This is a genomic window from Candidatus Villigracilis saccharophilus (genome assembly GCF_016711665.1).
The window spans coordinates 1-115343 of record NZ_JADJSO010000002.1 but is presented as its reverse complement, the minus strand read 5'-3'; the positions used below and the strand labels follow the sequence as shown (position 1 = coordinate 115343).

General features: G+C 50.0%; 107 protein-coding genes (1 of these 107 running past the window's edge). 71 read left to right on the top strand and 36 right to left on the bottom strand.

The window, feature by feature from the left end; genetic code table 11:
* The 20 genes from IPL17_RS00825 to IPL17_RS00730 all read left to right on the top strand — a co-directional run.
* Positions 1-426, top strand: the 3' portion of a protein-coding gene (locus IPL17_RS00825) for a hypothetical protein (protein WP_345305174.1). 285 nt of this gene lie to the left of the window's left edge; the window shows 426 of its 711 coding nt (coding positions 286-711); the start codon falls outside the window, past its left edge; the stop codon is at positions 424-426.
* Positions 427-467: 41 nt separating this feature from the next.
* Complete coding sequence (locus tag IPL17_RS00820; RefSeq protein WP_345305173.1) at positions 468-4382, top strand: hypothetical protein; 3915 nt, start codon at positions 468-470, stop codon at positions 4380-4382.
* A gap of 130 nt (positions 4383-4512) precedes the next feature.
* Positions 4513-6414, top strand: a complete 1902-nt coding sequence (locus IPL17_RS00815; RefSeq protein ID WP_345305172.1) for an NERD domain-containing protein kinase family protein — start codon at positions 4513-4515, stop codon at positions 6412-6414.
* The gene (locus IPL17_RS00810; protein WP_345305171.1) at positions 6380-6745 is read left to right on the top strand and encodes a hypothetical protein; all 366 of its coding nucleotides are present in this window, start codon (positions 6380-6382) and stop codon (positions 6743-6745) included. The genes IPL17_RS00815 and IPL17_RS00810 overlap by 35 nt, the downstream gene beginning before the upstream one ends.
* Before the next feature lie 2 nt (positions 6746-6747).
* Complete coding sequence (locus IPL17_RS00805) at positions 6748-9588, top strand: hypothetical protein (protein ID WP_345305170.1); 2841 nt, start codon at positions 6748-6750, stop codon at positions 9586-9588.
* Positions 9589-9620: 32 nt separating this feature from the next.
* Positions 9621-10448: a hypothetical protein gene (locus IPL17_RS00800; RefSeq protein WP_345305169.1), complete on the top strand. Its 828-nt coding sequence runs from the start codon at positions 9621-9623 to the stop codon at positions 10446-10448.
* Positions 10417-11352 carry a hypothetical protein gene (locus IPL17_RS00795; RefSeq protein WP_345305168.1) on the top strand — a complete coding sequence of 312 codons (936 nt, stop codon included), beginning with the start codon at positions 10417-10419 and terminating at the stop codon, positions 11350-11352. The genes IPL17_RS00800 and IPL17_RS00795 overlap by 32 nt, the downstream gene beginning before the upstream one ends.
* A complete protein-coding gene (locus IPL17_RS00790) occupies positions 11352-12347 on the top strand; it encodes a metallophosphoesterase family protein (RefSeq protein ID WP_345305167.1) in 996 nt (331 codons plus the stop codon). The genes IPL17_RS00795 and IPL17_RS00790 overlap by 1 nt, the downstream gene beginning before the upstream one ends.
* Positions 12344-12814 carry a hypothetical protein gene (locus tag IPL17_RS00785; protein WP_345305166.1) on the top strand — a complete coding sequence of 157 codons (471 nt, stop codon included), beginning with the start codon at positions 12344-12346 and terminating at the stop codon, positions 12812-12814. The genes IPL17_RS00790 and IPL17_RS00785 overlap by 4 nt, the downstream gene beginning before the upstream one ends.
* A 23-nt stretch (positions 12815-12837) precedes the next feature.
* A complete protein-coding gene (locus tag IPL17_RS00780; RefSeq protein ID WP_345305165.1) occupies positions 12838-12969 on the top strand; it encodes a hypothetical protein in 132 nt (43 codons plus the stop codon).
* A 21-nt stretch (positions 12970-12990) separates the two neighbouring features.
* Positions 12991-13605, top strand: coding sequence for a hypothetical protein (locus IPL17_RS00775; RefSeq protein ID WP_345305164.1), 615 nt, complete (start codon positions 12991-12993; stop codon positions 13603-13605).
* 195 nt (positions 13606-13800) lie between these two features.
* Positions 13801-14337 (top strand): hypothetical protein, encoded by a 537-nt coding sequence (locus IPL17_RS00770; RefSeq protein WP_345305163.1) that lies wholly within the window; start codon positions 13801-13803, stop codon positions 14335-14337.
* The gene (locus tag IPL17_RS00765; RefSeq protein ID WP_345305162.1) at positions 14322-14663 is read left to right on the top strand and encodes a hypothetical protein; all 342 of its coding nucleotides are present in this window, start codon (positions 14322-14324) and stop codon (positions 14661-14663) included. Before IPL17_RS00770 ends, IPL17_RS00765 begins: the two co-directional genes overlap by 16 nt.
* 348 nt (positions 14664-15011) lie before the next feature.
* Positions 15012-16832, top strand: a complete 1821-nt coding sequence (locus IPL17_RS00760) for a hypothetical protein (RefSeq protein ID WP_345305161.1) — start codon at positions 15012-15014, stop codon at positions 16830-16832.
* A 38-nt stretch (positions 16833-16870) separates the two neighbouring features.
* Positions 16871-17686, top strand: a complete 816-nt coding sequence (locus IPL17_RS00755; protein WP_345305160.1) for a hypothetical protein — start codon at positions 16871-16873, stop codon at positions 17684-17686.
* Positions 17687-17709: 23 nt separating this feature from the next.
* A complete protein-coding gene (locus IPL17_RS00750; RefSeq protein WP_345305159.1) occupies positions 17710-18537 on the top strand; it encodes a hypothetical protein in 828 nt (275 codons plus the stop codon).
* 328 nt (positions 18538-18865) lie between these two features.
* The gene (locus IPL17_RS00745; RefSeq protein ID WP_345305158.1) at positions 18866-20038 is read left to right on the top strand and encodes a hypothetical protein; all 1173 of its coding nucleotides are present in this window, start codon (positions 18866-18868) and stop codon (positions 20036-20038) included.
* A 26-nt stretch (positions 20039-20064) separates the two neighbouring features.
* On the top strand, positions 20065-20412 hold the full coding sequence (locus IPL17_RS00740; protein ID WP_345305157.1) for a hypothetical protein: 348 nt from the start codon (positions 20065-20067) through the stop codon (positions 20410-20412).
* Positions 20413-20450: 38 nt separating this feature from the next.
* The gene (locus IPL17_RS00735; protein ID WP_345305156.1) at positions 20451-20807 is read left to right on the top strand and encodes a hypothetical protein; all 357 of its coding nucleotides are present in this window, start codon (positions 20451-20453) and stop codon (positions 20805-20807) included.
* 104 nt (positions 20808-20911) lie between these two features.
* Positions 20912-21577, top strand: a complete 666-nt coding sequence (locus IPL17_RS00730; protein ID WP_345305155.1) for a hypothetical protein — start codon at positions 20912-20914, stop codon at positions 21575-21577.
* A 295-nt stretch (positions 21578-21872) separates the two neighbouring features.
* Here the strand turns inward: IPL17_RS00730 and IPL17_RS00725 are convergent, their stop codons facing one another.
* On the bottom strand, positions 21873-22814 hold the full coding sequence (locus IPL17_RS00725; protein ID WP_345305154.1) for a class I SAM-dependent methyltransferase: 942 nt from the start codon (positions 22812-22814) through the stop codon (positions 21873-21875).
* Between the two features lie 150 nt (positions 22815-22964).
* On the opposite strand from IPL17_RS00725, the gene mraZ reads away from it, so the two are divergent.
* The 24 genes from mraZ (at position 22965) to IPL17_RS00605 (ending at position 45320) form a co-directional block, all read left to right on the top strand.
* Entirely contained in the window at positions 22965-23408 is a 444-nt protein-coding gene (mraZ, locus tag IPL17_RS00720) for a division/cell wall cluster transcriptional repressor MraZ (RefSeq protein ID WP_345305153.1), read from the top strand.
* A gap of 22 nt (positions 23409-23430) precedes the next feature.
* Positions 23431-24351: a 16S rRNA (cytosine(1402)-N(4))-methyltransferase RsmH gene (rsmH, locus tag IPL17_RS00715; RefSeq protein ID WP_345305152.1), complete on the top strand. Its 921-nt coding sequence runs from the start codon at positions 23431-23433 to the stop codon at positions 24349-24351.
* Positions 24348-24818 carry a hypothetical protein gene (locus tag IPL17_RS00710; protein ID WP_345305151.1) on the top strand — a complete coding sequence of 157 codons (471 nt, stop codon included), beginning with the start codon at positions 24348-24350 and terminating at the stop codon, positions 24816-24818. Before rsmH ends, IPL17_RS00710 begins: the two co-directional genes overlap by 4 nt.
* On the top strand, positions 24815-26551 hold the full coding sequence (locus IPL17_RS00705; protein ID WP_345305150.1) for a penicillin-binding protein 2: 1737 nt from the start codon (positions 24815-24817) through the stop codon (positions 26549-26551). Before IPL17_RS00710 ends, IPL17_RS00705 begins: the two co-directional genes overlap by 4 nt.
* Position 26552: 1 nt before the next feature.
* Positions 26553-27974 (top strand): UDP-N-acetylmuramoyl-tripeptide--D-alanyl-D-alanine ligase, encoded by a 1422-nt coding sequence (gene murF / locus IPL17_RS00700; protein ID WP_345305149.1) that lies wholly within the window; start codon positions 26553-26555, stop codon positions 27972-27974.
* Positions 27971-28975 carry a phospho-N-acetylmuramoyl-pentapeptide-transferase gene (mraY, locus tag IPL17_RS00695; RefSeq protein WP_345305148.1) on the top strand — a complete coding sequence of 335 codons (1005 nt, stop codon included), beginning with the start codon at positions 27971-27973 and terminating at the stop codon, positions 28973-28975. The genes murF and mraY overlap by 4 nt, the downstream gene beginning before the upstream one ends.
* Before the next feature lie 5 nt (positions 28976-28980).
* Positions 28981-30375 carry a UDP-N-acetylmuramoyl-L-alanine--D-glutamate ligase gene (gene murD / locus IPL17_RS00690; RefSeq protein WP_345305147.1) on the top strand — a complete coding sequence of 465 codons (1395 nt, stop codon included), beginning with the start codon at positions 28981-28983 and terminating at the stop codon, positions 30373-30375.
* Positions 30354-31601: a putative peptidoglycan glycosyltransferase FtsW gene (locus IPL17_RS00685; protein ID WP_345305146.1), complete on the top strand. Its 1248-nt coding sequence runs from the start codon at positions 30354-30356 to the stop codon at positions 31599-31601. The genes murD and IPL17_RS00685 overlap by 22 nt, the downstream gene beginning before the upstream one ends.
* Complete coding sequence (gene murG, locus IPL17_RS00680; protein WP_345305145.1) at positions 31507-32613, top strand: undecaprenyldiphospho-muramoylpentapeptide beta-N-acetylglucosaminyltransferase; 1107 nt, start codon at positions 31507-31509, stop codon at positions 32611-32613. The genes IPL17_RS00685 and murG overlap by 95 nt, the downstream gene beginning before the upstream one ends.
* Complete coding sequence (locus IPL17_RS00675; RefSeq protein ID WP_345305144.1) at positions 32610-33137, top strand: CvpA family protein; 528 nt, start codon at positions 32610-32612, stop codon at positions 33135-33137. Before murG ends, IPL17_RS00675 begins: the two co-directional genes overlap by 4 nt.
* A 48-nt stretch (positions 33138-33185) precedes the next feature.
* Complete coding sequence (gene murC / locus IPL17_RS00670) at positions 33186-34571, top strand: UDP-N-acetylmuramate--L-alanine ligase (protein ID WP_345305143.1); 1386 nt, start codon at positions 33186-33188, stop codon at positions 34569-34571.
* An 8-nt stretch (positions 34572-34579) separates the two neighbouring features.
* Entirely contained in the window at positions 34580-34795 is a 216-nt protein-coding gene (locus tag IPL17_RS00665) for a hypothetical protein (RefSeq protein WP_345305142.1), read from the top strand.
* 2 nt (positions 34796-34797) lie between these two features.
* Complete coding sequence (gene murB, locus IPL17_RS00660; protein WP_345305141.1) at positions 34798-35718, top strand: UDP-N-acetylmuramate dehydrogenase; 921 nt, start codon at positions 34798-34800, stop codon at positions 35716-35718.
* 27 nt (positions 35719-35745) lie between these two features.
* Entirely contained in the window at positions 35746-36858 is a 1113-nt protein-coding gene (locus tag IPL17_RS00655) for a D-alanine--D-alanine ligase family protein (RefSeq protein ID WP_345305140.1), read from the top strand.
* A complete protein-coding gene (locus IPL17_RS00650) occupies positions 36855-37859 on the top strand; it encodes an FtsQ-type POTRA domain-containing protein (RefSeq protein WP_345305139.1) in 1005 nt (334 codons plus the stop codon). Before IPL17_RS00655 ends, IPL17_RS00650 begins: the two co-directional genes overlap by 4 nt.
* On the top strand, positions 37819-39105 hold the full coding sequence (gene ftsA, locus IPL17_RS00645) for a cell division protein FtsA (RefSeq protein WP_345305138.1): 1287 nt from the start codon (positions 37819-37821) through the stop codon (positions 39103-39105). Before IPL17_RS00650 ends, ftsA begins: the two co-directional genes overlap by 41 nt.
* Before the next feature lie 160 nt (positions 39106-39265).
* The gene (gene ftsZ / locus IPL17_RS00640) at positions 39266-40429 is read left to right on the top strand and encodes a cell division protein FtsZ (protein ID WP_345305137.1); all 1164 of its coding nucleotides are present in this window, start codon (positions 39266-39268) and stop codon (positions 40427-40429) included.
* Positions 40430-40496: 67 nt separating this feature from the next.
* Entirely contained in the window at positions 40497-40925 is a 429-nt protein-coding gene (locus tag IPL17_RS00635; RefSeq protein WP_345305136.1) for a hypothetical protein, read from the top strand.
* On the top strand, positions 40922-41113 hold the full coding sequence (locus tag IPL17_RS00630) for a hypothetical protein (RefSeq protein ID WP_345305135.1): 192 nt from the start codon (positions 40922-40924) through the stop codon (positions 41111-41113). Before IPL17_RS00635 ends, IPL17_RS00630 begins: the two co-directional genes overlap by 4 nt.
* 113 nt (positions 41114-41226) lie before the next feature.
* Positions 41227-42489 carry a crosslink repair DNA glycosylase YcaQ family protein gene (locus IPL17_RS00625; protein WP_345305134.1) on the top strand — a complete coding sequence of 421 codons (1263 nt, stop codon included), beginning with the start codon at positions 41227-41229 and terminating at the stop codon, positions 42487-42489.
* Positions 42486-42884, top strand: coding sequence for a hypothetical protein (locus IPL17_RS00620; RefSeq protein ID WP_345305133.1), 399 nt, complete (start codon positions 42486-42488; stop codon positions 42882-42884). The genes IPL17_RS00625 and IPL17_RS00620 overlap by 4 nt, the downstream gene beginning before the upstream one ends.
* The gene (locus IPL17_RS00615) at positions 42885-43346 is read left to right on the top strand and encodes a GNAT family N-acetyltransferase (protein WP_345305132.1); all 462 of its coding nucleotides are present in this window, start codon (positions 42885-42887) and stop codon (positions 43344-43346) included. It abuts the gene before it with no gap.
* A gap of 33 nt (positions 43347-43379) precedes the next feature.
* A complete protein-coding gene (locus IPL17_RS00610) occupies positions 43380-44375 on the top strand; it encodes a P1 family peptidase (RefSeq protein ID WP_345305131.1) in 996 nt (331 codons plus the stop codon).
* A 30-nt stretch (positions 44376-44405) separates the two neighbouring features.
* Entirely contained in the window at positions 44406-45320 is a 915-nt protein-coding gene (locus IPL17_RS00605) for a hypothetical protein (protein ID WP_345305130.1), read from the top strand.
* A 209-nt stretch (positions 45321-45529) separates the two neighbouring features.
* Here IPL17_RS00605 and IPL17_RS00600 read toward each other — a convergent pair whose 3' ends face one another.
* Genes IPL17_RS00600 through IPL17_RS00590 form a run of 3 tightly spaced genes read right to left on the bottom strand, consistent with a single transcriptional unit; the run spans position 45530 to position 47636 of the window.
* The gene (locus IPL17_RS00600; protein ID WP_345305129.1) at positions 45530-45943 is read right to left on the bottom strand and encodes a VOC family protein; all 414 of its coding nucleotides are present in this window, start codon (positions 45941-45943) and stop codon (positions 45530-45532) included.
* A gap of 42 nt (positions 45944-45985) precedes the next feature.
* A complete protein-coding gene (locus IPL17_RS00595) occupies positions 45986-47191 on the bottom strand; it encodes a class I SAM-dependent rRNA methyltransferase (RefSeq protein ID WP_345305128.1) in 1206 nt (401 codons plus the stop codon).
* Between the two features lies 1 nt (position 47192).
* Complete coding sequence (locus IPL17_RS00590; RefSeq protein WP_345305127.1) at positions 47193-47636, bottom strand: GNAT family N-acetyltransferase; 444 nt, start codon at positions 47634-47636, stop codon at positions 47193-47195.
* A 92-nt stretch (positions 47637-47728) separates the two neighbouring features.
* Between IPL17_RS00590 and IPL17_RS00585 the strand changes: the two genes are divergently transcribed.
* The 7 genes from IPL17_RS00585 (at position 47729) to IPL17_RS00555 (ending at position 54375) form a co-directional block, all read left to right on the top strand.
* Positions 47729-48376, top strand: a complete 648-nt coding sequence (locus IPL17_RS00585) for a hypothetical protein (protein ID WP_345305126.1) — start codon at positions 47729-47731, stop codon at positions 48374-48376.
* An 81-nt stretch (positions 48377-48457) separates the two neighbouring features.
* Positions 48458-50791, top strand: a complete 2334-nt coding sequence (locus IPL17_RS00580; protein ID WP_345305125.1) for a S8 family serine peptidase — start codon at positions 48458-48460, stop codon at positions 50789-50791.
* An 87-nt stretch (positions 50792-50878) separates the two neighbouring features.
* Complete coding sequence (locus IPL17_RS00575) at positions 50879-51787, top strand: alpha/beta hydrolase (RefSeq protein ID WP_345305124.1); 909 nt, start codon at positions 50879-50881, stop codon at positions 51785-51787.
* Position 51788: 1 nt separating this feature from the next.
* A complete protein-coding gene (locus tag IPL17_RS00570) occupies positions 51789-52277 on the top strand; it encodes a pyridoxamine 5'-phosphate oxidase family protein (protein ID WP_345305123.1) in 489 nt (162 codons plus the stop codon).
* Between the two features lie 3 nt (positions 52278-52280).
* The gene (locus IPL17_RS00565) at positions 52281-52892 is read left to right on the top strand and encodes a LysE family transporter (RefSeq protein WP_345305122.1); all 612 of its coding nucleotides are present in this window, start codon (positions 52281-52283) and stop codon (positions 52890-52892) included.
* A gap of 16 nt (positions 52893-52908) precedes the next feature.
* Positions 52909-53214: an antibiotic biosynthesis monooxygenase gene (locus IPL17_RS00560; RefSeq protein ID WP_345305121.1), complete on the top strand. Its 306-nt coding sequence runs from the start codon at positions 52909-52911 to the stop codon at positions 53212-53214.
* A 3-nt stretch (positions 53215-53217) separates the two neighbouring features.
* On the top strand, positions 53218-54375 hold the full coding sequence (locus IPL17_RS00555; protein ID WP_345305120.1) for an iron-containing alcohol dehydrogenase: 1158 nt from the start codon (positions 53218-53220) through the stop codon (positions 54373-54375).
* Between the two features lie 65 nt (positions 54376-54440).
* On the opposite strand, the gene IPL17_RS00550 is transcribed toward IPL17_RS00555, so the two are convergent.
* The 3 genes from IPL17_RS00550 to IPL17_RS00540 all read right to left on the bottom strand — a co-directional run bounded on the left by IPL17_RS00550 (position 54441) and on the right by IPL17_RS00540 (position 59121).
* Positions 54441-57149, bottom strand: coding sequence for a cation-translocating P-type ATPase (locus IPL17_RS00550; protein ID WP_345305119.1), 2709 nt, complete (start codon positions 57147-57149; stop codon positions 54441-54443).
* Between the two features lie 3 nt (positions 57150-57152).
* Positions 57153-57821 carry a DedA family protein gene (locus IPL17_RS00545; RefSeq protein ID WP_345305118.1) on the bottom strand — a complete coding sequence of 223 codons (669 nt, stop codon included), beginning with the start codon at positions 57819-57821 and terminating at the stop codon, positions 57153-57155.
* Between the two features lie 208 nt (positions 57822-58029).
* Positions 58030-59121, bottom strand: a complete 1092-nt coding sequence (locus tag IPL17_RS00540) for a site-2 protease family protein (protein ID WP_345305117.1) — start codon at positions 59119-59121, stop codon at positions 58030-58032.
* 132 nt (positions 59122-59253) lie between these two features.
* Here IPL17_RS00540 and IPL17_RS00535 point away from each other — a divergent pair, with 132 nt between their 5' ends.
* Both IPL17_RS00535 and IPL17_RS00530 read left to right on the top strand, forming a co-directional pair.
* Positions 59254-59715 (top strand): hypothetical protein, encoded by a 462-nt coding sequence (locus IPL17_RS00535; protein WP_345305116.1) that lies wholly within the window; start codon positions 59254-59256, stop codon positions 59713-59715.
* Between the two features lie 143 nt (positions 59716-59858).
* Positions 59859-61136: a glycosyltransferase gene (locus IPL17_RS00530; RefSeq protein WP_345305115.1), complete on the top strand. Its 1278-nt coding sequence runs from the start codon at positions 59859-59861 to the stop codon at positions 61134-61136.
* A gap of 94 nt (positions 61137-61230) precedes the next feature.
* Here IPL17_RS00530 and IPL17_RS00525 read toward each other — a convergent pair whose 3' ends face one another.
* A complete protein-coding gene (locus tag IPL17_RS00525) occupies positions 61231-62442 on the bottom strand; it encodes an aminotransferase class I/II-fold pyridoxal phosphate-dependent enzyme (RefSeq protein ID WP_345305114.1) in 1212 nt (403 codons plus the stop codon).
* Positions 62443-62532: 90 nt separating this feature from the next.
* The gene (gene ligA / locus IPL17_RS00520) at positions 62533-64557 is read right to left on the bottom strand and encodes an NAD-dependent DNA ligase LigA (protein ID WP_345305113.1); all 2025 of its coding nucleotides are present in this window, start codon (positions 64555-64557) and stop codon (positions 62533-62535) included.
* A gap of 280 nt (positions 64558-64837) precedes the next feature.
* Between ligA and IPL17_RS00515 the strand changes: the two genes are divergently transcribed.
* The 4 genes from IPL17_RS00515 (at position 64838) to IPL17_RS00500 (ending at position 73333) form a co-directional block, all read left to right on the top strand.
* Complete coding sequence (locus tag IPL17_RS00515) at positions 64838-66178, top strand: response regulator transcription factor (protein ID WP_345305112.1); 1341 nt, start codon at positions 64838-64840, stop codon at positions 66176-66178.
* Between the two features lie 409 nt (positions 66179-66587).
* Complete coding sequence (locus tag IPL17_RS00510) at positions 66588-70547, top strand: MBG domain-containing protein (protein WP_345305111.1); 3960 nt, start codon at positions 66588-66590, stop codon at positions 70545-70547.
* Positions 70548-70664: 117 nt separating this feature from the next.
* A complete protein-coding gene (locus IPL17_RS00505; RefSeq protein ID WP_345305110.1) occupies positions 70665-71480 on the top strand; it encodes a hypothetical protein in 816 nt (271 codons plus the stop codon).
* A gap of 26 nt (positions 71481-71506) precedes the next feature.
* The gene (locus tag IPL17_RS00500; RefSeq protein WP_345305109.1) at positions 71507-73333 is read left to right on the top strand and encodes an MBG domain-containing protein; all 1827 of its coding nucleotides are present in this window, start codon (positions 71507-71509) and stop codon (positions 73331-73333) included.
* Positions 73334-73459: 126 nt separating this feature from the next.
* On the opposite strand, the gene IPL17_RS00495 is transcribed toward IPL17_RS00500, so the two are convergent.
* Entirely contained in the window at positions 73460-74626 is a 1167-nt protein-coding gene (locus IPL17_RS00495) for an FAD-binding oxidoreductase (protein WP_345305108.1), read from the bottom strand.
* 226 nt (positions 74627-74852) lie between these two features.
* Here IPL17_RS00495 and nadD point away from each other — a divergent pair, with 226 nt between their 5' ends.
* Both nadD and IPL17_RS00485 read left to right on the top strand, forming a co-directional pair.
* The gene (nadD, locus tag IPL17_RS00490) at positions 74853-75464 is read left to right on the top strand and encodes a nicotinate-nucleotide adenylyltransferase (protein ID WP_345305107.1); all 612 of its coding nucleotides are present in this window, start codon (positions 74853-74855) and stop codon (positions 75462-75464) included.
* Positions 75464-76606, top strand: coding sequence for an MFS transporter (locus IPL17_RS00485; protein WP_345305106.1), 1143 nt, complete (start codon positions 75464-75466; stop codon positions 76604-76606). Before nadD ends, IPL17_RS00485 begins: the two co-directional genes overlap by 1 nt.
* 7 nt (positions 76607-76613) lie before the next feature.
* Here the strand turns inward: IPL17_RS00485 and IPL17_RS00480 are convergent, their stop codons facing one another.
* The 6 genes from IPL17_RS00480 to IPL17_RS00455 all read right to left on the bottom strand — a co-directional run bounded on the left by IPL17_RS00480 (position 76614) and on the right by IPL17_RS00455 (position 88396).
* Positions 76614-77633: a hypothetical protein gene (locus IPL17_RS00480; RefSeq protein ID WP_345305105.1), complete on the bottom strand. Its 1020-nt coding sequence runs from the start codon at positions 77631-77633 to the stop codon at positions 76614-76616.
* Positions 77634-77640: 7 nt separating this feature from the next.
* A complete protein-coding gene (locus IPL17_RS00475; protein WP_345305104.1) occupies positions 77641-79044 on the bottom strand; it encodes an MBOAT family O-acyltransferase in 1404 nt (467 codons plus the stop codon).
* A 1-nt stretch (position 79045) separates the two neighbouring features.
* Positions 79046-79786, bottom strand: a complete 741-nt coding sequence (locus IPL17_RS00470) for a PIG-L deacetylase family protein (RefSeq protein WP_345305103.1) — start codon at positions 79784-79786, stop codon at positions 79046-79048.
* Between the two features lie 623 nt (positions 79787-80409).
* Positions 80410-84078, bottom strand: a complete 3669-nt coding sequence (locus tag IPL17_RS00465) for a PAS domain S-box protein (RefSeq protein WP_345305102.1) — start codon at positions 84076-84078, stop codon at positions 80410-80412.
* 220 nt (positions 84079-84298) lie between these two features.
* Positions 84299-88198, bottom strand: a complete 3900-nt coding sequence (locus IPL17_RS00460; protein WP_345305101.1) for a PAS domain S-box protein — start codon at positions 88196-88198, stop codon at positions 84299-84301.
* 42 nt (positions 88199-88240) lie between these two features.
* Positions 88241-88396, bottom strand: a complete 156-nt coding sequence (locus tag IPL17_RS00455) for a hypothetical protein (RefSeq protein WP_345305100.1) — start codon at positions 88394-88396, stop codon at positions 88241-88243.
* Positions 88397-88521: 125 nt separating this feature from the next.
* On the opposite strand from IPL17_RS00455, the gene IPL17_RS00450 reads away from it, so the two are divergent.
* Positions 88522-90045, top strand: coding sequence for an aromatic amino acid ammonia-lyase (locus IPL17_RS00450; RefSeq protein ID WP_345305099.1), 1524 nt, complete (start codon positions 88522-88524; stop codon positions 90043-90045).
* Positions 90046-90116: 71 nt separating this feature from the next.
* Here IPL17_RS00450 and IPL17_RS00445 read toward each other — a convergent pair whose 3' ends face one another.
* Positions 90117-93470 carry a GAF domain-containing protein gene (locus IPL17_RS00445; RefSeq protein ID WP_345305098.1) on the bottom strand — a complete coding sequence of 1118 codons (3354 nt, stop codon included), beginning with the start codon at positions 93468-93470 and terminating at the stop codon, positions 90117-90119.
* On the bottom strand, positions 93397-93822 hold the full coding sequence (locus IPL17_RS00440) for a PAS domain S-box protein (protein ID WP_345305097.1): 426 nt from the start codon (positions 93820-93822) through the stop codon (positions 93397-93399). Before IPL17_RS00440 ends, IPL17_RS00445 begins: the two co-directional genes overlap by 74 nt.
* 290 nt (positions 93823-94112) lie before the next feature.
* Between IPL17_RS00440 and IPL17_RS00435 the strand changes: the two genes are divergently transcribed.
* Entirely contained in the window at positions 94113-94235 is a 123-nt protein-coding gene (locus tag IPL17_RS00435) for a hypothetical protein (RefSeq protein ID WP_345305096.1), read from the top strand.
* 60 nt (positions 94236-94295) lie between these two features.
* Here the strand turns inward: IPL17_RS00435 and IPL17_RS00430 are convergent, their stop codons facing one another.
* From IPL17_RS00430 to IPL17_RS00410, 5 genes are all read right to left on the bottom strand, one after another.
* Complete coding sequence (locus IPL17_RS00430) at positions 94296-95555, bottom strand: TIGR03862 family flavoprotein (protein WP_345305095.1); 1260 nt, start codon at positions 95553-95555, stop codon at positions 94296-94298.
* 203 nt (positions 95556-95758) lie between these two features.
* Positions 95759-96058 carry a hypothetical protein gene (locus tag IPL17_RS00425; protein WP_345305094.1) on the bottom strand — a complete coding sequence of 100 codons (300 nt, stop codon included), beginning with the start codon at positions 96056-96058 and terminating at the stop codon, positions 95759-95761.
* 39 nt (positions 96059-96097) lie between these two features.
* On the bottom strand, positions 96098-96814 hold the full coding sequence (locus tag IPL17_RS00420; protein ID WP_345305093.1) for a zinc ribbon domain-containing protein: 717 nt from the start codon (positions 96812-96814) through the stop codon (positions 96098-96100).
* Positions 96815-96876: 62 nt separating this feature from the next.
* Positions 96877-97884, bottom strand: a complete 1008-nt coding sequence (locus tag IPL17_RS00415) for a histone deacetylase (protein ID WP_345305092.1) — start codon at positions 97882-97884, stop codon at positions 96877-96879.
* Between the two features lie 207 nt (positions 97885-98091).
* Positions 98092-98553 carry an NYN domain-containing protein gene (locus IPL17_RS00410; RefSeq protein ID WP_345305091.1) on the bottom strand — a complete coding sequence of 154 codons (462 nt, stop codon included), beginning with the start codon at positions 98551-98553 and terminating at the stop codon, positions 98092-98094.
* A gap of 160 nt (positions 98554-98713) precedes the next feature.
* On the opposite strand from IPL17_RS00410, the gene IPL17_RS00405 reads away from it, so the two are divergent.
* The 4 genes from IPL17_RS00405 (at position 98714) to IPL17_RS00390 (ending at position 100665) form a co-directional block, all read left to right on the top strand.
* Positions 98714-99079 (top strand): DUF1232 domain-containing protein, encoded by a 366-nt coding sequence (locus IPL17_RS00405; protein ID WP_345305090.1) that lies wholly within the window; start codon positions 98714-98716, stop codon positions 99077-99079.
* A gap of 2 nt (positions 99080-99081) precedes the next feature.
* Positions 99082-99453 (top strand): hypothetical protein, encoded by a 372-nt coding sequence (locus IPL17_RS00400; protein WP_345305089.1) that lies wholly within the window; start codon positions 99082-99084, stop codon positions 99451-99453.
* Positions 99410-100186, top strand: a complete 777-nt coding sequence (locus IPL17_RS00395) for a PQQ-dependent sugar dehydrogenase (RefSeq protein WP_345305088.1) — start codon at positions 99410-99412, stop codon at positions 100184-100186. Before IPL17_RS00400 ends, IPL17_RS00395 begins: the two co-directional genes overlap by 44 nt.
* Positions 100187-100446: 260 nt before the next feature.
* The gene (locus IPL17_RS00390) at positions 100447-100665 is read left to right on the top strand and encodes a hypothetical protein (RefSeq protein WP_345305087.1); all 219 of its coding nucleotides are present in this window, start codon (positions 100447-100449) and stop codon (positions 100663-100665) included.
* A gap of 148 nt (positions 100666-100813) precedes the next feature.
* Here IPL17_RS00390 and IPL17_RS00385 read toward each other — a convergent pair whose 3' ends face one another.
* The 13 genes from IPL17_RS00385 to IPL17_RS00325 form a co-directional block, all read right to left on the bottom strand.
* The gene (locus IPL17_RS00385) at positions 100814-101362 is read right to left on the bottom strand and encodes a hypothetical protein (protein WP_345305086.1); all 549 of its coding nucleotides are present in this window, start codon (positions 101360-101362) and stop codon (positions 100814-100816) included.
* Positions 101363-101377: 15 nt separating this feature from the next.
* The gene (locus tag IPL17_RS00380; RefSeq protein WP_345305085.1) at positions 101378-101875 is read right to left on the bottom strand and encodes a hypothetical protein; all 498 of its coding nucleotides are present in this window, start codon (positions 101873-101875) and stop codon (positions 101378-101380) included.
* Positions 101876-102604 carry an energy-coupling factor transporter transmembrane component T gene (locus IPL17_RS00375; protein WP_345305084.1) on the bottom strand — a complete coding sequence of 243 codons (729 nt, stop codon included), beginning with the start codon at positions 102602-102604 and terminating at the stop codon, positions 101876-101878.
* Positions 102601-104022 carry an ATP-binding cassette domain-containing protein gene (locus IPL17_RS00370; protein WP_345305083.1) on the bottom strand — a complete coding sequence of 474 codons (1422 nt, stop codon included), beginning with the start codon at positions 104020-104022 and terminating at the stop codon, positions 102601-102603. The genes IPL17_RS00375 and IPL17_RS00370 overlap by 4 nt, the downstream gene beginning before the upstream one ends.
* Positions 104023-104069: 47 nt before the next feature.
* Positions 104070-104780, bottom strand: a complete 711-nt coding sequence (locus tag IPL17_RS00365; protein WP_345305082.1) for an ATP-binding cassette domain-containing protein — start codon at positions 104778-104780, stop codon at positions 104070-104072.
* Positions 104777-105421, bottom strand: coding sequence for an ABC transporter permease (locus tag IPL17_RS00360; RefSeq protein WP_345305081.1), 645 nt, complete (start codon positions 105419-105421; stop codon positions 104777-104779). Before IPL17_RS00360 ends, IPL17_RS00365 begins: the two co-directional genes overlap by 4 nt.
* An 89-nt stretch (positions 105422-105510) precedes the next feature.
* A complete protein-coding gene (locus tag IPL17_RS00355) occupies positions 105511-106818 on the bottom strand; it encodes a substrate-binding domain-containing protein (RefSeq protein WP_345305080.1) in 1308 nt (435 codons plus the stop codon).
* 73 nt (positions 106819-106891) lie between these two features.
* A complete protein-coding gene (locus IPL17_RS00350) occupies positions 106892-107677 on the bottom strand; it encodes an ABC transporter permease (RefSeq protein WP_345305079.1) in 786 nt (261 codons plus the stop codon).
* A 2-nt stretch (positions 107678-107679) separates the two neighbouring features.
* Positions 107680-108705: a tungstate ABC transporter substrate-binding protein WtpA gene (gene wtpA / locus IPL17_RS00345; RefSeq protein ID WP_345305330.1), complete on the bottom strand. Its 1026-nt coding sequence runs from the start codon at positions 108703-108705 to the stop codon at positions 107680-107682.
* Positions 108706-108860: 155 nt separating this feature from the next.
* Positions 108861-109202 (bottom strand): molybdopterin-dependent oxidoreductase, encoded by a 342-nt coding sequence (locus IPL17_RS00340; protein WP_345305078.1) that lies wholly within the window; start codon positions 109200-109202, stop codon positions 108861-108863.
* A gap of 103 nt (positions 109203-109305) precedes the next feature.
* The gene (locus IPL17_RS00335; RefSeq protein ID WP_345305077.1) at positions 109306-110328 is read right to left on the bottom strand and encodes a hypothetical protein; all 1023 of its coding nucleotides are present in this window, start codon (positions 110326-110328) and stop codon (positions 109306-109308) included.
* Between the two features lie 97 nt (positions 110329-110425).
* Positions 110426-111148, bottom strand: a complete 723-nt coding sequence (locus IPL17_RS00330; RefSeq protein ID WP_345305076.1) for an ABC transporter substrate-binding protein — start codon at positions 111146-111148, stop codon at positions 110426-110428.
* Positions 111149-111251: 103 nt separating this feature from the next.
* Positions 111252-112229, bottom strand: a complete 978-nt coding sequence (locus IPL17_RS00325; RefSeq protein ID WP_345305075.1) for a substrate-binding domain-containing protein — start codon at positions 112227-112229, stop codon at positions 111252-111254.
* A 112-nt stretch (positions 112230-112341) separates the two neighbouring features.
* Between IPL17_RS00325 and IPL17_RS00320 the strand changes: the two genes are divergently transcribed.
* From IPL17_RS00320 to IPL17_RS00295, 6 genes are read left to right on the top strand one after another with little or no spacing between them, the layout of a single operon-like run.
* Positions 112342-112989, top strand: coding sequence for an extracellular solute-binding protein (locus tag IPL17_RS00320; RefSeq protein WP_345305074.1), 648 nt, complete (start codon positions 112342-112344; stop codon positions 112987-112989).
* Positions 112986-113612 carry an extracellular solute-binding protein gene (locus tag IPL17_RS00315; protein ID WP_345305073.1) on the top strand — a complete coding sequence of 209 codons (627 nt, stop codon included), beginning with the start codon at positions 112986-112988 and terminating at the stop codon, positions 113610-113612. Before IPL17_RS00320 ends, IPL17_RS00315 begins: the two co-directional genes overlap by 4 nt.
* A 1-nt stretch (position 113613) precedes the next feature.
* Entirely contained in the window at positions 113614-113928 is a 315-nt protein-coding gene (locus IPL17_RS00310) for a hypothetical protein (RefSeq protein WP_345305072.1), read from the top strand.
* 9 nt (positions 113929-113937) lie between these two features.
* Positions 113938-114291, top strand: coding sequence for a hypothetical protein (locus IPL17_RS00305; protein WP_345305071.1), 354 nt, complete (start codon positions 113938-113940; stop codon positions 114289-114291).
* Entirely contained in the window at positions 114291-114428 is a 138-nt protein-coding gene (locus IPL17_RS00300; RefSeq protein WP_345305070.1) for a hypothetical protein, read from the top strand. Before IPL17_RS00305 ends, IPL17_RS00300 begins: the two co-directional genes overlap by 1 nt.
* Complete coding sequence (locus IPL17_RS00295) at positions 114418-114600, top strand: hypothetical protein (protein WP_345305069.1); 183 nt, start codon at positions 114418-114420, stop codon at positions 114598-114600. The genes IPL17_RS00300 and IPL17_RS00295 overlap by 11 nt, the downstream gene beginning before the upstream one ends.
* The last annotated feature ends 743 nt before the right edge of the window (positions 114601-115343 follow it).

Sequence of the window (115343 nt, the reverse complement as noted above, 5' to 3'; positions counted from 1 at the left end):
CCTGTTTATTATGGTTTAAGCGAATATCATTCCGAGCCTGATATGCCCGGTGTGCCCTACATTGTAATGGAGTTCATTTCAGGCCGGGAAGTACCGTTTTTATTAAAGCAGGGACTTTTTTCAGAAATACAATCTTTGACGATTGCATGGCATCTCTACCGGATCCTGGATATTCTGCACACTCGTTTGAAAAAATCCTTTATTGACCTGAAATTTGAAAATCTTTGGTGGGTTGAAAATGATGGAAAATGGGGCGGTCAGCTTAAACTTACCGATTTTGGCACGCTTGAAGAGATTAAAGGCGAACAAAAACGCGGAGTTTCACGAGATGTACTTTTAGGCGGGGTCTATTTGCTTTCAATGATTAGCGGGCATGCACTGGAGTATTCGATCGGTGAATTGAAGGAAAAGCCGAGCCGATCTTAAAGCATCATGGCGGAAAAATGACCTGGGGCTTGCAGCGCCTCTTGAGTAAACTATTACACCGAAACATAGACGCCCGCCCAAAGACGGCGGCTGAGGTGCAGGCGGAAGTGCGCCAACTAGTAAACTTTTGGTCTCAAACGGATGACCGTCTGTCTGCAATGGCTCAAAATTATTTGAAAACAGCTGAAGATGAGGCAGAAAAAACAAAATCAGTAGATCAACCCCTTAGCAAGGCCGGATATGATGCCGCAATTCGTGCGTACTCATCGCTGGATATATTGCGTACCAAAGCGCCTGGCTTATTTAATGAACGCGACCTAGATCGTGCAAAGGCCGTTTTATCCATCGGCGATTATTTCGAGCGCGGCTATGCCCTCTTGCAGGGTCGTTCTTTCACACTGGCCCGGCAGACTTTTGAAGAAGGTATATTATGGGCGGATGAACCAGCCCTCTTGCGACGATGGTCATATACAGCGCGTATTGGCGAAGAAGTGGCTCCCAGTGATTTCGAATCGCGCTTTGTTGAGCTTAAATCTATCTTAGACTTCATTAATGATAATGCCCCAAACTCTGGTAAATGGCAATCAGCCCGTCGTGATTTTTCTGATCTGGCGGCTCCTTCTCAAGATAAACCTTCCCTGAGATCAAAAGGCCTGGATTACCTTATTGCCGAATGCGAACTCTACGAGTTATATGAAATGGCGCGCGGTTTTTACATCGACGAAGAGTTTGAAAATGCCGCTGAACAGTATGGAATGATAAAGATCATTCTCGATGACCGTCTCCCGTTAGATGCGTCCAAATTTATAGAAGAAGAAATTGGCAGTGTTCCAGCCAGCCGCCGAAATGCAGAGAAGCGCTCATCTAAAGAGAAAGCCTTCCACTTATATGAAGACGCCAGGAATGCCTTGAGACGCGGTGAACTTAACATCGTATTAGAGGCTGCATCACAAGCTTTTTCTGCTTATCAAACTATTACGCATAATACGTTCCATCTAGAAAACCTATCTGATCTGGCTTTGCTTGCCATTGAGACTGGCGCTCAGCATCCCGAAAAAATTGAGTATTATTTACGCGCTTCCCGTCAGATCGCCGAGATTGGTTTATACAACTATGCCGAGGACGCTGCCTACGATAAAATCTACGAGGCCAGTGTCAAGCTAGACTCCGCAACGGAAAAGATATCCATCTTTGACACTGCCAGCTATTGTGCTTTACTCGAAGATTCTCATGCTGTGCTTGGCGGGGACGGAGCATTGATAGAACCTGTTGCGAACTATGCGGTCAGGCGCGCGATTTCGGGCAAGGCAGTTCCATTTTTAAGGGGTGTTGCGGATCTTGTTGAAAAAATTATTCCAACTTCGCCTTATCCGACAGAATGGCGCCTCAAGGCCGATGAAATTTTTTCTGAACAAGCGGCCCAGCGTCATACTGATGTGGACGACCTTTTGCAAGCGGCACACCACGCCTTGCTGCCTATGCTTCCAGATCCTAATAATCCTCATGGGTTGCAAGAGATTTTACAGGAAACCGCCAGACTGGCTGTTATTTCGAACGGCTTTGAACTACTCTCTCTGCAAAACCGGGTAACCCGGCTTGAAAAGGCCAGAACCGCACTGGAAAAAGCGGCAAAAATTATAGGTGAAGAAGATACTTACCGACGCGAAGAGATCGCCCCGCTTTGGATCGCGGTTGAAAAAGGTCTTGAGTTGGCCTTGGGGACTGTTTCCGTGCAGGAACAGTCGCAACGAGAAGAGCGCATTGCACGTTTGGAGGCACTTTCACGAGAACGGGCTGAGATTGAGCAAAGAATCCAGATAATACGACTAATTCCTCAATCGATCGTTGACGAGAGTGTTCATGGCAGTATCGATCCATCATCCCTGCGTCAAAAACTAATTGATTTTCTGTATCGTTGTTATTACTTTGAGTCAGGTGATCGTGAATCCTTCCAGGATACCATTCAGCGCTTGAAAATGGATACTCCTGTATCAATTATCGAACAGGTTTCGGTGCAGGTGTTGATTGATTGGGCGATCCATTCGCTTGATATGCTTGGAGCGGAATCTTGGAAGAAAATTGCGGCCGTGGCGGCCGGGCATCAGCAAAAGATAGAAGCAGAGTTCTTGCGCGCCGCTAAGGCATTTGCCGAAGGTGAATTTGGTATTCTCGCGGCAGAGCTAGACCGCACGCAAGCTGTTTTGGGTGTTACGCCCGAGTGGCAATCGCTTAAATCTTCCCTGGCACAAGCCAGTGCGTGGAAAGCTTGGTGCGAAACCAAGGCGGATATTTTCCAGTCTGGGGCCGCCGACAAACTTTTTTTGCGTGATTTGCGTGCATTTTCCAGCTTGAGATTACCCCCCATTTATTGGAATCAAAGCCCGGCTCCAGCTTTTTTAGATAAGGCTGGGGATGGCTTGCGGGAGGAAATTCATCGGGCAAAAAATATCAATACCAGGGAATTTTTTGAATCCATGTCTAGGTTGCTGGATGTCAACTGGACAAAACACGTGGCATCGACTTCTGTCCGGCGTGCATGGATTAAACAGGATTGGCTCACGAGCGCTTATGCTGTTGCTGGCAAACCTGACTTGCACGGATTAACGACCCAGATCAGTCAGACCCTTCCTCCTGAAAATATCGAAGAAGCGCTTAATTCGTTCGAGTATGGCGATTGGACGCGGCTCAACCAACAAGGAAAAAAGAATAAAGGCCGCGGCTCTACTCTTCAGAGCGTGTTGCTGCTGGGCGCCGGCGTGCTGGTCATGCCTTGCCATGCTCGTAATCGGGTTTTTTGTTTATCCGGGTTTTATCCCGGGCATTCTTCAGAAAAATACAAATACCCCAACTCCCAGCTTAACTCCGACGCCCACTTTTACTCCAACCCCAACTGTGATTCCCAGCCTGACCCGACTGTGACACCTTCACTTACACCTGTGCCGCCTTCCATTTACCTGCCTGGAGATATTAATTCCCTGTATCCGGGGCTCCCCGTAACCGGTGATGCTTATTGGGTGATCAACAACACTTATGCCATCCTGGAACCCTCCTTGGATGCCCAACAAAGCCCCTGGAAAAAAGCTGTTTCTCAAGACTCCCGGGCAAACGAGGAAGGATATTTTTATACTGCGGTTGGAAAATCCACTGTTGTTTGGGCAATGGATGTGCCTTTTGATACAACTGGGTATTATGATGTCTATGTTGTGGATACCTTCCAACAATCAAAAGGACCGCAGCAATTCCAGGTATTGCTGGATGGACAGCCCGTTCAACCCTATCGCGGCACAAGCCAAGTTATTTTGCGCGGCAGCGGTGAAGTGAACAGGTCAGATACCTGGCTCTTTTTAGGCGACTACCAGGTGAATGCCGGGCAGAAATTGAGTGTTAGCGTCACTCTGGGAGAATTAACCGACCAGACACCATTTGCAGTGGATCGGGTATTGATTGTCCGCCTAAACGAGTCTAATTGGCAAATGCTTGACGCCCTCCCGGCGGGGCGGACGCTGGCAAGCCTGATGGATGATTCTACTGCAACCTTCTTTGAAGTGGTTGATAGTAAACCGGTAGCTGTTAAGGATCGCGGAAACTTTTTCACAGATGTCAAGGCCTGGAATGGCAGCTTTACCAGTCGATCCTTGACCGAGGCCACCGTTCCTATTTGGGTGGATTGGACGCCTGTCAATCGGCTTTCTCCCGGAACATATGAAGTTTTAGTTTGGATCCCTGAAAATCATGCCACGGTTGTTGCCGATTATGTTTTATTGGCAGATAGCAAGATTGTGGAACGTCCAAATCCAGCGCAGGTCAATCAAAGCGACCATAAAGGAGTTTGGTGGACATTGGGTACTTGGACTCTGGAAAAGGAATCTGTGGTCAGCCTTCGAATGATCATTGCAGATGGGGCGCTTGGTGATATAGGCGTAGATGCCGCTGCGATTGTAAGTGTTGGGCAGTAGAATACCTTCAAATAGGTGGTGATGATATGTCTAAAAGATTGTTGCGGTTTGGAGATTCATATGCAAATGAAGAAAAAGTTATTAAACACCTTGATGATGTCCTGCCGCCGGACTATAAAATTCTTGCGGTTTGAGAATTGCTGATGCAACTCTTGGCGAGGTCGAATACGATGTGGTGGTGTTGGGTCAATATGCCGTATATGTATTGGAGATCAAGAATTTTGGCGGTGTGATCAAAGGGGATGCAATCACATGGGAGTTGGAATCTACTTCAAATAAATCTTCGACGGTCCGTAGTCCTTTTTCCCAACTTGGCAGGCAATGCAGCATTCTGGTGAGCCGATTAAAAGAGGCAGACCAGAAGGTTCTGGTTCAAGGCATGGTGTGTTTATCGAATGATAAACCACCGGTAGTTCAAATCGAAGATAGTGAAAAGCATAAAAAAGAGATCCTTTGGTATAAGGACGCCCTTCATCCTCTGACGGATCCGTTACAAATTACATTACCAGCTGATTGGGGCCGCAGGGATATACTGGTTAAGCATGAAGCGTTGCTCGCCCTCATTAAGAGCGGATTTTCCAAGCGCGAAGCGGAAGCCATTCAAGGATACGCCATCGAGAGCGAGGCATGGACCGGACGCCGATATAAAGCTTATTTTGCAACCCGCAAAAATGATTATCCATCCAAGGTGTTATTGAAGGTTTATCAGGTCCCCAGTTCGATTTCCAATTCCACGGAAATCGAGAGATTCGTTGACGCATTAAACAGCAGGGATTTATCAGCTCTCAGGAAAATTGAAAAGACAGGTGACCATCAAACAGGCGGGTCAAACTATGTTTTAGCCGGAGAAAAGGCATTTTTGCATCCAACACAGCCTGGGAAATATGTTGTGGTCACCGAATGGGTCAATGGTAAGCCTTTGTCCAGCTTAATCCAGGCTGGACAAATTTCCTCGTTGAACATACGCTATCTCATCGCGTCTCAAATTTGTCGTGGTCTGGCTTTTACTCATAGCGCCGGTGTGGTCCATCGCAATCTTTCCGCGGATAATGTGATCTGGAGCACGGAAGAGAACAAAGTAAAGATCATCAACTTTGACTTCGCCAAATTTGCGGATGACAGCCTGCCGACGGTAGATGACAGAAATGTCCTGGTTGAAATGCAGGCTGAATTGTCAGCGCGCGAGAAATATCAGGCCCCTGAATTTAGACAGCCGGTTCAGAAGGATGATGTTCCTTATAACTTTATCTATCATAATGCCCGGTTTCAAACAGATTATTATGCGCTTGGTATCATCATGCTGGAGTTGTTTACGGATCGTCTTTTACCAGACGCCCAGTCGGTCAGGAATAAACTCAAAAAATTTTCACATCCTGACAAGGAAGTGCAGAAAATCATCCTTGCTTATTGCGGCCTCAACCCGGAAGAGCGGACCGCGATCCCGTTGATCGAGGCGGCCCTTGTTTTTGAACAGCAGGCGGGTGTTTCGAGAGAATCTTATGATGTCACTCGTTTGCCGTCAGGTTATCAGTTGGGTATTTACTCCCTTGTTCGGAATATACAAGAATCCAGAATGAGTGTGGTCTATCTCGCAAAAAATACCTGGACAAACCAACAGGTGATCATTAAAATTCCCCGCGCGCCCTCTCGCGAAAATGCCAAAAAAGAATTAATGCGCGCGATGAAAATTTTGGATGAAGTAAGTTCAGACTATACCGCAAAACTGTTTCACACTGATATTGCCTTCTTAACCGACCAGAATATCCAAAAAGAGTGGTCGGCTGGCAGCCATGAAATCTATTATCAGGTCTGGGAATACATTGACGGGCATAATCTAAAAGATTATCTCGCCACCCATGCTGCTGACAGTCTCCAGCTTCGCTTGCAAATGGCTTTGGACGCGTTGAAGACGATCGCAGTCCTCCAGAAAAGGGATGGATACCATTTTGGACATCAAACCCTCCAACTTTGTGGTAACACGGGCAGGCCAGGTGAAAGTGATCGACTTTGGTCTTACCAAACATATCAGTGACCATCAGGCAGGCGTGGATACTGCGGGTACACCTGGCTGTTATTTGCCCCCGGAGATCCTCAGCCCGAATGGAAAATGGACTCAGGCCGGAGATGTTTGGTCATTGGGATGTCTTTTTCTTGTGATGTTATATGGCCTGCAGGTCTGCACCAGCTCAGGCCCGCAAGTGGACTGGATGCGTCTGGAAAAAGAGTTGAATCAGGATTTTGTGAAAGCCTTGAAAAAGCTACGGACAGGAAGCCCGCTAACCGTTATTTATCGGCTCAGGAATTATTGCCAGAATTACAGAAAGCCCATCAACGCTGGCTGGATCATAAAAAAGGAAGCCTGAATATGTCTAACGATGAAATACTTGCCAAGCTTAAAGAAAAACTTGCAGAAGCAATTGGGACGGATCGTGAAAAGGTAATTGGATCTGATATTCGCGCTTTTGAAAACTGGATAAAAGATGGGCAGAAAGACGATTGTCCGGTTAATTTGGGGATCCACGGTATTTATCCGCAAGGCATCACTGACATGCCTGTTGAACCTGCGACTCCTATTAAGAATGTGATTGAGAAGCGACCTGATGAGTTGCCTAAGCCGCTGGTTGCGGAGCCTGTCAAGACCGAGATCGTGATCCCCATTGCGGAAGAATTTGCTGTTTCAAGCAAAGGCGAAAGACCTGCAGATAATATTAATATGGATGATGTTGCCAGTGAAGAAGCCAACCGTAACCAGGAGATTCTACGGTTGGAGTTGGAGAAGGTGCGAAAGTACATTGAGAAGCAGGAATGGCGCGAAGCTGTGGCGTTAGCCGGGATTGTGGAAACACGCGCCAGTAGGACGGTAAAAGATCATGCCCATGAACTATTTTCCCAGGCTCAAACTGGTCTAAACAAAGCGCTTGAAGAAGCCCTTGCGCAAGGGAATTCTGCCCGTGCCGCCAATGACACATCAACAGCACGTAAATCATACCAGGCTGTCCTCAATCTGGAACCGTCAAATAGCGACGCGCGTTTGGCTTTGAAGGAACTGGATGGATTGGTACAAGAGCAGGTTTCTGGCAAGCAGATCGGTAATATGCGTGCCGGACTGCGCGAACGCCGTGATATCCGCCGTCTTGGTGAAGCGGTATATGATGCAGAGGCACTTGATCAGGAAAGCAAACTCCCTGATGAACTGCAGGGTATTTTGAAAGATGCTCGAATATTTTACGACCAGACGCGCTCGCAAATGGGTGAAGAAACCACTCAGATGCGATTTGGGGATGTAACAGCCACTGCTCAAGCCGTTGATACATTTCAGGCTCGTGTTGCTAAGGGCGAAAAGTATATCTTCGACGCCACTACTAATACAGAAAAGCCTTCTTTTGAATTATTACGAGAGGCGCAAACCCTGTTGCAGCAAGCCTCGGAGGATACAGCACAATATGAAATCAATATTGCTGATAAAGATAAATTCCTTCGCCCAAGATATGTGTACCAACGATTGAGAAAAGCACTTGAGCAGCCATTTTATGAACAGGAGAAGCGTAAACTAGAAGAAAAACTAGCCGAGATTGATCGTTTTGTTCAGGCACAGGAACAAGCGGAGAATTTGCACGAAAAAGCCTTGCAGGAAAGTGACCAGGTTCGCAAGTTAGCTCTGCTTTTACAGGCTAGGAATATTTTCGGTGCGCTAACAGGGTTGGATGAGCAGGTTGTGCAGATGCGTCCGGTAGCGATCTCGGTGATGCAGACCGGAATGAATGATTTTCTTCGTAAAGCAGAAACTTCCTTGCGTAGTCAGGAATATGCTGATGCTCGCAGTGCCAGTGTCGAGGCTGAGAGACAGGCCAGTGCCTGGCCTGAAGCGCAGAAACCCGAAGAAATCGTCAAATTGGTAGCTGAAACGCAAGCAATGCGCCAACTGATTGATGATACCGAAAATGCCTGGAAAGAATATCTCCAGTTAGCCAAAGATGTTCGCCAGAAGGTGGTTGATCAAAACCAGCGTGCAACCGGGCTGGATCTCTTCAAACAGGTCAGCGAAGATGAACGCTTTAAGGGATTTCCTGATCTGCGCACACTGAGATCGGAGATCGATCAATATAAGGGCGTGGGCGAACAGTTGAATGATGCCCTATCCGCCCGATCCATCGGAGAGTGGAGTCGCGTCTTTGAGATAGCAGATAAAGTGCTAAAAGCGGGAACCGCCGGTCAGTTGGCGCCGCGTTTCCAGGAACTGTACGCCGACTCTGTAACCGAGTTGAATATCAGTCGCGCGCAGGGCTTGTTGCAAGATGATGAGATACCGGAAGCCAATAACATTCTGAGCGCCACACTGAACAAGGAGAAGGAACGCGGCGGTGAGCGCGAAGCCAACCTGCGTACGCGCCTGTCTGATGAACTTGAACGCATACAGCAGGCGATCCAGTCTACCCGTTCGTTCATGCAACCACTCTATGATGAGGCATGCAAAGTTCTGGGGCTGTTCGATAATGTTGGCTTCAAGGCCTATACCAGTCCATCGTTTGCATTACGGCAATCGCGGGTGGGGGCAGACGGGCAGGTAAGCAGCCCCGGGTTGCGCGCTTTGATCAACCGTCTCAAAGGATCCTCCGATGACGATGATCCGACGCCCCAGGAACTGATGGAGCGGGCAGGCGAAATTCTCATGGTAGAGCTCAGCCGTAAAGGATTTGCCGAGCGGCTAAATGCCCTAAAACTATTTCGTTATGTAGGCTACCAAAACCAGGCGGGAGAGAAGGATTGGCCGCCACATACTCTCTCCCTGCGTACTGCGGAAGCCCGTCGTGCCGCGCGCTTGGTGGCAGATTCCCTGCGTCAGACAGAGTTGGAACCACTTAAGCAAAAACGCAATGCTTATCAAGGTAATGAACGCGAACTGGATGATGAGGCCTTACGCCAAATGGCCGGGCAGGCCGCCGGATTGCGCGAAGCCTCGTTGCTTGAGACCGAGGATGAACGTGCCTTGGGGCGCTGGGTGGAAGTGCAATGGGAGACACGATTGGCGATTAGTGAAGAGAAACGTGCAAACTGGAGCGGCGCGGTGGATATCTGGCGCAGGTTGGATACCCATCATCCCGCGTGCTTGATGTTAAGCGTGGTTTGCGAAATGCCCGCATCAAATACACAGGTGATCGGGCTCATTATCTTATTCATAACGATCATAAAAGCGAAGATGCCCTGAAACTATTGCGCGAGCTGCAGACTGAACCTGAAATGGACAATTCCTGGGAGTTGAATGTTGCTTTAGCTGAAACTTATGAATCGTTGGGAAATTTTGAATCCGCGTTTGGAAATCTTGACCAGGCGATACGTATTACCAGCGGTCTGGACGATGATTCTTTGCAGAAAGAGATCCACACCCGTTTGCAGGAAAAACGCGAGGAGCTTGAAAGCCAGCGCGTCATTTATACCTGCACTGAAGACGCGAAAAACAAGCTGTCGCTTCGCAATACCGCTGAAGCCCTGCGTGCCATCCAAACCGGCATGAAAAATCCGAAAGTAAAAGATAATACACCTTTACGCCAATTACGCGATGAAGTATTTGCCCGCGCCTCGGATGACCTGCTTCAGAAAGTTCAGCAGGAACGCAATAAGGGCACTGATGATGGCAAGATTCAAGCGGTGACCGCGCTTGTGGATCTTCAAACTCTGGAGGAACTGGTTGAGCAGCCTGTTGAACAGCGCCGCTCCAGTGAAGGGTTGAACCGCCTGCGCGCTGATCTGGCTTCGGTGGCTGATGCGGTCATTCGTACGGCATTGGACTTCGACCCTGCCACCCTTCCGCTTGAGCATGCCATTACCCAGGCTACTGAGCTTTCTTCACGTTTACAGACCTTTGATAATGTCATTCCTTTATTTAATGCTGAATTGGGCCGGTACGTGAAAAACTTAAGAAACGCAGGGTTGATACTGCCCGGCATATTGAAAAATTTGCAGGAGTTAAAAGACATTACAGAACACGCATACCCAGAGTTTTTGGGATGCCGCCATTCACACAGGCGACTTTTTGATGTTGGATCAATACTTGAACAGTATTCATAAATTGGAGTTGAACACACTGCCCGAGGTTCGTGCGTATGAAAAGCGGCTGGAAGAGACCAAAGAAGCCTGTGCGCACTTATTGAATGTTATAAATGATGTTAAACTAAAATTTAATCCGCCGGGTGAAGATTTTGAGACAGTAAAGAAAATGATTGTCGAAAGTTCGGTTCAACCTTCCTACCGCGTTAGTGGTCAGGCGTGGCAGGCGCTTCATGCCCGCCAGTATGAAGAAATTCGCCGTTTGCTTGATGATCATTTGCGAGTACCTGATATTTACGGCAGCGGTGATCTGGTGGGCTGGCAAAAAGTGCTGGATCAGGCTGAAGAACGTGCCCGCGAATTAGAGTTGTGGCAAGAGTGGGACCGGCAGTGTACTTATAAGATGGATGCTGCAGCCCAATCTTTGCATGTGGCAGAATCTCAGCGTGAAGAACCGGTTCGTATTCGAAAGGCGAACTGGGAAAAAGTGCGGGATAATGCCCAGTCCACACTCGCGATTCTCACTTATTCAGAAAGTGCTGCTTCGGAAACAAATGAAGTTTCACGCAATATATTGACTATCGGTATACTGGATCCACAAAAAGCTCCTGTACCTGCTCGTTCCAGGAAAGCAAAAGATATTCAAGAGGAAGGCAAACGACGGAAAACCCTGGTGGAGGATTGGCGCTATAGATCAGAAACCCAAATCTTAGCCTTGGCCGAAGTGTTGGACCGGCGCGGCTTTCCAACTCAAAGTGAATTCGCAAATGCGGTTGCCCAGAAGGACTGGGAGCGTTTGGATAAACTAATAACGCGTGCGCGTGAAGCGGGAATTACCAGTGAAGAAGAACGTAAACGCGTGGAAGTGTATGCGCGCACTCTGGAGGAGCAGCGTAGCAAAAAGAAGGGCTGGTGGCCACGCTGATGAAAATTGCCATCTTTTCTGATATTCATGCCAATTTCCCTGCTTTGAGCGCGGTAGCGGACGATGCTGCCAATGAAATGGGGGTAGGTTATCAGCAATGCTGGACTCTGGGTGATGTGGTTGAATATGGTCCGCATCCGTCGCAGACCCTTTCATTTTTGCGTGATTTTGTTGACCCTCAAGCCTGGGTGATGGGGAATCATGATGCCATGCTCAAAGATCTTGTGCTGCCGGAAGATCTATCGTCTGTTTCCAAATCAGATAACCTTATTCATGTTAAAGTCAACAAAGGCGAAGGGCGTGAAGTTGTTGGCCGTAACCTTTTCATGAAGGAGGGGGATTGGTTCAAAACCACAGCCATGCCTGTGGAAGTTATCCTGCTTAATCGCGCCGCCATTAAGCAGGATCCAGACGCGGAGGCTTTCTGGCGTAAAGCTTTCAAGCCTGATCGTGCTGTGCCACGTAAAATCAAACGTGATGGGATCAATATTGTGCTTGTCCACGGTTCTCATGCCGACCCGTTGTCACGCTATGTTTATGGCTGGGAAAAAGAAATCCTCATTCCCCGTGAATTGCAAGAGCTAAAGAAAATACGCGGCAGGTCAAAGAAACCGGTTATCCAGTTTTATGGGCATACCCATGTCCCCACGTTTATTCATGCCAGAGAAATGAACGGCGAATTTGAGATCCATACGGAGAAGATATTTTCCGGGCAGACTTTTTCGCTTGAGGGTGATGATTATTATATGATCAACCCGGGCTCGGTCGGCCAGCCGCGTGACCGTGATCAACGGGCATCCTACGCGGTTCTTGATACCAAAGCGCATACTTTGACTTTTCGTAGGGTAGAATACGATTATACCCAAACTGCGAGCGACCTTGTGGCAGGCGGATATCCTGAAAGTTTGATTCGTAAATTGCAAACTGCTTCAGCCGCTGAAAAACAGACTCCCGATGAATGGCTGGAACATTATAATGAGGCAAGCCAAAGATGAGCTATAACGACCTCGAACCTCAAAAACGAAGCAACCCCGGTTTTCAAGTCGGACTTGTCGGCGGAGTCATTATGATCTTTGTCAGCCTTGCCGTTTTTTTTATGAACGGTGCCGATACTGATGGCGATCTGCTGGTCTGGTTCATTCAATTGGCAGTATATTTTTTTCTTGCTCGTATCGCTGCCAGCCGTCAGGCTGATATGCAGACCAGCAGTTACGAACCAATGCGCGGTGTTGAAGGGGCAGGGGTGGGCGCTCCCTTGACGGCCAGTGTTATGATGTGGATTTTTATCGTCGTGCGCGGAATTGTAAGAGACGCAATGGGGATGACGATTACAATTGAACCTGTTAGTTTTTGCGGCTGGATCATATTGGATGTTGTGCTTGCGCTTGCGATCGGTGGATTGACAGGCCGCGCAATTGTAAAACAGTCCCAGAGTGATCCTTATAACACAAGCAATTTTTGATCACAAAAAGGAGAGAATAAACTATGAACGCTGAATGGTGGGAAGGTCCTGTCCGTTTTATGTGCGCCTATTGGTGGGTGTTCTTGCTCATGATCGTGCTGGCGCTTACCGCTTATTTCACCCGGGATTACTGGCTGCCCTTGCTAGGTTTATAAATGAAATGAAGGTAAACTGCCGTGCAGGATGAGTGGTGGGAGAGTCCGGTTTGTTATCTTTGTGACTATTGGTGGGCACTCCTTATCATCCTGTTCCTTGCATTGGCAGGATGGTTCTCGCGTGACTATTGGATTCCCGTTCCTCTGGCGCCCACAGCCACCGTAACCCCGGTCCCAACTCCGTCACCGCGGCCTTCGGCTACTCCGACACCATCACCTACCCAAACTGTCGAACCAACCTCCACGCGTGTGCAGACTCTTGGCACGGGGGATGTGCAGGTTACGCTTCTTTGGGATTCTGTGAATGATTTGGATTTATGGGTTACAGACCCGGCTGGCGAGACCATTTTTTATTCACATGATAGATCTGCCAGCAAAGGTGAGCTGGATGTGGATGCCAACCCAGGCTGCGGTGGTGTAACCTCCAGTCCGGTGGAAAATATCTTCTGGCCCACAGGTGATGCTCCGCAAGGCACATACAAAGTTTCAGTTCAGTATTTCAAAGTCTGTCAGCCTGCTGCGTGGACTCCCTTCACGATCCGCTTATTGGTGGATGGGCAAATCCAGGCTTTTGAAGGCGCGGCATCAACAGAGAATGAGTTGATCGAAATTACCACCTTTATTGTTCAGCGATGAATTTTCCTGCTGGAGTATTGAAAAGCCGAATTTTCCACGAACATGGCTATTCCTTTCGCAGAGTCGAAAACGACGGCGGTCTCTATTCCCAAAGCGTATTTTTAGTATGCCATTTTCTATAGATGAATTATCTTAACATCACAGTGTTGATTATCAGATATAGGTTCTAAAGTTGATCTACGGGAGGCAATTGTTATGAACGCTGATGGTGGCGGAAAATTTTCAGGGCGGCATCGCATTCCTTCGATTTCCAGGCATGCGATGGGCGGCAGTGCTTTAAAGAAGTGCCTTCTTTTTTGGGGGATGTTCGCTTTGATCCTGACTGCCTGCAGGGAGGAAACGGATTTTTATTTTTACACCAATCAAAATTGGAAACTTGAATCGGCATTAACGGTGGATAAAGCTGTTCTGGATTTGTTAATGGGCGCGGGTGGAATGGCGATCGGCTCTAATTTGGGGATCCCGGTGCCGGATACCATCCTCCAATCGGAAAACTGGATCAGCCTCTCGCTGGATTGGATCGTTAGCGAGTATCGGAATCAGGGTTTGGATGCCAATTGGAGACAGAGATCTAATACCTACACCTTGTCTGTCAAGGGAGGTCGGTTCAGTGATATGCCGGGCGTTGCCATCGGGTTAATTACCCTGGAGAAGGTTTCAGGAACGGATGATCAATATCATTTGCAAATGCAGGCGCTGAATCTGGACATGGGGAAATGGAACGGGGCATAATGGCGTTGCCCGGTTTGGGCTATGACCGGATCGTTACATTACACGCCGCAAAGATCATCCAAAGCAACGCGGATGAAGTAAGCGGTGGCAAGGCGGTCTGGCATAACCCCGGTTTGGTAGATGTGGTGTTCGAGCCAGCCAATCCATTTCCTCTGCCAATCTTGTTTATTTTTCTTTGCTTGGGTGGCATCAGTATTCCAATCAGCTTGGCAGTAAAAGGCCTCGGTGGTTCAAAATGTCCCGCCTGTGGGCGTCGAGTTCGTAAGGGACAGGAAATATGTCCCCATTGTGGCGGATATTTGAGCTATGCTATGATAGATATCTGAATATGAGGGAAGAATGACACTTACAAGCAGAAAATGATGCGATTTAATAGAAAGTGTTATAAGAAGTCTAAGAAGGGCATGAAAGTAAAATATAGACTACATGAAAAAATATTAGCAAGAATATTAATTAAGTTTAGAGTTCAATTTTGGGCCTAGTAAAAATTTTTGCCAGCAGGGAATTTATCTGTTAATCTGCTCGAATTTGTATTAATTTAAAACTAATTCGCAATTGTTCACGTAAATTTGAGGACCGGATTTTGAGAACTCTAAACTCAAGCCACTAACAAATTAAATTAATTATTCAAAATTTACTATTTCTTCATATTTTGGTCATGTTGTGAGGTGAAAATGGGCAAAGACGTGAGAGGATTTACTTTTATTTTAGTAATATCAATATTAATCCTTGTTAGTTGTACTCAATATATGGCTACGCCCACCCCCCAACCTACGCTTCAACCGTCGCCGCCATCTCAATCGTGTAAAGTTGATAGAAAACCGACAGTACCAAAGAACACCGATGTGTCGATACCTGATGAAACAGGTCTGTTAATCATACTGGATATTACTGCTAGTACAAGAAATTGCAGCCCTGTTTCACGTGAGATATTGACCAGGTTTCCCATTTTCTCTTTAGCACTTTCAAAGAATTTTTCCAGTAATGATCGTCCTTATCCTCATATTGCTATCTCTACTTATGATGCAAATGGACTACATCCTGTTTTACCAATGGATGATCATTTAAACCAAAAAAATTCTCCTATGTCGTGGTATGAAGACATAACTAACATAGTCCCCGGCGATTTATCAGGAGAAAACTATGGGACAATTCTTGAATCAGGCCTGTCCGGTTTAAGTGAAACTGATTATAAAAAGCAAAGATTACTTATCATTACTGATGGAAGTTTTATTGGTAATTCAGTCCAATTATCTAACCAGATATCTGAAGGTGTGGATGATATCTCTGTTCAGCAAGAGGTAGATGTTCTTTTGTTGTGTCCAGCGCAGGTTAGTGATTTGACTGCTTGGGAAAATATTCATAATCTAGATGGAAAAATAAAAATCTATCGCACTGATGTAGCTGACTGGTTTCAAGTTCTTGTAAAGCAGGTGTTTGATGGCTTTCTTTTACCAGATGAACTTGATAATTTTATTCCTAGTGGACAAGTGTCAGCATCTTCAATGCCTGCTCTTGGTGTGCATCAATTACATTCAGTATCTCTTTATGAAGGTGCTGTTGAGCAAAACCCAGGAAAAAATTTTTTGACTGATGGCGAAATCCCGGTCTTGAAGTCGATTAATGTAAGGCATGATTTTTCCAAAGGTACTTGTGGCAGGGAAAAGAAAGTTAGAAACCTAACTCAAGGTGATTTATTTTATTGGTATTCGCCATTGACATCCCTCGCCCCAAACGTAGATATTAAAATTGCTTCTTTCCCTAACGATAATAGGTCTTTAAAAATTACAACTTTTTTTACCATTCCTCAAATGTCAAATGGTGAATTATTAGATGAGTTGCGGTGCATTCAGCCTGTTTTAATTGCTCAAAAAGGCAATGCACCCATTTCAGTGAAAAACGCTTCTGATGGAAGTGATGTATGGAGTATGGACACCTTAGGGCGTGTGAAGAGCGAATGGGTCTGGGATAAAGATACTCCCCCTGATACGTTGCAGTTTATTGTTCGGTATGCGGGTGAGGGAAATGAACTTATATTCGAGCAAACCCTGTTCCCCAAGCCTTTTGTACGCAAGGCTGCTACCACAAATAATGATGAATATTGGACTTTAGATATGGATGTTTGGTTTCCTTCTAATTTGATCAATACGGATCCGTTGAAGGCCTTGAGTGATGAGTATGAAAACACAAGCAAAGAGGCTGATTTTCCGATCGAATGTGCTGTTGAATCTAAAGATACAAATTTCTATCCCGGTGAATATTCTTCTGAACCATATACAGATTCAAAAGATGTCATTCATCCTATTGTTTATGAATGGACGGCGGCATCCAATGATCAGGATAATATGTGCAGGTTGCAGATAGATATCTTAAAGGATACTTTAGAAACATGTAAATATAATAAGTTTCAAGTCGTCTGGCCAGATACTTCTTGGGAATGTGCCTTAGACGATTCTTCTGATTCTCTTAAAGTAAGTTGTTCCTCGCTTCCATAGTCATCTTGCCTTGAGCAATGCTGTAAAGGATAAAACTTATGGATCTGCCTATTCCCAAATCTCGTTCTGGAATGTTTGCCAGCCTTGTTCTTGTGGCTTGTCTGTTTCTTTTCTATTATCAGACATTTTACGAATTTGCCCGGGGGGTTTATTTGAAGGAATATGTTCCTGTTGGGGTCGAAGCTAATACACTGCCAACAGGGATCAAGGTTGTTTTAAGGGTGCCAAAATATACATCTTCAGTTATTCCAGGATGGGTCTACGGTAGCGTTGAAAATAAATCCGATGAAATGAAAAAAATAAATTTATCTTTTATGCTCAAAGATGAGAATATTATATTGATTCCATCCAGTTATCAAGATGAAAATATTTTCCAGCGGGCAATCTCGAATTTGGAAATATTGCCGCACTCAACCACTTATTTTCGATTTCCGTGGTCAAGCAATATTGCAAATAATAATTCTGTTTTGTTATATGTTAATCAGAAAGAAGCTCGTTTGAACCGTTCTGTAGAGTCGATGATGGTAAGTTCTGTCAAAGCTCTTCGTCGCTCTGTGTTGGAAAATTTATTTATGCCACCATGGGCAAATACTCTTTTACCTGTATTAGCATTAGTTTTTTGCTATTTTGCGGAAAACGATGTCAAGCATGCTGATAAAACACCGTTGAGATTTAAGATATTATTCCCCATATTAATTTATGGCATCTGTGAATCTTTTTGCTTCTACTTCTTGGTTATGTGGTTCATGGGGCAGGGCGCTATGTGGGGCATAACAGGAATATTGGGATGGATTATTTTAATCGGTTATCATTCATTTTCTCAACAAACTGATGCTGACTACCAAGACGATTAGATCCTTCTTTTCAAAGGTGTATTATGAATATTGATTGGAAAATTGTCGTAATTTTTCTTGAGGTCGCAATTATAACTTTAGGTTTGTGGCTTTACCTTGGAAAACCAACATTTAAAGATACGTTGAAAATAATAAAGAATATTTTCTTTTCTGTTTTTCAGAAACATGAAAAAATTAATGGTAGTAAATCTCTTATAAAAAATCCTATACCGACCAGGCCTCAAGTTGAAATGGAAACAATTAACGAGAGACTGTCGAAAATTGAAACCAGTGTTTTTGAAATTAAGAATGTTTTGAATATCAGAATGGAAAAAGAAAAAACTAAATCTGTTTTTGATGATTTAACTCGAAAAAATGAAAAGAAGAACCTTTCTGATGCCGATAAAGCTTTAATTAATGTTGGATTTGATGACCTGAAAGAGCGATTTGCTGAAATTAGAGAAAGGTTGGAGAAAACCAGCCAGCCTTCTGAGTTAGTATTAAAAGCTGCTGACTCTTTAGACGCTGTAAAAACGATATTGGAAATTGTTCAAGCGTTAAAGACGACAGAACATGTGCAAGTTATGCGAGATAGTGACAAACAGTTTTTCAAGGAAAGCCTTTCCTGGTTTATAAATGATGTAAATGCTGCGATCCAGAATTTTTCGATTGGTGATGTTCAAATGGAGAAATTAAGCAAAACCTTAAACGCTCAATATGATCAATTTCTGCACAAGTTAAATGATGTTTTAAATAACCATAGCTATAAGGAATGTCCTAGTTGTCATAATGTGGCAGTCCCTAAGGATGCGCTAGTTTGCCCGTGGTGTAGGGAAGATTTTGAAAAGAAAACTATATCAGAATCAAAATGATTTCTTGTTCTGTTTGTGGTTATGATGTATTAGGTAATGCAAGCGAATGCCCCAATTGCGGAGCGGTGCTTGAAAAAATATCGCAGCTGATTCAAATACATGTTTGCTTGAATTGTGGAACTCAAAACCCGCCTGAGGCTCGATTCTGTCATCAATGCGGCAACACATTAACAAAACAAATCAATGAGGAATCATCCAGCTCTGTGGTGGCAGATGATTCTCCAGATGTTCAGTTATTTCAATCTAGAGTGAAACTGAAACTGAAACTGAAACTGAAACTGAAACTGAAACTGAAACTGAAACTGAAACTGAAAAAACTAATTTAGGGTTGTATCCAACTATATTCCCACTGGAACAAAAACAGGCTTCTGCTGTTCTTCCGCTCAGAAAAAAGATATTTCGGATTATCATTTTCTCCGGAGGAGTGGCAGGGCTGCTTTGTCTTTGCTTGATGGCTGTGATGGGGTATCGTTTTTTTAGCTTCCGAACGGCTGTTCCTGCGGGCAGTACAATGCCGGAAACAGTCGATACAACACAGCAGGTCGTTATACAATTAACACAGACAAAAGTTGTCATTCCGAAACAATTAACGGCTACGATTCAGCCGTCATTAACAAAAACACGAGTTCCAACCTTCACATTTACTCCTCGACCTACAGCCACGGCAACAAAGAGCCTTCCTTTCGGCAAGATTGTCTTCTCATGTCAGATGGATGGGGAAAACCACGATCAAATTTGTATTATCAATGCAGACGGCTCAGGTTGGCGGCAATTGACCGATAACGGTAAACATAACTGGTACGCTTCGATTTCCCCCGATGGGCAGAGTGTAGTGTATTCATCAAACATGACCGGAAACAATTATGAGATTTATGAAATTAGCGTTCGTGGCAGCAATCTTATCCAGCTGACTTCGCGTCTTGGCGGAAAGTTATACGCTCCCGAGGTTTCGCCGGACGGAAACAAAATAGTCTTTACGCATGACGATAATGGATTCCAAAGTATTTGGGTTATGGACCGTGATGGGTCAAATCCGCACCGTATCTCTCCTGACGACGGGTGGGATCCTTCCTGGTCGTCAGATGGGGGGCAAATCTTGTTTGCCTCTCTTACGCCCAATGGTTCTGTGCAATTATTTACGATGGATGGAAGCGGTTTGAACCAGAGACAGGTTACAAATATGAGCGGCTTGATTGGGCGCAGTGACATGTCGCCAACTGGAGAATATGTTGCCACTTATGCGGGGAAATATGGCTCTCGTTCAATTTACCTGATTCCGATGAATGGCGTGGAACCGACCAAATATTTTTTCGACCCCACATCTGCTGCCCCCAGTTTTTCTCCTGACGGACAATGGATGGTTTTCACTGGTTATTTGGACCATCCAAATGATTTTGACAGGGGATGTGAGATATATTTGGTTAAGTTGAAAGCCCCCGAGGCTGCTATCCGACTCACAGATAATAATTATTGTGATTGGCAGCCTCGCTGGGGACCATGATGAGCGACCTAAATGCGGCGTGATTAATGAAAATAACATCGTTGAGCTCCTGTCCTGTTTGTGGCGAGATGTTTGCTAATGAAATTCGCGAGTGCCCCAACTGCGGCGCTGTTCTTCCGGTACGCGCAGCTTTGGCAAAGAAAGTGCGCCGTCCTTGGTATTTACAAAAAAAACTCGCCAGGCGAATCTCTGTTGAAAAAACGCTCGAACGCGAGATAAAAAGTATCGGGAGAAATTTGGATGCACGTGATTTTCCAAAAGCGCTAAAAAGTATCAGGCGATACGCGAATCCACAAAATCATATAAACCGCAAAAAATATGGGGAAGTTTATTTGACTTGCTCGAAAAGAGCGCCGGGCTGCTTGGTCAATTGAAGAGTGCCCTTGACTCGGCTGCTACACAGCAGAATTCCTTGCCACAGCCGAAGGCTGCGCGTTCTCCTTCATTGGCTGGTAGATTGGCTGCGATCCCAGTTTTAATCCTGGCTGGGGTGGGGGTGTTGGGGCTGTTTAACTTGTTGCCTGCTAAGCCTGATTCAAATTCACCGGTAACTCAAGTTGTAACCATTGTGGCGACTGAGGTCACGCCTGATTTTTTGCCAACTGTTACACCGAGTGCGAAACCTTTATTTGATCCAATTCCAATTGGAAGCAATAATATAGACAAAGTACAGGACCTATTTCGCTGGTCAGCAGGGAAGATATTACAAGCCTCTCCTTTTCACCGGATGGGAACTTCGTCGCTTCCGGTGATGGCGCTGGAAAAATAAAAATCTGGAAATTATGGACAGATCAGCCTGTCTTTGAACTAAGCGGAACACATGTTGCGTTTTCGCCGGATGGCAAATGGATCGGAGTGGCAGGTCCTGATGGTTTGGAACTCTATAATGCCTCTGATGGTGTCTTGGTTCGTTCCTTTGATAAAGATCACCCATACTTCAGTGTTTTATTTTCGCCGGATAGTCAATTGATCGTGGGCGGGTCAGACATCAGAAAAATCTTTGTTTGGAGCGTCAATGATGGCGCTGAACAAAAATCCGGAGGAAGTATCAATGGGCCGATCCATAGCTTATCCTTCTCTCAGGATGGCCTTTTACTGGCCGCTGCTTCGAACGAAAGTACATATGTATGGAATTTACAAAAGCAAAAGATTCAGCGTAGTGTGGATTTTCCAAAACAAAAGCCTGTTTATTACAGTATTACCGTGGATGGTGATGGGGAATGGTTTGCCATGGGGCATGAAGACGGGCAAATATACATCTGGCGCATTAGCAATGGTGAACGTATGGCGGTTTTCAATGATATGAGCCGGTTTGTTCACGGGCTGCAATTTTTCCATGGTACCAATTCTCCTGAGATTTTGGTTTCAGGTGATGAGGTTAATTTTTCCTTTTGGATCATGGATGGACGTGAGACATCATTGCGCCGCTCAATTTATACATCCACCCCGATCCTAAGTCTGGCTATTGCCCCCGAAAATAAAGTTATTGCCACCGGCGGTAATGACGGAGTTATTCATCTTTGGGGCGTGATCCCTTGATAGGGATTGAATGCCTGGTTTCGATGTGAATTGTTCTTTGTAGAAATTAGCAGGCACGAGGCTTATGCCTAAAAGAAAACGGAATCTTCAGAATACGATGAAAAGGTCGCTGACGGACTGACCCTCCACAGTGACTAGGGGGCGCAATACACTTCACAGGCAATCATGTCCTTGTTTGTGAGTGTAACATCGCGCCTTCAATGTCGTACCGTGGCAATGTCAATTGACCGGTGGGGGCCTTCTTTTTTGTCTCGCTTTACGGATTCAGTATACAATACCTCGGAATTTTTTTTATTCATCTGGATGACCATCTTGCGTAGACTGCTTGCGAGAGCAAACGGTTCGCGCTTGTTTCTCTTGTAACCAATTCGCCGTAATCCATGTCTCCGTTATATTTTTTCATCATCTCGTCAAGCGTCTGTGCCACGTGGATTGCGGATGCGCGCACTGCGTATAAGGTTGCGATCACGAATAATGGATTGTCGCTTAAGCATGCGCGGCAGATCTCAAATAAATTAGGCAGTGACTTGTACACTTCCCATACTTCGCCCTTGGGGCCGCGCCCGAATTTGGGCGGGTCAAGGATGATGCCGTCATATTTCATACCGCGCTTTTCTTCGCGCTGCATATATTTGACCGCATCTTCCACGATCCAGCGGATGGGCTTATCACCTAGTCCGGATAATGCCTGGTTTTCACGCGCCCAGCCAACGGATTTTTTGGATGCGTCTACGTGCGTGACCTGAGCTCCCGCCGCCGCCGCCGCTAGAGATGCCAGTCCCGTATAGCCAAATAGGTTGAGAACTTTTACGGGGCGATTCTCTTTTTGGACGAGATCAGACATAAAGTCCCAGTGAGATGCGACTTCAGGGAATACTCCAAGGTGGCGACCTGGAGTCGTCATCACTGAGAATTTTAATTCCCTCACCCCTTGCCCATCTCCCTTGGAGAGAGTGGTCGGGGAGAGGGCGAGCGGATATTTCATTTCCCATTTTTCTGGTAGTTTCTTTTTCTCAACCCAGTGCCCGCCACTTTCTTCGGCCGTGGGTTGGAAGACCGCGTGGGCATCACTCCATGTGGACGCTGGCAATGCGCGCGCCCACATGGCTTGTGATTCAGGACGGGCAAAAATATATTTTCCAAAGCGTTCCAGCTTTAAGCCGTCGCCTGAATCGATTAATTCATAATCCTGCCAGCGTGCAGCTTCGAGCAATGTAAAGTTGGGGAAATGATTCATAAAGTGCACCTTTTAAACAGTACGAAATGACCAGGTGGATTCCTTGATTTTTATCTTTTAAGTTGTATAATGTGGTAAGAAGTGGTAAGAAGTGGTAGACAGGCGCCGAATAATCGGCGTCTGATTGTATTAAAAGGATAATTAGCACAAATGTTCATTGGCCAGTTCCAACACAATCTCGATGATAAAGGGCGCTTGATGATACCGTCGCGCTTTCGTGATCTGTTGGCAGGCGGCGCATACATTACACAAGGCTTTGATAAATGCCTCATGGTGATGACAGAAACTTATTTTACACAGGTCTATGAGCGTATTGAGGCCATGAACCTTGCGGATGCGAATGCACGTTCTTTGCGCCGCTTGCTTTTATCCAATGCCTATCCTGTTGAAGTGGATAAGATCGGGCGCATCCTTGTTCCGCTGAACTTGCGGACCTTCCTTCAAATAGAAGGTGAGGCCATTGTAGCAGGGCAGGGCGCATACTTTGAAGTCTGGAAGCCTGCCGATTGGAATGTGCAAATGGCGCAGCTTCAGGATACAGAAGCCAACTCTCAACGCTTCGCTGCACTGGATCTTTCGAAATCCATCGGCTAGTTAACTAGCGAATTCGCTGATCATGCCGCACAAACCTGTACTTTACAAAGAGATTATACACGCACTGCAACCCAAAAGCGGTGGTCGTTATGTAGATGGCACTCTGGGCGCGGGCGGTCACGCTCGCGGGATCTTGGAGGCCTGTTCGCCAGATGGGCATTTGTTGGGTCTGGACGTTGACCCGCAAGCGCTTGCGCTTTCTCGTGAGACCTTGGCTCCTTACGCCGAAGGCGGACGTACACATCTCGAGCAGGCCTCCTACATCACCATCACAAAACAACTCGCCGCATTGAAATGGGATTTCGTCGACGGTATCGTGCTTGACCTTGGCGCATCCTCCATGCAGTTCGATAATGCCGAACGCGGATTTTCGTTCATGCAGGATGGTCCGCTCGATATGCGCTTTGGTTCGAATGCATTTCAAAGCGCAGAGGATATCGTCAATACCTATGATGAGCGCGACCTGGCAGACTTGATCTTTCGTTATGGCGAAGACCGCGATGCGAGAAGGATCGCGAAAGCCATTGTCATGAGCAGACCGCTTCACTCTACCCGTGAACTGGTTGCTGTGATTGAGAAAGCGTCTCCCCGAAGAGGGGACCGCACACACCCGGCGACGCAAACTTTCCAGGCGTTGCGTATCGCTGTCAACGAGGAACTGGCATCCGTGGAGAGTGTGCTTCCGCAAGCCGTGGCAGGTTTACGGTCAGGCGGCAGACTCGCAGTGATCTCCTTCCACTCCTTGGAAGACCGCATCGTCAAGGAGTATTTTAGAGAGCAAAGCAAGGCGCTTGTCAACCCGCCTTACGAAAGAATTTATGAAGTGGAACGCAAGGCTATTATAGAAATTATCAACAAGAAACCAATCATGGCCTCTGATGAAGAGGTACAAGATAATCCGAGAGCACGCAGCGCAAAACTAAGAGTGATAGAAAAACTATGAACATACAAAACGTAAATCATCTTGTCCATGCATATAAAGTCGCACCCTGGCGCGTCCAGCGTCAGTGGATCGGCGCAGCACTGCTTGCGGTTGTGGCGCTTGTGATGGTTGCAACTCTATACCTTGATGTTACTTCGCAGGCGGCTATTGCCGGGCGCGAGATCCAGGTCTTGACCGCCCAGATCGCTGAAGGACAACGAATAAGCGCAGATTTGCAAACGCAGCTTGCTTCACTCACTTCGGCAAGTATCATGGAACAACGCGCGCTCGATCTTGGTTTCCGCCCCATGAAATCTTCTGATGCGGAATATCTTGTTGTGCCGGGATACTATGAACCCAAGCCTGAAATTCTTTCTTCTGCATCGCGTCCTCAATTAAGTGCTCTGACCATTCCTCCGGAATATAACGAGTCATTATTGGATTGGGTGGATGAAAAGATCGCGACATCTTCAAGAGGCAGAAAATGAGACAGCAATATGCGCGCAGAACCCAGCTTGTCATGGTGTTGATCAGCCTGATCTCACTTGGTATTATCGTGCAAATGGTGCGTATTCAAACCAGTCCGGCTGCAGCCATCTTAAAACAACGCGGTGATGAATTCCAAACCGAATGGCGTACTTTCTTTCCTGACCGCGGTGAGATCTATGACCGTACCGGTCATCTGTTGGCAGGGAATAAATCGGCTTATGAGATAGGGGTAAATTTGAATATTGTGAAAGATCCCGAGGCAATACTTGCCGCCGCCGCAAGTGTCGATCTTGATATGGATTATGCCGAAGCCTTGGATGCCATTCAAAACCCGCCCGAGAACCGCACTTTTGTTGTCATAGCGGATTATGTTGATCAGGAAAAAGGCTTGAAGCTCCAGGCGCTGAAAGATGCTGATGATGGCAGGTTCGGCGATTTAACAGGTTTGGAATTTAATTTGCATCCCATGCGTAGTTATCCCGAGAAGGATCTGGCTTCAAATATTATCGGTTTTGTCAGCCATGGCAGACGTGGCTATTTTGGTATTGAAGAGAAATATGATATTTTACTGGCAGGTGCCCCGGTTCAAATGCTTGTTCCAGTAGACCCAAATCTGGCCTCAGATATTGAGCATGTGCCGGATGGCACCACCCTCATCCTTACGATCAACCGTGATTTGCAGGCAGCTGCCGAGGACATATTGGATGAATCCCTTGACAAATATGGCGCGCAGAACGGGACGATCGCCATCATGGATCCGCAGAACGGCGAGCTGCTTGCAATCGCCTCGCATGAACGAATGGATCTAAATGAATTTTGGAATTACGGCTCGATCTTTGATAATGCCAGTGATTACAGCCGCGCCATTTCCACACCGTATGAACCTGGTTCTGTTCTCAAGATTCTCACCATGGCCGCCGCGTTGGACAGCGGGACAGTCACCCCTGGAACGACATATCTTGATACTGGTTCCATCATGGTTGGGGGGGCGGTCATTCGTAACTGGGACCAGGGAGCGTGGGGTGTTCAGGATATGACCGGTTGTTTACAGCACTCGCTCAATGTGTGCATGGCTACACTTTCCACATCCATGGGTGCAGGGACTTTTTACAATTACATGGACAAGTTTGGACTCGGTCACCTGACCGGTGTGGATTTGGCTGGAGAAGCCGCGGGCAGGCTTAAATTCCCGGGTGATACAGATTGGTATTTGGTTGATCTTGGCACGAATTCTTTTGGTCAGGGTGTTGCCGCCACGCCCATTCAGATCATGATGGCTGCTTCGGCCATCGCCAATGACGGACGTACCGTCACGCCGCACGCTGTATACGCGATGGTCCGGGATGGCCGCCAATACAATGTCCCCGCCCAGTTTGCGGGTTCTCCGATCTCTGAACAAACAGCAGATACACTTTCTGAAATGCTCGCAGTCTCGGTTTCGTCAGAAGGTTCGCTAGCGCAAGTGCCAGGCTATCGATTGGCAGGCAAGACCGGCACCGCGCAAATTCCTGTTAACGGTTTTTATGATGACGAAGCGACCAATGCATCATTCATAGGCTGGGGGCCGGTCGACGATCCGAAGTTCATGATCTATGTCTGGCTTGAACGACCGGAAGTATCCACTTGGGGTTCTGAAACCGCTGCGCCTGTTTTTGCTGAAATGGCTGAGAAGACCATCATCCTCTTGGATATTCCTCCCGACAACATCAGACAACAATTCGCTGTAAAATAAGATGCTCATATTAGCAGACGCCCTCGAAGCCATTACCCGCAACGCAGCTCGCTGTACGAACGCGAATGCGATCATTACTGAAGCGGCTATTGACTCGCGTCTGGTAATTCCTGGTTCGCTCTTTGTCGCCATCCCAGGTGAAAAAGTGGATGGACATGATTTTATTTCAGAAGCATTTAATAGGGGGGCGTCTTTTGCTTTAACCCAAAAAGAAGTACCCGCCTCATTGCGGACCCTTGACCTGCGCGGCGGTCAAGCGGTGGAACCTACCTTTGACTTTACCCCGCCTCTCTGCTTGCGTGTAGATAATACCATCTCCGCATTACAGCAGATCGCGCGCTTTTGGCGACGCAAATTGGATTTGCGTGTGGTTGGTGTAACCGGCAGCGTGGGCAAATCCACTTCCAAAGAAATGATCGCTGAGGTACTTGGAACGAAGTATCGCACGCTAAAAAGCCCCGGGAATTTAAATAATGAAATTGGATTGCCGCTCACGATCTTAAGGCTTGGGCGCGGCTATCAACGCGCCGTGCTGGAAATGGGGTTTTACGTGCCCGGCGAGATCCAATTCCTTTGTGATATTGCCCTGCCTCAAATTGGCGTTGTAACGAATGTTGGCACTGTCCATGCAGAGCGCGCAGGTTCACAGGAAGCGATCGCGCGCGGAAAGAGTGAATTAGTCCAGGCGCTTCCATCTGACGGAGTGGCTATCCTTAACTTTGATGACCCCTGGGTTCGCAAGATGGAGGAGAAAGCCAAAGCCCGAGTCTTCTTTTACGGGCTTTCCCCTGAATCCCACCTATGGGCTGACCAGATCCAAGGGCTCGGGCTGGATGGCATTCGCTTCCGCCTGCATTACAAAGGCGAGACGATCCATACTCGTGTTCCCATGATCGGACGCCATTCTGTCCATACCGCTTTACGAGCTGCCGCTGTTGGTTTGAATGATGGATTGAATTGGCAGGAGATATTCGAAGGTTTTGCTCAGGGACAGTCTCAGCTCCGTCTCGTTGCTGTGCGCAGCAAGACCGGAGCTTTAATTCTGGATGATACCTATAATGCATCACCGGAATCCATGCTGGCAGCTCTAAACCTGCTGGATGAAATGGATGGCATCAAATATGCTGTTCTAGGTGACATGCTTGAACTCGGTCCTTATGAAAAACAAGGACATGAGATGGTGGGGCTGCGTGCTGCACAGGTGGCAAAGACCCTGCTTACACTGGGACCGCGCGCCCATCTGATCGCAGAATCGGCCCGCCGCGCAGGTATGAAAGCTGCCAATATTATCGAGTTTGAGGAAGCGGAGCCGATCGTGGATTGGTTAAGCAAGCACCTGACATCGAAAGATGCCGTCCTGATCAAGGGGTCGCATGGGCTGCGTATGGACCGCATCACGGCCGCCCTCGAGGTGCAATCATGAGACAGATCGCGCTTTCCCTTAGTTTGGCCGGACTCGCGTTTGTGATGACCGCCATCTGGGGCGGACCGTTGCTTCGTATTTTGCGTCATTACAAGATCGGCAAGATCATTCGCGTGGAAGAGCCGGGCCATCATGGCGTGAAAATGGGAACACCCACCATGGGCGGTGTTCTGTTCATTTTTCCAGTATTGTTGTTTAGTGGTTTATTAAACGCGGTCGCTTTAATTGGCGTCAGTATCACAGCGAACGGGGTTGGGCGTTCAGTGCTTGTGCCGATGGCTGCCATGGTCGGATATGCCATTCTTGGGGCAGTCGATGATTGGGAAGGGATTCGCGGCAAGCGCAAAGGCGACGGCATGCGCGCGCGTACAAAATTTTTCTTCCAGGTGATCCTGGCGCTTGTGGTTGCTTATGTATTGAAATACCAAATGGATGTGCCGGATCTGTATTTGCCCGGATTATTCTTTGAGATCGAACTAGGCTGGTGGTATGTGCCGATCGCGGCATTTATCATTGTAGCCGAATCCAACGCGATGAACTTCACTGACGGGCTTGACGGCCTGGCCGGCTTGATCGCTGCGACAGCTTTTGCAGCTTTTGGAGGGATCGCCATCATGCAAGACCAGGTCTATGTGGCGCGGTTTTGTTTTATTCTGGTTGGAGCATTATTTGGTTTCTTATGGTTCAACGTGCATCCGGCTGAACTATTCATGGGCGATACCGGTTCCCTTCCATTGGGGGCGGTGCTGGCTGTGGTCGCGCTGATGACCGGCCAATGGCCGATGCTGCTGATCATTGCCGTTATCCCGCTGGCGGAAATGGTTAGTGATGTGATCCAGATCGTTTATTTCAAATGGACGAAAGGAAAGCGCTTTTTCAAGATGGCGCCCATTCATTTACATTTTGAATTACTCGGCTGGAGCGAAACCCAGGTTGTACAGCGCTTTTGGTTGATCGGATTGATGGCGGCTTTAATTGGAATTGGACTTTCGCAAGTGTAGCTATTATGACAAATTGGAACGGAACTCACACACTCATCCTCGGCGCAGCAAGACAGGGAATTGCCCTGGCCCGCTGGCTCGCTCGTCACGGTTCATCCGTGACTTTGAGTGACTCGCGGTCCGCGAATGAACTTGCTTCCGCGCGTGCCGCTCTCGCAGATACGAGCGTGGAATGGGCAGTGGGTGGGCATCCCCTGGAATTATTGGACCAGGCTGATGCGCTTTTCCTTTCGGGCGGCGTCCCGTTAACACTGCCCATTGTTCAGGAAGCAGTGAAACGCGGAATTCCGCTCTCGAATGACACACAGGTCTTCATGGAAGTTGTGCCGTGCAAAACAATCGGCATCACCGGCTCGGCAGGAAAGACAACGACCACAACCCTGGTCGGTGAAATGGCGAAACTTTCAATTCAAAATACAGAATCCGGTTCCCGGAATTCGGTCTATGTTGGAGGCAATATCGGCGACCCGCTCATTAATTATGTGGATGAAATGAAGGCGGACGATCTGGCGATCCTGGAACTTTCCTCTTTTCAATTGGAACAGATGACCATTTCGCCGAATATCTCTGCGATCTTGAACATCACCCCCAATCATCTGGATCGTCACGGCACAATGGAAGCATATACAAATGCTAAAGCCCGCATTTTGGAATTCCAGACTGGAAAAGATACTGCCATTCTCAGTCATGATGATAAAGGTGCATGGAGTTTGCGCAATAAAATAAAAGGCAGACTTTTAACGTTTAGTTTGCATGATCTGGATGAAGGTTTGAATGGCGCGTACCACCATGATGGATTATTGAATCTGCGCGATGGCAATGCGTATCTGCCTTTGATCTTGCGCGAGAATATCCAGTTGCGTGGCGACCATAATGTAGCAAATGTGCTCGCGGCCTTTACCATCGGTCACGCGGCTGGATTTAAACTTGATGACATGCTCGAAGCGGTTGAAGAATTCCGCGGTGTGCCGCATCGGCTTGAACTGGTACGTGAATTGCATGGTGTGCGCTGGTATAACGACTCGATTGCGACTGCGCCGGAACGAAGTATGGCAGCCATCCATGCCTTTGATGAGCCGATCGTATTATTGCTTGGCGGGCGTGATAAGAATTTACCCTGGCTGGATATCGCCGAGTTGATCTGCCAGCGGGTGGATCATGTGGTGGTCTTTGGCGAGGCGGCGGAATTGATTCAGAAAGCCATAACAAGTGTCAGTGAAGTTCGAAGCGTTGACCTTCATCGCGTGAATGATCTTAAAGAGGCAGTGATCAAAGCCGCGGAAATCGCCTCGGCAGGTGATGTCGTCCTGCTTTCACCGGGCGGTACAAGTTATGACGCGTTCAAGGATTTTGCAGAGAGAGGAGATTATTTTATAAAATGGGTACAGGAACTTTCGTAAACGAACGGCCTTTAAACCGCCCCAGATTTACAGGCGGCTTCGATATGCCATTGCTTGTCGCTCTGGCTATATTGATCGTGTTTGGCTTGGTGATGCTCTTCTCTGCTTCGTACGATTTTTCAGGCAAAGTATATGGCGACCCAATGTATATGTTTAACCGCCAATTAATGTGGCTTGGAGTTGGGATGGTGATATTTACCATTCTTGCTTTTTCTGATTACCACTATTGGCGTAAACTGGTTGTGCCAGCCATGGTGGTCTCTGTTATTTTGCTGATCGCCGTCCTGTTTGTGGAAGGTGAAGGCCCGAAACGTGGTCTTTTCAATGGTTCTGTACAGCCTTCGGAACTGGCCAAGCTGGTATCCGTCCTTTATCTAGGGGTTTGGTTGAATGCGAAGAAACAGGACTTGCAGGATGTTTCCTTTGGATTAATTCCCCTGGGTGTGATTCTTGGTTTTGTCGGCGGGTTGATCGGATTGGAACCTGATTTCAGCGCTGCCGTAACCATTTTGATTCTTGGCGGTCTGCTGTTCTTTCTTGCAGGCGGAGACATAAAACAAATTAGCATCCTGCTCGTCGTGGCGATAATTGCCGCTGTTTTAGTTTCAGTATTTACGGCCACGGGTCGTGATCGCATGATCCCATTTATTGCCGGACTAAAAAACCCATTGGATTCTTCAGATCATGTGCGGGCTTCGCTTGGGGCGATCGCCAACGGTGGGTGGTTTGGTACAGGACTTGGATTGTCACGCAGCAAATATTTGCAGTTGCCGCTCCCTCCAAGGGACAGCATTTTTGCAGTCATTGCTGAGGAACTTGGATTGGTGGGTTCAATCGCCCTGATCGCTTTATATGGATTTATCTTTTGGCGTGGATTTGTTGTTGCGCGTCGCGCCCCGGACATGCTTGGTACTTTGTTGGCTTCAGGGCTGGTAACCTGGATTGCTTTTGAAGCCCTGTCTAACATCGCTGTGATGGTGGGGCTCATGCCCTTCACTGGAAACTCACTGCCATTCGTTAGTTCTGGCGGATCAAATCTTGTGATCATGTTGAGCGCATTTGGCATGGTTTCGAATATTTCCCGACAAACCGGCGAAGGTACGATCACGGATGAAGAATGGAGGTCTTATAGTGCGGTTGCTAATTTGCGCTGGGGGGACGGGCGGCGGAGTGTATCCCGCGCTCGCCGTACACAGCGCGCTGACCAGTCAAAACCCCGGCTTTGAAACTTTGTGGGTTGGTGGTGAAGGCGGTATGGAGCAGGAACTCGTGAATCGCGCGGGTATCCCTTATCGTTCCATTCCTGCGGCGGGCGTGCATGGCGTTGGCTTGCGGGCATTGCCTGGCAATCTATTAAAACTTGCGCGTGGTGTAACAGCTTCACGCCAAATTTTACGCGAGTTCAAACCGGATGTGCTTTTCTTTACCGGCGGCTTTGTTGCCGCTCCCATGGCTTTTGCTGGTCGAAATATTCCAACCGTATTATATGTGCCTGATATTGAGCCTGGTCTCGCGCTCAAATTCCTTTCCCGTTTTGCTGATGTCATCACCGTGACTGCGACGGCTTCAAAGAAATATTTCCCGCGCCTGAAAGAAATTATTCCCACGGGCTACCCGCTTCGCCCTGACCTCGTAAACTGGTCCCGCGCAAAAGCGATCCAGCACCTAGGATTGGATGCTGTGCAAACAAAGCCCACCCTGCTCATCACCGGCGGAAGCAAGGGCGCGCGTTCGATCAATATGGCGGTTCTGAACCATCTCAACGAACTTCTGAACATCGCGCAGATCATTCACATCACAGGTTCATTGGATTGGTCCCTTGTTGAAAGATCTGCGCAGGAATTGCCTGTGCATTTACGCTCCAGTTACCATGCCATGCCCTATTTGCATGAGATGGGCGCTGCATTAGCCGCCGCAGATCTGGTCGTATCGCGGGCGGGCGCTTCCACACTGGGAGAATATCCGCTCTTTGGTTTACCTGCTGTGCTGATCCCATATCCTTATGCATGGCGATATCAAAAAGTGAACGCAGATTTTCTTGCCGAACAAAATGCGGTGGTCATCTTGCAGGATGAGTTATTGGAAGATAAACTTCTGAACACGGTAAAAGACTTGTTACTTAATGATAAGAAAAAACTTGAAAGCATGCGTGCCGCGATGAAAAAAATGGCGCACCCCAATGCGGCAGATATTATCGCCAGCCAGTTGGTTAAACTGGCAGGAGAGCAACCCTTATGATGAGCATTGTTTATATCTTCTGGATGTATGTCGTTCTATTTGCCGTGATCGGTGCGATGCGCGGCTGGGCGAAGGAGCTGCTTGTCGCTTTCAGCGTGATCACCGCGCTGGCAGTCAATTTGCTTTTGGAAAAATATATTCCGCTTGTACGCGACCTGGAAGACGCCAGCAGTTCAGTTTTTTGGATTCGCACCATCATCCTTCTGGCGCTCGTTTACTTTGGATATCAAACCGTAGCCATTGCGCGTTTCGCATCCAAGGCTGCCCGCGAGCGCTTGCAGGATTCCCTGTTCGGCGCAGTGCTGGGCGGCATTAATGGTTATTTTGTTGCGGGAACGGTTCTTTTCTACAACCATGTCGCGGGTTACCCTTATAAGAATATCATCAGTCCGGCAACTGATCCGGCGGTGATTCAGGCCGTGGACTTAATGATGAAATATATGCCGCCGCGTTTGTTGGGCGAGCCCGGTATTTATTTTGCCGTCATTATCGTTTTGATCTTTATTATCGTGGTCTATATCTAGGATAAATTTGGAGCGCGACATCTTGTTGTCGCACACAAGAAAACAACTATGAAACGGGTTCACTTTATTGGCATTGGTGGTTCAGGGCTTTCTGCGATCGCGCGCCTGCTAAAAGAGAATGGATATGTCGTGACAGGTTCAGATCGCGCGCTTTCGCAATTCGCGCTGGAACTTCAAAATGCCGGCGTTGAAATTTATATTGGACATCACCCCCGTAATATAACCGGCGCAGACCTGGTGATTCGTTCTTCTGCCATTGCAGATGACAATCCCGAGGTGGAAGCTGCCAAACTTGTGGGCATTCCAGTTTACAAACGCGCAGATTTCCTCGGTCAGTTAATGGCTGATAAAACAGGCATTGCGGTGGCTGGCACACACGGTAAAACGACAACGACCGCCATGATCGCATGGACTCTGTATGCCATGGGGCGCGATCCTTCCTTTATTGTTGGCGGTGTATTGAATAATTTGAAGGTCAATGCCCGTGCTGGAACAGGTGACCCTTTTGTGATCGAAGCGGATGAATATGACCGCATGTTCCTGGGGCTCAAGCCGCGCATTGAAGTTGTGACCAATCTTGAGCACGATCATCCGGATTGCTATCCAACCTATGAAGATATGTTTTCGGCTTTCAAAAGTTTTGTGGATTTGCTTCCGCCTGACGGCACGTTGATCGCGTGCGCGGATGATGAGGGCTCGGTAACCTTGTTAAGTCACGCCCGTCGTAAGGGGTTGAACGTGGTTTCTTACAGTTTGCAGAGCGAGATGACCATCAACAGTCCGCAATGGATGCAGGCGCGCACTTTAAAGCCCAACCACCGCGGTGGATATGATTTTTCAGCCATGACGAATTTGGGACCTTCAGCCGCGTCTGTTTTGCAAGTCTCATTGCAAGTGCCGGGCGAACATAATGTGCGAAACGCGCTCGCGACGCTGTCTGTGGTGGCTATGCTGGGATTGTCGCTTCAAAGAGCCGCCGAGGTGCTGGGCGAATTTAGCGGTACGGGCCGCCGCTTTGAAGTGCGTGGTGAGCGAAAAGGCGTAACCGTTATTGATGATTATGCCCATCACCCCACCGAGATCCGCGCAACACTGGCCGGTGCAAAGGCGCGTTATCCCGGACGGCGGATCTGGGCAGTTTGGCAGCCTCACACTTACTCGCGCACACAAATTCTATTCTTTGAATTTTCGCGCGCGTTTGCTGATGCCAATGAAGTATTGGTGACTGATATCTACGCTTCGCGTGAAGCAAAACAGGATTTTTCATCCGCTGAAGTTGTAAGCTCAATGCCGCATCCCTCTGCGCGGTTTAGCGGGTCGCTTGAAAATACCACCAAAACCCTGCTTAAGAATCTTCGTTCAGGGGATGTGCTGTTGGTGCTTTCTGCAGGTGACGCAGACCAGATCAGCACGAATGTATTAAGGGATCTGTGAGGTTGGGAATGGTTGCAGGAAAGAAAGCACAATCGCCCAAACCTGATGAAGTGATCGCGCTGCCGCCATTGAGAATGACCCTGGCGCATGCCGGGGATGACCAGGTGAATAAAAAAGCCCTGGCTGCGGCCATCAGGAAGTTTTTACCACAAGAGGAACACGCAGGACTGCATGAAGTTATGAGGCTTATAGAATTTTTGGAAAATAACCGTAGGAACAAATGATCATGACGACGCCCGCAAGACCCGTTGATGTATTACGCCTTTATTTTGGCGAGAGTGTGCAGGAGCATGTTGCCCTTGCGCCGTATACATCTGCGCGCATCGGAGGCCCGGCGGATGTTTTTGTGGTGGTCAAAAGTGCCAGTGAGTTAATGGGTGTAATGCGGGTTATCTGGGAGCAGGCTGTGCCGTATACTATTCTTGGCGGCGGCTCGAATGTGCTTGTCAGTGATAAAGGGGTGCGCGGGGTGGTGGTTCTGGATCGGGCGAAGGAAGTGCGCTTCGAAAACAGCGACCAGCCCACAGTCTGGTGTGAAGCGGGCGTCATCTTTAGCAATCTGGCAAATCGCTGCGCGTCCAAAGGATTGGCAGGCTTGGAGTGGGCGGCGACTGTCCCCGGCACGGTGGGTGGCGCGGTCTATGGAAATGTGGGTGCGTTTGGCAGTGACATGTCTGAGAATTTAATTTGGGCGGATGTCCTGACGAGAGATGGGGAAAAAAGAATCTCTGTTGAAGACATGCAGTATGGATACCGCACGAGTATTTTGAAACATGGTGATAAAGACTCGATCATTCTCTCGGCTTTGTTGAGATTAAAAAATGCGGACAAAGAAGAAGTGTCTGCTAAAATCAATAAATTAAGTGAGCGCCGAAAAGCCACGCAGCCTCCCGGGGCAAGCATGGGTTCCATGTTCAAAAATCCCGCGGGCGATCATGCGGGGCGTCTGATCGAAGCCGCGGGTTTGAAAGGTACGCGCATCGGCAATGTTGAGATCAGCAGGATTCATGGAAATTTCTTTGTCAACCACGGCGAGACCCGCGCAAGTGATGTTTGTGCCTTGATCCGTTTGACACGCGAAACAGTCGCGCAGAAATTTGGCATTGATCTTGATCTGGAAATTGAACTAATTGGAGATTGGAGTTGAACGAATAAAGTTCAACTTTGAAACAATATGAAAAAACTTCGAGTTGCAGTTTTGTTTGGAGGAAGGTCCGGCGAACATGATGTTTCGTTGATGTCTGCGCGTTCCATGCTCGCGGCGCTTGATCCTGAAAAATATGAAGTGACTCAGGTTGGCATTACACTGGATGGTGAATGGCTGAATGGTGAAAATACGCTGGAGTCTTTTTCACAAAGAAATATAGAAGACCTAAATCGGGTAGTTCTTCCAGGCGAACCGTCACATTCCGCTCTCTATGTTTTACGCAGCATGAATGGCCATGAAATACTCGAAAAACTCGCAGACATTGATGTATTCTTCCCTGTCCTGCATGGACCGTTCGGTGAAGATGGCACGCTGCAAGGTTTACTTGAACTGGCGGATGTAGCGTATGTCGGGGCGGGGGTGGCTGGGTCCTCTGTCGGCATGGATAAGGGCATCTTCAAGGATGTCATGCGCGCGAATGGGATCCCGATCGTGGACTCAATCCTTGTTTTGCGCGGCGATATTGAAAACGATATTAATGCTGTGATCGCGCAGGTTGAAAAAATGGGCGCATATCCGTTCTTTGCGAAACCTGCCAATCTTGGTTCTTCTGTTGGTATCAGCAAATGTGATTCCCGCTCGGACCTTGGCGAAGGCTTGATGGAGGCCGCGCGTTACGACCGGCGGATTATTGTTGAACGGGGTGTCGGTCAGGTGCGCGAGATCGAAGTGAGCGTGCTGGGCAATGAAGATCCGCAGACTTCGGTATGCGGCGAAGTTATGCCAAGCCGCGAGTTTTATTCGTATGAATCAAAATATGTAGACGGTACTTCGGGGCTCGTCATCCCCGCGCAATTACCTGCGGAAGTGAGCGATCAGGTCCGAGCCTATGCCGTGCGGGCTTACAAAGCTATTGACTGTGCTGGAATGGCGCGCGCTGATTTCTTCCTTGAAAACGATACAAATAAAATTTACTTAAATGAATTGAACACAATACCGGGCTTTACATCGATCAGCATGTATCCAAAATTATGGCAGGCCAGCGGCCTGACCTACGCCCAGCTTGTGGACCGTTTGATCGAGCTTGCGCTTGAGCGTAAAGCTCAACGAGATCATACCGAGCATCGGAGGCAGGCATGAGTGAGAAACGAGAAACTTCCCGATCCGAGATTGCGCGCCAGCGTCGTGCTGACCGTGCGCGGAACGAGATACAACAGACCGGCAGGCGTGCATCAAAACCCGTCATGCCTGTTACATCGCGCGTCACACAATCGTATGTCGTGACCAAACCCCGTCGCGCGGCACAGAAAAACCGCCGCTTCACCTCCGCGATCGGTGTGCCGGACGGGCTGCTATCTCGCGGCAGTCTGCGCCTGCCCCGCGTGCAGGCGGGCTGGCGCCTGACTTCCTCCTTGGTCGCGGTTTCACTTGCTGTTCTAATTTATCTTGTCTTGACTCTTCCATTTTTTCACGTTCCTGCAGCTACCGTGCTTGGCAATGATCGCATAAGCGGCGAAGATATCAATGCAGTGCTTGGTGTGACGGGCCAGTCAATTTTTACGATCAAACCAGAGGATTTGGCGGTCCGCTTGCGTATGAATTATCCCGATTTGGCATCGGTCGAGGTAAAAGCTTATTTGCCGAACCATGTTTACGTCACAGTGAGCGAGCGTCAGCCGCTGATTTTGTGGCAGCAGGATGACGCTTACACATGGGTCGATTCAATGGGCGTGGCGTTTCATCCGCGTGGATCGGCCGATGGCCTTGTATCAGTGATCGGCCTGAGTATTCCGCCGTCGGGCGCGGCTGCGATGAGTGATCCGCTGGTGCCGCCGGCTTTTATGCAAAAAGAACTGGTGGATGCGATCCTCGCTCTCGCGCCGGCTGTGCCTGCTGACTCGACGATGATCTATGACTCAAGCGATGGACTTGGATGGAAAGACAGCCGCGGATGGACTGTGTTCTTTGGCACAGGCACCGATACCATGGCTTTGAAAATACAGGTATATCAAACATTGGCTAACTCGCTGGTGGAACGCGGTACGATACCGCAGTTTATTAGTGTGCAATATCCTGAAGCGCCCTATTACCGTATGAATGATGATCAATCTTCAGAAACAAGAACAGATGATGGACAATAACATGGATGAGATCGTAGTTGGTATTGATGTAGGCACTACAAAGGTCTGCACCCTGGTTGGACGGGTGGAGGATGAAAAGACCATTCGTATCCTGGGTGTTGGTATTGAACCTTCTGATGGGATCCGTAAAGGCATTATCGTCGATCTTCCCGCGGCTTCACAGGCGATCAAACGCTCGGTGGAAAAGGCAGAGAGTACCTCCGGGATGGAGATCACGGCCGGGTTGGTCAGCCTCGCAGGGGCGCATGTATCTTCCGTCAACAGCCGCGGCGCGACCGGCATTCCCGGCGGGATCATAGATGCGGTGGATATTTCGCGCGCGCTTGAACAGGCACAGGCCGTTGCCATCCCGCATGACCGCGAGATCGTGCATATTATTCAGCGCGGCATGACCGTTGACGGGCAGGAAGGCGTTCGCACACCCATTGGAATGCATGGCTATAAACTCGAAGTGGAAACTCACATTATCACTGCGGCCGCCGCGACGGTGGACAACCTCCGTCAATGTGTTGGCGCAGCGGGTGTTGAAATTCAGCAATTTGTTTTGAATCCGCTTGCCTCTGCGGAAGTTGTGTTGACCGAGCATGAACGTCAAATGGGTGTCGCAGTCTGCGATATTGGCGGCGGGACGACCGATCTCGCCATTTATGTGGACGGAGATGTCTGGCATACCATGGTGCTGGCTGTCGGCGGTAATCATGTCACACAGGATATCGCGCATGGACTACGCCTGCCCATCTCTCAGGCTGAGGAAGTTAAAAAACAGCAGGGCTATGCCATTCGATCTGAAGTTGGGCTCGAGGAGTATTTTTCCATCCGCCCCTTTGGCGAAGATCATGATGTACAGATCAACCGTCAGGACCTCGCGCACATCATTGAGGCCCGGATCGAAGAAACGTTCCGTCTGATCATGCAGGAAGTGAAGCGTTCAGGCTATGATGGCCTGCTTCCCGCAGGTGTGGTGTTAACGGGTGGCACTTCAGCTTTGCCCGGTATCAAACGTATTGCAAGTCAGGTAATGGGAATGCCCGTGCGCACAGCGCAGCCGGAAAACCTAACGGGTCTTGTGGATAAGCTTGACTCGCCCGCATATTCAACCAGTGTGGGGTTGCTGCGCTGGGCGGCCACTATGCGAGATCATGATGTGGTTCTTTCAAACAATTACAACAAACGGAATAGATCAAGAGGAGAGAAAAATATGGATTTGGATGCGATCAAAAATTGGATGAAACGGTTACTGCCTTAATAGGATTGAAGTAAGGATGCCAGTCAAAAACTGGTTCCCGAAGCGATGGAAAACCATCCACTTTATGCCCAAAAAATTTATCATAAAACAACAACTTTTTACCCTTATATATTTCATCAATCTCGTTTAAGATATGGCATAGATTAGCCAGGAGGAACACATGGACTCGAATAAAAGAAATCCGCAATCAGAATCCTTTGCCCGCATCAAAGTGATCGGTGTTGGTGGTGCCGGCCAGAATGCTGTCAACCGTATGATGGAAGAAGGCATTCAAGGCGTGGAGTTTATTACCGCCAATACAGACGCGCAGGCGCTTACGTTGTCCCGCGCGCCCATTCGGGTGCGTCTTGGCGATAAACTCACACGCGGACTTGGCGCCGGCGGCGATCCTGAGATCGGCCGCAAAGCCGCGGAAGAATCAGCCGACGAACTTTACAATGTGCTCAAAGGCGCGGATATGATCTTCGTGACAGCGGGCATGGGCGGCGGTACTGGCACGGGCGCGGCTCCCATTGTGGCGCAGGTCGCCAAGGAAAGCGGCGCGCTGACCATTGGCGTGGTCACACGTCCCTTTACTTTTGAAGGCGGCAAGCGTTCCCAATCTGCAGAAGCAGGCGTGCTAAAAATGAAAGAGCATGCGCACACGCTGATCTCCATTCCAAATGACCGCCTGCTCCAGCTTGCGGATAAAAAATCCTCCCTGCAGGATGCGTTCCGCATGGCGGATGAAGTCCTGCATCAAGGCATTCAAGGCATCTCCGAACTTATCACCATTCCTGGTTTGATCAACCTTGACTTCGCCGATGTGCGCGCCATTATGTCCGAAGGCGGCGCGGCATTGATGGCAGTCGGTCGCGGCACCGGTGACGATCGTGCCAAGAACGCGGCCGAACAGGCCATCTCGAGTCAACTGCTTGACATCACCATTGATGGCGCGCGCGGTGTGCTCTTCAATGTGACCGGCGGACCCAACATGACCCTCTTCGAGGTCAATCAGGCCGCAGCCATCATCCGCGAAACCGCTCATCCGGATGTCAACATGATCTTCGGTGCTGTCATCGATCCTGAAATGGGTGATGAGATCCGCTGTACGGTCATCGCCACCGGATTCGAACGCGCTGGCGCAGTTCCGCGCCGCACTTTGGAACGCCCCACCCGTAACGATAAGCCTGTTTCCGCTTCCAATACACCGTTTGCCCGCTCGAACGAATCGGTTAACGTTGGTGCTGACTACAGATCCGCAGGTGACTCCAAACCCGCATCACACCCCGGTATCAACGCTGATGATCTGGATGTTCCAACCTTCCTGAGAAATAGAAGATAATAGTTTCTTCAAAAGACCCTAAAGGTTTAGCCTTTAGGGTCTTTTGATTCATGCTAAAATATAAGCAATGAAAGCCCAGCTTCCGCACCCCGAACATTATTCATATTTACAGCATCGCAAACAGCGCACCATGCAGATCATTCTGCCGGTCGTCGTGAGCGCCATCTTGATAGTTGGGTTGATCATCCTGATCAGTCTGGTCACATTCGGATCGGAAGGGGATGTGAGCCGCTGGGCCGCCATCTCCACGATCTGGATCATCATCCCTGTGTTGGTGGCAGGCTTGATAACTCTGGCGATCCTGATCGGCCTTATCTACCTGATGGCACGCGCCTTGAGCGCCTTGCCTACCTACACAGCCATCGCACAGGATTATGTTTATCTTGCCAAATCCTATATCATTCGCGCCGCGGATAAAGTCACTGTCCCGGTCATCGCGATCGATGGTTTTATTGAAAAAATTAAAGTATTTGTTGGAAGGATAAAAACCCCATGAACAATCGGAATACAATTCTATTCGGCGCGTTGATCGGAGCGGTTACCGGTGTGGTTGCGGCTGTGCTGCTGACCCGCCGCGCCGAAAAGACCGAACGTGAAACCGCCATCACCACCGGCGAAGGACTTAAGCTGGGCGTGCTGGTCTTTGGTTTATTGCGCGCAATTGCCTCGCTCGGTGATGACTAAAAATATTGTAAGGGCGACCCGCCCATTTGTATGCCAGCCTGTCTGATAAACTTTGAAGGGTCGCCCCTATTGGGAGAATTGACCGAGGACTCATCATCCTCGGTTATTTTTTTATGGACACGATCTCACAATTAACGTTTCGCCGCTTCATCCTCGGTCAGCAGGGACTTTGGCCGGGCCGCCGTTTCAAGGGGCTGAACGGCGCCGAATCCGCTTTGCGCCAGATGCAGGGACTTCAACTTGACCCGTTGACCATGGTGGCGCGCAGTCAGGATATTGCCATGTACGGGCGCGTCTTGAATTACAAGCCCGCGCATTTATATAAGATGGCGTATCAGCAGCGCAAAGCTTTTGATTATGGCGGCTGGTTGTTCATGTATCCGATGAGCGAATTCCCATATTGGGGACTGCCCATGAAGCATCGCCGTCAGCATGGAATTCATTATGAATCATTCAGGCATCCGCCTGCCGAATTGGTCAAGCATGTGCTGGATGAATTGCGCGAACGCGGTCCGCTGGGCAACCGTGATTTTGAAGGCGCAAAGGTCAGCGCTTGGAGTTACCGCGGACGCAAGGAAGCCTCGATCGCATTGTTCTATTTATGGTTGACCGGCGAGGTGATGATCACCAATCGCAAGGGCTTTGACCGCATCTATGATCTGCGTGAACGCGTCCTGCCGCGTGAGTTTGATTTTGAGGTGACGGATTCTGAGGCTGAGGATTTCTTTATCCGCAAATCCATTGCGTTCCTTGGCATGGCGCGTGAAAATACATGGCGTACTGATTTGAGCGGCTATCTGAATCGGGATGTGTCGCGCGAGGAAGCGAAGACGCGCATTGAAAGCTTGATCGAGCAGGGAGTAGTCGCTCGGGTGCGCGTGGAAAACTCAAAGGACAGCTATCTCTATCTAAATAGCGACCAGCCTCATCTGTCGGAGTTGGAGGCGGGTCGTATTCCAAAAAAATGGAAGCCTGCCGGACCATCCACACAAGAGGAAGTCACATTCCTTGCCCCGCTGGAAATTGTCAGCGCGCGCGGACGGTCGAAGAAGGTCTTTAATTTTGAATATTTGTGGGAAGTGTATAAGCCCGCGCATCTGCGCCGCTGGGGATATTACACCCTGCCGATCCTGTATGGTGATGATCTCGTGGCGCGCCTTGACCCGAAACTGGACCGCAGAACGAACACGCTGCATGTTTTGGGATTTTGGCTCGAAGATGATGCGCCCAAAGATGAAGCCTTTGCCAGCGCGCTCGCCAAAGGACTGCGCCGTTTTGCGGATATGATCGACGCAAAGAAATTTGACCTGAGTGGAATTAAGCCGATTAAATTGCGTTCGTATTTAAAGAAGGAATTGAAAAAGGATCGGTCATGAATACAAAAACATTAATGGTTGCCAGCAGTATATTTTTGGGACTCTTCGGGTTGATCGCCTTGTTCGTGCCCGAAGAATTATTGAAGATGTTGAGCCTGCCCTTTACAAGTCCGTTGCCCGTCCTGATACAACTGCTGGGAGCGTTGTATTTGTCCTTCGCGCTGATGAACTGGACCGCCAAGGACAACATCATCGGCGGAGTTTATCTGCGGCCGATCTCCATTGCGAACTTTTCCCATTTCATGATCGGCGCGTTGACCTTCCTAAACAATCAATTCTCAAATGGCGCGAATATATATCTCCTGGTCATTTCGATCGTGTATGTCGTCTTTGCAATTATTTTTACCTGGCTGGTATTTTTTCATACCGGCATACAAAAGCCCGCGGCAAATTAAGTGGACAAAAAAAATCCGTCCCTTCGATCGGATCAAGTCACTCTGCGGGCTGTCAGCGCGGATGACCTCGCTGTGTTTTATGTGCACCAACTTGACGCGGAAGCGGCGCAGATGGCGGAGTTCCCATCCAGAGATTGGGATGCATTCATGGCGCATTGGAAGAAGATCATGGCTGACGAGGCCAATATATTAAAGACCATTGTGTATGATGGACAGGTCGCTGGCAATATTGTCAGTTGGGAACATGAAGGCGAACAGGAAGTCGGCTATTGGATCGGCAGGGAATATTGGGGCAGGGGCATTGCCTCCGCAGCCTTGAAACAATTTTTGGAATGGGTCAGCATCCGCCCGCTGTATGCGTTTGTTGTGAAGCATAATATCGCATCCAGACGGGTTCTGGAAAAATGCGGGTTTGTGATTTACAAGGAAGACGGCGATGGATTTGCTTTAAGATATGAATGAGCCACGAAAAATATTTTGACAGGATCTGAAATCATGAAACTCAAAAATGCCATTACTGATGTGCGCGGCATCGAAGTGGGACACGCGCAAAATGAAGAAGCCTTGACCGGCTGTACGGTCATCCTCTGCAGGAAGGGCGCAGTCGCCGGCGTGGATGTACGCGGCGGCGCACCGGGCACGCGCGAAACCGACCTGCTCGATCCCGTCAACCTGGTTGAGAAAGTCCATGCTGTGGTTCTGGCTGGCGGCTCCGCTTTTGGTTTGGATGCGGCCAGCGGCGTGATGCGTTATCTTGAAGAGAACAAAATCGGATTCAATACCGGTGCTGCGCGGGTGCCGATCGTTCCCTCTGCGATCCTATATGATCTGGGACTCGGTCGCGCGGACGTTCGGCCTGATTCTGCGATGGGAGCATTGGCGGCCGCTTCGGCAGGTTCGACTCCACCCGCGGAAGGAAATGTCGGCGCAGGGACAGGCGCATCCGTCGGCAAGATGTTCGGCAATGCGCTTGCGATGAAATCAGGCTTGGGAACCGCCAGCATGGAAATCGGTGGGGGCGTGATCGTCGGCGCCATCGTGGCGGTCAATGCGTGGGGTGATGTGGTTGATCCAGAGACAGGCCAGATCATTGCCGGACTTCGCTCTGGAAAGATCGGTCCGCTACGGGTTGGTAAAGAAGGTCAATTTGCAGATACGCTGGCGATGATGAAATCTCCCGTAGGACGCAGCGTCCTTGGTTTGACGAGCCGCAGTAACACCGTGATCGGGGTCGTGGCGACCAATGCAAAGTTAACCAAAGCCCAGGCGACCAAGGTCGCGCAGATGGCACAGGATGGTTTTGCGCGCACCATCCGACCCGCTCATACCATGCTGGATGGCGATGTGATCTTTGCGTTATCGACCGGCACGAAAAATGCCAATGTCTCCACAGTCGGCGCGTTCGCGGCGGAAGTGATGGCAGAGGCGATCCTGCGCGCAGTGCAAATGGCAAAGTCCGCTGGCGGGCTGCCGGGGTTGAGCGATAAATAGAAAAAAAAAATAAACATTGAGGTGAAATTTATGTCAAACAGCAGATCGGCTATTAATGATATTACCCCTTATATCTATGGAACAACCAAACTTGGTGATGAAGCCATCTCACACGAGGAGAGAATAAAAATTGCACGTGCTGCAATGAACTCGGGGGTGTGGTTTCACACGGCCAGAATGTATGGGAATGCACTGGAAGTACTCGGTGAAGTTTTTGCAGAAGAGCCGGCGAAAGTGCCCAAGCTCATCATAAAAATAGGCTGGGAGAATATTGGCCAACTCCGCGGAGTGATCGAAGAGAATATTAAACCTCTTGGGCTGAGCGGGGTGCAGCTCGGTCAATTGTGTCTTGGCGGGGAGCTTGCAAAGGATTTTGCCAATGGCGGTGATTGCTATCGGGTTTTCCAGGATTTGAAAGATGAAGGACTTGTGCAAGGCTATGTTGTCGAAGCATTTCCCTGGACGTCTGAGCCGCCGCTAAAAGCCTTGCGCGCTGGCTACACTGAAGGAATCATTGACGGGTTCATTTTTTACCTGAATCCATTGCAGCGTTTTGCATCCAATGAGCTTTGGAATGAAATCGTTGAAAGAGACCAGCCGATCATTGCCATGCGGACGGTCTCCGGCGGCCCTGTCCATAGCCTGCGTGATGTGCCTGGTTTCGCGTGGAAAGATTACCTGCAGAAACGTGCTGTTGAAGTGGCGCCGATCTTTGAAAGATCCACTATAAAAAGCTGGACGGAATTCTGTGTTCGTTTTGCACATAGCTTTCCACAAGTTAAGGCCACTGTTGGATCGACCAGCCATGTTGAAAACTTGAATGAGTTTCTTTCTGCAAAAGAAAATATCGAGCCGCTTCCCGCGAGCATTTGCAAGGAGATCGAAGCCCTGCACCACAAATGGTCGAACGAACTCGACATGCTTGCTGAGCCCTGGACTATGTAGAAATATTTTTCTGATTAAAAAATTGTTCGGGTTATTTCCAGTTGCTTAACTATCCTTTCAAATATGCGCCTTCTGGAAAATGCAAACTGACCGGGTGATCGCTGCCCTGTGATGAATGCTCAATAGTTTGATTTTGCTTGAAACGATTTCCGCCATGCAAACTTGGGTTTGCATGGCGGAAATTTTATTTTACAAGTTGGAGAGCAAGTCTACTTTGCGATCTCCCAAATATAACCGCCAGGGTCAACGAAGCTGGCGGTTCTGATGCCCCAAGGCCGATCCATCGGACCGTTCAATAGTTTCACTCCGCGCGCGGTCAGCTCTGCGCACATGGCGTCCACATCATCCACGGTGATGGTGAAGACAAAGCGGGAGCCAGCTTCATGGTTTGCCACTTTTGCAGGCTCAACCAATTCCTTTGCTTCGGTGATTTTCAGCAGGTTGACGAGTGTATCCCCAAATTTGAACACGGCTGAGTTGTTATCCTCAAACACCACTGGCAGACCAAAGACCTTTCCATAGAACTGCTTCGCGGATTCCAAGTCTTCGACGAACAGCGTAATGGCACTAATCCCTTTGGGCCAGGGATTCATTTCTGCATCTTTTCCTGTAGTTTCATCCATGAATAATCTCCTTTTGTTTGCATAATTTATGATGGCAAAGCACTACCCCTTCATACAAACCAATCCCTTCAAATACGCCCCTTCGGGAAAATGCAAACTGACCGGGTGATCACTGCCCTGTGATAAATGCTCGATGATCGTCGCGTCCACGCCTGCATCCAATGCGGCGGAAGCGACGATCTTTTGAAAGAGCGCCGCGTCAATGCCGCCTGAGCAGGAGTAGGTGAATAACATCCCGCCGTGACGCAGTAATTTGAACGCCAGCAGATTGATGTCTTTATACGCGCGCGAGGCTTTTTCAGCATGGGCGGCGGTCGGAGCGAATTTCGGCGGATCAAGGATGATCATATCGAAGGAACGATTCGCGTCACGAAATTTTCTTAGCAATTGAAACACATCACCTTCGAGGCATGTGTGTCTTTCAGCAGGTAGATTATTGAGCGTTATATTTTCTTCAAGCAACGAGAGCGCATCCGCAGATGAATCGACGGACAGAACTGACTTCGCTCCGTTCGCCAGGGCGTGGATCGAGAATCCGCCTGTATAGCAAAAACAATTCAACACATCACGGCCTTCTGCAAATTCACCAACCCGGTGACGGTTGTGACGCTGGTCAAGGTAAAAACCTGTTTTATGTCCGTGTTCGATGTCAACTTGAAATTTCAAGTTGTACTCGTCAATCGTCAATCGTAAACTTGTACTGAGCCCAGTCGAAGTATCGTCAATTGTCCCGCGCAATATTCCCGCGATAGGTTTGAGTCCTTCCAATTCACGCACGTCCACATCGGAGCGTTCATAGATATTTTGAATGCCTGTTTCTTCTACTAAAACATCGGCCACGATCTCCTTCCAAAAATCCGAGCCTGCGGTGGTGGATTGAAGCACAAGCAGGTCTTTGTATCGATCCACCACAAAGCCCGGCATCCCATCCGATTCGCCATGCAGCAAACGATATGCATTCGTATGACTATCGACTTTTGACATTTGACGCAATTCAATGGCAGACTTTATCCTTCTACGGAAGAATTCCTTGTCAACAGGTTCATCGTTAAACGTCCACACTCGCGCACGGATCTGCGAGATGGGGGAGTAGGATGCGCGGGCTAGGAACTGCCCATCAGACGAGAGCAGGTCAACGGTTGCGCCGGAGGCGAGATCTGAATCCGCTTGTTTGATCGCGCTGGCAAAGATCCACGGGTGGCGGCGGAGTAAACTTTTTTCACGTCCTGCATTGAGTTTTATGTTCATATTATTCACCGGGAAATGGCCGAATGATCTCCATCCAGCCGTTGGGATTTGAAAGCGGAGTAAATCCATATTGCTTGTACAGACCGTGCGCGTCGCGTGTGACCAGAGTCCAGCGGCGCAGACCAAGAAGATCGGGATGGGACATGATAGTTTCGATCAGCCACTTGCCGAGACCTTGTGCACGGTACTCTTCATGAATGAATACATCGCAGATATACGCGAAGATGGAATAATCGCTGATGACGCGTGCAATGCCGACCTGTTTCGTGCCTTCATATACGCCGAAGACCAGCGAATTGGCGAGCGCGCGTTCGGTGCGTTCACGCGGACGGCCTTTCGTCCAGTAGGCGCGCGTGAAAAAATCGCAGATGGCGTCAATATCCAGGCGCGCAGGATCGGTGCTGATGGTGAATGAGCCGCGCTGAATTTCCAGAATTTGCGTCATGCGGCGAGTGTATCACATCATGGTATCATCGATTAAATAAGACCTGCCAGGTTTATTGAAACCTGGCAGGTCTCTAAAAATAATGGAGAATTATGCTGCTTAAACCTGTACGATGGAAAACTTTTCCGCGTGAATTTTTGCGGATTCAAATCGGATTCTTTTTGTTTGGCTTGGCGATCACGTTGATGATCCGCGGTAATATCGGCACGAGCGCATGGGCCGTTTTGGAAGTTGCGCTTGCGTCAAAACTGCATATCTCGATCGGGACAATGACCGTGTTGATGGGCTTTATTGTACTTTCGGGTGCGCTGTTGATGCGCGAACAATTGGGCTGGGGCACGCTGGCCAATATCCTGTCAATTGGGCCGTGGGAGGATTTCTGGCTTTCGATCATTCCTTCTGTAAAGGATAACCTTCTCCTGCAAAGCGGAATGCTGTTGCTGGCGATCTTTCTGATGGGCTTGGCGAGCGCCATCTACATCGGCGTGGATGCGGGCGCTGGTCCGCGTGACAGTATGATGCTGGCGATCAAGCGCACCACGGGCATCAGCATTCGCGTGGCGCGGGCTATTATTGAAGTGACTGTTGTGACTCTCGGCTGGCTGTTGGGCGGACCTGCGGGACTTGGCACGGTGGTCTATGCGCTGTTGGTGGGGCCGTCCGTGCAATTTGGTTTCAAGATATTTAATGTCCATCCGCACGGGCCTGAGGCTTTAATTCCACAAGCGCCTGAAGATTAACATAAGGAATGCAGACTTCAGTCTGCATTTTTAGAAAATCGCGGACGATAGTCCGCGCTCCATAAAACATAAAGAGGCAAAATGATTGAAATGGAAACCACATCTCCTGAACCGAAAAATCGCACCACAGGCGCGTTGGTCTTATTTTTGTTGTTTGTACTGCCGATGCCTGTCTGTCTATTTATCTACCATTTTATATTGTGGTCAACGGAACAGACTGCGATCACTTCCTTGAGTTTGAAAAATCTTGAAATGGCTGGGATGATCGGACTGGCAGTACAGGCTGTTTTGATGACGATCCTCTTTACTGTGCTATGGCGCTTCACGAATGATGATCGTTTCAAACCTGTCTATGCGGGGCTGGCTGGCGCATCCGTGATGGCGTTCCCTGCTTTGCTTTTGCGTGTGATCGGACCGAACAATGATCAGCTTGGTTCCATATCACAGGCGGTTATTTGTTTGATCGGCGCGGGCGTTGTGATATTGGCTCGAAAGAATAAAAATAAAATTGACTGGGATCGCGCTTCCATACCTTTTGGGTTGGTCATTGCAGGAATTGGATTTTTGCCGTTCGTGGTCTATGGCTCGTTTGGCTCACTGGGCGATACTCTTCTCAGTTTGTTTGCGAGCATTTCATTCGGATTTCTCGCCGCGACATTGATCGAATCCACGACTGGAAATTTATTTTTGGACGGCATCGGCATTGGTGCGCTATTGGCATTGCTTGGGTCAGCCATTGGCTATGATGGTTCGCAATTACTTCTGCTTGCCATACTTCCGTCGTTCGCATTTGGGATCTCCGCGTTGATGCCGTCCAAATCTGCGGCGGGCGCGGCTGTGTCATTGCTGGTATTTGCAGGCCTGGCTCTGTTCGACCCGACTGAGCTGACCATTGTCCTCGGCGACATTGCTGGTGTTGCTGTAAAAACAGCAGGCTTCGTGATCGTGATTGGGGTTGTCACCAGCATCATCGCGCTGGTCCTGCGGTTCGTAACAGGAGCAGGCTCAGGGCAAAGAGTGACGCGCGCGATCGGGTGGGCGGGGGCGGGCATCACATGGCTGGTTGTCATCACAGTCTTCTTCATGTTCGGCAATCCTGGAAATTATGGCGACCGTCTTTTTGTCATCTTAAAAGATCAGGCGGATCTTTCCGATGTTGCCAGCATTACGGATCGCGATGAAAGATTGCACGTGGCATTTGAAAAATTAACTGAACACGCAAACGAAACTCAATCTGAACTAAGACGTTTTTTTGATTCGGTTGGCGTGGAATATACGCCGTATTATTTGGAGAACGCGATGGAAGTCCGCGGCGGGACTCTGGTGCGCCTGTATTTGATGACCCGCCCCGAAGTGGATCGCGTCATTCCAAGCCCGCGCCTGCGTGCTGTTCCTGACGATGTTCCTGCGCCTGGAGGTTTGTCTGAAGTGGACGGCAGCGTGCAGTGGAATATTTCCATGATCGGCGCGGACAAAGTGTGGGACGAGTTCAAAGTGCGCGGCGAAGGCATCGTGGTCGGGCAGTCTGACTCGGGTGTGGATGGAGAGCATCCCGCCATTGCTGACCAATATCGCGGCGTGACCCAAGGCGACGATTACAACTGGTTCGACCCGTGGGATGCCACGACTTCGCCGAACGATGAAGGCGGACATGGCACGCACACGATGGGAACGATCCTCGGCGCGAACGGTATTGGAGTTGCGCCCGAAGCCCAATGGATCGGCTGTGTAAATCTGGATAGAAATCTAGCCAACCCCGCCTTGTATCTGGATTGTATGCAGTTCATGCTCGCGCCCTTTCCGCATGGAGGCGATCCATTTAAAGATGGCGACCCGAGCAAAGCCGCGCATGTCTTGAATAACTCGTGGGGCTGCCCATCTCTTGAAGGTTGTGACCCGAATGCATTGTTGTATGCGGCGAACAACTTGAGAGATGCGGGCATCTTTGTGGTGGTCTCCACAGGCAATGACGGGCCGATGTGCGAAACGATTGAATCTCCGCTTTCATTATATGATTCTGTTTTTTCCGTCGGCGCAATTGATCAATATGGCGACATGGCAGAGTTCAGCAGCCGCGGCCCCGTGACCGCTGACGGCTCCAGCCGTACCAAGCCTGATATTGTCGCTCCTGGCGTGGATATATTATCTTCGCTGCCGCAAGGGACATATGGTGCGAACAGCGGCACATCCATGGCGGGACCGCACCTTGTGGGTGTGGTGGCGTTGATCTGGTCAGCCCAGCCTGATCTGATCGGTGATATTGACTCGACAGAAAAATTGATCAGAGATACTGCACAGCCTTACAATGGAAATATTCCCGACCCATGCGGCAGCGGCGGCGAATCAAGTAATGTGTATGGCTATGGCATTGTGGATGTCTATGAAGCGGTGAAGCAGGCTTTGATAAATAAATAATACTGGTAGGGGCGACCCGCCTGGCTTGATGAAGTCGGGCCGCTGATCATGATGGGTCGCCCCTATTATTATGACGAGGTACATATTATGAAGCAATGGCTGAAAAACTCAATCCTTATTCTTATTGGAATCCTTCTGATCGCATTCGGCGGTTTGATGTGGAAGACACGCAGCGAGGCGCACGGTCTACTCAACGCGCCGATGGAAACCCGCAACCTGCCCGATGAAACTCCCGCGGATTACAACCTGCCTTTTCAAGATGTGACGGTTACAAATCCAGACGGGCAAAAACTTGTCGGCTGGAGCATTCCTTCGCAAAACGGCGCGGTCATCATCATGCAGCACGGATATAAATCCACGCGCTCTGAATTACTCAACGAAGCAGAGATGATGTATCGTCATGGATACGGCGTGCTGCTCACCAGCATCCGCTCGCATGATTACAGCGAAGGTGAGTTGATCACCTTTGGCATGCATGAAATTGATGACATGGAAGCCTGGTATAAATTTCTGCTCCTGCGCAGTGATATTGGACCAGCTAAGGTCGGCATCATCGGCAATTCGTATGGAGGTATGCTCGCCATTCAATTTGCCGCGCAAAATGAAAACATCAAAGCCGTGGTCGCGAATTGTGCTTTCTCCTCATTGAACGATACGGTATCCACAAGTGTCACACATTTTACAGGCCTGCCTAATTTCCCCTTCGTGCCGCTGATCACTTTTTGGGCGGAGAATGAAACTGGATTTAAAAAAGAAGATATTGACGCCACAAAGTGGATCGCGGATATCAGCCCGCGCCCCATCTTCCTGATGCAGGGCGGCGCGGATACGGTCATTTCCGCGGACAGCGGTCAGCGCCTGTACGATGCGGCGGGTGAGCCGAAGGAATTATGGTTCGACCCTGCGCTCGGTCACGTGGAGTTTGATACCGAACGCGCCGAAGAATATGAAGCGCGGGTTGTCGCGTTCTTCGATCAGTATTTATTGGATAAATAACATGCCAAAAATACTACGTCCAAAACTTCCCAAAGGCTATGTGGACAGCCCCATTTCCGAAGTCCCCTGGGAATATGTAGAAAAGCGATTAACCGAATCGATCAATTACTGGCTATGTTCGGTCTATCCCGATGGACGCCCGCATGTTGTTCCGCGCTGGGGCGCGTATCTGGATGGCAAATTTTATTATGACGGCAGTCCTGAGACACGCCACGCCCGCAACCTTGAACAGAATTCAAATGTGACCTTGCACCTCGAAAGCGGAAATGATGTGGTCATCATGGATGGGACATCCCAGCCCGCATCCAAACCTGACCCTGAATTTGCCCAGCGGCTAGCTGCAGCATACTGCGCCAAATACGAATCTGACGGATACGCTCCGAAGCCAGATCAATGGGATGCGGGTGGCTTGTATATGTTCACTCCGCGCCAATGCCTGGCGTGGACCAAGTTCTTCGAGAACCCGACCAAGTTTGTGTTTGAAGATTAGTGTATGTGGCTTTATCTTCTTCAAGGCATCGGATATGGTCTGGCCGCTGCGTCACAACCGGGACCATTCCAAACCTACCTCATCTCACAAACATTAACCCGCGGTTGGAAGAGGACTCTGCCCGCCGCGCTCGCTCCGCTTGTCAGCGACGGCCCGATCATTTTGATATGCGTATTGGTGCTCAGTCAGGTGCCTGCGTGGATGCAGAGAGTTCTTTATATCGCCGGCGGATTATTTATTTTATATCTTGCCTATGGCACGTATGATTCACGGAAGAATTTTGACTCGCGTCTTCCGTCTGTCGAAACGGGGACTCAGCAGAGCATTCTCAAGGCGGCATTGATGAATGCGCTCAGCCCCGGCCCATATATTTTTTGGACATTGGTGACAGGTCCGATCTTGCTTAAAGGTTGGCGCGAAACTCCTGTCAACGGGATTGGTTTTCTGATAGGGTTTTATGTGACTCTGATTTCCAGCCTGGCCGCGCTTATTCTCATCTTCGGCACGGCCGCAAAGTTGGGACCGAAATTCAATCGAATGTTGTTGGGGATCTCAACCATCGCTTTGACTTGTTTTGGGTTGTACCAATTGTGGCTGGGAATCTTTTATGGATAGTGAAAGGAGAATCAAAATGCAAATCGTGATGGTCTATGTGCATGTGAAGTCTCAGTTCCTGGATGCGTTCAAACAAGCAACGCTTGAGAACGCCAGAGAAAGTGTCAAGGAACCCGGCGTTGCGCGCTTTGATGTGGTTCAACAGGAGGATGACCCAACGCGCTTCATCCTGATCGAGGTTTACAAAACTGCCGATGCCCAAGCCGCGCATAAAGCCACCGCTCATTACGAAACCTGGCGCGACTCTGTCGCGGAGATGATGGGCGATGCGCGTCAGGCAGTGAGATACCATAATTTATTCCCAGAGGATGCGGTCTGGTAAAGCATGCCTTCCTTTGAATTCGCCACGGCGAACCGCATCATCTTCGGGGCAGGGAAATTAAATGGATTGGGTGACCAGCTCAAAGGGCGTGCGAAGCGTCTGCTATTGGTGACGGGAAGATCGTCAGATGCGATTCCGCGTGTGAGGCAGATTCTTTCTGCACAGGGAATCCCGTTCGATGAATTTGCGCTTCACGGCGAGCCGACAGTTGATACGGCTTCCGAGGGAGTTAAGCTTGCGCTTGAGCGCGGCTGTGACATGGTGATCGGCCTCGGCGGCGGGAGCGTGCTGGATGCGGGCAAGGCGATCGCCGCGCTGGCCACGAACCCCGGCGACATATTCGATTATCTCGAAGTAGTTGGCAAAGGACAGGCGTTGATCAATGCGCCGCTGACGTATATTGCCATCCCGACCACGGCGGGCACAGGCACGGAGGTGACGCGCAACGCGGTGCTGGAGTCGCCTGCGCATGGCGTGAAGGTGAGCCTGCGTAGCCCGTTGATGCTGCCGAGTATTGCGCTCGTTGACCCTGAGTTGACCTATACTTTGCCGCCCCCCATCACTGCCAGTACGGGACTCGATGCATTGACGCAGTTGATCGAGCCGTTCGTCTCGGTCAAAGCCAACCCGCTGACCGATGCGATTTGCCGCGCAGGGATTCGTCACGCGGCGCGCTCATTGAGGCGCGCCTATGAAAATGGCGCGGATCAGGAAGCGCGTGCAGGAATGTCTTTGGCGAGTCTGTTTGGCGGAATGGCGCTTGCCAACTCCGCGCTTGGAGCGGTGCATGGATTCGCAGGTTCGCTGGGCGGGATGTTGCATGCCCCGCATGGAGCGACCTGTGCGAAATTGTTGCCACTGGTGATGGAGGCGAATCTCAAAGCAATGATTTCGCGTGAACCAAATCATCCAGCGCTTGCACGTTATGCTGAAGTGGCGCAGATATTAACGGGCGATAAAAATGCAACCGCATCCGATGGTGTGCAGTGGGTGAGTGAGTTGGTGTGCGATTTGAATATTCCCATGCTTTCAGTGTATGGAATGACAAGTGAGCATTTTTCGGATGCGGTGGAGAAGACCCTGAAGGCGAGCAGTACGAAGGGGAATCCGATTATATTAACGGAAGGGGAGTTAAGAGAAATACTTGAAATCGCATTGTAATCAGTTAATCAAACAAGCCCGCCTCATACCGAGACGGGCTTCTGCTTTCTGCTACTGATAACTGCTTACTTCCGTTTCAACCACTTCTCCACCTCCATTACCACGAACACCACGATCCCGCCCGCAATTGCGATGGATAAGTCACATAAACTCAAAGCCTTCACACTGAAAAAATCGGCCAAAAACGGGACGTATAACACGGTCAACTGCAATCCCACCACCAGCGCGGACATGCCCGCCAGTAACGGGTTGCTCATGATGCGTAACTTGAAAAATGAATCTGTTGCCGAACGTGAAGCCCAGGCTTGAAATACTTGAGCAAACGCGAGGAATGTGAAGACCATCGTCTGCCATTGTTCGAGACCTCTAAAGTAATACCAGGAGCCAAGTCCCAGTGCCAGTGCGCCGATCAGTGCGCCGACCCAAATGACCTGCACGCCCGCGCCTCTGGAGAACACACCTTCCTTCGGCGAATACGGCGGACGTTTCATCGTGTCGCTTTCAGCGTTCTCCACACCCATGCCGAGTCCGAGCAGGCCATCGGTCAATAGATTCAGCCACAACAATTGCAAGGGCAAAAGCGGAATTGGTTTCCCCAGGAACGGTGCAAGCAGCATCACCAACACCTTGCCGATATTTCCCGCCACGCTGAATCTGACGAACTTGCGGATGTTATCGTAGATCGTGCGGCCTTCTTTGACAGCGCTCACGATGGTCGAAAAATTATCGTCGAGCAGCACCATGTCTGCGGCTTCCTTCGACACGTCCGTGCCCGTGATGCCCATCGCCACGCCGATGTCCGCGCGCTTCAAGGCGGGCGCATCGTTCACGCCGTCGCCTGTCATCGAGACGATATGTCCGCGCTCCTGCAAGGCCTGCACGATCTTTAATTTATGTTCGGGTGAAACACGCGCAAATACCTGTACTTCATCCACGACATTTTTTAATTCATCGAACGAAAGGTTTTCAATTTCTGCGCCAGATAAAACTTTGCTCTCAGCGGCTTGAGAAATGATGCCAAGTTGCCGCGCAATTTCACTCGCGGTCAGTGGATGGTCGCCTGTGATCATCACCGTGCGAATGCCCGCCGATTTCGTGATCGCGACCGCATCCCGCACTTCTTCACGCGGCGGGTCGATCATGCCGAACAAGCCGATAAACGTTAAATTCTGTTCCAGATCCGTTTGGATGACTTCGGGGATCTGATTCAGCATGCGGAACGCGACGCCAAGCACACGCATGCCTTTCTTCGCCAGCCGTTCATTGGCCGCTTCGATCCTGACCTTGAAATTGGCATCCATTCTTTGAAGTTGACCATTCACCCAAACCTGATTCGAGAGCCCCAAAAGCCCATCCACGCTGCCTTTGGTGAATGCGATATAACGGTGGTCGCCGATCTCAAGCCCTGCAAGAATGGTTGGATCATATTGTTCCAAATGATGAACGGTGGTCATGCGTTTGCGTTCAGAGTCGAAAGGTAATTCTGCCGCGCGCGGGAATGAGGAGTCCAAGGTTGATTTCCAAAATCCCATTTTGGCGGCGGCGGCTACCAGCGCGCCTTCAGTCGGGTCACCCAATGTGTGGAAACCTCCATCCCCTGTATTAATCAGCTGGGCATCATTACATAACGTGCCGCCAATGGCAAGCAATGACAGGCTGGCGGCGTTTTGATTCTCTTCGATGGCTACCTTGCGAACCGAACCGTGCTTATCCATTTCCTCGGTCAAGTCGAGCTCATGTCCCGCCACATCCAACACAACCACGGTCATGCGGTTCTCGGTCAACGTGCCTGTTTTATCAGAGCAGATCACAGTGACGGAACCCAGTGTTTCAACAGCGGGAAGTTTACGGATGAGCGCGTTCTGTTTCAACATGCGCTGTGCGCCGAGTGCGAGCGTGATGGTCACAACCGCGGGTAATCCTTCGGGGACAATTGCCACTGCCACACTGACAGCAGTCAGCAGCATGTGACGCAGTTCATCTCCGCGCAAAAGGCCGAGCACTGCAATAAAGACTGCGATCACCACACCCACGATGGCGAGATTCTTTCCGAGTGTGTCGAGGCGTTTTTGTAATGGTGTTTGTCCCGAATCACTTTGTTGGATGAGATCGGCGATCTTGCCGAGTTCGGTCTGCATGCCTGTTGCGATCACCAATGCCAGGCCGCGTCCCTGTGTGACGATGGTGCCCATGTAGCCCATGTTGAGACGATCTCCAAGAGGCAAACCTTCACCAGAGAGCGAAGCAGTCTGCTTCTCAACGGGTTCGGATTCACCTGTTAGCGCGGCTTCCTGAATGCGGAGATTGACCGCTTCGAGCAGGCGCACATCTGCGGGCAGGACATTCCCCGCTTCGAGTTGGATTATGTCACCGGGCACAAGTTCACGTGCAGAGATTTCCCTGAGCGCGCCATCCCGTAATACCCGCACGTTGGGAACTGATAATTTCTTCAGTGCGGAGATCGCCTGTTCTGCACGATATTCCTGAACGAACCCGAGGATGGCGTAGAGAAGTACGATGGCTGTGATCGCGATCGTGTTCTTTGTGTCTCCAAGCAAACCAGCCACAACCGCCGCAGCGATGAGGATGAGAACCATTGTTGCGGTGATCTGTTCCCAGAATATCTTGAACGGAGTCCGCCCGCTTTTTTCGATGAGTTCGTTGCGCCCGTATTTCGTTAGGCGCGACTCTGCTTCAGGTTGCGAAAGACCAGTTTTCAGTTTTGATTGAAGCGCTTCAAGAGATGAGTCAATTGATTGCAAATGCCAATTCATAATTTAGTCCAGCCTTTTATTTTGTGAACGCATCCAGCCAAGATTTTGAAGGGATGCGCGGTAATGATAGATAAGATATCCTACGATGATCAGAAATCCACTGCCAAAGATTAACGGCAGGTGGGTTTTGATGAATTCACTGATCAATTTCCATTCGTGCCCAAGGACGTACCCTGCGCCGATCAGAAGTGTACACCAAAAATACGCTCCGATAAAAGTGGCGAGGAAAAATTTAGGGAATGGGATCTTGACCAATCCCGCTGGAATGCTGACGAGGGTTCGAATACCAGGAATGATGCGTCCAAACATCACAATGCCTGCCCCCCATTTGCTGACCTGTTCTTCCACCTTGACGATATAGTTGGGGTCGATGCGGAATAATTTTATGAATTTATCGATCATGGGACGACCGCCCAGGCGGGCAACCCAATACGTGATCGATGCGCCCACCGCACTCCCCAGCCCGGCATAGATGCCTGCGATCGGAATGAAGGTCGCGGATATTCCATGCCGCTCGATCAGCATCCAGCCTGCGAAGGCGAGAATGATCTCGCTGGGCGTGATGCCCGTAGCGTTTTCAAAGACCATCAGGCCGAAAACGCCAAGCCAGCCGAATTCATCGAAGATGATCTGTAGCGCGGATAAAATTGTTTGTTCCAGTGTGTCGAACATTTTGCCTTCCTGTTTCCAATTAAAAAGACCATCGCCAATAAACTTTGGCGATGGTCTTGCCTTTTCCTGAACAGCCGGGAACGAGTTCCGTATTGACGACTGAGCATCCCAATTTTTGGGCGGCTACTCCCCATCGGAGTAAGTGTAGTATACAGAAGATGTGACTAATTGTGGTTAAGAATCTTCTAATCTATGCTTGCAAATCCACTCAGGTGGATAAGGCGGCCCTTTTCAACGCGGAGCGGATCATTAAATACTCGGTGATATTCTCGGTGGTGACAATACCCACCAACTGCCCCGCATGAGTCACTGGTAAAGCGGGCACACCTGATTCCTGAATTCGCGCCAGGGCGTTCTCCACCATTTCATACGAATCCACTTCGGGCAGATCCTTTTTCATGATGGCAGAGATGGCAATGCTTTCTCCGTGCTGGGTGAGAGCCTTGATGAAATCATCACGGGTCACGACACCGATGACACGGTCATTATCAATGACGGGGAAATCATGCTGAGAGCCTGACAAGATCAACTGTGACATGCGCGCAAGCGTGTCGCGCGGAGAAAGACTCTTGTAATCTGTCAGCATGGCGCGGCCAACCGGGATTCCGCTGATGGCATTTTTCATCTGTGTCATGCCTGCTTCCTGCGATGCGCCGATCCAGATAAAGAAGGCGATGAAGAGCAGCGAGGCGTTGCCGAACAGACCGATCAGACCGAACAACAGTGCCATGCCCTGACCGATTGTCGCGGCGATCTGGGTTGCGCGGACATAGTCCATGCGCATGGCGAGGAAGGCGCGCAGTACGCGGCCTCCATCCATGGGGAAGGCGGGGATGAGGTTGAATAACACGAGGGATATATTGACTGTCATTAATCTTTCTAGGAAAGAGCCCGAAGCTACGGTCAACTCTGAAAGCGGGACCAGGCTATTGGTCAGATAAAGAAACGTGAACAAGGCGGCGGCGATGACCACGTTGACGGCGGGTCCCATCAGCGCCACCCAAAGTTCCTCGACCGGCTTTTCAGGCATCCGCTCCAGACGAGCCACGCCGCCGATCGGGTAAAGTGTGATGTCGCGGGTTTTGATTCCGTACTTGCGGGCGGTCAGCGCGTGACCGTATTCATGCAATACGACACACGCGAACAACGCGATGATGAAGAGGATGCCGCTAAAAACCTCACTCCAAAGTTGATTCTCGAGCCAGTGACTGTAGCCCACCCAGCCGATCAGTAAAAGAAAGGTTGCGTGGACATAGACATCAATGCCTGCAAAATTTCCAAGTTTCCATTGCCATTTCATTTTTTTAACTCCGTTTAATGTTTACCTGAGATAAGTTTCATACAATGGTTGGATTGTACAGAGTGAATGTTAGAAATACATTTTAAAACCGCTCTCAAGAACTATCAGAATTTCACTACATAGGAGAATTTCATGTCTGACAAACCTGATTTTGATACGGCGGCTGTCCACAGATATTTTTCAGCGACTTGTTTCAATAAAACCTGGGAGTTTATCGATAACCCGCATCGCAGCCCTGACGAGGAGTTGGCCATGCTTCAAACGGCAATGGCCTCCCTTTGGCATTGGTCCCAGCGTGAAGATGCGACGCCGCAGAATTTATCGGTTGGGAATTGGCAGGTCTCGCGTGTGTATTGTCTTTTGGGGCAGGCTGATAATGCGCGCAGATATGCCGAAGTCTCACTAAAACTTGCGGAAGGACATGAATCTTTTTATGCTGCGTTTGCCTACGAAGCCCTTGCCCGCGCTGAAATGGTCGCAGGGAATAAAGCGAAGATGCAAGAGTATTTGGAGAAAGCATTCACGCTTGCAGAAAAGGTCGAAGACGAAGAAGATAAGCAGGTGTTGATGGGAGATTTGGGGAGTATAAAATAACCTGTTCAAGAGCATGTTTACAGTTTCTCTGGTCATATTCATTTGCGACAATCTGGGTCGTGTATAATCGTGAGGATCAAAGAGAAAATGTTGGAGCCAGTCTATATTCCGTTCTAAAATATCTGTAAAGTCAAAAATTCATAATGAACTCACATATTAACCTTTCCATCATCATCCCTGTAGTTAATGATGTCGATGATCTTTCCATATTACTTCCCCAGATTCGTTCTGTTTTGGATACCCTGGCCATAATTTATGAAATTATTATTGTGGATAAGCTGGGGGGTGAAAGTTTACTTCGGGTGATACAACAAAACGAATCTCAATTACTCCGGCAATCCGCGAATGGATATGGAACTGCTCTCATTGCAGGCATCCAGCAGTCGTCTGGCGACTATATTGTTGTCATGAACGCGGATCATGCACACCCTGCTGCTTTTCTGCGCGATTTATGGGCTGTCCGTGAATCTGCTGAAGTTGTCATCGCTTCGCGGTATATCTCAAATGGTCAGGCAAACATGTCGTCCGCCAGAAAAATACTCAGTAAAGTGTTGAATGTATTATTCAGCAGGGGATTGGATCTAAAAATCCATGATATTTCCAGCGGATTTCGTTTATATAAAAGCCGCGTCATAAAAAACATAGCAACTGAATGCACGGATTACGATATCCTGCAGGAAATTCTTGTTAAGCTGTTGATGGACGGCCGCCAAATCCGTGAGATCCCATTCTCTTATCAATCACCGGCGCATGATAATTATTTTGGTCGCCTCATGAATTTCGGCTGGGCATATCTGAAAACATTTGCCCGAATGTGGAAGCTGCGAAACTCCATAGCCAGCGCGGATTATGATGCGCGCGCATATGATGCTCTCATGCCTCCCCAACGATACTGGCAAAGAATGAGGTATAAGCATATTACACAACTGTTGGCTGGGCAGGGACAGTGCCTGGACGTCGGCTGCGGATCAAGTCGAATTGTAGGCGCTTTACCGACGGGCAGCATTGCCTTGGATATTTTGATGCGAAAGCTTCGCTATACGCGTCGTTTCAAACGGGCTGCGGTGCAGGGCTCAATATTCAGTCTGCCTGTTCCGAATGAATCTTTTCCCTGTGTACTTTGCTCTCAGGTGATTGAGCATGTACCGAGAGCGAATGTTCTAGATGAACTGGACCGCGTTTTACAGCCAGGTGGATTCTTAATCCTTGGCACGCCCGATTACGCAAACTGGCAATGGGTGCTTATTGAATGGCTGTATAAAATCCTGTTGCCGCAAGCCTACGCGGATGAACATATCACCCACTATACCTACCGTGAATTGGTTGATGAGTTCGTGACCAGGCGAAGTTATCAACTTGAGGCGGTGCGCTATATCCTGCGGGGTGAATTGATTTTGGGATTAAGAAAACCGCCCCGATAAGCAAGAAGGACTCGAGGAATTATTTCCCCATAAAATCTTCGAAACTAAGCATACAGCCCGTCAATTCGACGGGCTGTATGCTTCTTACTTCTACTTACTTTATTAATCCCAACTTTTTGCCTGCCTCGCCGATCACATTCATTGCGCGATCGATCTCACTCGTTTCATGCGCGGCGGTGACGGTGGCACGCAGGCGGGCAAGTCCTTCCGGGACAGCGGGTGAAACGACGGGCAGAACGAACACGTCATTTTGCTGCGCTTCACGGGTCATGGCAAAGGCCATATCATCCTGTCCGCACAGAACAGGGACGATGGCGGTTTCGGTCAGCATGGTATCGAAGCCCATCCCTTTCAGCCCGCCAATGAATTGCTTGGTATTTTCATTTAGCTTTTCAATGCGCCATGGTTCGTCCAGGATCACTTTGAAGGCTTCATTCGCGGCGGCAGCCTGGGCGGGCGGTAATGCGGCAGAGAAAATATAGGCGCGGCTGGCATGGCTCAAATAAGTGATGATCTCTTTCTTTGCGGCCACGTATCCGCCCACGGAGGGAATGGTCTTGCTGAGTGTGCCCATCTTAATATCGATCACATCACCGAGACCAAAATGTTCTTCGATGCCTGTGCCGGTCTTGCCGAGCACGCCCACGGAGTGAGCTTCATCGATCATCAGCCAAGCATTGTATTTCTTTGTCAATTCAAGCACTTTCGGCAGATCAATGATATCGCCGTCCATGCTGAACACTGAATCTGCGATCACCATCTTGGTCACATCGGCAGGAGCGTTCTTGAGCAGGCCTTCGAGGTGTTCCATGTCATTGTGCCGGAAGCGGCGAAATTCCGCACCGGACATCAAACAACCATCCACGATCGAGGCGTGGTTCAACTTGTCTGAGAAGACGTAATCACCGCGTCCCATCAACCCTGAGATGACGGTCAGGTTGGTGGCGTATCCCGAAGAATAGGTGACCGCGGCTTCGGCATGTTTAAAATTCGCGATCGTCTCTTCCAATTCCTTGTGGAGCGTCAATGTGCCGGCCAGCATACGCACACCATTGGTGCCTGTGCCAAATTTGTCCACGGCTTTCTTGGCGGCTTCATTGATGCGCGGGTGGCCGACCAGGCCAAGGTAGCTGTAGGAGGCGTACATGCCCATTTCACGTCCACGCACACGGACCTTATTCCCGGGCAAGATTTCTTCCACCGGCGTGTTGAAATAATACAGGTCATTCGATTTGAGATAGTTCACGCGCTCTGTAAATGCCCGAACGCGGCGTGTTACAGAATCGTTTGTGTTGTTGAAATCCATTTGAATCCTCCGAACCAGAATATTGTAAGTTTAGTCGAGGGGAAAGGTTCTGTCTACTGCTAAATGCAGTACCATGCAGCCGATTAAAAATTACACACCGGCCAGTTCTCTCAATTCCGCTTCGTTTATGATCTTTACACCCAATGTTTGCGCTTTTTCAGCTTTAGAACCCGGGTTTTCTCCAAGTACCAGGTAACTTGTTTTTTTGCTGACACTGTCAGTTACTTTTCCACCGTTCTGTTCGATAAATTCCTTGACGCCGTCGCGGGATAAAGTTGGCAGTGTACCTGTTACCACAAAGGTCAATCCAGTGAATGAGCCTTCTTTTTTCTTTTCATCTTTCTTTGCAACAGGCCAAACGCCTGCGGTATTAAGTTTCTTCAATAGATTTTGATTTGCAGGTTGAGAGAACCAATCCACAATTGACTCTGCAATATTGGGACCCACGCCCTCGATCTGCTGAAGTTTCTCCGCGCTGGCTTTTGATAATTCGGACAGATCTCCAAACGCGCGGGACAGGTCTCCAGACATGACTTCACCCACCCCATGAATTCCCAGCGCCGCGATCAGGCGGTTCAAACTCTGCGCCTTGGCTTGTTCCAGCGACTTGAGCAGATTCTCCGCCTTTTTTTCTGCGAAGCCTTCCAGTTCAAGTAACTGCTCTTTATTCAATGTGAACAAGTCCGCCACATCCTTGACCAGTTTCGATTCAATCAACTGTTCAACGATCTTGATTCCCAGCCCGGTAATATCCATCGCGCCGCGTGAAACGAAGTGTTCGATATTCCGCACTAATTGCGCAGGGCAGGCCGCGTTGACGCAGTACCAGGCCACTTCACCTTCGAAATGCTCCACTGCCTGTCGGCACGCGGGGCAGGTTGTGGGCGGCTTGTAGGTCTTCTCTTTTCCAGTACGCGCATCCAAAACGGGACCAATAACATAGGGAATCACTTCTCCGGCCCGTTTGATCAGCACCCGGTCGCCAATACGAATGTCTTTCTCCGCGATGAAATCAAAATTATGCAGGGTGGCGCGTTCAACCACGACCCCGCCGATTTCAACCGCCTCGAGGACTGCGTAGGGAGTCAATACACCGGTGCGTCCAACTGCCACGCCAATATCATTTAAAGTTGTTGTCACTTCACGGGCGGGGAATTTGAACGCGATCGCGCCGCGCGGGTCCTTGCCTGTGAATCCCAGATCAGCAGCGAGAGTTAGGTCATCGATCTTGATAACCATGCCATCCGCTTCATATGATAATTTGTCACGGCCTTCATTCCATGTTTCGGTATAAGCGATCGCGGATTCAAGGTCGTTAAATCTTTTCGCAACATCCGTGACAGGGAATCCCAAGGCTTTCAGGTACTCTAGAATTTCCCACTGGGACGTTGGGACTTTTCCGCCTTCGGAATAAATGATCTGATAAACAAGCAATGTCAATGGGCGTGATGCGGTTAGCTGAGGATCAAGCTGGCGCAGTGACCCGGCCGCCGTGTTGCGTGGATTCAAATAAGTCTTCTCGCCCGCTTCCTCCAGCTTGCGATTGAGTTCTTCAAAATCCTTGTTTGGAATAAATGCTTCACCGCGCACGACCAAATATTTGGGAACACTGAGCTTGGATGACTGGTCGCCGTCCACTGGTATCTTCAACGGGATGGCCCGGATGGTACGCAGATTGGATGTGATGTCTTCGCCCACTTCGCCATCGCCGCGGGTTGCGCCCTGGGCGAACATGCCGTCGCGATAATGCAATACAACTGATAATCCGTCTATTTTTGGCTCAACGACAAATTTTGCTTTTTCCACTCGGTCGTCAATTTTTTTTATGCGTTCAAGCCAGGCGCGCGCGTCATCTCCGCCAAAAGCGTTGGCGAGCGAGAGAATGGCCGCAGGGTGGCGAATTTTCTCGAAGCGGTCAGCAGGCCGGGCACCGGCGCGCTGCGTAGGGCTGTCGGGTGTGATCCACTCTGGGTGGGCTGATTCGATCCCCTTAAGTTCATTCAACAGGCGGTCATATTCCAGATCGCTGATGATGGGCGCATCCAACACATGATAGCGGTAATTATGAAGGTTGACCTGCGCTTTTATTTCTTCGTAATGGGATTTGGCATTCATATGTCAATTATAGCTTGGAAGGGAAAATACGCCATTTGTTCCTTGCAGATATCCATGTTGCAGGACAATAATGACCCAAAATGTCTTGTAACTATTCTGTTATAAAAATAACTTGTAAATCCACCTTAAATCCTGTACACTGTTTGAGTAGTATTCATGTGGGAACTTTAGAAATTAATACCCATACAAGAATTTAATCGTCTTTCCAATCATTCCATCATCTGTAGTTTTTAATATCCTATTTGATGGTTAGCTCATAAAGATAGAGACTGGGGTTTGCATGATCACGGATAAAAAAATTCTCTTTATTGACGATGATGTTGAGTTCCTTGCGCTGGTGGAAGCGCTATTGAAACGTGATGGGTTTAAGGTATTCCCGGCTTCAAATGGATCAGATGGGTTGCGTGCCGCCTATGAGCAACATCCCGATCTAATTATTTTGGACGTGTCCATGCCTGGGCAGGACGGTTTTGAAGTTTGCAAAAGCCTGCGTGAAATAACCAGCGTGCCAATCATCATGCTTACGGCCAGAACCGCTGCATCTGACATAAAACGGGGATTTGCGGCCGGTGCGGATGATTACATCAAGAAACCTTTTTCAAATGATGAATTATTGTTGAGAGTAAAGGCCTTGTTGCGGCGCGGAAATAACGATAACATAAATAGTAATCATGTTCCCATTAATAATTACTCGGATGGTGTGCTCAATCTGGATTTAATCGAACGTAGTTGTGCCGTCAAAGGCACTCCGGTGTCCCTGACAGCCACTGAATTCAACCTGCTTTCCATTTTGGTTCAACATCCAAACCATACACTCTCGATCCGCACCTTGTTGACAGAAGTTTGGGGGGATGGATACAGCCACGACAAGGGAGTGCTCTCACTATACATCCATCAGTTAAGACAAAAACTGCAGGATGACAAGGAAGAACATAAGTATATCCAAACACAATGGGGGAGAGGCTATTCTTTCAATCCCCTGCCTAAACCTGTGGAGCCGGTTGTTGATCATAAATTTGGCAGGCGTAGTACAGATACGCATAAATTTGACAGGCGCAGCACAGATGCTCACAATTTTGACAGGCGCGATACTGATAGAGTGAAACCTGCCAGATACAAAATTATTAAGTGGTTTTGGGTAACTCTGATAGTGCTAATGCTAATTTTTATATTACAACCCCAAGGTATTTTTGGAATTTTTGCCCGCCCTGTGAAAGTGGGAACGTCTCTTGAAACATTGATAACGGCTGAGGGTTTTTTTGAGAATGACCTTGCCGGTGTGCGGGGGCAAATTTGTGTTACAAATTCCGGCCAATATCCCACCGAGAACTTATCCATTGTAAATAGCGTTCAGATACCTGGTCAAAAACAAAATATTAATTTTTCAACGACTTCAGATGTCAGCCAAAAAGCAGTTCTTGATCCAAATGATTCATATTGTTATCCTTATGTAGTTACCTTTGAGGCAAGCCTTGAAAAGGATGAGGAATATATGAGTTTGGCCAGCATTACGATCACAAATTATTTGGGTATGCTGCCAGGCACGGATCATTGCCCGGGAACCGAACTTTGTTCTTTTGGACCCAATGTAATGGCTGATTTTACGATACCACAACCATAGAATAAAGGCACGGGAACGTCCGGGGGACATCCTAAGAATTTCTAAGAATTTCCAAACGTACATAAATCTCTTCTTTAGTAAAGTAGGCATAAATTTGTCGGGTAAGTACCCGTATATTATTTGTGCAATATAGTTATTCTGTTCATAAATAGTGGAGGTGGCTATTGAGGGTTTATTAGATTAAAGAATAATCACGGGCAGGGAATATTTGAAGATGACTCAATCCAGGCTGATTTTCATATTTGTTAAATTTATTTTTGTTTTTTTTTGAAAGCTTGGGCAGTGGGATACCCCTTGAACTGACTATGGGATGTTCCTCAAAGGAGGCAAGTGGCACATCACAAAGTTGACCAAATATTTTTTATTCAATTCATTTACAAACCAGATCGTTTCCAAGGAGAAAAATGTAATGAAGACTAAATCAAGTTTTTATATCAGTGCGTTTCTGTTTCTGGCCTTGATCGCGGGGCTGGCAATGCCTATGCAGGCGGCTCGGGCGGATACAGTGATTGTTTATGATGCAACATCGATTCCGTTACCGCCGAACCTGCCGAGCCTGGGCTTTCAGGCAACCCAGACTTCCGAGTTTGGTGACTATGTCCATCTGGCGGGGACCAACCGTGCCTTGAGGACTGTCACCGTTACGATGAGCGATTGGGCGTTAAACTCAGATTACCCGTCGATGTCAAGTGATGGTTGGTCTCATCCGATCACACTCAACATCTACAGCGCTGTTACTGGTACAACAAACACGGTGGGGTCGTTGCTTGCTACAGTAACACAAACTTTTACAATTCCGTGGCGACCGGTTGCGGACCCCACATGCTTAACTCCAACTGCATGGAGGGCTGGGGATGGCATTTGCTACAGCGGTTTTGCCTTCAACATTACATTCGATATGAGCAGCCTGAATGTTACTCTCCCAGACGATATCATCGTGGGCGTTGCCTATAACACGCAAAGCTACGGTGCAGCTCCAATTGGAGTTGCGGGACCGTACAATTCTCTTAACGTTGGTGTGCTGGGATCAGCAACTACCGGTCTGGATGACAATGTAGACCGTGTCTTCTGGAACACGTTAACTGCCGGTAATTACACGGATGGAGGCGCGGGAGGAGTAGGAACTTTCCGGGAGGATACACATTGGGGGCCGGGCTATGGCGACAATGGTACCGTAAATATCCAGATTACTGCCGCGTCTACTCCCAGTGATGTCTATGTTAATATGGCGTGGGGAGCGGTACCCACAGGTCAGGATCCGGATGGTTCAGGTCCGGCTATCCAGATAGGTTACGATGCATTCACAACCATTCAGGGTGGTATCGATGCAGTGGCTTCAAATGGCACGGTCAATGTTTCGGCAGGGACTTATGTTGAAGATTTAACTATTAACAAGCCTCTCACGTTGCTTGGACCAAACAGCACAGTCAATCCCAATACCGGCTCGCGTGTTGCAGAAGCGGTGATTCTTCCTGCTCTATCTGCCCCGAACCCTGCTGTCTGTGAAGTAATGGCTTATCTGAGTGTCAGCAATGTAACGATCAAAGGCTTTACGTTTAATGGTGATAATCCCTCCCTTACGAGTGGGATCATGATCGGCGCAGCCGATGTGGATGCCTGTGAAATAATTGCTGGGTCTGAGGGAATGGGGAATATTAAAGTAGAGAACAATATTCTTAAGAATAGTACGTATAGCGGTATCGACTTCTATAACTACATCAATCCTGCCGCCACCTCGGGCAACTATATTCGCTATAACCTTTTCAAGGATATTGGGGAGACTACCTACAATTGGGGATTAGGGGTCCTGGTCTATAACAACTTTTACGCGGATATTACCGACAATGTATTTACAGGTGTGCGCACGGGTATTCAAACTGGCAACTACTATTTAGCTAACCCTGGAACCACAGGTAGTATCAGCAATAATCAGATTGGTGTTTGGCGATTAGGCCTCTTTTATAACCTTGCGTATGGTAGTGCCAGTCCTTTCACCATTACAAATAACACCTTCACTGCTGAGACGTATCCCGGTGCAAACAAGTGGAATGGTATCCTGCTTAGTTCAATTGGCAGCGCTGTAAATGCCACTGTCACTGGTAATAATATCGTTATTCCCGGTTCCGTTTCTTATCCAGCTCCGGGTTATACCGCAGGCTACAATGTCTGGAACGATACCACCACTGCCCCGCTGACCATTAGTGGCGGCACCGTGACCGGTGGTGACTATGGTGTCTTTGTTAACAATTTTGAAGGCTACAGTAGTAATGCCAATAACACTGCGATTAAGATTGATGGTGTTACCATTCTCAACTCGGGTATTGCGGGCGTCTATGTAAAGGACAGCCCCAGCAATACAAATGCCGCGACCGTTTATGCCAATATCCAAAATAGCACCATTGATACGAATGCCACAGGTATCCTCGTGGAAGGTGCGGACGCCACTGCCTTAGCCAATTTCAACAAGATCAGTGGGAATACCACTGCCGGTATAACTAATACCTCCGGTGTTCTGATGGATGCCACCTCCAATTGGTGGGGCGCTGCTAGCGGGCCGGGTGTTGTAGGCATAGGCACAGGTGATAAGGTCAGTACCAATGTGAACTATTCTCCATGGTGCGGAAACCTGGCCTGTACTACCTTCTTAACCAACACTCCTCCTTCATTGCCTTCCAATTTCTACGGTAATATCTTTGACGCTACAGTAGTGTCCGGAACCACCGTCGTAGAGGCATTTTTGCCAGGTGGAATTACACCGATCACCTCCGCGACCATCCGCACTGAGGGTTTGAATTTTGCATATAACATAGATATACCCAGTGATGCGACAGGTACACTTGTAAAAGATGGCGGTCTGGAAGGCGATGTTGTCACCTTTAAGATCAATGGAGTCGTTGTCGGCACTGGTATATGGCATAGCGGTACGAATGTCGAACTGAATTTCGCAACCGTCTCCTTAAGCGATCTGAGTCAGGTATACGATGGCTTGCCCAAGTCAGCAGCCTTTACAACCAATCCAACGGGATTGATGGTGAACCTCACCTACAATGGTTCGTCGGTTGTGCCGACTAATGCCGGCAGCTATGCAGTTGTTGCCAACATAACTACTCCTAAGTATGCTGGGATGGCTAGTGGAACTTTGGTTATCGCCAAAGCCAGCTCGACAACCACATTATCCGGTGGCGGCACATTTGTCTATAATGGTTTGTCCCGCCCGGCGACAGTCTCTGTTACAGGTGCTGGCGGTTTGAATCAAACCCCTTCGCCTGTTTATTCAGGAAGCTGTATTGCAGCGCCTGTGAATGTGCTTGATACGCCCTGCACGGCCGGTTATTCATTTGCCGGCGATGCAAATCATGAAGCCAGCACAGGATCGGCTACTATCGTCATCACTCCTGCAACCGGCACGGTCACCTTAGGCAGCTTGAGCCAGACTTACAACGGCTCGCCCAAACCAGTGACTGCTACCACTACACCTGCAGGCCTCCACGTGGATATCACCTATGGTGGTTCTGCCACCGCCCCAACCAATGCGGGCAGCTATGCAGTCGTCGCGACGATCAATGATCCGAACTCAGCCGCCGGGACAGCCAGCGGCACGCTGGTGATTGGCAAGGCAACAGCCACGCTCACTTTGAGCAATCTGACCCAGGCCAATACTGGCACACCAAGATCAGCCATGATTACAACCGTTCCTGCAGGGCTGAATGTTGACATTACCTATAATGGTTCCGCAACCGCCCCGACCAATGCGGGCAGCTACGCGGTCATAGCCACAGTTAATGATCTGAATTACGCGGGTACCGCCAGCGGCACGTTGCTCATCACCCCCGCAACACATAGTATCGCTCTGGTACCGGGCTGGAACCTGGTCTCGTTCAATCTGCAGCCAACAAATACGGCTGTGACAAATGTCCTATCCAGTGTTGCCGGTAAATACAACCTGGTCTATGCCTGGGATGCATCTGTTGCCAGCAGCAACTGGAAGAAGTACGATCCGACCGCTCCATTCGGAAATACCTTGGTAGGTCTGGATGAGAAGATGGGATTCTGGATCCATATGACAACCGCGGGTACTTTGGATGTGGTTGGCAATGTTCCCGCAGCAACCACTATTAATTTATCAACAACTGCTGGTGGCTGGAACCTGGTGGCCTATCCCTCAGCCAACGGCTCACTTTCACCCGCTTCGATCGGGGGGGGCAATGTCGCCTTGGTGTATGCCTACCATGCAAATGATGTATCAGACCCGTGGAAACTGTATGACCAGTCTGCCCCATCTTGGTCTAATGATTTGACCGTCCTGGCTCCTGGTTGGGGTTACTGGGTCAAGGTCATCGCGCCCCAAACTTGGAACGTACCGTACTAAGCGCGACAAACAATCAATAAGTTCAGATTATCGCAATGTAGTATTGGGGAGGGCCTCTCGGTCCCCCCAATACTACCCAGCGAATGCAGCGACAGTCTAAACGCACTGGAGAAATAAATGACACGATCGATAAAAATCTTGCGCTTGTCCCTTTTGATCTGCCTGATCAGCCTCTTCATCACCATCCCCGTATTGGCCATGCCGGCACTGCCTTCGAGCTTCTATGGTGTGGTCAAAATGAACGGCAACAGGGTTCCTGATGACACACTGGTTGAAGCCCTGATCAATTCTAAAGTATATGCCAAAGGCTACATCCAAACCTATCAGGGCAGCTCGATCTACACTTTGGATATCCCCGGCGATGATACAGATACGGTCGTGCAAGATGGAGGTCGTGATGGCGAAACGATTCAATTCATGGTCGGAGGAGTATTGGCGGGCGAAACAGGTATATGGAAAAGCGCTACGAACGTTAATCTCGATTTGAATCTGGCCGGTGTTGTTGGGGGAATTGCTGAACCCCAGGTTTCCCGCCCACAAATAATACCCACCCAGACAGCGATAATGATCATTCAATCTTCGCCGGCACCTGAGCAAACATCCGCAGCGGACCCACTACCCACACAAACAATTGCTGCGGTAATACAGGCGTCACCCGTTCCAACACAAACACAAGTTGTGCAGATCCAGCCCTCGTCAATTTCCACTTCAGCTATCCAATCCACTCAAATGGCAGTCCTGCCAAATGAGTCTTCATTGATACCCGCCACAATTAATTCTTCATCGACTTTGCCTGCGGATTCAGAGAACGACTCCAGCAATGGCAATAAGGTAACGGCAGTAGCGGCAGTGGCCTTTATTTCTGCTGGAAGTATATTCTTCGCCATGAGACGTAGGATTAATATTGTTGGCAAATCAGATTCTTCGAAATAAAAACAAGACCGGAAGGAGTTCCCCAAATGAAAAGATTACGCATATTGAACGCCCTTATCATAACTTTTAGTATGCTGCTCACCAGCGTATCAACGGTAATGGCATTTCCTCCCCTGCCTTCTGGTTTTTACGGTACTGTAAAGATTAATGGCGCCAATATACCCATAGGTACGATCGTCTCGGCCAGGATCAATGGTGTTGAATACGCTTCAAGGGCTGCCTTTGTGAATGGAGCAGACACTGTTTATTTTTTTGATGTGCCTGGTGATGACTCTTCGACACCCGCTGTGAAAGAGGGCGGTGTTCAAGGGGAAGTTGTGGCCTTTCATATAGGCGGTGCACTGGCCGGCCAGACGGCCACATGGATCAGTGGTACCAATGTCAATTTGAATTTATCTGTGATCACACCCATCTGTTATGCATTGACTCTCAGCCATACCGGTCAGGGCAGCGATCCTGTCGCGGCTCCTGTTAACTCGAGCGGCTGTGCTGCCGGTCAATACATTGCAGGCGCCTCCATCAGTTTGAGCGGGGCAATCCCAACTTCCGGCTGGCAGATCGGCAGCTGGGTTGGTACCAATAATAATGCCAGCACTGCCGGCAGTAACATGGTCACCATGCCGGCGAGTGCCAGTATGGTCAGTGTCAACTATGTGGTCAGCCCAAAACTCACACCCACAGTCATGGCGAGCGGTGGCCCATTTACTTATGATGGCGTCCCACATGCGGCAACTGTAACCGGCTCGGTGGCTGGTACGGTTAGCAATATCAAATATAACGGCTCAGCAACTGTGCCGGCCGATGCCGGTACTTATGCTGTAACAGCCAACTTCGTGCCGGTTGACGCGGTATCTTATAACAGCCTGACCGATGCCGTCGCCGGCTCAATCATAATCAATAAGGCCACACCGACCTTGTCGGTGACGAACTCTCCTGTCACGTTTAATGCCTCTCCACAGGCGGCTGCTGTAATTGGGTCAGTGGCAGGCACTGTCAGCAATATTCTAACTGGCGGTTTGGCAGCGCAAACCGGTGTCGGTACGTATGCGGTCACGGCAGACTTTGTGCCGAACGATGCGGTCAATTACAAAAGTCTGACCGGCGCACCGGCCGGTAACTTTGTTATCAATTCCGGTTCCGGCGGTTTTGGACTTGGTGGCGATACAACGGGTGTCTTCAGACCGAGCAACGGAGTGATATTTCTCAAGAACGCGAATACCAGCGGATTTGCAGACATTGCGCTCAATTATGGCCTGGGCGGAGACTATCCAGTCACAGGCGATTGGAATGGTGACGGAACAGATACGATCGGCATTTATCGAAACGGTGTCTTCTACCTGCGCAATTCCAATACGATCGGCTTCGCGGATATAGTGTTTGCTTTCGGCCAGCCAGGTGATCAGCCAATTGCAGGGGACTGGGATGGAGATGGTACTGACACGATCGGTATTTACCGTAGTTCGGCGATCACCTTTATGTTGCGCAATAGCAACTCTGCGGGCGCATTTGACACCAGCTTTTTGCTGGGATTACCAGGGGATGTTGGAATTGCCGGCGATTGGGATGGCGATGGCCTGGACACGACCGGGGTCTTCAGACCGAGCAACGGAGTGATATTCCTCAAGAACGCAAATACAAGCGGATTTGCAGATATTGCGCTCAATTATGGGCTGGCAGGCGATCAGCCGGTGACTGGTGATTGGGATAATGACGGGATAGATACGATCGGGGTCTATCGAAATGGTCAATTTTATCTGCGAAACAGCAACACGATCGGGTTTGCCAATTTAGTATTTGCATTGGGAATTCCAGGTGATATGCCGATTATAGGGAATTGGGATGGAGCCCCGTAATACGAAGGTTGCCCATACCTGATTTGTATTACAGTTCAATGGGAAAATAAAATATTAGGTTGTTAGCATACCCAAAGTGGTTTGGATATGCTAACAACCTCTGATTATTTAAATATATCCCAAACCTTATTTCCAAATACTGCCGTACTCGTTTTCACCTTTGAGGTATTGGCCGCGTTCAAAGCGCATGGGGTCGAACCCGCTGATGTCAACGGTCTTCGATCTTCCATCCAGGATCAATTCGCTCATGCACAGGCCGACAGCGGGGGAGAGTTTGAAGCCTGTGCCGCTGAAGCCTGTCGCGAGGAAATATCCCTGCGGACCTGCCGCGCCGATAATGGCGCGCTGATCGGGAGTCAGGCCATCACGCCCGACATGCGAGGAATGCAGTGAGCCTTGTTCCATCTCAGGGACGCGTTTGCAAATGCGGTCGATCGCGCGCTCGACAAAATCTTTGGCGACATAGCCCAGATCTTCTTCCGCGGGTTCATCGAGGCGGCTGTCATCTTCAAGCGCGACCAATGTCAGGTTGCCAGAATCAGGCCGAAAGTACATGTTGAGCGAATTATCAATGACGGTGAGATGATCTGCGATCTGTGCAGGACGGCGGATGTGGACCACATCATGTGTCCATGTTCCAAGCGGAATGGTGACCCCGAATAGTTCGCTCACTTTACCGGCCCACGCGCCTGCCGCATTGATAATGATCGGCGCGGAAAAATTTCCGCGAGATGTTTGCAAGCCAGTTACTTTTCCGCCCGCAGTTTGTGTGCCGCTAACTTCGCAATCCTGTACATAAATCGCGCCATGATCCTTTGCCGCTGTTAATAATGAATTGGCGGTCAGCATCGGGTCGGCGTACCCTGATTCAGGTTCGTAGGCCGCGAACGCAATATCGTCTGTTTTGAAATGGGGAGCGAGTTTTTTTACATCCCCGCCGCTGATAACATTGGCAGGGATGCCGATCTTCTGATGCATTTCAACATTTTTGCGCAACTGAACTTCATGATCGGCTGTCTCAATATGCAAGAATCCCGTTCGGCAGAATCCGCACTCGCCGCCCACACGCTCGCTCCAATTCCGAAAGTATTGAAAACTTTCCCACGCCAGCCGCGATTCCACTTCGAGATCGTAGTGCATCCGCACAAGTCCGCTGGATTTGCCTGTGGCTCCATAGCCGATCTCCTTGCGTTCCAGAATGACGGGCTTTAAGCCGCGTTGCGCCAGATGGAATGCAGTGCTAATGCCGATCACGCCCGCGCCGATCACGATCGCATCAAAATTTTTTGTCATGGTTGTTCCTTCGATTTTGTGAAATTCGCTCATTCGCAAAATTCGCGTTAAAGATTTTGGGCAGTATACCATTGGGAATGTTTACATAAAAATCATTATGTTTTTCTGATTACACTTGCGCTGGCGCTCGGTGCAAGTGCGCGATCCGTTTGTCGTGAAGACGCTGCTTTGGCCAGGAACAAGAGCGCCTCGCAGCGACATGGTTATATTGCGATATACTACCTCAATGCCAAAATCAAAAATCGGATTCTTCGGCGGTACTTTCGACCCGCCCCACATTGGGCATCTCATTCTTGCAAGTGAAGCCGCTCACCAATTTGGATTAACGCGCCTGCTTTGGGTGCTTAATCCTGATCCACCGCATAAACAGGAAATGGAGATTACTCCACTTGAACATCGCCTTCAGATGTTAAAGCGTGCGATTTCTGATAACCCCACTTTTGAGCTTTCAAGACTTGAGATAGACCGCCCCGGCCCGCACTTCACCATTAATACAATTCGATATCTGGTTCAACACGAACCAGATGCCGAGCTATTTCTTTTAATTGGCGGAGACTCTCTTCGCGATCTGCCAACCTGGCGGTTCCCCGCTGAAATTGTAGCGGCTGTTTCCAAAATTAGCGTGATGCGCCGCCCCGGTGACTCCTTCGACATGGCTGCGCTCGAATCCCAGATCCCCGGGATAACGGATAAGGTCAGTTTTATCGATGCGCTCTTGTTGAATCTGTCTTCGCGTGAAATTCGACGCCGTGTCGCCGCAGGGGATGAGTATCGTTATTATGTCCATCCATTGGTGTATGAATACATCCTGGCAAATCGTCTGTATCGTGAAAAATAATGTCATTAATTCTTGATTCTCTTTTTTCATCGGTGGCCCTCAGCCATTTTATCGTGGATACATTTAATGCCAGCCGCCCGGTCCTGTTGACCTATCTTGGACTGAGTGAATCGCAGATCGCTTTGTTCTCCACGATCTATATCTGGACCTCTGCGCTGACCCAGCCATTCTTCGGCTGGATCTCTGACCGTACCGGTCCGCGCTGGCTTGCCGCTGGCGGTGTGCTGTGGATGGCAGTTTTCTACACTGCGGCTTTGCTCATTCCAGGGGATGCCGGGCTTGCGTGCCTGATCATCGCGGCATTGGGTTCCTCGGCATTTCACCCCGTTGGTGCGGTGCAAGCCACCTTGCGCGGACGTGACCTGCTAAAGGGACGCGAGACAACCTCCACATCGATCTTTTTTACTGCGGGCCAGCTCGGTCATTTTATCGGGCCGATCATTACCGGGCTTCTTCTTACCAGATACAAATTACCGGGTCTATTCATTATCCCGGTTGTTTCCATACCGATCGCTTTTTCAGTAATGTATCAATTACGGGCCAATCATCCTCACCCCAAATCACTGCAAGGAAATAGATCCAACCGCCTGCAGGCCGGGATCCTGTTCATTGTTGTGCTGGCATTGGTGGCAACTTTACAATCCTGGGCACAGGCCAATATGGTGAACCTCATCCCCAAGTACATCAAAGACCTTGGGCAGGGTGCAACGATCTATGGAAGTATGGCGGGTTTGTTCATGGGTGGTTCCGCGCTGGGAAATATCCTCGGCGGATATTTTGGAGACCGATATCCAAAGCGTTATGTTGCCTCGGCAGTATTATTCCTGGCTGCCATCCCGATCTATATTGCCAGTTTGATCGGATGGTCGTGGTGGTTATTTGTCCTTATTCCCATGGCTGGAGCCTTTACCGGCGCGGTGCACAGCATTATGGTGGTTCTTTCCCAGCGTATCATTCCCGGCGGGATGGCGCTCGCCTCCGGACTTGCGCTTGGCTTCATCTTTTCATCAGGCGCGCTGGGATTGTTGTTCAGCGGTCATCTGGCTGAAGTATACGGTTTCCCCTTCGTGTTAACCATGACGACGGGCATGGTGTTGCTTGCGTCACCGCTGGCTTTGTTATTGAAAGAGCCCGCCAAATGAGAATGGACTACTTGATCATATTCTTTAATTCATCTGATAGTAATTGAGTAAATACCGCCTGCCCCTGTTCGTTCAAGTGGATCGAATCCCTGAATAGATCGTGAGTCAGGCGCGGATCTGAACCATGGTCGAGGTATTGCACTTTTTTATTCGCCAGATAATCGCCAAGGGAATTAATATAACCTTTAAACTTGGGGGAGTTTGTGATTCTTGAGTCAGCCGATTCTACTTTGATGCGTACAAAGATCATTTGGATGTTGTTTTCTGCCGCGATCTCGATCATCATTGGAAGATAAGACCGCGCCAGCTGGGAGTCGAAGTCCAGTTGATCGGGTGTGTATAGATAGGATTCAGCCGCTGCAACCGCGTCCACCAGCGCGTTGGGTTCAAGATCTGCCCCGCTGAAGATATCCCCCATGGCGTAGTCTGTGCAATTGCGGTCACAGCCGGCGAGTTGGGGCGCAAAATAACGGATGCTTGAATCGATACTGCCGCGGATACTTGCGCGTGCAATATACAGGGGGAAATAACGCTCGGCCACGAGTTCAAGCGGATTCATCAAATTGACAAAAGAATATTGAATGAGTTCAGGTTCGCGGCGCGCGGCGTATTCATCCACCAGGTCAAAATAACTGCCATGGACACGGTAGCCGGGCGCGGTCAACATGGTGTCTCGAAAGAGGATCAATAAGTATTTTGGCTTATACGGCGATTCAGCGATATTATTTTTTAGGATCAGATACCACAATGCCGAGGCAGAGCCGGGAATGCCAATGCTGTATACAGATTTATCTGTTAGCTGAGCCAGCAGATCCGCATCCACGCCGTTGACCAGGGTGGAATCTCCCATCAGGACGATCTCCGGTTCCTGCTCCACCAGAATGTCAATGTAATTCTGGCGCATTTGTTTATCCAATGATGGCCCCGCTTCGCGCGGGAATTCCATGCCGCTGCTGCGTGGGATCATGATCGAGCTGGCGGCCAGAATGATGGATAGGATCAGGCTGAATTTAAGGAAGAAGCGCATATTGATCCTAGAATTGAACGTAAATAAAATCTGACGAGGCGGAATTGATGTAGATCATGATCAAGGCGGCGGCAATGGCGTAATAAGCGGCCTGCCCCCAGCTGTCTTTTGAGTACTGATCCAGCAGGCTCTTGATGATCAAGGGCAGCGAATAAGCCAGGGTCATGGTCAGCGCGATCAAACCCAATACCAGATCGTTTTGTGAATTGATGAATGGAGTATTGAACAAAGCATTACCCAGCCAATGGATGTTGGGCGCGCGGAACATTGCCCACCCAAAAACAATGAAAGCAAACATGACCAGCCACGCAAGAGCGGTTTTGATCTTCGAGGTTGGTTTCCAATCACCGCGGATGCCGATCCACTGATACGCTGCGATCAGCACACCGTAATACACGCCCCACAATATGTAGGTCCAGCCAGCGCCATGCCACAGACCGCTGATGAACATAGTTGCCAGCGGCGGGATGGATATGCTCAGGCTTTCGTTAAGTTTGATGCGGCTTTGCATGAGCGCGCGGCGGGTGGGGAAGAAGATGTAATCCCGAAGCCAGTTGGACAGGCTGATGTGCCAGCGGTTCCAGAAATCGGTCGGGGTCAGCGAGGTATAGGGCAAATTGAAATTCTCGGAAGTCTTAAATCCCAGTAATAGGGCGATCCCACGCGACAGATCGGTGTATGCCGAAAAATCCGCCAGGATCTGCAGGCTAAAGCCAAGCGCGCCGCACATGAGCAAAAAACCCGTTGGTTCGCTAAACCCGAAGATGCGATCCACGATCACTTTGATGCTGTTCGCGATCACGAGTTTTTTGAAAAATCCCATCACCAGCAAAGGCCATGCTTCATAAAGATAATCCGCCGTCCAAATGCGCGCTGATTCGATCTGGGGTAATAATTTTTGCGGTCTTTCGATGGGACCCGCGACGATCTGCGGGAAGAAGGCAACATACAGCGCGAAATCAACCAGGGAGTGCGTGGGTTGCAGCGTGCCGCGCGAAACATCGATCATATACCCCAGTTTCTTCAGGGTGAAAAATGAAAGCCCGACCGGCAGCACGATCGCCAGTAGAAAAGCGTCTGCATGAATCCCGATGTCTTCCAGGGCGTTATTCACACTGCCGCTGAAAAAAGAAAAATATTTAAAAAAAGCGAGCACCCCTATATTTACGATCAGGCTCATCCCCATAAATTGTTTTTTGCGCATGGGGTTTGATCTCATCCCGCGCGCAAGCAAAAAATCCGCGAGGATGGAAGCGCCGAGCAGAAGCGCATACCAGGTCTGCATCCAGGCATAAAAAACAAAACTTGCCGCCAGCAGAATCAAATTCTGCCAGCGGCGCTCACGGATCACCCAATACAGAATAAAAAGGATCAGGTAGAAAAGCAGAAAGTCATAACTCGTGAAGGACATCCTACTTATCTTCCTCCTCGTTTTTCAGGATCATGACCCGGTAGGCTTCGGCATACTCGAGTTCTTTTTCCTTGCCTTCTTCCATTGCCCATTCGCGCATCCATTTATCCACATCATGCGTGTCGGATTGGCTGATATGTTTTTTTAGCGCCTCAATTTTTATATCGAGCGTATCTTTAATGTCCACCCACGTATCGGATTTTTCGCTGCCGTGAATATATAAGCGTTTGACATCATGCGGTTCATGCCCCGCTTCAAGCAGGTCGGTGAAGATCAGCCTTGTCCCGGCGGAGGGGAAGACCGCGTACACGGCGGCTTCTGCGGCGGCGCGATGATCGGGGTGATTGATGTATCCGTTCCCATAGAACCAGCCTGAAGGGTCGCCTGTGACGACTACGTCCGGTTTGTGAATGCGGATCAGGCGGGTCAGATCCTTGCGCAGTGCCAGACTCGCGACGAGTTCCCCGTCTGGATAATGCAGAAAGACGGTCTCGCTGATGCCAAGCACGGCGTTCGCGGCGAGTTGTTCCGCTTCGCGCAGTTTCGCCAGCACGGGTTTATATTCTGCGCCCTTGGTCACATCATTCGAACCAGAGTCGCCACTGGTGATCAGCACCGAGATGACCTTGCATCCCGCCCTGGCCCATTTCGCTAACGTGCCCGCAACAGTAAAATCCTGGTCGTCAGGGTGGGCTTGAATGGACATTGCGATTTTTGGGAGGTATTCTTTTTCATTGGACATGGCCGTGATTTTACACCAGAGCGTAGAATCGAGAGAGCCGGGCTCGCCTGGCCCGGCTCTCTTTCACAAAGGAGGAGAAGACCCCCCCCCCCTTAACATAAACACACAGAACCATGTTGTAGCAAGCCCCCGTGAACTCCCCAACGCATCAGCCTGGTTTTGGGTTGAGCCCGCCGCTTCCCACAAACGGTCCGGGATCCCCGCCGCCAGAGGGGAAAAAAAAAAACCCACCGGTACACCAAAAACACACCCCGTCCTTTCGTTTCTTTTTTTTCTTTTTGCTGGGTTTGTTTGCTGTCCCCCCCCCCCCCCCCGCCCCCGGCCCCCCCCCCCCCCCCGCCGGGGGAGGGGGGGGACCCCGCGCCCGACACACAGGGACACCCGCGGATTGGCGGCCGGCGGCTTCCGGCCCCTTTCCACCCGCATTTGGACATCCATCAATATAAGGTCGGGTGAAACTTCCTCCGCTTTTTCCAGCGCTTCACCACCGTGGCGGGCTTCAAATACCTGATGTCCGCAGTTCTCCAGATAATCTCTGGTTATCATGATGTTGGATTCATTGTCTTCGACGAGCAGGATCTTCGCGTGGATCGTTGGCGCCGTTTTCTCCTGCGCCGCGTATTCTATCTGATCGTCATGCAGACTGCGTTCCTCTTCCCGTTTTGGATGCCATGGCAGGGAAAAACTAAAACAACTGCCGGGCCCGCTTTACTTTGCACATCCATGCTCCCGCCATGCATGCTGACCATTTTCTTGACCAGCACCAACCCCAATCCTGAGCCTTCGTATTGACGCGATAGGCTGCTATCGACTTGAACAAAGGGTTGGAATAATTTTTTCAAGTCTTCAGGATCAATGCCGATGCCTGTGTCTGTGACGGAAAAACGCATCAGACCTTCGCGGGCGTCCGTCTGCACTTCAAGTTTGACCTTTCCATGTTGCGGGGTGAATTTCACAGCGTTATTCAGCAGGTTGACCAGGACCTGTTTCAGGCGCATCGGATCCGCGAAGATCGTGGATGATGCCGCGGGAGGTTCATATTCCACAGCGATGGATTTTTTTTCAGCCAGCTGCTTGATAAATATCAGGCTCGACTGACAGACCTCATTCACATCAAAATGCGTGGGGCGAAGCTCGAAGTTGCCGAATTCGATCCTGGATACATCCAAAATATCGTTGATCAAACCCAGTAGATGCTCTCCGCTGGCGCGAATCGTCTGCACGGCCTGTTTTTGTCTTTCACTCAGAGGGCCGCGCACTCCTTCCAGGAGCGTTTCAGAAAAACCTAGAATCCCGTTCAGCGGCGTGCGTAGTTCATGGCTCATGTTCGCGAGGAATTCATCCTTTAATTTGGATGCCTTTTCCAGCGCAATATTGGCGGTCTGCAGTTCCAGCTCCGCCTGTTTGCGCTGGGTGATATCGAACAGAGAGGTACGGGTCATGACGAAGTTCCCGCTTTCATCGTAGATGGAGGTGGCGTTCACCAGGATCGGCAGGATGCTGCCATCTTTGCGGATGACATCAAATTCCAGGTCTTTGACCCAGCCCCGCTTCATTAAGATGGGGAATTGTTCAGCAAAATTTTTTTTACTCTCTGGTGTAAATAGTTCCCCAAAGGATTTGACTCCAACGAGTTCTTCACGTGAGTAGCCCAGCCAGTCTAATTCAGTTTGGTTGATCTGGACGATCACACCCTGTGCGTTGAGTGAGTGATAGCCAGCAGGGGCGTTGTTATACAGGTCTTGTACTTCCGCTGTCCGCTCCTGTACCCGCTTTTCCAGTTCATGGGTATATTGGCGGATCAACTCCTCGGCCTGCTTGCGCTCGGTGATGTCCAAGATATTCCCGATGATCGACGGCTGACCTTCAAGGTCAACCCGCACCCCCAACGCCTCGATGGTTTTGATCTCTCCATTTTTGCATAGACCGCGGAATTCGTAGCGGAGCGATTCGACCTCGCCTGCAATTCGGCGGCGGATGTTTTCTGATACAAGCGCGCGGTCATCTGGATGGATCAATGTGAGTGCATCTACGCCAAGTAATTCCTCGGGATCATACTTGAATATTTCAGCCAGAGCCGCGTTAACATACGACAGCTTCCCATTTTGGACGATGTAGATGCCCGCCAGTGAATTTTCGCTGATGGCGCGGAAACGCAGCTCGCTACCCCGCCGCGCTTCTTCGGCCTGTTTACGTTCGGTAATATCCTGAACCGTGCCGATACTCTTGATCGGTTTCCCGGCTTCGTTAAACTTGACCCTGCCATCAGCGAGTACATGACGGATCGAACCGTCTTTGTGAACGACGCGGTACTCCATGATGGGGGAACTGCCATCTTCCAAATTGTCATTAATGCTGTTGGTGAACTTTTCAATATCATCCGGATGGATCAAGGTTAGAAGGAATTCCGGTTTTCCATCAAAGGCTTCAGGTTCGACGTCAAAGACACGGTACATTTCCTTTGACCATGTTACTGTATTGGCGCGCATGTCCCATTCCCAGCTGCCGATATGGGCCATGCGCTGGGCTTCCGCCAGGCTTTCCTCGCTGGACCGTACAGCAGCTTCTGCCAGCTTGCGTTCGGTGATATTCGTATTGAATCCATACCAGGTGACACTGCCATCAGGCAATTTCTCAGGGGTTGACCTTGAGTAGATCCATTGGCTTTCCTCCCTGCCGGGGATCTGCACCCTGAACTCACAGGTAAAGAAGGTCAAATGCTTTGCAGAGAATTCAATATCATGCATAACTCTTTCTGAATCTTCAGGATGGATCACCCTGGCGATCGGAGCAAAATCATCAGCCACATCTTCAGGTGTGCATCCGAAAATATTCCTGATCCCTTCCGAGGCGACCGGAACATAATAGGTTCCATCTGGTTTGCGGGTAAATTGGTAGATCAGATCGGGCACATTGGCGGAAAGCTTTCTGAATTGCATATCTTTTTCGCGGATCTTTTCCTCCGCCTGCTTGCGTTCGGTAATGTCGGTGGTGACCAGGAACACCCCCAGGTTGACTCCATTGTCAGTGCGGACAGGCGAGAGACGATATTCATACCAGTGCTGCGCCTTGCCCTTATAAAAAGAGCGCTCGAAATGGAGCATTTCACCGGCCAGCACCTTCTCGAAAGTCTGATCAAACCAGGACCGTTCTTCAGGCCGCACGATATCATAGATCGAGCCGCCAAGCTGCATGGAGCGTCCGAAAATTGCCTCCTCCTGCTCAATTGCGACATGGTTCATCTTTCGCACCCGCCGATCCGGGTCGATCAGCATGTAGGATTGTGTGCTATTCTCCCAAATGGCGCGCAGATTGGTTTCACTTTCCTGTAGTGCAAGCTCGGCCATCTTTTGTTCGGTGGTGTCAAAGAAAACGGTCACGAATTTGTTGTTGATCGGCTGGGATGTGGAAATATGCCTCCACTTATTGATTTCCGGCACGTGGTATTCAACTTTTATCGACTGGCTGATACCCAGATTTATTTTCCAAAAATCATGAATGTACTTGGAACTCATTTGATACACTTCGGTGGCTTTTTTCCCAACGGTCTGTTCGCGGGTCAGCATCGCAATGCGTTCAAAGGCCGGGTTAACCTCCAGGATGCGATAGTCAATGATCTCGCCTGCTTCATCAAAAATCAATTCATTGAGCGCCATGCCTTCTTCCATTACGTTAAAGACATCCTGCAGCTTTTGTTCACTTTCACGGATCAGCTCTTCAGCTCGTTTGCGTTCCGTGATATCACGCAGGGTCATGCTCGTCCTGAGATTTCCATCCTTATCCTTGAAAACAGAGGAGGAAACATCAGCCGGGAATTTTTCACCGTTCCTGCGAATGAACATTAACTCGCCTTCAAATTTTCCCGTCCGATTCCGTTCCTCCAGCGCCACAGCGAGTCCTGGGTCGGATGCATCCACGATTCCGCTGCGCCCGATCCGCTTGATCTCTTCTTCCGTGCGTTCGAACATGCGGCAGCCGGCGGGGTTGATAGCAAGGATATCTCCAGTGGGCGAGGTAAGCAGGACAGCGTCGAGGGATGAATCGAAGATCGCACGGTAGCGTTCCTCGCTGGTTGCCAGGGATTTGATATCGATTTTCAACATGAGATGGATCAGGCCGGCGCTGATCAGTACGAATAACCAGCCTTTGGCGGTTTGTATCCATAGGTGGATGGGCGAACCTGGCGCGGTAAATAATTCCAATGCCCTGTCTGAAAGCAATATCCATAGGAACCCGAATAATACGTATCTGAGTGCGGTGCGCAGGGGGGTAAAATTTTTTTCAATGGTCATGATCTTATTCCGTGGTTAAACGTGATGGACATTGCGGGCAGGCGGGCTGAAAAATGTGATCCATGGCGAGTATAGCATCAATGAAATCGAAGTCGGTAATTCTCATTTGTATAATAGACTGTATCGGGTAATTAGAAAAAAATGTCGCGAAGGTTGCGCTCTTCGCGGTAAATTTAGCCTCTTTGCCAACAGCCGCTTCTAACTGAAGAGCTGTCAGTTTTCACTTTTTACCGATCTCGGTGCGGTTGCGCCCTTTTTGCTTGGCGTCGTACATCGCTTGGTCGGCGCGGCGAAATGCATCTTCCACAGCCTCTGCCGGCGAGATCTCGACGATACCGATGCTGAGCGTTACGCAGACGTCTCCTTTGGGTGTCGGCAATGCGATCGCGGCCACACCCTCACGGATGCGCTCCGCCAGCGCATAAGCCTGCTCTGACCTTGTCATCGGCAGGAGGATGATGAATTCCTCACCGCCATAGCGTCCGAGGATATCCGCGGTACGCAGTTCCCTGCCGGCGATGCGTGTAACCTGTTGAAGCATCTGATCTCCGACCGCGTGGCCGAAGGTATCATTTACTTTTTTGAAATGATCAATATCGAACATCAGCACCGTGAGCGGGCGCTGATAACGCGCGGCGACCTCGAACTCGTGCTCCGCGCTTTCAAGCAGGCAGCGGCGGTTGTTAATTCCAGTCAGCGGATCGATACGCGCCAGTTCCTGCTCGCGGACGAGCGAGGTCTGCAGGGCGAGGTTGACCGCTTCGAGCAATTGTTCCGACCGTTTACGCTCTGTGATCTCCTGATGGATGATGACCGTGCCTGGGCGGGAATTATGCTGGGGCAGAATGGTGACCGTGAACCAGCGCTGCTGTGTCGGCGAATGACACGGGTATTCAGTAATGAACTGGTCGAGGGTCCCGGTCATGACCGCGCGAATGGCCTGTTCCACCTGACGGGAGATCGGATCGCCCTGACGGGTGGCTGCTTCGCAGGCGGTCAAATAATTGGCGCCAAGATAGTCTGCCGAGTCAGCGGAATCATTTTCCTGCGCAAATTTCCTCCAGGCTTCGTTGACCGCCACGATCACCCCGCGTTCATCCAGCACGGCAATGTGGGCTGTCAATGAGTTTAGTATGTCTTTGACGAAGAGTTCACTATCCCGCAGGGCGCCATCAGCCTGAACCCGTTCCGTGACATCGATCGTGTAACCGGCCAATAAGGTTTTATTTCCCTGACTGATCGGGAATTTGATGGTGGTATAGTGGCGGCCGTTTAGTTCCTCGTCCAGTTTTAGCACTACTCCTTTTGAGACAACCGACCAGTCGTCGGCATTGATCTTTGCGGCGAGCTCGGGCGGAAAAAACTCCTCCATGCTCCTGCCGATCATATTCATACCCGATATGCCGAGCATCTCATGATAATTATCGCTGGCCTGCAGGACGCGGCTCTCAGTGGGTGTTACCGTTTTTATGAAAGTATATACAGGCGAGTAACGCATAAAGAGCGAGAATAGCTCAATGTTTTCGCGCAAAGCCTCTTCCGCCCGCTTGCGCTGAACAATGTCCCATGCCAGGCTCGCCAATTGTTCAACAACGCGGACATCATTGTCATTAAAATCTGTTGGCTTATTCCCGACGCCCATGATCATGACGATGGAGTCGTTCCGCAGAACAGGTACGACCAGCTCGCGCTGGATGGGCGCGTGTCCGGTCGGTAGTCCTTTGCGATGCGTGAGGCTTGGGTAATCGTTGTGGATCACCGCTTCGCGCGTCGCGATGCAGTCCACCCAGACCCCGGCCTTGTCCACTGAATAATGTTGTCCTTTGCCTGTGGCGCTGCACATATTCTTAAGGGTGTTGCTCGACCACATTTGCAGAAGCAATGTCTTTTGGTCTGCTTCAAGAAAGTGAGCGAATCCGATCTGGCTGCCTGTCAATGCTTCGGCTTTGTCGAGCGTCATTTGTAATATTTCATCCAGCGAATGTGAGTCGGCGGATTGACTGATCAGCAGCCGGGTTTGCTGAATGGCTTCAAGCTGTTTGCGCTCGGTGATATCTTCGATGGTCACAAAGACTTGATAGGGTTGGCTCTCATTTGGCTTAAACTGAGGAATGGCATTTATGCTCATCCACATAAAATCGCCCTGACGCTTTCTAGATACTTTGGCGATCGAATTGCGAACAACCTTTCCTGTAATTAAGGCTCGCATTGAAGGATGATCTGCGGCTTTTAATTCCTCCCCGTTTTCTGCAAAGACTTTCCAATATGGCTCATGAGATGTCTTGCCGAGGAATTCTTCCCGGTCCAGTCCAAACATTTCTAGCGCGGCATTATTAACATCGATCAACTGGCCGTCTGCCTGTTGATAGAACACACCCTGTGCCATATTCTCGAACATGGTGCGGTATTTTTCCTCGCTGCGGCGCAGTTCTTGCTCTGCCCGTTTTCGCTCGGTAATATCGCGAAAGAAAACCAGGTCGGTGGCTTGCCCCTGCCAGATGGTCTTTGTTCCGCTGACTTCGACTGGAAGGCTCGTACCATCCTTGCGGCGCAGAATCGTTTCATAAGTGGATGGCAGCGGCTTGCCCGTCAGGCGGTCAGCCAGCCGCTGTTTCAAGAGTGGGTAGGCTGCCGGGTCCGCCAGGTCTTGTTGCGTGGTTTGTAATAACTCATCGGGCGTGTATCCCAGAATCTTGGCGGCATGCTCGTTTGCAAAGATATGCCGTCCGCTCGCTGTGCCGATCAGAATGCCATCCGACGTGCTCTGCGCCAGGTTTCTGAAATTTGCCTCGCTCATCCTTAATTCTTCTTCCATACGTTGGCGTTCAGTTACGTCTTCGATAAAACCCTCGAAGGCCATTGCCTGACCGTCCGCGTTGTAGAGCGTGCTTATATACAGACGGCCCGCGAATGTACTGCCATCTTTTCGGCTGTATAGATTTTCAAAGGTGTTCAACTGCGGGTTTTCTTTCCGCAGGCGTATGATCTCCGACCTGCGGTGAGGATCAGCAAACAGTTCCAACGATATATCTTTAATATTTGCTAAAACGGCTTGCGGCGATTCGTAGCCGAACATTTTTGCGAAGGCGGGATTGACAATGATTACTTTTCCGTCCAGGGTCGATTGAAAGATCGCAAGTATTGCCTTGTCGAACAGTTCCCGATATCTTCTTTCGCTTTCACCTAAGTCCTTTGCTCCCTGAATGTGTTCGGCGACCAGAACACATAATAACAAACCTGAAAAAGCGGCGGTAAAGAGAAATAGTTGTAGTGAAATTAGTTGTTGGGATTTGGTCTGGCCTGCGATGGCGAAGATGCCGTGATCTTGCAAGGTGTGTCCAATCGCAATGCCTGCGAAGAGGATGAGCGTGCCGCTCATACGGTGAATTCCGAACCTGAACGCCAGCCAGATCAGGAATGGGAAAACCATATAATTCCGCAGCAGCGGGCTTTCAGCATCGGTAAAAGGTCCGAATAACAACCAGGCAAAAGACAGGATTAATGAAAGAAGTAAAACACCTTCAAGGATATTGCGCGGGGCGATAGGTCGAATATCGGACGGACGGTTGAACGTCGTGACAATAAAAGGCGTCACAAGGATCATTCCCAGACTGTCCGATGCCCACCATAACTGCCATGTATTTATGAAAGGGGCGCCAAATGCCAGCGCGGGGATGGCTGCGCCAAGCAAACCGGTGATGCCATTAACACAAATAACTGCCGCGAATAATGTAAATACTTCGCGGATTTTTGTGAAGCTGATTTTCGATTTACAAAAATAGGTGATGACCCACGCGCTGAGCAATGGTTCCAGGATATTCGCCAGTGCAAATCCAAAACTGACCGCAAGCGTGTTCCCGCTGCTCCAATTCCCCGCGGCATTGATGATAAAAAATACCGCCAGAATTCCGTTCCACTGGTTTTTGGGTTGGAGCAATAAGATTGCCAAAGCCAGTCCGCTCGCCGGCCAAACAGCAGCGATCCCTTCAGGCTGTGCTACAAACAAAAGCCCGACACGTACTGAAACCCAATACGCGATTGCGATCACAGCCCAACGGGCTGCCTGCGGCCAAAACCGTTCAGGTGGATCTGTCCGCGACCTATTCCGGATTTGGTTCATAATTTTCTCCAATAAGACTCTTCCTGATCGAATTTTGTCTTCTTAGAATGGGCGCTGCCGGGCTTGAGGTTGACCGGCTGGGATGAACTCCCCGCGTGTCATGTGATATGAACCGAGAGGAAGTCTGTCATTATGTAGCATATCAAATAAAGTGCCGCCAAACAAGATAACAAAAATAACAATTTCGTCAGCATTCATAATGAAGCGGGGAGGGGTTCAGGGTGTAGCGCCAGCCTGGGCGCGCTGGAACGTGACTTTTGCCATTTCTCCAACTCTGTGAAAGAGAGTACAATTTCCCCATATCCAAACAAGGAGACAAGCATATGACCATCATCCTCGACGGTTCCTCACTCACAGTTGAAAAACTGGTTGCCATTGCGCGTAATAACGAGAAAGTTGAATTGGCCCCCGAAGCATTGGAGCGCATCAAGATATGCCGCGTCATGCTGGAGGACAAACTTGCAAAAAAAGAGATCATGTATGGCACCAATACCGGCATCGGCGAATTCTCCGAAACGATGTTGAGTGATCAACAGGTTTTGGAATTTCAAAGATATCTTGTCTATAATCACGCGGCTGGGATCGGCGACCCGGCGCCCATCGAACACGTCCGCGCGGCGCTGGCGGGACGCATCAACGTTCACGCGCACGGCAATTCCGGCTGCCGTCCCGAGATCACATTGACCTATGTTGAGATGTTGAACAAGGGTGTCACGCCGGTGGTTTGCCAAAAGGGTTCGGTCGGCGCGAGCGGTGACCTGGCTCCGATGGCGCAAGCCGCGCTGCTGCTGATGGGGGAGGGCGAAGCCTTTTATAACGGCGAGCAGTTGCCAGGCGCGGAGGCGATGCGCAGGGCCGGGATCGAAGTCCCCGGGCTGATGGCAAGAGACGGCCTGGCCGCGATCAATGGCTCCAATCTGTTGACCGCCATGTCCGCGATCCATATTTATGATATGGAAAGATTCATCAAACAGACCGAGATCGCCGCGGCGATGTCCATCGAAGCCCTGCTTGGGAACATGAAACCATACAACGCCAAACTGCATGAGCTGCGCGGATTCAAAGGCGCGATCACATCCGCGAAAAATATCGCGAAATTGGTTGAAGGCTCGGACCTGACCACCGGCAAGATGAAAACAAAAGTGCAGGATGCCTACTCGATGCGCTCTTCACCGCAGGTCATTGGCGCGGCGCGGGACGCGGTCGCGTATGCGCGCGCGCAGGTCGAAATTGAATTGAACGGTGTCGGCGATAACCCCATCTTTGTGCCTGAGATGAATCTCACGTTGACAGGCGCGAACTTCCAGGGCTCGCCGGTGGCGCTGCCGATGGATATGGCGGGCATCGCGATCACGATGGTCTGCGTTCTGTCTGAACGAAGACTCAATCGCCTGACCAACCCCGCGTTGTCACAGGGCCTGCCGGATTTCCTCGCGCACGAACCGGGCTTTTATTCCGGCATGATGCTCTCGCAATACACAGCCGATCACTTGATTGTCGAGCAAAGGATCCTGTCCACACCGGCGTCGATCCAATCCATCCCCGCCGCCGCGGACCAGGAGGATTTTGTTTCCATGGGCATGAACACCGCCCTCAAGAACGGGCAAATTCTGGATAACGCCTATGGCATTCTCGGCATCGAATTCATGGCTGCCGCGCAGGCGCTCGACTTCCGCGAGTTCACACCCGGCAAGGGGTCGCTCAAAGCGCGCGAAGTGATCCGCCGGCATGTGGATCATCTGCATGTGGATCGTCCGCTTTATAACGATCATAACAAGATGAAGGCGTTGGTGAAGTCAGGCGAGATCTTAGAGGAAGTGGAAAAAGCGATAGGAAGTTTGGGGTAGGAATGAAAAGAGACCGGCTGATAAGGCTGGTCTCTTTTTTGAAAAACTTGGCACTTAAATATCCCAAAATTTCAAAGCGGGTCTGGAGATTCATCCAGCATCTTCAGGAATATTTCAACCACATGCGGATCAAATTGCCTGCCGGATTGTTCAATGATATATTCGCGCGTCTGTTCGACGCTCCACGCCGGACGATAGGGGCGGTCTGAACGCAGCGCGTCCCACACATCTACGACTGCAAAGAGGCGGGCAACGAGCGGGATGTTCTCTTCTTTCAGCCCGCGCGGGTAACCGCTGCCATCCCATTTTTCGTGATGGCAGTAGGGGATATCCAATGCGGGTTTTAAGTATTCGACAAGTGAAAGCATTTCATAGGCATGGGTTGGATGCTGCCGCATGATCTTCCATTCATCAGCGCTGAGCGCGCCCGGTTTTAACAGGATATGATCGGGAACGCCTAATTTACCCATATCGTGCAGGAGTACGCCGCGGTGGACATGGATCAGTTCCTGCTGATTGATGCCCATTCTTTCAGCGATTTCCAAAGTTCTTTTTACCAAACGCTGGGTGTGCCCTTCCGTCTCTTTGTCACGCAGATCCATCGCCCGCGACCAGCCTTCGATCGTGGCATCATACGCCAGGCTGAGTTCTTCATGGGAATTTTGCAGGCTGTCGAATAATTTTGCATTCTCAATCGCGCTTGCGGCCTGTCCGGCGAATAGACTAAGCAGACGCATATCCGCTTCGTTGAATACACGAGAGGATGGTTTGATCTCGGCTACATCCAGCACGCCCAGAAGATGTCCGCTGTAAAGCAGGGGAACACCTAACATTGAGCCGTATGGGATTTTTTCATATAACGTTGAGCGAAATTCCCATTTTGAATAATCATCAATGATGATCGGCGATCTTGACTCTGCCACTCGTCCGGCCAATCCATCTCCTAATTGACGGCGTGTGCCGGGGGGCAGGTCAGGCCCAATACTGGCAACCAGTTCCAGGTTGGCCTGGTTTGAATCGTACAGGCTGATCGATGAGCAGAGCGCATCCAGTAATTTTTTCGCGCGCTCGATGATCTTGATTAAGACCGTGGACAGGTCCAGTTGCAGGGACAGGTCGAGTGTGGTTTCGTAGAGCCCGGCAAATTCCTGCGCGCGACGGCGGGTTTCACTGTACAGGCGTGCCGAGTGAATTGCGCCGGCCGCCTGTGACGCAAAGAGCGTCATCAGGTGTTCATCCTCTTCTGTGAATTTTCGTTTTGAGGATCCCGATTCGTCCGCGGTCAGCACGCCGATCAACTCCCCTTTGTAAAGCATGGGCACTTCGATCACGGCATGGATGGGGATGCCATTGTAAATGGAGGCGTGACCTTCCCAACTTGAGTAGTCATCCAAGCGGATCGGCAGACGGGTCTGCGCCACCCGTCCCGCCATCCCCTCGCCAAAACGCAGATACGCCCCAACGGGGTATCCCACTTCGGTGACCTTGGTCAGCCTGAGCGCGTTATTTGAGACCAGGTACATGCCGCTTGTGGATGATCTAAGCAATTTGCGGGCGCTGTCCACGATGGATTGCAGAAGTACGTTCAGGTCATATTGACCGGAGAGGGTCTTGCTCGTTTCGTATAACATCTCCAGCTGATTCACGCGGCTTTGTACGTTCTGATACAGGCGCGCATTGTGGATGGCCACCGCCGCGTGGACGGCGTATAGTTCCAACAAGGCGACATCGTGCTGGCTGAATTTTTTCGGCGGTTCAGCCATGAGGGTCAGCACGCCCAGGAATTCTTCACCCCGCAGGATCGGCGCGCCGACCACGGCCTTGAATGATATGCTGTTATAAATGGCCGCGCGTCCCTCCCAGGTTTCGTAATCTTCAACGGTCAGCGGTTTCCCAAGTTCCCAAACCTTTCCTGATAGCCCTTCACCGCGTTCGAGAAAATTTCCCGCGATGGGTTTTTGCGTGCCAATGGCGACAGCCAGTTCAAGTTTATCCTGGTCATCACGGTACAAATATATGCCGCCGCCGGAACTTTTTAGAAGTTCGCTGGCATGTGTGGTAATGGACTCGAGTAATTTTTCCAGATTTAATTCGGCGGTAAGACCGATGCTGATCTGGTGCACAGATTCAAGCTGTGAGTTTTGTCTGCTTAATTCCTCTTCAAAATGTCTGCGTTCGGTGATATCCGTGACAAAAACGGTCAACCCGGATATATCACCATCCTCATTTCGTATGGGGCTGTAGCGGTCTTCGTAATAGGTGCGATATTTTTGCGGGTCGCCATACTCCTCGACCAGGAGCATCTGTTCCCCGTCGAGCACGCGTTCGAAATTCTTTTTTGCCTTTTCGCGGTCCAGCGGGTCAGTGATCGCATTAAGCATATTCATACCGATCTCAATATCAACGCCCCAGATCGCCTTCATCGTGTTTTTATGAGTTACTGTGAATGCAATATAACAAAAGTTGACGTCAAGCGCGAAAATGACGATGCCTTGCGGGCTTTCCATGATCGACTGTAAAAGGATATTGTTCTTTTGCGCTTGGTTTTTGCTTTGGATCAGCGCTTCTTCCATCCGCTTGCGTTCGGTGATGTCGCGTCCATTTACAATGGTTCGGATCAACAGCCCGTTTTCATCGAATTCGCGGCGTAAGACATCTTCCACCCAAACATAGCCGCCTTGTTTGGTCTTGGCCCGGTATGAGTAAATACTTGAAGCCAGCTTAAGTTCGTTGCCGCGCATGATCTCCAGTAATATCCGTTCGCGGTCTTCAGGGTGAATCCGTTCCATGATCTCAGGCAGCCCAATGTCGAAATAGTCTTCGCTTGGAAAGCCCAATATTTTATTGTATGAAGGCGATACATAAAGCACTTTGCCGTCTGCGTTGATCAACGAGACCGCGTCAGAAGAATTCTCGGCGAGCAGGCGATAAAGTTCCTCGCTTTTTTGCAGAGTCTCTTCTGCGTACCTGCGTTCGGTGATATCGCGCACGATCACGGCCACAATAACTTTGCCGGCCGGGCTGATCAACTTTGAACTGACTTCCACAGGGAAATTTGTTTTATCCCTGCGTTGATAGACTGTTTCGTAAAGCCAGCCGCCTTTTTCGCGGATCACCTTCACCCACTCCAGCCATTGAGGGAAGCTGGCGATCTCCCGCGCAACATCCATTGGTCCGAGCTGGCTCAATTCTTCATTGCTGTACCCGAGCATGGTCCGCGCGCTCTTATTGAAATCGACATACTTACAGGTTTCCGCATCGATCAGGAAAATGGCGTCATTGGTCTCATCCATGATCTGTCTGAATTGCAGCAGGTTTTCTTCGGCTAGTTTTCTTTCCGTCAGGTCACGATTAATGGCGATGAAACTGACTGGCCTGCCCTCCGCATCCCTGGCCATGGAGACCGAAGCCAGAATGGTGAACAACGAACCATCCTTTCGATCTCTGAATTACTTCGCCCTGCCAGTGCCCGCTTTCGGTTAATTCCTGGAGCGCCGCTTCTGTATTTATTTCTGTCAGGTATTCTGTTTTTATAAACTCCAGTAACGGACGATTTAAAACTTCTTCTTTTGTCCACCCGTACATTTTTTCTGCAGCTTTATTCCACTCCAGGATGTTAAACTCCAGGTCTGTAACGATCCATGCGTCCCAAATATTGTTGATCAGGTTGCCGGTAAAATTCCACTCCCTGGCAGGCTGTGTATTTGACGTATTGTCTGCTTGGCTGGAAGCAGCTTGTCTTTTCCCCCGTTCTTTAGCTGGAGTAATTTTTTTCATAAGAGAAATTGAGTCGTAAGAAGTTTTAAATTGGATCTCGTTGAGGTTGTTCCTTGCCTATATTATCCTACATTTGTGCGAAGGATGGTAAAAAATCCATTAAAGTATTCAGCGAAATTACGCCCCCAAAAAACATCATTTTCTCTGAATTGGTTTGACCCTGGCTTTCTTTAAATTTTCAGCGGCTCTGAATTTCACGATCCTGCTGATCAATTTCAACGGCATCGGTTCATCCAGCGGGAATTGGACCGATCCCTTCGCGCCTTTATATATGGATAGTTCTTTTTGAAATGCTTCAATTCCGCTCTGGCAATGCGGACATAGTAGCGGCTGTGAACATCGCAGTCAGGGCAGAAGTAAACCTGCCAATGGTCTCGAACCTTCGTGTTCAGGGACAAAGCCCCCTGCTTTAGCTGTGGGGTTCGTTTACAAGAGCCTTCCCTGAAGGCTCTCTGCGCTCTCTATGGCAAAAATTATAAACCCTCGATCCATTTCATTGCCCCAGCTCCCGCTTTTCTTCCGCTCGCGAAACATGCTGTCAACAAATATCCGCCTGTTGGCGCTTCCCAATCCAGCATCTCGCCGGCGCAAAACACACCAGGCAATTTTACGATCATCAGATGATCATCCAGCGCCTCGAACGCCACCCCGCCCGCGCTGCTGATGGCTTCATCCAGCGGACGCGTCGCGATCAATGGTACAGGCAGCTGCTTGATATAGAATGCGAGCCGTTCAGAATTCCCAAACTCATCCTTGGGCACGAACTCGCGCAGCAACCCCGCCTTCACGCCCTTCATCCCAACTGTTTTTTCCAGGTGACTGGCCATCGAACGCGATCCGCGCGGCTTGGATAATTTCTCGGTCAACTGCGCCTCTGTTTTATCAGGCGCAAGATCGAGCAGCATGACTGCTTTTCCATTTGCCGATATTTCATCGCGCATCCAAGCTGAAGCCGCGTAGATCAAACTTCCTTCCACGCCTTCCTTTGTGACAATAAACTCGCCCTGCTGATGAAATGTCCCGAACGACAAGACCACGGATTTGATCGGCTGACCGTCAAATTTTTCCTTGAAGATCGGTGTCCATGCCACATCGAATCCGCAATTGGATGGTTTTAACGCTTCAACCTTAACCCCGGCCTGGTTCAGCCAATTGACCCATGCGCCGTCCGAGCCGAGCCTTGCCCAACTCCCGCCTCCGAGAGCCAGGATCACAGCATTTGCATTTACAATTTTGATCCCATCGGGTGTTTCAAACTCTACTTCGATCGTCCCGTAGGTTTGATTTGAAGCATCACCGCTTTTGAATAAACCCTCGGGACGTATCGTTCCATTCCATCGATGCCTCAAATGAAAAATGACCCCCGCATCACTCAATCCCTTTAACCACGCCCTCAACAACGGACTGGCTTTCATTTCATTGGGGAATACGCGGCCTGATGTTCCCACAAAAGTCTCGACCCCCAGTCTGCGCGCCCATTCGCGCAGGTCATCGGGCATGAAATCCAGCAGCCATTTTTCTATTTCTTTCCTGCGCTTTCCATAACGCGAGACGAATTTCTCGAACGGTTCCGAGTGGGTCAGGTTTAATCCGCTTTTGCCGGCCAGTAAAAACTTCCGCCCGAGCGATGGCATGGAATCATACACATCCACACTTACTCCGCGCTGAATTAACACCTCCGCCGCCATCAATCCCGCAGGTCCGCCGCCGATAATTGCAACTGAATGATTCATATGATGATTATAAAGGGTAATGTTCGCAGTCCGAACGCTTTGCATCCTTACTTCGCCTTATCGTGTCACTCCTGAGGTGTAGACGTTCGACTCCATCGGCGTTCAAAGCACCGAAAGTAATGCTCCCTGAACAACAAGCAGGAGTTCTGTAAAAACTCCTGATTGGTTCAGGAGTTTTTTATTTACGCCTTCTGCTTTCTGAACTATCTTTCCACGCTGACCACGCCGCCGACCGCGTTCAATTTTATATTCCACTGGCTCCCAATTTCAAACTGCTGAAACTCCGTGCTTGACCCCGGCTCGTAGGTGATCTGCCCGTCATCCGTGCTTAAGAAGACATGGAAAACTTCCGAGGCTGAACCAAGTCGTTGATCGCTGGAAATATTTGGGTTTTCATAAACAGGATAAAGGTCATTGCCATCCAGGGTATAGGTTTGGATCGTGTTCCATTCATCCACAGTGTAATCACAATATTGGGTGGTTTCCGTGTGACATTCCTGCACCACTTCTGCGAAACCATTGCCTTGTCAATGGACTTTTCTTCACATACTTCCTGAATCATCACGGCAGGATACGTTATAAGCATCAGAAGGCGGATTTCCGCTTTCATTCGAGTGATTGACCGCTTGAATTTCCTGTACCGGCACGGAGGTCTGCCATTGCACATCGGTCACTGTCCCAGCCAAAGTTTTGGATGGAATGACAAACATAAAAATCGCCGCGATACAGCAGATCAATAATGCCGCCCCGATCCCGGCGAATAACAGCCAATTTACTTTTTTCGTTGGTGCATTGGCGGCCGCTGGAGTTTGTGTTTGTGCTGCGGACGCAATGACAGGTGCAGTTGCCCGGGGCAGGGGAGAACCGCATTGTTTGCAGATACGCTCACTGCCCGGGTTTTCGGTCCCGCAATTTGTGCAGGTGACGGCCTTCGACGCAGGTGCGGCCGCTTGCAATACCTGTCCGGCTTGTCGCGCCTTGCCTTCCTTCAAATCACCGCCGCATTGCGAACAGGTTGCCGCGCTGGCTGGGTTGCGTGTCCCGCAGAATCCGCAATGGATGTCTGCGCCTGCCCTGGCTGCCGCGACAGCTTTTTCGTCCGTGACCATCTTTTCATCCGCCGCGCGCTGGAATTGCACGTTGTCAGGCTGCGGCGCGCCGCAGTTCTGACAAGTCTTGACCGGGCCCGGATTGCGCCCGTCACAGTTCGGACAGACCCATTCAAGTTGAACGAAACCTTTACTTTCTTTTCTATTCATCTTGCACTCCTTTAATTCTTATGAGTGTACAACAAAAATGATTCCATACCATTATGTTTCTATTACACGATGTCGTGCCATCTCAATATTTCCTGGATGCGGGATCCGTGGTCCACATCCGCGTACGGCGATGGATCATTCGCGTCCATGCTTAACTGTGAACCGCTCAATGCGTCGAAGACAGCCGCCGTCCCGTTGGCGACGTTGCGCGGGTCATAACCGCCTTCGAGCACGAAGACGATCTTGCCGTCGCAAACTTCTTCCGCGATCTCGACCAGCTTTTTCGACATGCTGTAGTATCCACGAGTGGACAAGCCCAGCGAAGTGATGGGGTCATTCCAATGCGCATCGAAACCTGCCGAAATAAATAACATCTGCGGACGGAACGCTTCAACCATAGGCTTGAAGATTTCATCAGTTAGTTGCGCGTAGGTTTCATTGCCCGCGTATGCCTGCAGCGGCACATTGACAATTCGTTTTTTTGCGTGCGGCGCGTCATGGATCCAGCCTGTGCCCGGGTAAATTCCCCATTGATGGGCAGATATAAATCCGACACGCTCTTCGTGCAGGAACGCGGCTTGCGTCCCGTTGCCGTGATGCGCATCGTAATCAATGATCATTACCTTTTGTATTCCATTTTCCAACGCGTCATGCGCGCCGATGGCGATATTGTTAAAGATGCAAAATCCCATGGCGCGGTCAGGCTCGGCATGATGCCCTGGCGGGCGCACAATTGCAAAGGCATTCTTCGCATCCCGATTAATAACCGCGCGTGTGCATTCAATCACACCGCCCGCGGCGAACAGCGCGTCTTGATAGGATGTCTGTGTAATATAAGTGGGGGCGTGGTCAATGATGCCAGGGCCGTCTTTGCAAACTCCCTCAATGGCTTTGACCAATTGCGGCTGATGTACGCGGGTCATTTGCTCAAAGGACGCTTGCTTCGCTTCGATCCGATCCGCCTTCACTGTACTGAGAAGCGTTTCCAGCATATCCAGTCTGCCTGGTTTTTCCGGGTGATCTGGGTATATATGGGCGCGTGATGGGACAAAAGTATATGCGGTTTCCATCCGCAGATTATAGCCCCACTTTTGAATGGACCGTTAAAAGGTTCCGCCGCCAGTGCAGCATGGGGGGGGCATGCTACTGTTGGCGGCGGATAGACACCTAATACCAATAAAGGGAGGGCAGGTGTCAATAGATACAATATACACCTAAATTGTCTGGATAAGATTAAAGTAAGATTAGAATATGGAGCGAGTTTGTCTTAATTGGTGTTATTTTTCACGGAAAATTCTTAACCATTCATCCACTTCGTTGGGTGAAATTTTTTTATTATCCAAGTCAGCTTTTGGCGCAGAATTTACCGCTAACCTGATCATCTTTACGAATTCTTCTGACGAAATAAATTGAGCATGGAAAAAACGCGCGGCGCTTTGCACTTCGCGGTCTGAGGAAACCACCGTCCAGTTTTTTGCTTCTTTTTCCATTTTTTTCAAACGCAAACGGATGGCATTGTCGGCGCTCTGCCCCAATCTGACAAAATGCGCTCGGACAGTGCCCAGCTTGCGGGTCCCAGCCTGACCGATGGGTGCGCCATCAAAATATACTTCCACTTGTTGCCGCTTAAGGCGCGCAAATTCCTGAAGAAAAGGGATCAGTTCCAGCTCATCATTTGGCGTGTCGAGCCTCAATCCCAATTTTGGGATCAAGTTATGTCCATCAATTAAAAAAGGCATGTTGTGATTTTACCTTACCGGAAAATAACTTTCCCGTTATATCCATGATGATGACGCGGGTTTGACCTGTATACCTTGCATCGAACAACCCGGAGTTACGTAGATAAAAGCATATTGCAAATGGAATATAATGAAACCATTAACTCATAAGGAGATTCAAATGGATAACAAAGAACCTTCCAACCTTACCGTAGTTCAAAAAGGTGGAGTGATACATGAAACGATGAACCATCTAAAACTTATCTTTCGGTTGATGGGCGATCCCCGCGTAAATATTTTTGCAAAGGTAATTCCTCTTGGCGCGCTTCTCTACCTTGTCTCTCCGATAGACGCGATCTCAATTCCTGTGATCGGCGCGTTGGATGATGCGGCGATCCTGTGGTTAAGCTCCTACGTCTTTACAGAGCTATGTCCGCCCGAGGTCGTGCAGGAACACCAGAAGGCCTTGTCTAGTAATTTGAATGAGGTGAGCGGGCAGGATGATGTCGTGGACGTGGAAGCGACCGACATCAGCGATAAACTATAACAATGAATCGCTTTTTCATTTTATTGACTCTTTTGCTGCTATTGGCATGCCGATCTCAAGTAGCAGGGTCAGTTCCCCCGACGATCACGCCTCCCGCCCCGCCGACAAACACTGCTGTTGCTCAAACAGACTCTCAGCCCACGCCGCCGGATGCTGCTGTATCAACTCCTGTGTCGCCAACGGATTCCGTTACCAATGCAATTTCATTCCCCAATGCCAATAGCTATGAATGGAAGTTGATCGCCAGCGGACTAAACCGCCCGGTTGATATTCAATCTGCAAACGACGGCTCAGGCAAGATGTTTATTATTGAAAAGTATGGCGTGATCCGTGTCTTTGAAAACGGTCAACTGCTCGAATCGCCCTTTCCTTAATATTGATGATCGTGTGAACGATAGCGGCAATGAAATGGGACTGCTCGGACTGGCATTTCACCCTGACTATGAGCAGAACGGATTCTTCTACCTCAATTACACTGGTGATGGTGGAGATACCCGCATCTCGCGTTTTCAGGCCAGCGGAAATATTGCCGACCCGAACAGCGAAAAAGTGTTAATGATCATTAACCAGCCATATCAAAATCATAATGGCGGAGCGCTTGCTTTTGGTCCCGATGGATATCTGTATGCGGGTCTTGGCGATGGCGGCTCGGCGGGTGACCCGCAAAAGAATGGACAAAACACAACATCCCTGCTCGGGAAAATTCTGCGCATTGATGTGAACAATGGCGATGCGTATGGCATCCCATCTGATAATCCATTTGGAAACGAAGTCTGGGCGTATGGGCTTCGCAATCCCTGGCGCATCTCGTTTGACCGACAGACTGGTGATCTATATATCGGCGATGTGGGGCAGAGCCAATGGGAAGAGATTGATTATCTTCCCGCAGGTTCTCAAGGCGGTGCAAACTTTGGCTGGTCTATCATGGAGGGCGGCCACGGCTATGATGGTTTGGCACAACCCGATATGCTTCTGCCTGCGGCTGAATATAGTCACAGCGAAGGCGGCTGTTCCGTCACTGGCGGATATGTCTACCGTGGCGCGCTGCCTGAGTGGAACGGTATTTATTTATTTGGTGATTACTGTTCTGGAAAATTTGGGGGCTGATCCTCTCGAATGGACAGTGGCAGTCTCAGGTCATGTTTGAAACGGGGGGAACGATCACAACCTTTGGTCAGGATGAATCTGGTGAGATCTATTTCGCAAGCGATAATGGCAATGTGTATCACCTTACTCCTTCGCGCTGAAAACAATAAGGATATATCACATCCTAAATAGGCAATTTGTCATACAGGTTTGTGACGCCTGTCACTAGTCTGGTATGGGGTTTTGTCTTAAACTTGGCTCATTAGTGTTAGGAGGCAGATATGGCAGAAAAGATTTGGAAAATTGAAAAGATCAAATACTGTGAACATGCCGCCCGCGAGATCGCGATTGAAAATCAGGTCGTGTATCCTGCTGAAAATCTGCCAGACCAGTCGCCCAGAATTATCGCGCACCGTTGTTCGAATGCATTGGAATGCAATGCGCTTGATAAAGCGGCCTGTGTCCTGTGCGGCACAAATCCTGACCTTGACCCCGTGTAATTGAGCAACCATAAGTTGCTCTTCCAAACTCTCTCCTCCCTCTGAGTTGGTCTTTTGGCTGCACCGCGTGAAAACGCGGTGTATGCCGTTAAAAGGGGGAATGTCATCGCGAGGGGCAAGAGCAAGAGCGTGCCTCGCAATGACGATATCAACGCTTCTCAGCCATGTAGGCAAAAAAGCCTGCACGCTTTAGCGCTTTCAAAGTCAGCCACCCCAAAATCCCGCCGATGGCTCCAAAGACAACGTAGCTGATGAAAGCGCGCAGCAGCCCCAACGCCACGAAACCGATCGGCGCGCCGGTGATGATCCCAAACAGCCACTTGGTGAGGAATTTGCCGAGGTGCCCGAAAATTCCCACGATGATTGCCACAACAATATTTTCGGTGTTGCCGCGCAGAATCCACAAAATCAAATCAGATACCACTCCTACGATGGCGTACGAGATGAAGGTGTTTAATGCGCCGAAATCACCCAACCCCATAAAGCTTGCCAGCAGACCGGATGTGACGCCGATGATCGAGGACGCCCCCAGTTTGGGGACGACACGCGCTCCTACGATGATGATCGCCATCCAGAAAATGCCCGAGTGACCAGAAAGTTGAAGTGGGGTGCGGAGTGCTATTTTGGCGACGATAATGAGAGCGGAAAAGAGGGCGAGCAAAATTAATTGAAAAGTTGAAAAGTAACGTTGTTTCATTGAATTACCTCTAATTTATGGGGATGTGATTTCGATCTTGTCCACATCCTGAATCCAGGAGTCGCGGATGTCGAAGCCGGGGATGACAGATACCAGTTTGAGCGTGCCGCGTCCTGAGAGATCGAACATGACCATGTTCTTTTGATTTTCCACTTCTGCCCATGAGAGCGTCTTTCCCTTTTCGCGGCTGGAACTGGAGACTGTGACCTGCGATTGGTCCTGCAAATTGTCTTCGCCAAGATAAAGCAGCAAAACATCCCGAAGCAGCCAGCCGTCCTGCGTCTTGCCTTCTTCAGCATCCACAAAGCTTACGGCGGGCAGTTGACTTAGATCATCGGGGATGAAACTGCCAACAAACGTATCGTCCACGTAAATTGGGATCGAGCCAGGGGGCATATTGGCTGGAGCTTGGGCAGCGGCATTTTGGCGTTGAAGATAATCTACTCCGAGTACCACTCCCAGGATCACGATCAGGATTACCCCTGCGATCAGTATTTGTTTTTTTTGATTCATTTACCATCTCCAAAATAATAGAGTGAGCAACGTGATTGTTACGGTCATTAGCAGGAAATCAAGTCGGGAAAACTCAAGGGTGTGATACGAAACGCGGTGCGGGGAGTCAAATCCGCGGGCGTAGGATGCTTCGGTGATCGCCCAGGCGCGTTTCGTGGTCAGCACAATGGCGGGGACAGTGAGCGAGATCAAGTCACCCACGTTGGTTACCAATTTCCAAAAGGAGGAAGAATCAGGCAACGCGCCGCGTGATGACTGCGCCTCACGAATGGCGCGCCACTCATCATCCAGCAAACCGAGACTTTGGAAAGCAAGACTCAAACTAAAGGCATAGCGATATGGAACATGCAATTTTTCCAATGCCAGGCCCAGCTCGCGGGTGTTGGTGGTTGAGAAGAACAGCGCGAAGACACCAGTCAGCAAGATGAGGCGGATGCAAATGAGCACGGCGTGGTCGAGACTGATGAGCCACCAATCGAAAGCAAACAGGAATATCAAAAGCCACTTGAGCCGCCAGATGTGCTGGGCAGTTGGAGCAAGAAGACGCGCCCAGATCAGGAATAGCAAATACACACCGAGGAAAATTAGCAGGCGTTCAATGGATGTCATCACCACGAGCGAGATCGCGAGGCTGAGGAATAATTTTGTGCGCGGGTCTGCCTTGCGAAGCGGAGAATCTTCGACCAGCGTCAGTTGATGAGAGGAACGCCCTCCTCGATTGATTCTCATTTCGCGGCCTCCGCTTCTCTTTGACGCAGGAACCAATTGGGCAATGTGATGCCTGTCTTCTGCCACGCGGACGAATCTTGCAAGACCGACTCGGTCAAACCGTCAGCGATGATTTCGCCGCTTGGGCCGAGCAGGATAAAACGATCCGCGTGTGAGGCGAGGTTGAGGTCGTGAGTCGTCATCATCACCAGTTGACCTGCGTCCGCCAAAGTCCGCAGGAGCCGAATCAAGATCGTTTTGTGAATGATGTCCTGCCCGAGGGAGGGTTCATCCAAAAGCAAGCCGTGCGCGGGGCGACGCATGAGCGCCAGCCCCAATGTGACGCGCTTCTTTTCACCTTCACTGAGCAGCAGGGGCGGAGTGTTTTCGTAACGCTCCAAACCCAGCGCGGAAATCAACCAATTGAAATATGGGATGTCGGGATCGGGAATGCGATAGAGAAGTTCATCGCGCACGCTGGCATTGAACAATTGCAGGTCGGGGTTTTGGAAGACCATGCCGAAATTCGGGCGCTGTTCTCCATCGGGTGTGATGACTTTTACATCCCCACTGTATTTTTGCAAACCTGCAAGAGATCGCAGCAACGTGGTTTTGCCAACGCCGTTTCGCCCGACGATGGCAACGATCTGTCCACTGGTGAGTGAAAGATTCAGGTTTTGAATCACTTCCTTCTTGCCCAATTGAACGTGCAGACCTTCGATATTCAAATTGAAATTTTTCTGGATCGGCAGGCTGGTTGCGTGCTGTTGAAAATCAGTTTCTTTTTTGTTCTCGCCCAATACAATGTGATCCACTTCGGGCAAGTCATCGAGATATTCGTGGCGATGCTCGAACATCACCAATGCTTTTCCACCTGCAACAAAACGTTCGAGGTAGGCGATCAGATCTGTGGCGGCTGTGGTATCGAGCATGGAAAGCGGTTCATCGAGGATCAAGGCTTGAGGTTGGCGTGCGAGGATGGAAGCCAGCGCGAGCCGTTGTTGTTCGCCGCCTGAAAGAGTCTGCGGATTGCGGCTGCGCATGTGAGTCAGGTTGAAATCTTGCAGGGCGGTTTCGAGGCGTGATTTAATTTCGTCGTGAGCCAGCCCAAGATTTTCCAACCCGAAGATGATCTCATCTTCCACGGTGGGGGCGAGCATTTGCGCGGCGGGGTTTTGAAAAACCATGCCCGCTTTTTCTGCCAACTGCCACATGGGAACGTCGATGGTACGGTAGCCGTTGAGCCAGACTTCCCCCGAAATTTCGCCGTTGTACAAATGCGGGATCAATCCCATCAAACAACGTGCCAGCGTACTCTTGCCGCAGCCAGACGGCCCAGTGACAAGGGTCAACCTGCCAGGTGCCACATCCAATGAGACAGGCGGCAAGCCGTGTCCTTCCTGCGGATATTGAAATGAGACTTGTTTTGCGCGAAGCATGATTCCTGTCCGATAAAGAGATATCTAAAAATAAATGAATGGATGATTCACAATTCTTCCAGGAACGCCTTCACACTTTCGTCGGCTGGGTTTGTTTTTATCTGTTCTGGCATATCCACCTGTTTCAATTCGCCATTAATGATCACGGCCACGCGGTCGCCAAATTTTGCAGCTTCCTTCAAGTTGTGCGTCACAAAAATTGTCGTGCGATGATCCTGCGCTAAAACATTGGACAGGTCTTTCAGCAATTGCGCCCGCGTTTGCGGATCGACCGCCGAAAACGGTTCATCCATCAAAAGCAGTTCGGGATCGAGGACGAATGCCCGCGCCAGGCTGACACGCTGCGCCTCACCCCCTGAAAGTTGACCTGCCCGGCGTTTAAGAAGAGAATCCACGCCCATGGCTTGACTCCACTTAATGACCCGCTCGAAAGCATCCTCTTTTTTCACACCGCGAAACTTCAAACCCAGCGCGATATTGTCTTGCACAGACATATCCATCAACAGCGGGTCTTGAAAGACGAACGCGATCTTTCTGCGATATTCGATGTCATCCCAATCTTTGAGAGGTTTGCCGTGGAAGTTAATGCCGCCATTGACAGGGTTGATCAAATGCGCCAGCGCAAGAAGCAACGTACTTTTGCCCGCTCCATTTGGCCCAACCACTGCCAGCGTTTCACCTTTCTTTATTTCGAGCGAAGCGACCTTTAGCGCGTCCCGTCCATTGCGCTGGACTCTCAAGTTATTTATTGAGATCATTTCCTTGCCCCTCTTTGCTGAATGGATGTCAACGCCAGATTGACGAGATAGGTGAGGGTCAGCAAAAGCGCGGAAAGCGCGAGCGCCTTTTCAAATTCACCTTTGGACGTTTCCAAAACGATCGCCGTTGTCAGCACCCGCGTTTGACCTTTGATATTTCCACCCACCATCATGGATGCACCCACCTCGGAGATGACAGAACCAAAGCCAGCCATGAGAGCCGCCAACAGCGGCAGACGTGCCTCTCGCCACAGGTGCCAGATCATCTGCGGGCGTGAAGCGCCGAGTCCCAGAAGCTGCTGCTGCAGGCGCGGGTCAAGCGCTTCCAAGGCCGCGGCGGTCAGCCCCGTCACAACAGGTGCGGAGATGATCGTCTGCGCGATGATGATGGCCCAGGGGGTGTAGATCAACTTCAGGCTGCCGAGCACGCCGCTGCGCCACAAAGTCATTGCCACCACGAGGCCCACGACAACAGGCGGCAACGCCATGCCTGTGTTGATGATGCTCAATAAAAATGAGCGCCCACGAAAACGCCCGAGGGCGAGCCATGTGCCAAACGGCAATCCGATCAGCAGGCTGACGAGGGTTGCAATGGTCGAGACTTGCAGGGAGAGAAAGGTGATTTCGAGAATATCGGACATGGGGACGAAGTATACAGGTATATAAGTAGACAGGTAAACATGCAGGGAAGTTGTTTACCTGTCTACTTTGTTTACATAGTTAGCGAAATTTACAACCCCAAGTCCGCATCTGTCTTATCTGCATCAGGGTAGAAGAGCGGTTGACCAAATTCTTCCAGACCGAATTCGCCAATGATAGCCTGTGTTTCGGGGTCGATCATGAAGTTGGCAAAGGCGAGAGCGCCCTCGTAATTGGCGGCAGTCCACTTCTCTGCGTTGACTGTGATGACGTGATACACATTCAATAGCTTATTGTCACCTTCGACAAGAATTTCGAGCTGATAGTTGTCCTTGTTGGCAAGGTAGGTGGCGCGGTCGGTGAGGATGTAGGCACCCTTTTCTGAGGCTACGGTCATGGAAGCGCCCATGCCCTGACCTGTTTCAACGTACCATTCCTTCCCAGCGGGGTCGAGCTCGGCAGATTTCCACAGCGCGAGTTCTTTCTTGTGCGTGCCAGAGTCATCGCCGCGGGTGATGAATTGTGAGCCTGCATTGAAAATGGCGGTGAAGGCTTCCTTGGCGGAGGTCATGCCTTTGATGCCAGCGGGGTCAGCAGCGGGGCCAACGATGATGAAGTCATTGTGCATGACGAGGAAGCGGTCGGTGCCAAAGCCGCCTTCCATGAAGGTCACTTCGGAGGCGGGGGCGTGGACGAGCAACACATCAGCATTGCCTTCTTCGCCCATCTTCATCGCTTCACCAGAGCCGACAGCAACGGTCTGCACGGTGTAGCCAGTCTTCTCTTCGAACATGGGGACGAGCACATCGAGCAAACCAGAGTCCTGTGTGGAGGTGGTGGTGGCGAGGATGAGAGTCGGGTTGGCGGGAGGTTCGGGAGCGGCAACTTCACCAACAACTACCTGAATTTCGACCACACCTTTGACCTGTAACTTGCCAGGCTGACCAGGCAGGACGGTGCTGAAACCGCCCTTGTCACGGAAGGATACGATGCAGTCAGCGCAGGCGGTTAGGTCTGCGAGGGAGATCTCGGCGGTGAAGCCATCGTCAGCGACGAAGACCACGAGGTTGGCATCCGCGTTGGGTTGAGCGAGAGCCAACAGATCGGAGAACAGCACGCCAGTGTAGGTGGCTTTCTCGCCGTTCTTGTTGGTGGATTCCACGCTGATGGCTTCCATTGCTTTGACTTCATCTTCCGTCCAAGCCTGTTCGCTGGCAACGCTGCCAGTGACCTTGAGAGCCACTTCAGCCGCAGGGGCTTCGGTAGCGGCGGCGGGTGCCTCAGTGGCGGCAGGGGCTTCCGTAGCAGGAGCCTCTGTGGGGGCGGGTGATCCGCAGGCAGATAATGCCAAAGACAGGATCAGGCCCATTAACAAGATAAATTTAATCGTTCGGGACATGTTTCAATTCTCCTTCTGAAATAAAAAGTTTTTTGCCACCCGCTTGAAAACAATAAGCGGGATAAAGCCAAAGTTAGTCGGTGCTCTCTTTTGGGAGAGACAATTGCAAAAACACGAACGCCGCCAGCGCGATGAGGATCAGCAAAGCGGCCACAGGTTGGGCGGCCACGAGGCCGAACCCTTGGAAGCGTTCGAACACGAGCACGGGCACGATCTTCGGGTGATAGGCCAGAATGACGACTGCGCCGAATTCACTGATACCGCGTGCCCACATCATCAACGCGCCTGCCAGCACGCCGCGCCATGCCTGCGGAAGCGAGACGTACCAAAACGCCTGCCACGGAGATGCGCCATCGATCAACGCGACGCGCTCCAGTTCTTCATCCACGAGCGCAAAGGACTCGCGGCTGAGGTTGACCAGAAACGGCAGGCTGACGAATAACATGCCAACCACAATGCCGTAGAAATTGTCGGTGAAGGTTATGCCGAGCGGCGTGAGCCATTGACCCAGCAAACCGCGCCTGCCAAAGACAAGCAGAAGCGCAACACCAGCCGCCGTGTGTGGAATGACGATTGGCAAATTGACCAACGCTTCCAACAAACGCTTGCCGCGGAATTTTCTGCGCGCCAGCAAAAATGCCAGCGGCACGCCCGTAAAAATCGCGAGCAATGTCGCAACTGCCGCCGCGCTGAATGTGATGACGATGGAGTTCAGCACTTCTTCATCCATCAGCGCGAGCCACAGAGTTTGCGGTGTGGTGCCGAGCAGGATGCTCATCAACGGCAGAACGATGAAGAGCAACAGCATCCCTCCCAGCAAGGAAAAAACGATGTTAAAGAACAGGTTCCTTTTTCTCAAAGTTATTCCAATGAAACCGTGAGCGCTTGCAAAATGGATGGCAGATTTTCGTAGCCATCCGCGATGAATGTCTCGAACAGCGGATGATGATCGGCTTCCATCAGGCTGCGTCCTTCATCGCTTAACAGAAAAGCGATGAACTGTGCGGCTTCCTGTGTGTGCAGTGCGCTTGCGGGAACCGTGATTCCGTAGCCGATGCGTCCTCCGCGAAACTGCGGAGCGAGCGAGGCGAAGCGTTGAAAATCAAGATTCACCTGAACTTGTTTGTAAAGTTCTTCATACTCCTGCTCGCCCAAATTCACTTCGGCGGGCAGGCTCAACATCTTCAAACCATGTTGTTGGATGACGCTTTCATATTCAAAGGCGTAATCCAGATCGCCCGATTCGAGCAGCGCGATCAACTGCACACTTGCGCCACGGATGACAATATGCGAACCGGATTTCGTTTCCAAAATTTCGGGCACAGTGATGGTTGTGAGTTCATCGCCGCGAAAGATCGTGACAGGAAACGAAAATTGGTCATCAAACATCGGGCCGAACAGCCCGTAGTTTTTATTTGAAATTTCAGACAGCGCGAACGCCATCAAGGCACGATAGCCAGAAGCATCAAAACGCGGGTCGGCGAGTCCGATCTTCACATCAGGACGGCTGATGATTTCCGTCCAGTTTTGCGCGTTGATCTCGTCCGCATATTTGCTTTCAGCGCTGTATGCAAGCGCAAGGTGATTGCTCGCAAAACGGATATACCAATTGGCGTACGGCTCGCCCGTCTCTGGCACGTTGCTCGCATACATCAGCATCGGGATCAGCGCCGCATCCGCCGTCACGACCACGTCAATTGGCTCGTGCAATTCAGTCGCGTGGCGGATAACCTGAATGCTGCCGTGATACTCTGCCCGAACATCGATGTTCGGATATTTCGCTTCGAACGCTTTTTCGATATCCCCGAACGGGATGATCATACTTCCCGCAGCGAATACCGATAAAGGTCTTCTCCGTTGATGTCGCCGCTTCGTTCCCCGCCTCAACCTGCTGACTGTTACAAGAGCCGAGGCCCAGCCCAAGCAGGGATAAAACCAGAAGGATTGCAAAAGTTTTTCGCATTGAAAATAACCGTAGTGGCGACTTCAGTCGCACTTGACTTGCGAATGCACGACTGAAGTCGTTACTACTCAATTTATTTCTATTTCACTTCGATCTTGACCAAATCCTTAGCCCATGCACTGCTGGGAAAATTCGGCATGACCATCTTGAACTTCTCCAGTGTGTTGGTAAAACCAACTAAACATTCCGTACAGGCGCGTACTTCTTCAAGACTTACTTCGGATGTGTACCCATCCGCAGCCATGAAGACCAATGTGGTCGCGCCGTCTTTCACACCCGCCAAATCGAGCAGGGCATTCAGGGAAACACCTTCGTAATCCTGTTTGCCTTGCTTGGGATGCTCGGCATTGATCTTTAGAACTTCCATTTCACGCAGGGCGGCTTCATTCAAAAGCAGATCCTGATTCACGGAGCCAAACACTGTCAGCGTGGCATCTGCTTCAGAGACAGTGGCAGCTGCGGGTTCGGTTGAGGCGCCGCAGGCACATCCGCAAGAGGCTCAACGCCTACATGAATTTCTGCGATCATGCCGACCATTTCTTTTTCTCAAGGTCAGAACCTACCAGCCGCAGAGGGAAGAATTCATCGGGCAGCGGATTTTCGTTGACCTTGTACGCCACGAGAATATTGTCGTTGCGGTTGAGGCGCGCCGCATCAAATGTGACGGTGTAGCCATCGTTCGCGATCACATCCACGCTGTAGCCTGCTTCGGCAAGTGCATCATTGAACGCGGGGCCTTCGTGCTCGATCTCATCGTCCACCGAACCGACGAATAACCACAACGGCACGCCTGCCCATTCCTGCGCTTTGTCATCCGTCCATGACGAACCGTGACATTGCGGCGCACCGCAGGATTCAACACTGACTCGGTCGGTATCTTCAGAGAGAGCGCCAACCAAATGCAAAGCCCATTCCGCGCCGAGGCTTTTCACTTCCAGTTTGTTCACCCATTTCACTGACCAGTGTCCATCGGTAACCTGGTTCAACTCCGCACTGACAATTGCCAGCCGCAGTGCGCCATCCTGTTTGGCGTCAAAGGGTTTGCCATCTACTTCGTAGGCGAGAATGGCGGTCAACTCGACAGGATTTTTTAGTTCTTCACCCGTTGCAGGATCGTACGCAATGAACGATCCGTTTTGCAGTTGATCGAATGAATAGGTGATGCTGTATCCATCTTCCGCAACCACATTGAAACCAGTGGTCTCATCCATCCCGCCGATGAACCCAGCGAGGTCTTTCAATGCCACGCCTTTGAAAATAACTGGCGGCGTGATCTTGCCCGTGCTGCTCTTCAGTCCTGCGTATCCCTCTGTTACAGGCAGGGCTTTCAATTCCTCCATTGTCAGGAACTTGGATTCATTTAGCCCGACAATTTCCAAAATCGGTGCAGCAACTTCAGTTGGGGCTTCTGTTGCTACAACAGGTGCTTCCGTTACTTCTGCCGCAGGCGATGGTTCCACCTCAGTTCCCTCCGAGCATGCAGCAAATGTAAATGCCAACGCGGTCAAAAGTGCGCCGCTCAGGATCAAACGTAAATACAGTTTCATAAAATTCTCCTTATGTTTACGCGGGCGTACGTGCTCCCGTTATTTTCGATGCTATGGAGAAATTTCAACCTGTAAAAGAACAAATAATGTCGAAGCTTTAATTTGAAAGGCTTTTGATGCGGTCCTTGGAAATAATGCGCCATTCATGATCTATCTCTTCCACATACAATGTCGCTTTTCCTTCATGCAAAATAGGGCGGATCCATTCGCCAACATCCACAATGGTTTCATTGGAAAGGTCAATGTGTTCCACTGTGCAAACTCGGTCAACGTGACCCATTGCACAAATTTCCTTTACTTGATATTTGTCCTTCAGATCACGCAAACCAGGCAGCCACAGATAACGGCCATCATTGCCAGCGCGATGCAGACCAATAGCGGACACGGCTCCGATGATTCCACCGTGCGTGCCCGTCAACCCTTCGCATCGCATCCTGGACTTTGAAGCTGTTTGCTCCGCAGCAGACATGGTCAACACCTCGAGCTTTGCCCTGCGCCCAAAATCCAAAACCTCGTCGCTGATCGAATTCCAATCGGCCAATGTCACCCCTGCATCCGAACCAACCGCACTTTCACGCAGAAGGAACTCGCGCGCGGCTTCCCAAACATCATCTGGGTTATCGGTTTCAACCGCTAAACAAGCGGAACTGTTATGCGAGGTGTAGGGAATGCCAGGGTCTACAAGAAGTTGGTGGCGTGTGATCCCCACTGGAGTTGCCAGTTGATTTTCAGCCAGCCAATCCGCGAGCTGACGGACACGATGTCCCGTGCCGCGTGATTCAAGATTGTCGGTATCGTCAATTCCAAGTAAATAGCGCATGTCTTCACCTTTTCAGCGAACAGGATTCAATTAAGTATTTCCTTACTTTAAAATTCGAAATAAAAAAGCACGTACCGTTAATAATTACTTCTCAGCATCATCCTTAATCAAAATGGATCTGTTCGCCGCTGTGCGCGGTGCTATAGCCTGAAAGGGAACTAAGCAGTTGTCGAAAGTCTGCGGTCTGGATGTAATCCAGCAGGGGATTGAGAGTCTCTTCCTGTTCACGCGGCAGGATGAGATCGTAGCGTTCTTCAAAGAGTGGGATGAAATCAAGTCCGTGTTGATGGGCGGCAGCTTGTAAGCCAAGAGAGACATCCGCTTTGCCTGCTTCTATTAAGGAAGCAGCTTCGCTATGCGTCTTGACCGAGATCTCGTACCCAGTGATCTTTTCAACGGGTATCTTTTGCTTGCGCAGTTCTGCGTCCAACCAGAGACGTGTGCCAGAGCCTGCATTGCGATTCACAAAGCGGACGTTATCGCGCGCGAGGTCGGTGATCTTCTTGATTCCCTTGGGATTGCCTTGCGTAAGAATAAGTCCCTGTGTGCGGTAGGCAAGGGTAACAATCTCCATGTTGCCTTCGGGGAAAAGATGTTTTACAAAAGGCGTGTTGTACTCGCCGCTTTCATCGAGAAGGTGCGAACCTGAAATTTGACACACCCCTAAACGAAGATTGACCAATCCATCCAGTGAGCCAACGGGCAGACTGAGGATATTCATGTGCTTGGTGAGATGTTCTGCAATCCCTTCAATGGCAATGTCGTGACTGCCCGAAAAGATCACCGAGGGCTTTTTGCTCTTCGGCAGAACGATCTCTTGTAAAAGATAAGCATCTGCTTTGGAACGGTAAAAAATTTCAGTTACTTTGCCAGTGCGTTTGGTTTCGCTAATTTCAACCAGATCGGCAGCCTCAAGTGCGAGGATGTGATGCCGCACCCAGGCAGGGGACTGCTTCAAGGTCCGCGCGAGTTGCGTGAGTGTGGCGGGAGTTGCCATCAACAAACGCAAAATATCCATGCGGCGGGAATCCGCAAGGAGTTTGATTTTGTCAAAGGACTGAACAGTTTGAACAGTTTTCATTTCTGTCTGACAATTAAGGAGAAACTTATTTGAGAGTCTATCATGCCTGCAAAGTATTCGTCAACTTCTCCGTGATAAAATCCCAAACTAATATCGTCTGATGGAGAACATCATGAAGCCCCGAATTCTCGTTTTTCTTATTGGTATCCTTTCCCTTATTCTTTCGGCTTGCCAGCCTGCCTCCGCCGTGGATGGAAACATATCCTTCATGGTTTTTGGCGACCCGGCTGAGTTGTCTGCTTATCAAAAATTGGTGGATTCGTTCAAACAAACGCATCCTGAACTTCAAGTGGAGTTGATCCAGATCCCCGGGCAGAGTGATTACCGCAAGCGTCTGGCCGCAGATATTGCGGCGGGCGATCCCGCGGATGTATTGCTGATCAACTATCGCAGATTTGCGACTTTTGCCAATGCGGGCGCTTTGGAACCGTTGGGCGGGTATTTGGAAAACTCAAAGCTGATCAAAGAGGCGGACTTCTATCCTCAAGCAATGCAGGCTTTCAAGTGGCAGGATGAGTTGATGTGCATCCCGCAAAATATTTCCAGCCTGGTTGTGTATTACAACAAGGATCTATTCGATCAGGCTGGCGTCGCTTACCCGCTCAACGGCTGGACATGGGATGATTTCACTGTCGCCGCGCAAGCCCTGACCAAGACTCCAACAGCGACGGCCAAACTGACCAGTTCGGAGCAGGCCTCGCTCAGAGTTGATCCGCATCGCGCCGTTCATCTGGCAGGCGGGCGGCGAAGTCGTGGATGATGGATCCAATCCGCAGGCCTTACGCTTGCGACTGCCGAAGCCCTGCATGCCGCGGACTTTTCTTCAGCCTGCAAACCAAATTTCATGTTGTTCCAAACCTTGAGCAGGAAACCTCGCAGGACAGCGAGTCGCGTTTTATCAATGGACAGCTTGCGATGTTCTTCAACAGCCGCCGCGGTGTGCCAACCTACCGCGAATCTGCCGCTTTCGATTGGGATGTCGCTCCGCTTCCGCAGGATCGGGAAAAGGCGACCATCCTGCACGCGGATGCCTATTGTATGCCCAGCGCTTCTAAAAGCAAAAATGCCGCCTGGACTTTTATAGAATTTGCAAATTCACCCGCGGGACAGGCCATCGTGGCTGAGTCTGGACGTACCGTGCCTTCGCTGATCTCGGTTGCGAATTCAGCTGCTTTTCTTGATCCGAATTCCAAGCCAGCCAGCAGTCAGGTTTTTCTCGACGAGATTCCATTTATCCGCGCATTTCCCATTCATCCCAATTGGGCCGAGGTCGAAGAGATCGCTGACAATGAAATTTCACTGGGTTTCTACGGCCAGTGTCCGTATTACGATGCCATGTCGAGAGTGGCCAACATGACACAAGAAAGCCTGATCGGGAAATGAGTTGATCCGTTCACGCCGCGCCCGCCTGACAGCTTTTCTTACTCCCTATCTGCTGGGAACATTGCTCCTGATCGTGTTTCCGGCGAGCCTGACTTTCTATATCGCGTTCATGCGCTATGACGGGGTTTCCAGCCCGGTCTTTGTCGGCTGGCAGAATTTCCAATTCCTGTATAACGAACCGCTTTTCAAACGTGCCTTCGCGAACTCGATGATCTTCACGGCTTGGGACCGCGGCAGGGACTGTATCGCGCGGCCGCGTATTTGCCAACGATCATCCCTGACACGGCTTACGCGCTGGCCTGGACCTGGATCTTGAATCCGCTTTATGGCCCGCTCAACGCCTCTGCGGACCCTGGGCCTGCCAGCCCCGCTTTGGCTGGCTGATTCAGCCTGGGCATTTCCCGCCATCGTGCTCGTGTCCCTGCTTCAGATCGGCGAGGGGATTTGTCGTTCTGCTCGCGGGATTGCGCCACGTGCCGCAGGTCTTATACGACTCAGCCCGCGTGGATGGAGCAATCGCTTGCAAATGTTTTCATCCATCACGTTCCCTTTGCTGATCCCGTGGCTGGCGATCCTGACCGTGCGGGATGCTGGTGCTTTCCTTCCAGCACACGTTTACGCCTGCCCATATCATCGACAGGCGGCGGGCCGTACTACTCCACTTTTTTCACGCCGTTGATGATCTATGAAACCGCCTTTGACCGCCTGCTTTTTGGTCCAGCCGCCGCCATCACCCCTCGTGGTTTTTATGTTCACGGTTTCCTGGTTGTGCTCGTTTATCAATTCTTTGACAAATGGATAAGCGATGAAGAATAAGGCCGCGACTTTTTTATCATCTTCTCGCGCTGACGTTGACAACGATCTTTCTGCTGCCAGTTGTTTGGATGTTCAGCGCATCCCCGCGACCCGCGGGCCTGCCTCCGTCATTCGGGTTGAATTGGCTCCACCTTCGCCGCTGACGCTGCAGAATTACACCCGCATCTTTTGAGATACTTCCATTCGCACTGCTAACTGCAATTCCTCCTGGTTGCCGCGCGGGAGTTCTGCCCACCCTGCTGACCGCTTCGTGGGCTGGGTTTGGCATGTCGTTACTGCGACGCAAGATCGTTCGCCTTGCTGTTATTTCTGCCTTTCTGCAAATGATCCCATTTACTGCGTCATGGCTAAGCCGCTTTCTGCTCTTTGCAAACTGGGCATTACCAATTCATATTTTTCATTGATCGCAACCCGTTAATGGGAACCAGTCCGATTCATATATATTGCTCTTCTCTACTGGACCTTCCGCCGCACAGGCCGCGCCATTTTGAGTGGGCGGAATTCGATGGAGCGAAGTCTGTTGCAGGCTTGGTGGCAGGTCGCCATTCCGCTGGCACGCCCTGCGTTGATTGCGGTTGGGCTGCTTTTCCTTCCTGTATTACTGGAATGACTTTATCAATCCGTTGTTGTATCTGCGCTCTCAAACGCTCTATACACTGCCAGTCGGTTTGCTTCAACTTCAGGAAATGGACAGGACCAACTGGCCACTCTTGATGTCCGCTTCAGTCGTTATCACTGTGCCTGCGCTGGTTGTCTTTTCGGTTTTGCAGCGCGCGTTGCTATCGTGGAATAGTGAAGAGTAACTAATTAATTTTTATTTGATATGCCCCATTCGCTAAGTTATAAAAACAAGAACAATCTTGTGATCTGTACCTACTCCAGAGAGGTGGAGGGACTGACCCTTTGAAGCCTCGG

Bases quoted from the DNA above. Each gene is read 5' to 3' on its own strand.
- IPL17_RS00585 (WP_345305126.1), top strand. From the start codon at position 47,729: ATGCTGCTTAAACCTGTACGATGGAAAACTTTTCCGCGTGAATTTTTG.
- IPL17_RS00420 (WP_345305093.1), bottom strand. From the start codon at position 96,814: ATGAATAGAAAAGAAAGTAAAGGTTTCGTTCAACTTGAATGGGTCTGT.
- IPL17_RS00540 (WP_345305117.1), bottom strand. From the start codon at position 59,121: ATGAAATGGCAATGGAAACTTGGAAATTTTGCAGGCATTGATGTCTAT.
- IPL17_RS00535 (WP_345305116.1), top strand. From the start codon at position 59,254: ATGTCTGACAAACCTGATTTTGATACGGCGGCTGTCCACAGATATTTT.
- IPL17_RS00530 (WP_345305115.1), top strand. From the start codon at position 59,859: ATGAACTCACATATTAACCTTTCCATCATCATCCCTGTAGTTAATGAT.
- IPL17_RS00525 (WP_345305114.1), bottom strand. From the start codon at position 62,442: ATGGATTTCAACAACACAAACGATTCTGTAACACGCCGCGTTCGGGCA.
- ftsZ (WP_345305137.1), top strand. From the start codon at position 39,266: ATGGACTCGAATAAAAGAAATCCGCAATCAGAATCCTTTGCCCGCATC.
- IPL17_RS00725 (WP_345305154.1), bottom strand. From the start codon at position 22,814: ATGAATCATTTCCCCAACTTTACATTGCTCGAAGCTGCACGCTGGCAG.
- IPL17_RS00450 (WP_345305099.1), top strand. From the start codon at position 88,522: ATGACCATCATCCTCGACGGTTCCTCACTCACAGTTGAAAAACTGGTT.
- IPL17_RS00410 (WP_345305091.1), bottom strand. From the start codon at position 98,553: ATGCCTTTTTTAATTGATGGACATAACTTGATCCCAAAATTGGGATTG.
- IPL17_RS00770 (WP_345305163.1), top strand. From the start codon at position 13,801: ATGAACGCTGATGGTGGCGGAAAATTTTCAGGGCGGCATCGCATTCCT.
- IPL17_RS00515 (WP_345305112.1), top strand. From the start codon at position 64,838: ATGATCACGGATAAAAAAATTCTCTTTATTGACGATGATGTTGAGTTC.
- mraY (WP_345305148.1), top strand. From the start codon at position 27,971: ATGAGACAGATCGCGCTTTCCCTTAGTTTGGCCGGACTCGCGTTTGTG.
- IPL17_RS00465 (WP_345305102.1), bottom strand. From the start codon at position 84,078: ATGACCATTGAAAAAAATTTTACCCCCCTGCGCACCGCACTCAGATAC.
- murC (WP_345305143.1), top strand. From the start codon at position 33,186: ATGAAACGGGTTCACTTTATTGGCATTGGTGGTTCAGGGCTTTCTGCG.
- IPL17_RS00785 (WP_345305166.1), top strand. From the start codon at position 12,344: ATGAGCTATAACGACCTCGAACCTCAAAAACGAAGCAACCCCGGTTTT.
- IPL17_RS00320 (WP_345305074.1), top strand. From the start codon at position 112,342: ATGAAGCCCCGAATTCTCGTTTTTCTTATTGGTATCCTTTCCCTTATT.
- ligA (WP_345305113.1), bottom strand. From the start codon at position 64,557: ATGAATGCCAAATCCCATTACGAAGAAATAAAAGCGCAGGTCAACCTT.
- IPL17_RS00295 (WP_345305069.1), top strand. From the start codon at position 114,418: ATGAAGAATAAGGCCGCGACTTTTTTATCATCTTCTCGCGCTGACGTT.
- IPL17_RS00590 (WP_345305127.1), bottom strand. From the start codon at position 47,636: ATGACGCAAATTCTGGAAATTCAGCGCGGCTCATTCACCATCAGCACC.
- IPL17_RS00795 (WP_345305168.1), top strand. From the start codon at position 10,417: ATGTTGGATCAATACTTGAACAGTATTCATAAATTGGAGTTGAACACA.
- IPL17_RS00505 (WP_345305110.1), top strand. From the start codon at position 70,665: ATGACACGATCGATAAAAATCTTGCGCTTGTCCCTTTTGATCTGCCTG.
- IPL17_RS00415 (WP_345305092.1), bottom strand. From the start codon at position 97,884: ATGGAAACCGCATATACTTTTGTCCCATCACGCGCCCATATATACCCA.
- IPL17_RS00385 (WP_345305086.1), bottom strand. From the start codon at position 101,362: ATGAAACAACGTTACTTTTCAACTTTTCAATTAATTTTGCTCGCCCTC.
- ftsA (WP_345305138.1), top strand. From the start codon at position 37,819: ATGATCAATCTTCAGAAACAAGAACAGATGATGGACAATAACATGGAT.
- rsmH (WP_345305152.1), top strand. From the start codon at position 23,431: ATGCCGCACAAACCTGTACTTTACAAAGAGATTATACACGCACTGCAA.
- IPL17_RS00335 (WP_345305077.1), bottom strand. From the start codon at position 110,328: ATGAAACTGTATTTACGTTTGATCCTGAGCGGCGCACTTTTGACCGCG.
- IPL17_RS00675 (WP_345305144.1), top strand. From the start codon at position 32,610: ATGATGAGCATTGTTTATATCTTCTGGATGTATGTCGTTCTATTTGCC.
- IPL17_RS00800 (WP_345305169.1), top strand. From the start codon at position 9,621: ATGGACAATTCCTGGGAGTTGAATGTTGCTTTAGCTGAAACTTATGAA.
- IPL17_RS00545 (WP_345305118.1), bottom strand. From the start codon at position 57,821: ATGTTCGACACACTGGAACAAACAATTTTATCCGCGCTACAGATCATC.
- IPL17_RS00495 (WP_345305108.1), bottom strand. From the start codon at position 74,626: ATGACAAAAAATTTTGATGCGATCGTGATCGGCGCGGGCGTGATCGGC.
- IPL17_RS00705 (WP_345305150.1), top strand. From the start codon at position 24,815: ATGAGACAGCAATATGCGCGCAGAACCCAGCTTGTCATGGTGTTGATC.
- IPL17_RS00650 (WP_345305139.1), top strand. From the start codon at position 36,855: ATGAGTGAGAAACGAGAAACTTCCCGATCCGAGATTGCGCGCCAGCGT.
- IPL17_RS00370 (WP_345305083.1), bottom strand. From the start codon at position 104,022: ATGCTTCGCGCAAAACAAGTCTCATTTCAATATCCGCAGGAAGGACAC.
- IPL17_RS00305 (WP_345305071.1), top strand. From the start codon at position 113,938: ATGGCCCGCTCAACGCCTCTGCGGACCCTGGGCCTGCCAGCCCCGCTT.
- IPL17_RS00605 (WP_345305130.1), top strand. From the start codon at position 44,406: ATGTCAAACAGCAGATCGGCTATTAATGATATTACCCCTTATATCTAT.
- IPL17_RS00405 (WP_345305090.1), top strand. From the start codon at position 98,714: ATGGATAACAAAGAACCTTCCAACCTTACCGTAGTTCAAAAAGGTGGA.
- IPL17_RS00390 (WP_345305087.1), top strand. From the start codon at position 100,447: ATGGCAGAAAAGATTTGGAAAATTGAAAAGATCAAATACTGTGAACAT.
- IPL17_RS00780 (WP_345305165.1), top strand. From the start codon at position 12,838: ATGAACGCTGAATGGTGGGAAGGTCCTGTCCGTTTTATGTGCGCCTAT.
- mraZ (WP_345305153.1), top strand. From the start codon at position 22,965: ATGTTCATTGGCCAGTTCCAACACAATCTCGATGATAAAGGGCGCTTG.
- IPL17_RS00380 (WP_345305085.1), bottom strand. From the start codon at position 101,875: ATGAATCAAAAAAAACAAATACTGATCGCAGGGGTAATCCTGATCGTG.
- IPL17_RS00435 (WP_345305096.1), top strand. From the start codon at position 94,113: ATGCTTCAATTCCGCTCTGGCAATGCGGACATAGTAGCGGCTGTGAAC.
- IPL17_RS00805 (WP_345305170.1), top strand. From the start codon at position 6,748: ATGTCTAACGATGAAATACTTGCCAAGCTTAAAGAAAAACTTGCAGAA.
- IPL17_RS00440 (WP_345305097.1), bottom strand. From the start codon at position 93,822: ATGAAAAAAATTACTCCAGCTAAAGAACGGGGGAAAAGACAAGCTGCT.
- IPL17_RS00630 (WP_345305135.1), top strand. From the start codon at position 40,922: ATGAACAATCGGAATACAATTCTATTCGGCGCGTTGATCGGAGCGGTT.
- IPL17_RS00600 (WP_345305129.1), bottom strand. From the start codon at position 45,943: ATGGATGAAACTACAGGAAAAGATGCAGAAATGAATCCCTGGCCCAAA.
- IPL17_RS00315 (WP_345305073.1), top strand. From the start codon at position 112,986: ATGATGGATCCAATCCGCAGGCCTTACGCTTGCGACTGCCGAAGCCCT.
- IPL17_RS00635 (WP_345305136.1), top strand. From the start codon at position 40,497: ATGAAAGCCCAGCTTCCGCACCCCGAACATTATTCATATTTACAGCAT.
- IPL17_RS00570 (WP_345305123.1), top strand. From the start codon at position 51,789: ATGCCAAAAATACTACGTCCAAAACTTCCCAAAGGCTATGTGGACAGC.
- IPL17_RS00375 (WP_345305084.1), bottom strand. From the start codon at position 102,604: ATGAGAATCAATCGAGGAGGGCGTTCCTCTCATCAACTGACGCTGGTC.
- IPL17_RS00750 (WP_345305159.1), top strand. From the start codon at position 17,710: ATGAATATTGATTGGAAAATTGTCGTAATTTTTCTTGAGGTCGCAATT.
- IPL17_RS00325 (WP_345305075.1), bottom strand. From the start codon at position 112,229: ATGAAAACTGTTCAAACTGTTCAGTCCTTTGACAAAATCAAACTCCTT.
- IPL17_RS00620 (WP_345305133.1), top strand. From the start codon at position 42,486: ATGAATACAAAAACATTAATGGTTGCCAGCAGTATATTTTTGGGACTC.
- IPL17_RS00510 (WP_345305111.1), top strand. From the start codon at position 66,588: ATGAAGACTAAATCAAGTTTTTATATCAGTGCGTTTCTGTTTCTGGCC.
- IPL17_RS00740 (WP_345305157.1), top strand. From the start codon at position 20,065: ATGAAAATAACATCGTTGAGCTCCTGTCCTGTTTGTGGCGAGATGTTT.
- IPL17_RS00455 (WP_345305100.1), bottom strand. From the start codon at position 88,396: ATGAATGCTGACGAAATTGTTATTTTTGTTATCTTGTTTGGCGGCACT.
- IPL17_RS00485 (WP_345305106.1), top strand. From the start codon at position 75,464: ATGTCATTAATTCTTGATTCTCTTTTTTCATCGGTGGCCCTCAGCCAT.
- IPL17_RS00475 (WP_345305104.1), bottom strand. From the start codon at position 79,044: ATGTCCTTCACGAGTTATGACTTTCTGCTTTTCTACCTGATCCTTTTT.
- IPL17_RS00665 (WP_345305142.1), top strand. From the start codon at position 34,580: ATGGTTGCAGGAAAGAAAGCACAATCGCCCAAACCTGATGAAGTGATC.
- IPL17_RS00330 (WP_345305076.1), bottom strand. From the start codon at position 111,148: ATGCGCTATTTACTTGGAATTGACGATACCGACAATCTTGAATCACGC.
- IPL17_RS00575 (WP_345305124.1), top strand. From the start codon at position 50,879: ATGAAGCAATGGCTGAAAAACTCAATCCTTATTCTTATTGGAATCCTT.
- IPL17_RS00460 (WP_345305101.1), bottom strand. From the start codon at position 88,198: ATGAACCAAATCCGGAATAGGTCGCGGACAGATCCACCTGAACGGTTT.
- murF (WP_345305149.1), top strand. From the start codon at position 26,553: ATGCTCATATTAGCAGACGCCCTCGAAGCCATTACCCGCAACGCAGCT.
- IPL17_RS00550 (WP_345305119.1), bottom strand. From the start codon at position 57,149: ATGAATTGGCATTTGCAATCAATTGACTCATCTCTTGAAGCGCTTCAA.
- IPL17_RS00480 (WP_345305105.1), bottom strand. From the start codon at position 77,633: ATGCGCTTCTTCCTTAAATTCAGCCTGATCCTATCCATCATTCTGGCC.
- IPL17_RS00595 (WP_345305128.1), bottom strand. From the start codon at position 47,191: ATGAACATAAAACTCAATGCAGGACGTGAAAAAAGTTTACTCCGCCGC.
- IPL17_RS00755 (WP_345305160.1), top strand. From the start codon at position 16,871: ATGGATCTGCCTATTCCCAAATCTCGTTCTGGAATGTTTGCCAGCCTT.
- IPL17_RS00555 (WP_345305120.1), top strand. From the start codon at position 53,218: ATGCCTTCCTTTGAATTCGCCACGGCGAACCGCATCATCTTCGGGGCA.
- IPL17_RS00580 (WP_345305125.1), top strand. From the start codon at position 48,458: ATGATTGAAATGGAAACCACATCTCCTGAACCGAAAAATCGCACCACA.
- murD (WP_345305147.1), top strand. From the start codon at position 28,981: ATGACAAATTGGAACGGAACTCACACACTCATCCTCGGCGCAGCAAGA.
- IPL17_RS00625 (WP_345305134.1), top strand. From the start codon at position 41,227: ATGGACACGATCTCACAATTAACGTTTCGCCGCTTCATCCTCGGTCAG.
- IPL17_RS00400 (WP_345305089.1), top strand. From the start codon at position 99,082: ATGAATCGCTTTTTCATTTTATTGACTCTTTTGCTGCTATTGGCATGC.
- IPL17_RS00710 (WP_345305151.1), top strand. From the start codon at position 24,348: ATGAACATACAAAACGTAAATCATCTTGTCCATGCATATAAAGTCGCA.
- IPL17_RS00430 (WP_345305095.1), bottom strand. From the start codon at position 95,555: ATGAATCATTCAGTTGCAATTATCGGCGGCGGACCTGCGGGATTGATG.
- IPL17_RS00565 (WP_345305122.1), top strand. From the start codon at position 52,281: ATGTGGCTTTATCTTCTTCAAGGCATCGGATATGGTCTGGCCGCTGCG.
- IPL17_RS00500 (WP_345305109.1), top strand. From the start codon at position 71,507: ATGAAAAGATTACGCATATTGAACGCCCTTATCATAACTTTTAGTATG.
- IPL17_RS00560 (WP_345305121.1), top strand. From the start codon at position 52,909: ATGCAAATCGTGATGGTCTATGTGCATGTGAAGTCTCAGTTCCTGGAT.
- IPL17_RS00355 (WP_345305080.1), bottom strand. From the start codon at position 106,818: ATGTCCCGAACGATTAAATTTATCTTGTTAATGGGCCTGATCCTGTCT.
- IPL17_RS00765 (WP_345305162.1), top strand. From the start codon at position 14,322: ATGGAACGGGGCATAATGGCGTTGCCCGGTTTGGGCTATGACCGGATC.
- IPL17_RS00760 (WP_345305161.1), top strand. From the start codon at position 15,012: ATGGGCAAAGACGTGAGAGGATTTACTTTTATTTTAGTAATATCAATA.
- IPL17_RS00655 (WP_345305140.1), top strand. From the start codon at position 35,746: ATGAAAAAACTTCGAGTTGCAGTTTTGTTTGGAGGAAGGTCCGGCGAA.
- IPL17_RS00360 (WP_345305081.1), bottom strand. From the start codon at position 105,421: ATGTCCGATATTCTCGAAATCACCTTTCTCTCCCTGCAAGTCTCGACC.
- IPL17_RS00300 (WP_345305070.1), top strand. From the start codon at position 114,291: ATGATCTATGAAACCGCCTTTGACCGCCTGCTTTTTGGTCCAGCCGCC.
- IPL17_RS00790 (WP_345305167.1), top strand. From the start codon at position 11,352: ATGAAAATTGCCATCTTTTCTGATATTCATGCCAATTTCCCTGCTTTG.
- nadD (WP_345305107.1), top strand. From the start codon at position 74,853: ATGCCAAAATCAAAAATCGGATTCTTCGGCGGTACTTTCGACCCGCCC.
- IPL17_RS00365 (WP_345305082.1), bottom strand. From the start codon at position 104,780: ATGATCTCAATAAATAACTTGAGAGTCCAGCGCAATGGACGGGACGCG.
- IPL17_RS00610 (WP_345305131.1), top strand. From the start codon at position 43,380: ATGAAACTCAAAAATGCCATTACTGATGTGCGCGGCATCGAAGTGGGA.
- IPL17_RS00685 (WP_345305146.1), top strand. From the start codon at position 30,354: ATGGGTACAGGAACTTTCGTAAACGAACGGCCTTTAAACCGCCCCAGA.
- murB (WP_345305141.1), top strand. From the start codon at position 34,798: ATGACGACGCCCGCAAGACCCGTTGATGTATTACGCCTTTATTTTGGC.
- IPL17_RS00470 (WP_345305103.1), bottom strand. From the start codon at position 79,786: ATGTCCAATGAAAAAGAATACCTCCCAAAAATCGCAATGTCCATTCAA.